Here is a 114262-nt window from a genome sequence, read left to right on the forward strand (position 1 = left end):
CTGTTGCGTAAGTCGCCAACCTGTTGCGTAACACGCACAAGCGCGTGGTGTTGCGCGCTGGTTCAACGATTGAGTGGGCAGGTGCCCGATGGCCGCCGCATCGCGATCCGCAGCAGGGCGCTTGGCGCATGCAAGACGCACGGGGCTGCCCGAGGCCCGGAGCCGCGCTGCATGCATGGACGGACCGACCGACCTGCGGCAGCGGCTGACAAAACATAGCGAGCCGTTGTCAGATGGTGCGGATGGCGCGGAGGAACCGACGTGATGCCGGTTCCGCGCACCGGCCGCGCCCGCCTGACGGCGGCACGGTAGTGCTGCAGCGCTCTTAGTCCGGCAGGGCGGGGTAGTCGATATAGCCCTTGGCACCGCCGCCGTACAGCGTGGCCTGGTCGACATCGGCCAGCGGGGCGTTCTCGCGCAGGCGACGCACCAGGTCCGGGTTGGCGATGAAGGGCCGGCCGAAGGCGATCGCATCGGCGTAGCCGCTGTCGAGGGCTTTCTCGGACAGTGCCTTGTCGTAGCTGTTGTTGGCGATCCAGGCGCCGTCGAACCTGGCGCGCAGCGCGGCGTAGTCGAAGGCGACGTTGTCGCGTGCACCGCCGGTTGCGCCTTCGATCACGTGCACGAAGGCCAGCCCGCCGATCAGGTTGAGACGCTCCACCGCACGTTCGAACAAGGGCTGCGGATCGGAGTCGTGCATGCCGTATACCGGCGTGACCGGCGACAGCCGCACGCCGGTGCGCTCGGCACCGATCTCGTCGGCAATGGCCTGCATCACTTCGGTCAGCAGGCGGGTCCGGTTTTCGATGTCGCCGCCGTACGCGTCGGTGCGCTGGTTGGAGCCGTCACGCAGGAACTGGTCGAGCAGGTAGCCGTTGGCCGCATGGACTTCCACGCCGTCGAAGCCGGCGTCGATGGCATTGCGCGCGGCGATGCGATAGTCCTCGATCAAGGCGGGGATTTCGTCCAGCGCCAGCGCGCGCGGCTCGGAGACATCCTGGAAGCCATCCTTGGTGTAGGTCTTGCCCTCGGCGCGGATGGCGCTGGGCGCCACCGGCGATTCGCCTGGCGGCAGCACGCTGGTATGCGAGACGCGGCCCACATGCCACAGCTGCAACACGATCTTGCCGCCACGACGATGCACTTCATCGGTGACCGCACGCCAGCCCTGGACCTGCGCGGCGGTGTGGATGCCGGGCGTATCCAGATAGCCCTGGCCCAGCGGGCTGATCTGCGTGCCTTCGGCCACGATCAATCCGGCACTGGCGCGTTGGCCGTAGTACTCGGCGGCGAGCGGCGAGGGCACCTGCCCGGCGACGGCGCGATTGCGCGTCAGCGGCGCCATGATCACGCGGTTGGCGAGATCCAGCGCGCCCAGGCGCACCGGTGAGAACAATGGGGATTCAGTGGATGTGGACATCAGCAACCAATTGGGTGTGGATCACGCGCCGTGCGCGACACCGCGCCGATCGCGAGTGCCCCCTAGCGATGGTGGCGGACCAAAGCGGATTCGAGCGATAGCGATAGGACACAGCGTCTTTTGTCGCGACGGGATCGGCCAAGCTGTGATGTGCTGGGGCCTGGCGCTGAATCGCAGCAGGCGCCGCGCTTTCGTCGATTGCTGCGTTGCACAATAATAAGCCGCCCCGTCATCCTGGAGTCGGGCATGTCCGATACCGATCTTTCAACGCCGCCTGTGTCCCGGCGCGATTACGTGCTGATCCTGTTTGCGTTGGCGATGGGTGGCTTTGCGATCGGCATCAGCGAATTTTCCACCATGGGGCTGATGACCCAGATCGCGCAGGGCCTGCAGATCAGCGAGCCGCAGGTCGGTCATGTGATCAGCGCCTATGCGCTGGGTGTGGTGGTCGGTGCGCCGTTGCTGGCGATTGTCGGCGCCCGCTGGCCGCGGCGCACCTTGTTGCTGCTGTTGATGGTGTTCTACGCGCTGGGCAATCTCGCCAGTGCGCTGGCGCCGAGCTACCACACGATGTTGCTGTGCCGGTTTATCGCCGGCTTGCCGCACGGCGCCTACTTCGGCGTTGCTTCATTGGTCGCCGCGTCGATCAGCCCGCCCAATCAGCGCGCCACTGCGGTGGGCCGGGTGTTGCTGGGCCTGAGCATCGCCTTGCTGGTGGGCAATCCGTTGGCGACCTGGCTGGGCCAGATCGTGAGCTGGCGTTGGGCCTACGCGGCGGTATCGGTGCTTGCGTTGTGCACGGTCGCCGCAGTGGCATCACGCTTGCCGCCCGCGCCGGACGAGCCGCGCCAACAGCCGCTGCGCGAGCTGCGGGCCTTCAACCAGCCGCAGGTGTGGCTGGCCCTGGCGATCGGCGCGGTGGGTTTTTCCGGCATGTTCTGCGTCTTCAGTTATCTGGCGCCCACCTTGACCGCAGTGACCGGCGTGGCGCCGGCGCGGATTCCGCTGGCAATGGTGGCGTTCGGTGTCGGCGGCGTGCTCGGCAGCATCCTGGGCGGCTGGCTGTTCGATCGCATGCAGTTCCGTGCGGTACCGGTGTTGCTGGTGTGGTCGGTGGTGGTGATGTTGACCTTCCCGTTGGCCGCGCAGTCGGGCCTGTGGGTATTCGTGTCGATCGTGGCGGTCGGCACCATGGGTGCGCTGGCACCTGCACTGCAGACGCGGCTGATGGATGTGGCCGCAGAGGCGCAGACCCTGGCGGCGGCGTCCAACCATGCCGCGTTCAATACCGCCAATGCGCTGGGCCCATGGTTGGGTGGCATGGCGATCACGGCCGGGTGGGGCTGGACCTCGACCGGCTACGTGGGCGCGGCCACTGCGCTGGGCGGCTTGCTGGTGTATGCCCTGGCGGTCTGGCAGGAACGCCGGCAGCGGACGGCGCTGGCGAGCTGCTGAAGCGCAGCGGCTTGGGCGCGGTGGCAGGCGGTTATCCGGCCTGCTCTGCCACATGCGGCCGTTGCCGTGATGAGTGGCAGCATGGATAGCGGTCGTACCCGTCGCGATGCAGTTGCACATCCAGGATGCAGGGCTCCATCCACGGCCGACTCACGGCCCGACATCGAGACTGCATGCTTCATCGCGAGCGGACCGTACAGCGCCATGACCGACTTCACCCCACCTCCATGGAAGCGCCCGAAACCCAAAGGTAGGTCGGCGTCCACGCCGCTGACCGCTGCCCAGAAAACCGCTGCCAGACAGCGTGCAGAGGAGGCTGGCCGGCCGTATCCCAATCTGGTCGACAACATGTGGGCGAGCCGGCAGCCGAAATAGCTTGACCCGGTCTTGGCATCGATGAATCGCCATTCATTGCCTGCATGATCGCGTGAGGACAATCGCCACCGCACTCACATCTCGATTATGGGTGGCCCGCCAAGCTAAGGCCGTACACAACGCAATGCATGCAATCAATCCATTGATTGCCTCATCCCCCGAAAGCCAGCGCAAGCGCCTTTTCGACTCGCGCAGCGCTGGCCCATCGTAACCAGGAGCGACACATGAGCATTCAGAGCAAGACCGAGCACAGCCTCAACGACCTCATCGCCATTTCCCGCGACGGCAAGGACTTCTACGAAGAAGCTGCTGCCAAGGTGGGCGATGCGGAACTTGCAACGCTGTTCCGCCGCATCGCCGGCGTCAAGTCCGACATCGTCAGCAACCTGAGCAGCGTCGTCGCCTCGGTCGGTGGCAAGCCGGAAACCAGCGGCACCATGGTCGGCAGCATGCAGCAGTTCTACGGCAAGGTGCGCGCAACCCTGGGCGACACCAAGTATGGCTATGTGGCCGAACTGGAAGAGTCCGAAGATCGTCTGCTGAAGGCATTCGATGAAACCATCGCCGATCAGGACACCCCGGCCGCCGCACGCGACGCCGCACTGCGTCTGCTGCCGGAAGTGCGCGCCTGTCATGACGTGATGCGTAACCGCAAGCATGCGATGAAGAGCGCCGCATAACCTGCGCGCGTGACCCAGGCGCATCCCTGTGATGCAGCTTGTGGAGTGAACCGATAAAGGCGGAAACGGGCAGCGCGAGCTGCCCGTTTCTTTTTGTGCCACGCGCAGCCAGTGACACGCAGTTCTTGTTCCACGCATTGCGCGCGTTCCACGTCGTGGCGTGGATGTTGAAGGCGTGTCACGCACGCAGTTGGTCTGCTAGTATCCGCCGCCCTTCTTCCGGCAGGTCCGCGTACGCGGTCGTGGAATCGCCCATGAAACAGCAGTTCCTGTACCTGTCCTCGGCCGAGGCGCAGCTGTCGCTTGGCCTTGGCGAGGAGAAGACCACCGAGCGCCTGTTCTTCGCGGTGATGGCCGATGCATCGACTGCCCAGCGCGCAGCGGCGATTGCCGATGGGCTGCTGCATGGTGGCCAGGTCGATGGCAGGCCGCTGGCGCGCGAACGCTTGCATGTGACCCTGCATCATCTGGGTGATTACGCGGGCGGCTTGCCGCCGTCGTTGGTGAGCCGTGCCAGTCAGGCGGCCGAGCGCGTGGCAATGGACGCGTTCGCGGTGGAGTTCGATCGGGTGGGCACCTTCGGGGGACGACGTTCGCAGTTGCCGTGCGTGCTGCGTGGCGAAGACAAGGTGCGCGGGCTGTACGAACTGCAGGGCGCGTTGGGCCGGCAACTGGCGCATGCGGGCATTGCCGGCGATGCGCAGTACACGCCGCATATGACGCTGCTGTATTGCAACCAGTCGTTGCCGCAACGGCGCTGCGAGGCGCTGGCGTGGACGGTGCGCGAGTTCGCGCTGGTGCGCAGCTTTCTGGGCCAGTCGCGTTACCAGCTCGAAGGGCAGTGGTCGCTGCGCTGATGCGCGGGCAGGTGCGTCCGCGGTAGCCTGCGTGCATGGACGCCACCACCACACCACTGCCATTGCAGCCGCAGCACCTGGCCGCGCTCGAACAGGCCTATGCCACGCCGCCGCGCGCCTATCACCACTTCGGTCATGTGCGCGCGCTGCTGCAGCATTACGCCGAGGTCGCCGCCGGGCCGGGCTGGCAGCAGCCGGTCGAAGTCTGGTTGGCGGTGCTGTTCCACGATGCGGTGTATCAACCCGGGCGCAGCGACAACGAGGCGGAGTCGGCCAGGTGGGCGGCGGACTGCATCCCGCGCTGGTGGCCGCAGGTGTCGGTGGATCTGCAGCGCGTGCAGCACCTGATCCTGCTGACCGCACGCCATGGGCAACTGCAGCCGTCGGATGTGGATGCCGAAGCGGCGTTGTTCATGGATTGCGACATGGCGATCCTGGCCGCACCGGCGGCGGTGTTCGATGCCTACGACCAGGCCATTGCCGTCGAATACCGCGGGCATGTGCCCGGCCTGTTGTTCCGACTCAACCGCAGGCGGTTCCTGGCCGGCCTGCTGGAGCGTCCGCGCATCTTTCTGAGCGACGACTTCCATGCGCGCTACGACGCTGCGGCACGGGCCAATCTGCGGCGGCGGCTGGGGCGCTGACCCGGCACACGGGGCCAGGCGGTTCATCCGGGCGCGCTGGTGGCGCACGCTACAATGCGCGCATGCACGACCGCGCCGCTCCCGATCATGATCCACGCCCGCAGCCGCCCGAGCCGCCTGCACCCAACGAGTGCTGCGAGAGCGGTTGCCCGTTGTGCGTGCACGATCTGTACGCGGAGGAACTGGCGCGCTACCGGCAGGCATTGGCCGCCTGGGAAGCGCGGCAGCAGGCACATGCGCGATAAGCGAAGCGCCGCGCTTCGCGTGGCCGCCCGGAGCGATTATCTTTGAACCACTCTTTCCGATGGTGCGACATGCGACGACTTGAGATGTGGAGCGCGCTCTGCGGCGCGGCGATGTTGACGCTATCGGGCATGGCGGCTGCGCAGACGACGCAGCCAGTGAGCCACGGCCGCTTCGAGCAGGTGCCGGTGCTGATGCCCAAGGGCGAGCCGCAGCGCGTGGTGATCTGGCTGACCGGCACCGGCAACAACGTCAAGCGGCAGACGCAGGCGGAAAGCCTGCGTGCCGATGGCGCGATGGTGGCGATGGTGGATACCGCGCATCTGTATGCGGTGCTGCGCAAGGCCGGCGGCACCTGCGCGTTCTCGGTCGGCGATGTGGAGAATTTCTCGCGCTACGTGCAGGCCTTCTACCACGTGCCCACCTACCGCCTGCCGCTGCTGGTCGGCGACGGCGAGGGGGCCGCGCTGGCCTATGCGATCGGGGCGCAAGCCAAGCCGCATGTGCTGGCCGGCGTGCTGACCGATGGGCTGTGCCCGGCCACGGTATCCGATCAGGCGATCTGCCAGCCGGGCGTGCGCCCGGGCAGCAACACGCTGCTGCCGGTGCCGCTGCAGATTCCCTGGGTGCTTGCCGGGAGCCAGGACAAGCGTTGCCCGGCCGCCGCCGAAGACAGCTTCCTCAAGCAGGTGCCGCAGGCACGCACTTTTACGCGTTCGGCGCGAGGCGACATCCTGCCGGGCCTGCGCGCTGCGGCACGCTCGCTGGGCGAGCAGAAGGGCGTGGCCTTGCCGCCACCGCCGGGCGGGCTGGAAGATCTGCCGGTGGTGGAAGTGCCGGCCAGGCCGGACGGCGACAGCGACGACGACACCTTCGTGATCTTCGTCTCCGGCGATGGCGGCTGGGCAGGCCTGGACGAAGAGGTGGCCGATGCACTGGCCGCGCAAGGCATCCCGGTGGTCGGCCTGGATTCGCTGCGTTACTTCTGGACCGAGCGTACACCGCAGGGCTTTGCGACCGACCTGGATCGCATCGCGCGTTTCTATGCGCAGCGCTGGCAACGCAAGCGGGTGGTGCTGATCGGCTTCTCGCAGGGCGCGGACGTATTGCCGGCCGCGATCAACACGCTGCCGGCGCAGACCAAGCAGAACCTGCGCATGACCGCGCTGTTGTCGGTAGGCAAGCTGGCCGATTACGAATTCCACGTCAGCAACTGGCTGGGTTCGGACGACGATGGCCTGCCGATTGCGCCGGAAGTGCAGCGACTGCCCGCCGGCACCACCGTCTGCATCTACGGCCAGGACGACCAGGATGCGCTCTGCCCGAGCCTGCCGCCACAGGCCGCCAAGCGGGTCGCGCTACCGGGCGATCACCACTTCAAGGGCGATTACGCGACCCTGGCCAAGGTGATCATGGAGCAGTTGCACGCTCTGTCGAAGCCATAAGCAAGCAGTGCATTTTTGCCCATGCGTCAGCCGACTTCCGGCAGACGCATGTCAACAACCTGGTCGTCGCCGTTCGGTTCGGCCGCCTGCAGCCCGGCGGGCGCTTGGCATTTTCTCCGCAACCGACAGCAACCGGTGGTGCTTGCGCGCGTGCCGGTGTGGGACCTTGAGCGGCATGGACGCCGCGCCAGCGCCTACAAGGACGTACTTGCGGCGGGTCCCACGCCGGTACGCGTGCAAGCGCCCGCAGCAAACCGAAGCATTCGCATGAAGCGGACGGATTTAGTGCGCAATTGATCGGTGTACGGAGTCGGCCGGTGGCGAGGCGCCGCATCCGGTGTCGGGACACGCCGCAAGTACGTCCCTGTAGGCTCGGTGGCGGCATCCATGCCGCCCCACGGTCCCGCCCCCGGACGCGACACCACGCTCCAAATATCGCTACCGCTGATTGGCAAGCAGTGCTTTCAAGCAAGCGTGATGCCTGTGATTCCTGAGCCGACGTAATCAGTAAGCCACCTATCTGCTGTCTCTTCGCCAGGAACGCGGGCTCCGAAGGACGTATAGCTCATCAAGCCGTTCGCATTTCGTTCCGCAACCGACAGCAACCGGAGGTGCTTGCGCGCGTGCCGGTGTGGGACCTTGAGCGGCATGGATGCCGCGCCAGAGCCTACACGGACGTACTTGCGGCGTGTCCCACGCCGGTACGCGTGCAAGCGCCCGCAGCAGACCGAAGCATTCGCATGGAAACAACAGATGCGGTGCGCACGATTGATCGGTGTGCGGAGTCGGTCGGCAACGCGGTGCCGCATCCGGTGTCGGGACACGCCGTAGATCCGTCCCTTGAGGCTCGGTGGCGGCATCCATGCCGCCACACGGTCCCGCCCCCGGACGCGACACCACGCTCCCAATCTCGCTACCGCTCACCAACAAGCAATGCCATCAGGCACACGTGCAGGCGCCCGCCATAGATCGACGCATTCGCATGAAAACCGCAGGCCCTGTGTGGTGTTACTCCTGGCGGCCGGGATCCACCGAGATCAATCGGGTGACATCCAGCAATGCGGCCGGCAGATGCATGCCGCCCGGCGCGACCAGGTAGCGCGGGCGCCAGGTCGGGGCGAACTTCGATTTGAAGCGACGCAAGCCGCTGAAGCCATAGAAGCGCTCGCCGTGACGCGCGACCAGGCTGGCGAAGCGATTCCAGCGGCCGGCCAGGCGATGCTCGGCCAGGCCCGACAGCGGCGCCATGCCCAACGAGAAGCGCGTATAGCCGTTGGCTTGCCCCCACAGGAACAGCTCGATGAACAGGAAATCCATCGTGCCCTTGGGCGCCTGCGCGCTGTGCCGCATCAGGTCCACCGACAGCTCGCCGCCGGCCGGCGCTTGCCACACGTTGGCGAAGGCCACGATCTGGCCTTCCGCCTCGGCCACCGCCACCGGGAAGCGGCGCAGATAGTCCGCATCGAAGCTGCCCAGCGAGAAGCCCTTCTCTTCGCCGGACTTTTCTTCCAGCCATTGTTCGGACACTTCGGACAGGCGCGGCAGTACCGCATCCACCTGTTCGGGCTGCAGCATGCGGAAGGTCAGGCCGCCGCGCTTGCCGCGGTTCCAGGCCTGGCGCAGATCGGCGCGGTCGCGGCCCTCGAGGGTGAAGCCTTCCAGCGGCACGATCGCCTCTTCGCCCAGCTTGACCAGGGTCAGGCCCATGTCCAGATAGGTCTGCCAGTATTTTTCGCCGACCTGGTAGAACACCGGGCGCAGGCCCATATGGTCGGCCTCTTCGCGGAAGCGCCAGATCAGTGCGCGTGCGACCTCGGGCGCGCCGACCGGGTCGCCCATCGAGATCAGCGAGCCACCGTAACGCTGCATCATCACAAACCCGCGGCCCTGCTCGTCGAGCAGGAAGGCCTTGTCGCCGGTCAGCGCCAGGCAGGCCTGGGTGTCGGTGCTGATGGCCAGGATCGGCGCCAGCGTCTGCAGGGTCTGCGCATCGGCGGACGGCATCGGGCGGCGGCCGCCACGCAGCAGGCGCGCCATGCCGAACACGATCACGCCCACGCACAGGATCAGCGCCGCGCGCAGCGCACGTGGCGCGTTGGCCGAGGTGGCGAATTCCCACCACAGGTCGTTGCTGTATTCGACGTGGCTGTAGACGAAGAACAGCAGCCAGAACGTGGCCACCAGCACCAGGCCGAGGTTGCTCAGCCAGCGCCACGACCAGGCTTCGTCCAGCAGCGCGCCCTGGCGGTAAAACTCGCGGCGTGCCGCCCACAGCGCCACTGCGGCCAGTGCCGCCGACAACGACACCGAGATATGGCTGCCGCGCAACAGCGACAGCGGCGGCAGCAGGACGCACACGCCCAGTGCCAGCACCCAGGCCGCATGGCTGCGCCGTTGCAGGCCCTGGCCGATCAGCAGCAGCACCATGCCGCCCAGGCTGACCAGCAGATGCGAGGTCTCGATCAGCGGCAGCGGCGCCACTTCCTGGCGCGCGCGCGGGGTGGGCAAGGTGCCGTCGATGACCAGCGCCGCACCCACCGCAAACACCGCCAACGCCAGGATCTGCGGCAACCACGGGCGCAAGGCCTTCCATACCGTGCGTGCGGTGCTGGCGCTGGCGCGCACCGGTGCGCCCAGGCCGGAGGCTGCCGCCATCGCCACCGAGATCAGCAGCGGCACGATGTAGTAGGTAACCCGGTAGGCCAGCGCGGCGGCCAGCACCGCGGCGGGGGTGACATGCGGCAGCAGCTTGAGCAGGCTCCACTCGAACACGCCCAGGCCGGCCGGCACCGTGGAGATCAGCCCGGCGACCACCGCCACCAGCCAGATGCCGATAAACCCGAAGTAGCCGGTGCCCGGGTCCGGCGGCAGCAGCACGTAGAACGCGGCGGCCGCCAGGCCCAGCTCGACCACGCTCAGCGCGGTGACGCCGAGCACCGTGGTGCGGTCGGGCAACCAGAAGCGATGACGGCCAATCCCGAATTCGCGGCCCTGCCTGCCAACCAGTCCCAGCATCGCAACGTAGCCCACCAGCAAGGCGATACCGGCGATGCGGATGCCTTCTGCGGTGATCGGCAGTGCACGCGCAGCCGCTTCCGGTTCCAGCATCAGCGCCAGGCCAAGCAACACCCAGGCGCCGAAGACGAAGCCCAGTGTGCTCATCAGCACCACCTGGCCGATCTCGGCCAGGGTCAGCCCGACGCTGCCATAGCCGCGCAGGCGGACCGCGCCGCCGGTGAGTGCGGCAAACCCCAGTGTCTGCCCCACCGCGTGCGCCATGAAGGCGGTGATGCCCACGCGCGCCGGGTGCAGCCGCTTGCCGGTGCGCTTGAGCCCGACCCAGTCAAAGCCCACCAGACAGGCGTAGCTGCTCAAGCCCAGCAGCAAGGTGAGCGCGATCTGGCCGGTACCCAAGGCACGGAACGCCTGGCGGATCTGCCGATAGCCGTGGTCGGTGAATTGTCCCGACAGCGCATGCAGCGCCATGGCCAGGATCGCCAGGCTGATGATCACCGGCAAGGCGCGGCGCCAGCCGCTGGCCGGCGCTTGGGAAGACACGGAGGTATCCGTCATGAGGGAAACGGGATCTGCTGGAGGGGAAGAAGGGCACATGCATGGTGCGTGCCGCGCGGGCGGTTGGTCTGCATGGGCCGGTCGGTGTCAAGGTACATGCAGGGTGATCGCGTGGATGCCCAATGAGGTGAACGCAGGCTTCGGTCGTGCGGACAGGTGTCGGCTCGGGACGGCCGCGCGCATCATAGGGCATCGCCGCGACCACGTGCCGCAGGCGACCCACCTGGACACGATGACCGTTGCACCACAGACAGGCAATTGATGGACGATCGACACCACACCGGCACCGCGATGCCGCCCGGGCCGTCGTGCCCGCCACGCTGGGCCGGGCAGGCCGGCGCAGTCGCCGCCTGCACGGGCATGGCCTTCATCGGATTGATTCTGCTGTTGCAATGGCTGCGTGGGGATCTGGACTGGATCGACGCACAGCTCAGCGCCTATCTGCACGGCGACCACGGCCTGCTGTTACGCACGGCCTATTGCGTGCTGGCTGCCACGATGGCGTGGATGGCGCCGGGCCTGCAGGCGGCACTTGCGCCGCCCGCGCGCAGCCGCACGGTGGTGGCGCTGTTCTGGAGCGCGGCGCTGGGCCTGAGCATGGTGTCGATCGGCGATAGCTGGATGCCGGAGCTGGCGCCCGACGCGGCCATGCTGGTGCATCTGCTCTCGGCCGACATGACGTTTCTGTGCGTGATCGCGGCGGTGTTGCTGCAATCGTGGTATTTCCGCCGCGACCGGGTGTGGCGGGGCCGCTTCACCACTGCGTTTGGCCTGGGGCTGAGCGCATTTGCGGTGTTGCTGGTCCACGTCACGGTCAGCAGCGTGCCGCTGGGCATCAGCCAGAAGAGCGCCATCGTGCTGATCGTGGCCTGGATGGTGCGGGTGGGGGCGTGGTTGGCGCAGCACCCGCGCGCCGGGGCTGCACGTTTGCCGCATTCGCGGGACAATGCCCGGGTCAATCAACCGTAGGAAGTCTGAAATGTTGCAGCGATTCGAAACGGGTCCGCGGATGTCGGAAATGACCGTCCATGGCGGCGTGTGCTATCTGGCCGGCCAGGTTGCCGAAGACACCAGCGAAGACATCACCGGGCAGACCCGCCAGGTGCTGGGCGAAATCGACAAGCTGCTCGCGCAGGCGGCCAGCGACAAGACCAAGATCCTGCGTGCGGAAATCTTCCTGGCCGACATCGCCGATTTCGACGGCATGAACGCGGCCTGGGACGAATGGGTGCCGCACGGCTTTACCCCCGCGCGCGCCACGGTCGAAGCCAAGTTGGCGCGGCCGGAATGGAAGGTGGAAATCGTGATCACCGCTGCGGCGAGCTGACCGCAGGGCGGCGCGCGGTCGCGGGGCGATCGCGCGCGCCGATGGCATCGTCTGCGCATGCGTTGCGCATCGCATCGCATCGCATCGCAGCGTTGTCAGCAGACAGTGCAAACCCCGGACGGCGCGCTGGCATGGCCATGGTGCCAACCCGCCTGCCGGTGCGCCGGCAAGAACGGAAAGCCGGGATATTCGCGTTCACCCATGCGGGCCGCGATGGCGTCCCGGGCCGCGCGCGGTGATCAGCGTTTGACGAAGCGATAGTGCGCCACACCCCACTCGCGACCCTGGTCGTAACCGAACAATTCGGCGCAGGCCAGCCAGAACATCCGCCAGCGCTGCCACCAGCGCTGCGCATCCTCGCCATAGGTCTGCTTCAGCAGCGGCATGATCTGCGCGCGGTGGCGGTCCTGGTTCTCCAGCCAGGCGTTGGCGGTTTTTTCGTAATGCTCGCCCGACAGCACCCAGCGCTGTTCGATCACCACGTCCTGCTGGAAATGCAGCAGGGTATCGGCCGCCGGCATCAGCCCGCCGGTGAAGAAATGCCGCCCCATCCAGTTGTCTTCGCCGGCCACCTCGAACGGGTAGGCCAGGTCGCGATGGCAGAAGATATGCACGAACAGCTTGCCGCCCGGCGCCAGCCAGCTGCCGACGCGCGCCAGCAGCTCGCGGTAATTGCGCATGTGCTCGAACATTTCCACCGACACCACGCGGTCGAAGTTGCCCGGCGGCAGCGCCAGCGCGTTGACGTCGGCGGTGATGACCTGCACGTTGCTCAATCCGCGCACCCGGCACTGCTCCAGAATGTGCGCGCGCTGCGGACGCGAGTTGGACACCGCGGTGATGGTGGCGCCGGGATAGCGCTCGGCCATCCACAAGGTCAGCGAGCCCCAGCCGCAGCCCAGCTCCAGGATGCGTTGGCCGTCGGCCAGTTCGGCGCGCTCACCGTACAGCGCCAGCATGCGTTCTTCGGCCGCATCCAGATCCGGCGTGGTGGCGTCCCAGTAGCAGCTGCTGTACTTGAGCCGGCGGCCCAGGCACAGGGTGAAGAACTGCGGCGGCAACTCGTAGTGCTGGCGATTGGCCGCATCGGTTTCGATGGCGATCGCGCTCGCGCGCAGGCTGTCGATGAAGGCGCGCTGGCGCTCGCCGCTGGCATCGGCACCGCCGGTGCGCTCATCGCGCAGGCGCTGCGCGCACAAGCGGCGGATGCCGTAACGCAATGCGGCGTCGGGGAGCACGCCGGATTCGGCCAGCCGGGTCGCGACGGATTCTTCGGGCAGCGAGGAGGGCGGAACGGTAATGGTGGACATACGACTCTCCAGGCGACTCAGGACGAAGGGGGAAGCGGGAAAAACGCGCTGGTGCTGCGCTGGTACTGCGCATAGTCCTCACCACGCGAGCGCAGCGCCTGCTGCTCGGTGTAGGGAATGCCGGTGAAGCGATACAGGAACACGAACATCACCACCGGCCCCAGCGCGGCCAGGGCAAGCGGCCATGGCCCGGCACCGACGGCCAGCGCCAGGTAAGCGAACCAGTGCACGAACTCGAAGAAGTAATTGGGATGCCGCGAATATCGCCACAAGCCGCTGCGGCAGGTGACGCCGCGATTGGCCGGGTTGGCCTTGTGCGCAGACAGTTGCCGGTCGGCCAGGGCTTCGCCACCGACCGCGATCAACCACACCGCGATCGCCAGGGTGCTCCACGCGCTCCAGGCCGGATTCGGATTGCTGGCAGCGGCCAGAAACGGCACACAAAACAGCACCACCACGACCGCCTGCGCCAGAAAAAAGCCCAGGAACTTGCGTTGGTCGCCGTTCCAGTGCTCGCGCAGGGCACGATAACGGCCATCTTCATGCGGGTCGCCGAACACACGCACGCCCAGATGCAGCGCCAGGCGCGCGCCCCAGACACCGCCGAGCACGGCGACCAGCACGCGCGGCAGCAGCGCGCCATCGGACATCCACGCGCAATACGGCGCAGCCAGGGCCAGGCACGCGGACCACAGCACATCGACCGGGCCGGCATTGCCGCTGCGGCGTTGCCACAGCCAGCCGATCACCATCACCACGCTCGCAAACACGCCCACATGCAGCAGCGGCCAGGCATTCATTGCAGTTCTCCCCTCGGATGGTCAGGCGATGGTCGCGCCAGGCGGCGTGCATACAGCGACAACACGCCGCAGGCCAGGCCCCAGCCGATGCCGACTGCGACCACCGCCTGCAGCTGTGGCGGCCGGAATTCCACCGCCTGCCAGCCGCGTTGTGCCAGCCAATACGAAAACGGACCGAAAATCGCGCCCAGCAGCACCGCCAGCCATGGCCGCTGCATCACCGATGCCAGCGAATGGTTGAGCGTGAGCGCAAAGCCCAGCCACAACGCCAGGATCCAGGCCGGCGCCAGCAGGGTGCCCGGCCACGGCGCGGCGTAGCGCACCCAGCCGCCCGCCGCCAGCGTGGTATCCAGCAGCAGGCCCAGCGACAGCGCGGCGACCAGCAGCTGCGGATCGCCCGGCGCACGCCGCGACGGCCACAGCTGATACAGCGCAAACAACGCCAGCGCCAGCAGGGTAGGCCAGATACGCGCCTGCGCGGCCGCGCTGACGGCCACCAGCCATAGCACCTGCAGGCCCAGATAGTTGCCGAGCTGCTTCATGCGTCAACGGGAAGGCCGGGCACGAACTGCGGCGGGCGCGCACCCGGCTTGCTCAGCCATAGATGCACATCGCCAATCGAGCGCTCCAGGAAACCAGCTTCGCAATAGGCCAGATAGAACTCCCACATGCGGATGAAGCGCTCGTCATAGCCGAGCGCGCGCACCTGCGGCAGCTGCGCCATGAAGCGCTGGCGCCAGGCGCGCAGCGTCAACGCATAGCTCGGCCCGATGTCTTCCAGGTTGAACAGGCGCAGGTCGCTGGCGCGCGCGATCGCGCCGGTCATCGCCGCCACCGATGGAATGAAGCTGCCGGGGAAGATGTGCCGCTTGATGAAGTCCACCGAGCGCAAGGCCTGCGCATAGCGATGGTCTTCGATGGTGATGGCCTGGATCAGCGCCTGGCCGTCGTCGGCCAGCAGGCTGCCGACCTTGGCGAAATAGGTGTCCAGATACTGATGGCCGATGGCCTCGATCATCTCGATCGACACCACCCGATCATAGCGGCCGTCCAGATCGCGATAGTCGCGCAACAACACCGTGACCCGGTCGCTCAGGCCGGCCGCGGCGATGCGCTGGGTGGCCAGTTCGAACTGCTCGCGCGAGATGGTGGTGGTGGTGACGCGGCAGCCGTGCGCGCGTGCGGCGTGCAGCGCGAAGCCGCCCCAGCCGGTGCCGATTTCCACCACGTGGTGCTGCGGGCCGAGCTGCAGTTTCTGGCAGATGCGTTCGAGCTTGCGCGTGGCTGCGCGCTCCAGGGCCGCCTCGCCCTGGGCTTCTTCGCCATCGACGAAGATCGCCGAGGAATACATCAGGTTCTCGTCGAGGAACAGGCGGAACAACGGGTTGCCCAGGTCGTAGTGCGCGGCGATGTTGCGCCGGCTGCCGCTGCGGGTATTGCGTGCGAACGCATGCAGGCTGCGCATCGCCCAGCCGCCCAGCCGCGCGGTGCCGGTTTCCATCGCATCCAGGCGGTCGCGATTGCGCAGCAGCAGGCGCATCAACGCGACCAGGTCGTCGCAGTGCCACTGCCCATCCATGTACGACTCGCCGGCACCGACGCTGCCGTTGAGCGCGGCCTGGCGATAGAAGCCGGGGTCGATGACACGCAACTGCACCTGCAGCGCATCGGCGCCACTGGCGTTGCCGAGGGTGGTGACGCCATCGGCTTCGTGCAGCTGCAATTGTCCATCGCGCAGCTCGCCGAGCGTGGCCAGCAGGCGCTTGCGCAACAGGCGGTCCGTCCAGGAAGCCGCGCGCGGCGCAGCGGTGTCGGGCAGGGACGTGGCGTTCATCGGGGTTCTCGCACAGGCGGATGAGGGTGATCGTGGACCGGGTTGCCGCGCAGCCACAGGCGCAGGGCCTGCCAGTGGATGGCCAGCACCACCTGCACGGTCATCAAGGGATAGGCCAGCAGCGTGCGCGCCAGGGTGCGCGCGTTGAGCGGCTGGCGCTGCAGGACCAGGGTGGCATCGAAGCGGCGTGCACCGCTGCCTGCGCCATCGGCCTCGGCCGCGGGGCTGCCGCCCGGCGCGTCGCCGCCAGGCGCATCCAGCACGTCCATATGCACGCGCAACTGCGCCTCGGGCACGCTGAAACGCCAGTCGTACTGGTGCTGCATGCCCATGAAGGGCGAGACGTGGAAGCGCTTGTCGAAGCGCCAGGCATGCACCTGGCGATGCGTGCGCGCCTGCGCGACCGGCAGCACGTAGGTGTGGCGCTGCTGCCACGGCGTATTGGTGATTTCCGCCACGACCCAGCGCAGGCCCCCGTGGCGATCGAAGCAGTAGTAGAAGCTGACCGGATTGAACACATGGCCGAAGTAGCGCAGATGCGTGAGCAGGCGGATCGCGCCGTCGGGGCGCTCGCCGGTCTGGGCCTGCACGCAGTCGCGCACTGCCTGGTCCAGCGGAATGTCCGGGTCACCGAGATAATCGCTGCGCCGGAACTGCGCCAGATTGGCGCGCCCCACCGACCATAGCCAGCGCCGCGCAAACACCACATCGAGCTCGGACAGATCCAGGTACATCAGGAACAGCCGGTAGCGAAACGCCAGCGGCCTGGGCGCAAACCGGCGGTGCCGCACCCAACCGGTATAGATCGCGCTGCGCATCGCGCCCAGCCCACTGACGGCACCGCTGTCCTCGCCCGGAGGCAGCGGTATCGCATCGGGGCTGGCGTCGCGCAGCAGCTGCATCACCAGTCCACTCCCAGGCCATGGGCCACATCGACGCCGCTGCGCAGGCCGTCTTCATGGAAGCCGAAGCCCCAGGCCGCGCCGGCAAACCAGGTGTGCTGCACGCCCTGGATCTCGGCCTTGCGCGTCTGCGCGGCGAGGGCGGCCGCGTTCTGCACCGGGTGGCGGTAGCGCATGCGCCGCAGCACCTTGTCCGGGGCGATGTCGTGGTTGCGATTGAGGCTGACGATGAACGGCTGTGGCGCGTTGAGCGACTGCAGGGCGTTCATCCAGTAACTCACCGTGCACGGCGCCTGCGGGTCGGCCGGCACATGCGCATTCCACGCCGCCCAGGCGCGGCGATCGCGTGGCAGCACGCTGGCGTCGGTGTGCAGGACGGTGTCGTTGTCCTGGTAGGTGATGCCGCCCAGGACCTGCCGCTCGGCTGCGGTGGCGTCGCTGAGCAAGGCCAGCGCGTCGTCGGCATGGCAGGCGAGCACCACGTTGTCGAAGTGCTCTTCGCCACGCAGGGAACTGAGCACCACACCGTTGGGCGCGCGGCGGATCGCATGCACCGGCGTGGACAGGCGCTCGAGCACCTGCCAGCGCCGGCGCAGCGCACGCACGTAGCTGCTGGATCCACCACGCACCACCTGCCACTGCGGACGCCCGCTGAGCTGCAGCATGTGGTGGTTGGCCATGAAGCCGATCAGCTGGCCCATCGGGAATTCGAGGATGCGCTGCGAGGGCGATGACCACAGTGCCGAGGCCATCGGCACCAGATGCTGGTCGCGAAACGCCGCCGAATACCCATGCCGCTGCAGATACGCGCCCAGCGTGCTGAAGCGCTCCTGGCTGTGCAGCACCGCCGGCGCCTGCCGATAGAAGCGACGCAGGTCGGCCAGCATGCCCCAGAAGCGCGGGCTGAGCAGATTGCTGCGCTGGCAGAACAGCCCGCCCAGGCTGCCGGCGTTGTATTCGAGCCCGCTGCGCGCGTCGTGCACCGAGAAGCTCATCGTGGTCGGCTGCGCGGCCACGTCCAGCTCGGCGAACATGCGCGTGAGCAGCGGATAGTGCTGCGGGTTGAACACGATGAAGCCGCTGTCCACCGCATAGCGTTGGCCGTCCAGCTGGATGTCGTGGGTGTGCGTATGTCCACCCAGATAATCGGCGGCCTCGAACAAGGTGACCTCGTAGCGGCGCGACAGCAGCCACGCCGCGCCGAGGCCGGCGATCCCGCTGCCGACCACGGCAATCCTGCCCTCGCTCATCGGCTCACCCGCTCGGCACGTTGCGTGAGCGATGTCGGCATCGGCTTGAGGTCCCAGACCAGGCCCACCCACGACATCGCGGTGAGCCCGTACCAGGTGAGGTCGTACTCCCACCAGCGCAGGCCCTGGCGTGCGGAGCCGGGAAAGAAGTGGTGATTGTTGTGCCAGCCTTCGCCAAAGGTGAGCAGCGCCAGCAGCCAGTTGTTGCGGCTGTCGTCGCGGGTGTCGAAACGCCGGCTGCCGAAGCGATGCGCCAGCGAATTGATGGTGAAGGTGGCATGGAACAAAGCCACGGTGGAGATCACAAAGCCCCACACCAGCAGTTGCGCGCCGTTGGTCTGCAACGCGGGCGCGGCAACCGCCAGCCAGTCGCCGAGCAGGTATAGCCCGGTTGCCAGCAACACCGGCATCACGATGTCGAAGCGGTCCAGAAAACGCAGCTCGGCAAAGCGGCGCAGGTCCGGGATGACCTCCCAGTCGGTGCGGAAGTTGCGCGGGGTCAGGAACCAGCCGGTATGGCTCCACCAGAAGCCGTGCTGCGCCGGCGAATGCGGATCGCGGCCGGTGTCGGTGTGGCGGTGATGATTGCGATGATGCGCGGCCCACCACAGCGGCCCGCGCTGCACGCAGGTGGCGCCGATGGCCGCGAACACGAACTGCAGCACGCGCGAGGTCTTGAACGCGCGGTGCGAGAAGTAGCGGTGGTAGAACCCGGTCAGCGCAAACATGCGCAGCGCGTACAACGCCACCGCCATGCCGACCGCGAACCAGGACGCACCGACCCACAGGACCGCCAGGCAGGCCAGGTGCAGCGCGATGAAGGGCAGGGCACGCAGCCAGTCGATACGGTCTGCGCGTGCTTCGTCCAGCGGTTCGTCGGTTTGCGAATCCACCCAACGACGCAGGCTGCCGGTACGCGCTGCGATCCACCCACGTCGGCGGGTGTCGGCAGGCTGCGGCGGCGCGGCATGTGGGTCAAAGCCAGTACTCGGCACGCGTGGTTCTCCGTGTGTAGTGGTGACCCTTTACGGACGCTGCCGGTAAACAGATGCACCAGCGCGTTCGATCGTCGCATGCGCGCGCGCGCTTGGCGTGCCGGTGCGAACGAATCGCGCAATTGCGCACACATTGAACCGCGCCAGCCAGGGGTGACGCAGATGAGGCTGTTGCGCGCCTGACGCCGCCTGCAACGTGGTCGCAGGCGGCGTCAGGCGCGCCGGATCAGGGCGCCATTGCCAGCGTGCTGATGCCGCCCTTGGCCACCACGGTACCGGTGGCGACGCCGCCCGGTGCACCGCCCGGCGGCTCCAGCGTCACTGCCAGGATGGCCTCGTTGCTGAGCATGGGCATCAACTGGTCGGGAATCTGCGCGCGGCGTGCACGCTGGTCGTCGAAGGTGCCCATCGAATGCGCCTTGCCGTCCGGCGTGATCAGCCACAGCTCGGGTACCTTGTCGGCGGTGGCGGTGCGATCCAGCGGCGTCACCGTGATGGTGTGCTTGTCGGCATCCATCAACGCGACATAGCCGGGGCGGCCGTCTTCGGTGGCCAGCGTGGAGGTCATCGCAATGCCGGTCGCCGGCGCGGTGGTGGCCGCCGGCGGCGTGACCGGTGTCTGTACCACCGGGCCGGTGCCCTGCGGCGGCGATACCGGTGCCGGTGGCGTGCGCAGGTTCAACAATGCCAGCAGGCACACGGCCGCGGTGGCCAGGCCGCCGGCGCTTGCCCAGCGCCAGAACCGCACACTGTTCCACACCGCTGTCGTTGGCGCGCCTGCCGGCGGCGCTGTCGACGGCGCGGGGGGCACTGCGTGCAGTGGCGTGTCGAAGCCGAGGGTGTGGCGGATGCGTGCCCAGACCTGGCCGGGCGGCGTTACGGCGGCGATCTCGTCCAGCAACGGCGCCAGATGTTCCTGCCACTGCGTCACTGCCTGCGCAAACTGGCCGTCGGTGGCGACGCGTTGTTCGGCAGCCAGGCGCTCGTCGGCGCTCAACAGGCCCAGCACGTATTCGCCGGCAAGCACCTCGCGCGGCGGTTCCTGGTCGATGGGAAAGGGCGTGCTCATCGTTCCAGACATGCCTTGAGTTTGGCCAGGCCGCGGCGGATCCAGCTCTTGACCGTGCCGATCGGGGTGTCGGTGCGTGCGGCGAGTTCTTCGTAGGTGATGCCGTCGAAGAACGCGGTGCGGATCAATTCGCTGCGCGGCGGTTCCAGCTCCGCCAGGCAGTGGTCGATGCGTCGGCGCGTGCTGGCGCGCTCGGTGCGCTCCAGCGGCGAGGCATCGCTGGCGCGCAATTCGCCGGCATCGTCCAGCGCCACGTTGCGGCGTTGCGGGGCATTGGCGCGCAGATGGTCGATGGCCTTGTTGCGCGCGATCATCGCCAGCCAGGTGAGCCCGCGTGCACGGGTGGGATCGAACTGCCCGGCCTTGTGCCAGATCAGCGTGAACACGTCCTGCAGCACCTCTTCGGCTTCGGCACGGTGCGGGATCATGCGCAGGCACACCCCGAAGAGTTTGGGCGAGGTCTGCCGGTACAGCGCTTCGAAGGCATGCCGGTCGCCACCCGCGGTCGCGGTCAGCAGTCGTCCGGTTTCATCGTCGTCGTGGCCAGGGATGGCACTCATGCGGTCGGGCGTTTTTTGAGGTGGGGGCGATGCTACCGGACTGGGCGGACGCTGTCCTTCACTTGCGCTGCTGAAACCACAGCAGGACGGCAGCGAGCAGCAACAGGATCTCGACGCCGGCCAATGCCACCGTGGGCGCGGAGACCGGCCACAGGCGCGCCAGGGAGACGCTGCGGAACAGCACGATCGGCACGTAGAACGCGAGTGCGACCAGCAGGCCGGTGCGCGGTTGATCGATCCACGCGAAGTAGCCGAACAGGAACGCCATGCCCAGCTGCAGGCCGCCATAGATGACCAGGTATTCCGATTGCCCGGCCGGCGAGAGCTGGGTGTAGCCCACGGCATTGGCGGTCTTGGCCGGCGAGAGCGTGCACCAGATCGCCAGCACGACGTAGAGCACTGCGTTGATCCAGAGGTAGGCCTTGGCCATGGCGATGGTCCTGTATGGGGAAGAGGTGACCGGGCCGTTGTACGCAACCGCGCGTGGTCGAACGTGAAGATGGCGCGGACCTGGGTCACGGGGCGCTGCAGCTGTTGACCAGCGGCTGCTCGCGCGCCTGGCGCAGCGCATCGGCGCTGACCGCACGCGCAGCGGTGTCCGGAAAAACGATGCGCACATGCGGATAGCGGCCGCGCTCGTCGCGCAGATTGCCCACGCCGCGGAATTGCAGCAGACGTTTGTCGGCGATCGAATAACGCACTTCGAGCGCGGGCACTGCCGCGCCGTACCACGCATCCAGGCTCAGGCGAAAACGGCGCTGGCCGCCGGTATCGTCGATGCGCTCGACACGGAATGCCAGCTGGCGTTGCAGGCTTGGCAGCACGAAGTCCACGCGCTGCGGCGTGCCGGCAAGCGCCTCCCAGTGGCTGCGCAGGTATGCATCGAAGCCGGCATCGATCACGCGCGGGCCGTCGTCGGCCGGCAGTGGCGTGCGTTGCTCGGCCTTGCCGGGTTCCTGCTGGAACATCTCGCGCACGCCGTCGCGCTGACGCACGCCCTGGCGATAGCCGTCGCGGCCGTCGATCAGGCTGAAGTCGGGCGAACTGCCGCCGCCATCGACCTGCTTGCGCGCAAACGGGCGTCCGTCCGCGCAGCGATACAGCACGACGCGCCCGCCATCGTCGAGCAACCAGTGCGACTCGCGATAGCGCAGCGCACCGCTGTCGCCATCGAAGGCATCGCCATCCACACGGGTGACCGCCGCCGCACTCAGCGGCAAGCCGCCCAGCACCAGCAGCAGCAACGGCGGAACCGGCCGGCATACGCTGGCGAGCGCGGCAAGGGCAGCGGCGAGTGGACGCATCGGCGGATTCCTCGATGGGAGTGCCTACCAATACGAGCGCATCCGCAGTGCGGATGCGCCGGATGCGTCAGGACGTTCCTGACGCGGTGTCGTACCTGGAGGCCAGTGCCACGTGTTTGGGGCGTTGGGCGCTGCCCGGAGCGCAGGTGCGTGCATGGGATTGCCGGTGCCGCGCCGGCCGCGAGCGAGCGGCCAGGGCGAGGGCGCAGCCGGGTGCGGAAGCCGGGGCGTGGACACAAGTCTGCCGGCTCAGGGGGCCGGCCGCGAGCATGCACGCGTCGTGCAGGCACGGATGGCGTGCAGACATCGCGGTGCAGGTGGCACCTCCCGTTCCGGGCGTGGCGCGCCTGGCACCTGCGCCACGCGTCCGGCCAGCGGTCTAGCCGCTTGCGCGCAGCACGATGCAATCCACCGGGCAGGCCGGCAGGCATAGCGCGCACCCGGTGCACAGCGGCGCGATCACCGTATGCATGTGCTTGGCGCCGCCGACGATCGCATCCACCGGGCAGGCCTGGATGCACTTGGTGCAGCCGATGCAGTCGGCTTCGACGATCCACGCCACCTGCGCCGGTGTCTGCAGGCCGCGCGTGCGGTCGTAAGGGCGCGCGGGCACCTGCAGGACATGCGCCAGCGCACGCGCACCCGCATCGCCGCCGGGCGGGCAATGATCGACATCCGCTTTGCCGTCTGCCATCGCTTGCGCATACGGGCGACAGCCGTCGTAACCGCACTGGCCGCACTGGGTCTGCGGCAGCAGGCGGTCGAGGCGGTCGACCAGGTCGGGCGATGCGGCGGGCGTTGCGGTGTGCATGTCAGTGCAGCAGCTTGCCGCGATACCAGCGCTGCTGTGCCAGCGCCAGCATCGGCTTGTTTTCACGGCTGTCGCCGTAGGCATGCACGCATTCGTATTGCGACAGGTCATAGCGCAGGCGGATCTGCGCGGCCTTGCGTGGGCCGCAATCGCCTTCCGCATAGCGCCCGCTCAGCACGCCGGCGTGGTGTTCCAGCTTGTTGCAGATCAACGACAGGTCATGCTGCGCGCACCACGGCTGCAGGTACAGGTCCAGCGAGGCCGACACCAGCACCACTTCATGCCCCTGTGCCTGATGCCAGTCGATGCGCTGAATCACCTCGGCGCGCAGCACGCCCGGCAATGCAGTGCGCGCGAAATCGGCGCCGTGCGCGGCCACCTCGTCCAGCCGGCGATCACTGAACACGATGCGGGTGACCCGCGCGCGCAGCGCCGCAGCCGACACCATGCCCAACCGGTACCCCAGCACCCATGGGCCGACCTGCCACTTCGCCGTCGCCAGCTGCGCGGGCGTGGCCACCTTGCGCAGGAAGCGCGCATAGCTGTCGCAGGTGGTGATGGTGTGGTCGAAGTCGAACAGGGCCAGGTGCATGAGGGGCGGGGATTGGGCAGTCGGGAGTGGGGATTGGTTAACGGCGCGGCGTCTGCTTTCCCTTCTCCCACAGGGAGAAGGTGCCCCGCAGGGGCGGATGAGGGGACGGGCCAGGCACTGGTGTGAGGTCTCCCTCAACAACCAGCTCTGGCTTCTACGATTCCCGACTCCCGATTCCCCAATCCCGCTTCACCGAACAGGCATGCCCGGCTGCGCACCAGCATCGGCGTCCAGCAGTGCCAGCGCGCCGCCGTCGAAGCCGGCCGACAGGATCATGCCTTCGCTGATGCCGAAGCGCATCTTGCGTGGAGCCAGGTTGGCGATGAACACCACGCTGCGGCCGACCAGCGTTTCCGGTTCGCCATAGCTGGCGCGGATGCCCGAGAAGATCTGGCGCTTGCCCAGCTCGCCGGCATCCAGCTCGAAGCGCAGCAGCTTGTCCGAGCCTTCCACAAATTCGCACACCAGCACCTTGCCGATGCGCAGGTCGAGCTTGGCGAAGTCGTCGATGCCGATGAGGCTGGGAGTGGCGGCTGGGGACTGGGGAGTCGCAACGGCCGCCGGCTTGGTCTCGGCCTTGGCCGGTGCGGGCTTGGTGGTCGCAGCGGGTGCCGCAGGTGCGGCCATGGTGTCTTTTGAAGCGTCGGTCATGGCGTCGATCAGTGTGGGGTCAATACGGGTGAACAGGGCGGTGTAGGGCTGGATCACGTGCGCGGTCAGCGGGCGCGCGACGTCGTCCCAGCTGGTCATCGGTGCCGACAGGAAGGCTTCGGCCTCGGCACAGGTGCGCGGCAGGATCGGCTTGAGTGCGGCCACCAGGATCCGGAACAGGTTCAGGCCCTGCGTGCACACCGATTGCAGTTGCGCATCGGCACCGTCCTGCTTGGCGATCACCCACGGCTTGGTGTCGTCGATGTACTTGTTGGCCTCGTCGGCCAGCGCCATGGTCTGGCGGATCGCGCTGGCCGCATCGTTGCGCTCGTAGGCCTCGCGGATCGGCGCCAGTGCGGCGACGAAGCGGTCGTACTGCGCCGGGTCGGGCAGGGCGTCGGCCAGCTTGCCGTCGAAGCGCTTGCCGATGAAGCCGGCGCAGCGGCTGGCCAGGTTGACGAACTTGCCGACCAGATCCGCATTCACCCGCGCGATGAAATCGCCCAGGTTCAGGTCCAGGTCGTCCACGCCGCCGGAGGACTTGGCCGCGAAGTAGTAGCGCAGCGCCTCCGGTTCCAGGCCCACGTCCAGGAAGGTCCGCGCCATCACGAAGGTGCCGCGCGACTTGGACATCTTGGCGCCGTCCACGGTGAGGTAGCCGTTGACGTGCAGCCGGGTCGGCGCGCGATGGCCGGTGCCGTGCAGCACCGCCGGCCAGAACAGGCCGTGGAAGTTGACGATGTCCTTGCCGATGAAGTGATGCAGCTCGGTCTGCGTGCCGGCGACCAGATGCGCCTGGAAATCCTCGCCCATCTGCGCGCACAGGGTCTTGAAGCTGCACAGGTAGCCGATCGGCGCGTCCAGCCACACGTAGAAATACTTGCCCGGCTGGCCGGGAATCTGGAAGCCGAAATACGGCGCATCGCGCGAGATGTCCCAGGCGCGCAGGCCGCCTTCGGTGTCCAGCCATTCCTTGAGCTTGGCCTTGACGCCGGGCAGTGCTACATCGCCGGCCAGCCACTCACGCAAGAAACCGTCGAAATGGCCCACTTCGAAGAAGAAATGCTCCGAGTCGCGCAACTCCGGTGTGGCACCGGAGATCACCGACCTGGGCTCCTTCAGCTCGGTCGGCGCGTAGGTGGCGCCGCAGACCTCGCAGTTGTCGCCGTATTGATCGGCGCTGCCGCAATTGGGGCAGATGCCCTTGATGTAGCGATCCGGCAGGAACATGCCCTTGGCCGGGTCGTAGAACTGCGCCACCGAGCGGCGGCTGATGTGACCGGCGGCCTCCAGCCTGGTGTAGAAGGCCTCGGTGAGTTCGCGATTGACCGGCGAATTGGTCGAATCGTAATGATCGAAGGTCACCCCGAACGCGGCAAAGTCGCGCTCATGGCTGGCCTGGATGCTGGCGATGAAGGCCTCCGGGGTGACCCCGGACTTTTCGGCGGCGAGCATGATCGGCGTGCCATGGGTGTCGTCGGCGCAGACGAACCAGGTCTTGTCGCCGCGCAGGCGGCGCGCGCGCACCCAGATGTCGGCCTGGATGTAGCCGACCAGATGGCCAAGATGCAGCGGGCCGTTGGCATAGGGCAGGGCGGTGGTGACGAGTGCGGTGCGGGTCATGGCAGGCGTAATGCGGGGGACAGCCGATTATCGCATTAGTCGGGAATGGTGGCGGGAATCGGGAATCGGGAATCGGTCAAAGCAGGACTAGGCGACCGTATTGTTGAGGCGCGCAGGCACTTGGCGGGCCCTGGAGCGCTATGGATCGACGATGGTCGCCTGCCAGGACTCGCTGCAAAGCTACGCGCAGATGGACACGCACAAAAAAGGCGCCCTCGCGGGCGCCTGCTTTTACGATTCCCGATTCCCGATTCCCGGCTCCCCAATCCCAGCTATTCACGAATCCAGGTCTGGGTGCGGCCCAATGCCTCAACGCCCACATAGCCGCGCATCTGCAGCTTCTTGCCGCCGTCGGTCAGGGTGACCTTGGCCTTGTAGGTCTTGCCCTTGGCCGGGTCGAGCACCGAGCCGCCGCTCCACACCGCGGTACCGTCGGGCTTGAGGCCCCACAGGATGGTCATGCCCTTGATCGGCTTGCCCTTCTGGTTGCCATCGCACTTGTCGCAGGTCGGGTTGGGCCCATGGTTGGACTGCAGGATGTCGACCACCTTGCCGCTCAGCGTACCGTTGCCGAGCTGCTCGATCTGCACCACCGACTTGGGCTTGCCGGTTTCGTCGTCGATGGTTTTCCAGCGGCCCACCGGCGAATCGGCGGCCTGGGCCAGCAGCGAGGCGGCGGCCAGCGGCAGGGCCAGCATCAGGGTCTTGAAGGTCTTGCGCATGTGTCCCCTCCCAGGGATTGCTGTGGCCGCCGTCGGCGGCCTGACCGGAATGTATACCGTGGAGTATGGTGGGGGAAAGGCGCGCTGCGGAATGCGTTCATGCCACGCGCGCCCGGTGCCGTTGCCGGTCCAGGTCCGCTGACGGGGCCGGGTATGTCTCATGTCAGCGGTCATGGCGCTGTTCGGCTCGCTTGCGCTGCCGGCTGTGTGTCCCGCATGCCCTCGCCGATCACCGATCAGCAGCCAGGGCAGCAACCACCCGCTATTGCAGTGTCACCTGCTTGCGGTTGTCCGCCGGCACGCGATCGATCAGCTTGTTGTCCGGATCGAAGCCGGCCTCCATCGGCAGGCGGTCGACGGTCATGCTGAAACTGGGCGCGGCGCTGGTGACATGCTGCCGTTGCAAGGCCAGTACCGGCGCCTGTGCGTTCTTGCCGGCCGGAGCGCCATAGATCGCCACCTCGATCCAGTCGTCCAGCGGCACCGCATGCTCCTTGCCCGTGCCGTCGGCCTGCAACTTGGCCGCCTGCGTTTGCACGGTCACCTCGAAACGGCCATCGGGGCGCTTGCGCGCCTGCGCGCTGACCACGCGGTTGTCGTAGAAGGTGATCTTCTCGAACAGGTCGGTGATCAGTTCTTGCTGGTCCGGGCGTGCCTGGGCCCGAATGGCCTGCAGCAACTCGGCCGAGGTGGTGTAGGGCGGCTGCTGGAATGCCTTGGCCGCCAGGAAGCGCTGCAATGCACGATTGAGCGCCTGCTCGCCGAGCTCCTCGCGCAGCCGGTAGAACGCCAGCGAGCCCTTGCGGTAGTGGATGTATTGCTGGTCTTCCACGCGATACAGCGGCAACTCCTCGATGGTTTCGCCACCACGGCCTTCCAGATAGCGATCCAGTTCGTAGCGGAGGAAGCGGCGCATATGGGCGCGTCCGTACTCGCGCTCCATCACCATCAACGCCGAATACTGCGCCAGCGATTCGGACAGCAAGGTGGCGCCCTGCACGTTCGCCCCGATCACCTGATGCGCCCACCATTGGTGCGCCACTTCGTGCGCGGTGACATAGAACACGTAGTCGATGTCGTCTTTGTCGCGCAGGTCGGCGATGAAGCCGATCGACTCGGAATAGGGGATGGTATTGGCGAATGACTGCGCAAAGCGCGCGTAGCCGGGGAACTCGATGATGCGCACCTGACGATGCTGATACGGGCTGAAGTTGGCTTCGTAATAGGTCAGCGACTTCTGCACGCTTTCGATCATGCGCTGCACGTTGTACGGGTGCTTGGGGTCGTAATAGACCTCGATCGGGATGTTCTTGTAACGCGCCTTGCGCACTTGCCAACGTGCCGACAGGTAGGCGTAGAAATTGAGCATCGGCCGGTCCATCACGTAGCGGAAGCAGCGCCTGCCATCGCGTTGGAATTCCTGTTGCAGATAGCCCGGTGCCAGGGCGATCTGATCCGGCGCGGTGCAGACGGTGCTGGCAAAGTCGAGCCAGTCGGCATCGTCGCTGACGTAGGTGTTGGCGCGCGCGGCCTGGTCCTCGAGCTTGGGCATACGCGTGGGTTCGCCCAGGCCGCGCTTGCGGCGGTCGTTGCGGTCGCTGATCTCGGTCCGGGTGTTGTAGCCGAACCAGGGCAGCAAGGTGTTGTTGAAAAAGCTGCCATTGGCGACCAGTTCGGTCTGTGCCTGCTCGGCGGTGAGGCCATGTGGATGCTGGTCCACGTGGAAACGGAATACGCGCTCTTCGCCGGGTTGCAGCGGCCGCTGTAGTCGATAGATGCGGTAGCCGGCCGGCACGTCGTGCAGGGTCAGCGTTTGCCCGCCCAGGTCCACCTTTACCAAGCTGCGGTCCCCCGTGCGGCCCTGCATGCCGATGTGCACCTCGCTGATCGGCGTGGGGTGGGTGTTGCGCACCGTCCAGGTGGCATCGATGACCACCGACTGGGTTTCCGGATGCAGGTCGACATGGTTGTCGACGGCGATGATGCGCGGCTGCGGCAGATCCTTGTACTTGCGGTAATCGCGCTCGTAGCGCGCCTGCAGGTCCAGCCGCTGTTCCGGCGACAGGAAGCTGTTGTAGACGTTGGTGTTCCAGTACAGCCAGCCGCCGACCGCCACGAAGCCGAGCAGGGTGACCGCCAGGGCCGCACCGGTCGGGCTGCGCAGGCGCTGCAGCGCTTGCCGCACACGCTGGCGCAGGCCATGGCCCACGCCACGTGGCCAGAACGCCGAAGACAGCAACAGCAGGGCCAGCAGGAACACGCCCCAATAGCCCTGGAACCACAACTGGCCGGGCAGGAAGTGCCCGTAGCCGTTCATGTCCGAATAGGGCGCATTGGGCCAGCCGCCGAAGGTGTAGAGGTTCTGGGTGTAGTCGAGCATCGACAGCGCCGATTGCCCGATCAGCACCAGCATCAGCAACGCATAGCCGACGAACTTGTTGTTGCTCAGCACCTGCAGCGCCAGCGCCATGCCGCCCATCAGCACATACAGTACCGAGCCCAGCGCCAGCGTCTTGAGATACAGCAGCGGCTCGATGCTGGTGTAGCCGTGGCCCAGCTGCAGCGCGATCGCGGTCGCCGCACCGGCGGCCTGGAAGCTGGCGATCACCGCCAGCAAGGCGACGAACTTGCCGAGCAGCGGCACCCAATCGGGGACCGGCATCGCGTCGGTGATGCCGTCGATGCGGTTGCTGCGCTCCTTCCACACCAGCTCGCCGGCATAGAACAGCACCACGATGATCAGCAGAAAGCTGTAGCTGTTCTGCAGCGCCTGCAGCATCAAGGAGGTGACCGGCAGCACGGCGGTACCGTAAAGGCGCGCAGTGAACAGTGCGGTCGGAATGAAATTGGCCAGGCCCAGCATCAGCAGCACCACGAACGGCGCACTGCGCAGCACGCCCAGCGTGTCGAAGCGGATCTGGCGCAGCAGTTGCCGCCATGCAGTGGCCGCGCCGAAGCGCGGGGTGACCGTCAGGCGTGTCGTGCTGACGCGCGCGCTGGCGGGAGGTGCATCAGCAGGCGCAACCGACGCCGCACCACGGCGCCGCCGCGTCCCGCTGCGCTCGGTACGGAACAGCGCGAACGTGGCGGCAAACAACACACCGCTCATGCCCAGCCACAGCGCCCGATTGGCGAGCAGGTAACCGGGCAACGGCGGCAGCTGGTGGTTGCGCTGCTCCACCGACCAGTAGCGCAATGTCTGCGACAGGGCGCGAATGCCGAGCGGGTCGGACAGCGTGGCGATCCATACATTTTCCAGGTCGGCCATCAGCGCGCGGCTCACGCCATACAGCACGAAGAACACGATCACGCCGATATAGACCCACAGGATGCTGCGCGTGGTCACCGCCAGCACCGACAGCAGCGCGGTGGTGAACAGCAGGTTGGGCAGCACCAGCACCAGCAGCGACCACAGATAGGGCAGTACGGCGACCGGCCCGAGCCGGGCCTGATCGATCCACGGCATGAACTGGGCGGCGAACATGCCCAGCGCGATCACCACATACATCAGCATGCCGGCAATCAGCGCCGCGCCGATGCGGCCGAGCAGATAGTCGCGTCGCCTTACCGGCGTGGAAAACACCAGCTCGGCGGTGCCCAGGTCGAAGTCGCGCAGCAAGGCATTGCTGACGAACAGGGTGGTCACCAGCAGGCCGAGCAGGCTGAAAAGCCCGAGCAGTGTGGCGATCACCGTAGGCGCATTGCGCAGCACGTTGCCGATGCCACCGCCGATCTGCACCGCATCGCTGGACAGCGCGGCAAACGCAAGCAGCGCGTACAGCGCGGCCAGCAGCCACAGCAGGGGCGAGCGCAGTTGTTCGCGCAGCTCGAAGCGCAGGAACGCCATGATCATCGCCGCGCTCCGTCAGGCGGCCAGCGCTTGCGTGCGCAGGCGTTGGAAATAGACGTCCTCCAGATCGGGAGCGACCTGTTCGAAACCCGGCTCCGGGCAATCGGTACTGAACACGTGAATCACCGGGTGGCCGGCAATCAGGCGCGTGGACAGCACGGTGAAGCGTGCCTCGTAATCGGGCAATGCCTGCTTGCTGACCTGTTTGCGCCAGACCTGCTGCTGCAACATGTCGATCGCATCGGCGGGCCGCCCGGTCAGCAGCACCTGGCCCTTGTTCATGATGGCCATCGTCGGGCACAGGTCGGTGACATCTTCGACGATGTGGGTGGACAGGATCACCACGACGTTTTCGCCGATTTCGGCCAGCAGATTGAGAAAGCGATTGCGCTCTTCCGGATCCAGCCCGGCGGTGGGCTCGTCGACGATGACCAGCTGCGGGTTGCCCAGCAGCGCCTGCGCGATGCCGAAGCGCTGGCGCATGCCGCCGGAATAGGTGCCGAGCTTGCGCTTGCGCGCATCCCACAGATTGACCTGCTGCAACAGCCGCTCGACCACCTCCTTGCGTTGGCCGCGATCGGTGAGCCCCTTGAGCACGGCGAAGTGATCGAGCATGTCCAGCGCGCTCACCTTCGGGTATACGCCGAAATCCTGTGGCAGGTAGCCCAGCCGGCGCCGCAACGCGTCCTTGTCGGTGAGCACGTCGATGCTGCTGCCATCGGCGCCGGTCAGGCTGACGCTGCCCGAATCGGGCTCCTGCAGCGTGGCCAGCGTGCGCATCAGCGACGACTTGCCGGCGCCGTTTGGCCCCAGCAGTCCGAACATGCCGCGAGGGATGTCGAGCGTGACGCCTTGCAGCGCATGCACGCCATTGGCGTAGGTCTTGGACAGCGCGCGGATCTGCAGCATGGACGGTTCCTGTGTCCTGGGGTGGTTGGATCTTCACGACGTTGCGGTATCGCCGCATCCGCCGGAAGTCACAGCGACGATCGACTACGCCTGTTCGACGTGCCCGTGCGGCGGATGTGACCGGACCCTGCTGTCCGCGGCGCTCAACCGACCTCGTACAGCTCCAGAGGCAAGTCATCCGGGTCGGCGAAGAAGGTGAAGCGGCGGCCGGTGTATTCGTCGATGCGGATGTCCTCGGTGCTGACCTCGTGCGCAGCGAGATGCGCCACGGCCGCGTCCAGATCCTCGACGCGGAAGGCGAGATGGCGCAGGCCGCGAGCTTCCGGGCGGCTGGGGCGCAGCGGTGCGTCGGGAAACGAAAACAGCTCGATCTGGCCGCCATCGGGCAGCGCCAGGTCCAGCTTCCAGGAATCGCGCGCCTGCCGGTAATGCTCATCGAGCACCCGCAGGCCCAGGATGTCGCAGTAGAACCGCTTGGAGACCGCGTAGTCGCCGGCGATGATCGCCACGTGGTGGATGCCGGAAAGCTTCATGCGGCGCCTCGCACGCGTTGCGGGCGCTGGCGCTGCTGCGGGGCCGGCACGGATGCGCGAGGCGCGGCGACAGCGCTCGGGGCTGCGAGACGTGCCGGCAGCCGGGATGCGCTCCAGCGCTGCGTCTGCGCCGCCGTGCGTGTGTGCAGATGGTATGGCATGGCAACAGTCCGGATGAGCAGTCGCGAGGATACCCCCGGTAGCGCCAGGGCGTGTCGTGCCGGCCGGGCCGAGCGCGAAGCGTACGTGGGCCGATCGTGGGCGCGACATGCCGCATGGCATCCCGCAATACCTGGTTGCGCGTCACGCCTGGCCACTGCATGGCTGTGCTCGCCTGCGCGCGCATGGCAGGATGCGCTGCCACCGATCAGACACGCCGATGCCCGAGCCGTCGTCCAATGCCGCACCGCAATTCCAGCGCAGCATGCAGGTGCGCCATCTGGTGATGCTCTCGCTGGGCGGGGTCATCGGCACCGGGTTGTTCTTCAATACCGGCTACATCATCGCCAGCACCGGCGCGTTGGGCACGGTGATCGCGTATCTGATCGGCGCGCTGGTGGTGTACCTGGTGATGCAATGCCTGGGCGAACTGGCGGTGGCGATGCCGCAGACCGGCGCCTTTCATGTGTATGCCGCGCGGTATCTCGGCCCGGCCACGGGGTACGTGGTGGCGTGGCTGTACTGGCTGACATGGACGGTGGCATTGGGCTCGAGCCTGACCGCGGCGGCGTTCTGCATGCAGTACTGGTTCCCGCACACACCGGCATGGCCGTGGTGCCTATTGTTCTGCGCGCTGATCTTCGCCCTGAACACGGTGTCGGCGCGCTGGTTTGCCGAAGGCGAATTCTGGTTCTCGCTGATCAAGGTGATCACGATCGTGCTGTTCATCGTGCTCGGTGGCGCGGCGGTGATCGGCGTGCTGCCGTTGGCCGATGGGTCGCCGGCGCCGGGATTGCGCCACCTGCGCGCCGACGGCTGGTTTGCGCAAGGCACGCTGCCGATCCTGATGACGATGGTGGCGGTGAACTTTGCCTTTTCCGGCACCGAGTTGATCGGCGTGGCTGCGGGCGAAACCGCGCAGCCGGCGCGCGCGATTCCGCTGGCGATCCGCACCACGCTGGTACGGCTGGTGGTGTTGTTCGTCGGCACCGTACTGGTGCTTGCCGCGTTGCTGCCGGCCGAGCAGGCGGCAGTGGACACCAGCCCGTTCGTGCGCGCGTTCGAGTTGCTGGGCATCCCGTATGCGGCCGATGTGTTGAATGCGGTGATCCTGACCGCGATCCTGTCGGCGGCCAATTCCGGCCTGTATGCGGCCGCGCGCATGCTGTGGTCGCTGGCCAACGAGGGCACGCTGCCGGCGCGGCTCGCAGGCCTGACCCGTCGCGGCATCCCGTTGCCGGCCTTGATACTGAGCATGTTGGGCGGCCTGTTGGCGCTGCTCACCGGCGTCTATGCGGCCGATACCGTGTTCGTGGCGATTTCGGCGGTGTCCGGTTTTGCGGTGGTGGTGGTGTGGCTGAGCATCTGCGCCTCGCATTACGTCTTTCGACGCCAGTTGCTGCGCGACGGCATCGCGCCGGAGAGCCTGGCCTACCGCGCGCCGTGGTATCCGTGGACGCCGCTGCTGGGGTTTGCGCTCTGCCTGCTGGCCTGCATCGGCCTGGCCTTCGATCCGCAGCAGCGCATTGCGCTGTGGTGCGGCATCCCGTTCGTGGCGCTGTGCTACGGCGCCCATGCACTCACCCAATGGCTTGCCAGCAGGAGGCCACACCCATGACGATTCTTCCCCGCCAGCCGCGCGCCGGGGCGCCTTTCAGCCAGGCGCTGCAGCACGACGGCTACGTGCTGCTCGACGGTGCACTTGCCACCGAACTGGAACAACGCGGCTGCGATCTCAACGATGCGCTGTGGTCGGCGCGCGTGCTGATGGAACAGCCGGAGCTGATCTACCAGGTGCATCGCGACTATTTCGCTGCCGGCGCGCAGTGCGCCATCACCGCCAGCTACCAGGCCACGCCGCTGGGCTTTGCCGCGCGCGGGCTGGACCTGGCGCAGTCGCAGGCGCTGATCGCACGCAGCGTGGCCCTGGCTGCACAGGCGCGCGCCGATCATCTGCAGGCGCAACCGCAGGATGCGCCGTTATGGGTGGCCGGGTCGGTCGGGCCGTATGGCGCGTACCTGGCCGATGGCTCGGAATACCGCGGCGATTACGCGCTGCCGCTGGCGCAACTGATGGACTTCCATCGCCCGCGCATTGCCGCGCTGGCCGCAGCTGGCGTGGATGTGCTGGCCTGCGAGACGCTGCCGTCGGCCAGCGAGATCGTCGCGCTGCGGCTGCTGCTGGAGGAATTCCCGCAGCTGCCTGCGTGGTTCTCGTTCACCTTGCGTGATGCGGCGCATTTGAGCGATGGCACGCCGCTGGCGCAGGTCGTGCCGGCGCTGGATGCCTGCGTGCAGGTGATCGCGGTGGGCATCAACTGCATTGCGCTGGAAGACGTCACCGCCGCGCTGCAAAGCCTGTCCGCGCTGACCACGCTGCCGCTGGTGGTGTATCCAAATTCAGGCGAACACTACGACGCCAGCGACAAGCGCTGGCACGCCGGCGCCGCGCAGGCGTGCACCCTGGCCGATCAGCATGCGCAGTGGCTGGCCGCAGGTGCGCGGTTGATCGGCGGCTGCTGCCGCACCACGCCGCGCGACATCGCCGCGCTGGCGGCCGCACGCGTGGCGGGTTGAAACGCAGCCGGTAGAGCAGCGGCGTTGATCGCAGGGCAGGGCCTCGGACGAGCCTGTCAGTCGCGTGTGTGCCACTGGCAGACGCGTCAGGTCGCCTGCGCTTCGGGCCACGCCCACAGGTGACGCGCCTGGTCCGGAGCGCGCTACCTGCGGTTGCTTGACGACCGTGATGCCACGCCAGCTCGCCTCATCCCTTCTGCGTGGCGATCCAGCGCTGGATCTTCTCCTGCAGGATATCCAGCGGCACCGAGCCGTCCTTGAGCACCTCGGTGTGGAAGGCGCGCACATCGAAGCGTGGGCCCAGTTCGCGTTGCGCCTGTTCGCGCAACTGCGCGATCTTCATCTCGCCGACCTTGTACGCCAGCGCCTGGCCGGGAATGGCCATGTAGCGGTCCACCTCGGCCTCGGCATCGGTGCGGGTCATGGCCGAGTTGTTGAGCATGTAGTCGATCGCCTGCGTGCGGGTCCAGCCCTTGCTGTGCAGGCCGGTGTCGGTGACCAGGCGGATCGAGCGCCACAGCGCGTTCTGCAGATAGCCGTAGTAGTTGTACGGGTCCTGATACAGGCCCAGTTCGCGGCCCAGCGATTCGGCGTACAGCCCCCAGCCCTCGATGTAGGCGGTCTCGCCACCCAGGCGGCGGAACTTGGGCAGGTCGGTCAGCTGCTGCTGCAGCCCGAGCTGGAAGTGGTGGCCGGGGATGGCCTCGTGCAGATACAGGCTTTCGGTTTCCCAGGTCCTGCGCGCGTCCAGGTCGGAGGTGTTGACGTAGAACACCCCCGGCGTGCTGCCGTCGCCGCTGGGGCGCATGTACGAGCCGCTGGCGGCCGACTGCGCACGCTGCGGTTCCACCACGCGCACTTCCAGCGCCGGCATGCCCTGGACATTGAACAGGCGCGGCACCGCCGCTTGCACGCGTCCCTGCAGGCCACGGTAATAGCCCAGCAATTCGGTCTCGTTGCGGAACGCGAAGCGCCTGTCGGTCTGCATGAACTTGTAGAACTTGGGCAGGTTGCCGCGGAACCGGACCTGCTTGGCCAGCGCGGCGATCTCGCCCTGCAGCCGCGCCACCTCGTCCAGCCCGGTCTGGTGGATTTGCTCCGGGGTCAGGTCGGAGGTGGTGCTCTGGCGCACGTCGTAGGCGTACCAGGCCGCGCCATTGGGCAGCGCGGTCAGGCCGTCGGTGTCACGGCAGGCGGGCAGGTACTCGGTGGCGATGAAGCCGCGTAGCGCCCGGTACGCCGGCATGATCCGCACTTCGATCAGGCGCTTGTATTCGGCGGTGATGCGCTGCTTGTCGGCCTCGGGCATGTCTGCCGGCAGGTTGCGCACCGGGCCCCAGAACAGGCTGTCTTCGGCATTGCGCGCGATGATCGCATCCAGCTGCGGCAGCACCTTCTGCATCAGGACCTTCGGCTGCACCACGCCGGCCTGCATGCCGGCCCGCATGTTGGTGATGGCCTGGTCGAACAGGTCCGGGATGCCCACCGCACGCCGCGACCAGTTGTCGTAGTCCTTGACGGTCTTGAACGGCTGCGCGCCGGTGCCCGAGCCCAGCACCACCGCGATGCTGGCGATGTTGTAGAACTGGTTGATCGGCAGCATCCAGCTGGGGAACTGCTCGGCCGCCAGTGCGCTGCGCGCATCGCGCACGAAGATCTGGTAGCTGAGCAGGTCCTGCCCGCTCAGGCCGTCCGGCCCCAGCGCCTCGGCCTTGCCCAGCCACAGCACGGTGAAGTCGTGCGACTGCTGCCGGAACGCCGGCGACAGGAAGTTGGGCAGCTGGTCGTTGTAGCGGGTCTCGCCCTGGAAGGTGGCCTGCAGCGGGTTGAGCTTGAGCGAGGCATCCCAGTACTGGTCGTAGAGCAGGTTGAGTTGCTGCGCCTTGGTCAGCACCACCGGGGCGGCCACCGCACGTGGCCTGGGCCTGGCGGCCTTGCCACCCTTGGCGGTCTTCGAGGCCTTGGCTGCCGGCTTGGTGGCCTTCTTGCCCTTGCTCGCCTTCGCGCGCGTTTGCGTGGTCTGTGCCTTGGCGGTCTTCTTCTTGGCCGCATCGGCGGGCGCTGCCACTGACAGGCTCAGTACGGCGGCCAGGGCCAGGGACAGCAGGCGGGAAAAGCTGAGGGGCATTACCGGCTCCGGGAACAAGCGAGCGGGGAGCTTGCCCGATCCGCACCGTTCCGGCCACCCATCGGGCGCACGGGGCGCGCCTGGAATTCATGAAGCCCGCTGCGCATGCCTGCGGCGCGCAGGCATGCTGCAGTGCGATAGGCTTGCGCTCATGCCAAGCGATGAATCGACATGCGGGACCCAGGTGCCCGTGCAGGGTGGGCAGGGTTTCTGGCGCGATCCGGCGTTGCCCTTTGTCGAACTGCGCCAGGTGATCAACAGCCGCAGCCTGTGTTATGCCGCGCATACGCACGAGCAATGGTCGGTGGGCGCGGTCGACCGCGGGCTTGCGCGCTATCGCAATGGACGCGTGAGGGCGCAGGTGTGCGCGCGGTCGCTGACCCTGATCAACCCGGGCGAGGTGCATGCCTGCAATCCGGATCAGCAGCAGGACTGGTCGTTCCGCATGCTGTATCTGGACGTGGCGTGGCTGCGCGAACAACAGCGCGCACTCGGCCTGGCCACCAATGCCGATGTGCACCTGCTGGCGGCGCCGCTGTGCCAGACCCCGGCAGCCTATGCCGCCTTCGACCGCATGCATGCCGTATTGACCGATGGCAATGCCGACGCGCTTGCACGCGAGAGTGCATTGATCGCGTTCGTGGCGCGGCTGCATCTGCATGTGGAGCCGATGAGTCGCGCGCTTGCGGTCGATACCGGGCCGATGCGACGGGTGGCCGAGTATCTGCAGACCCATCACGCGCGTGCGGTATCGCTGCGCGAACTGTGCACGCTGGCCGGGATGCCGGCGCCGCGGCTGATTCGCGGCTTTCGCCAGGCCCACGGGATGACCCCGCATGCGTATCTGCTGGACTGCCGTTTCCAGCGTGCACGCGAGGCCTTGCGGCGTGGCGGAGAGATCGCCGAAGTCGCCTATGCGCATGGCTACGCCGATCAGGCGCATCTGCAGCGCAGCTTCAAACGCGTCTGGGCGGTGACACCGGGGCGTTATCGCAATGCGGTCCCTAGTTCCATCAGCAGATAGACCGCGCTCAGTACAAGCAGTGCGGCCAACACCCGGTTCAAGCGCCGTAGCTGTTTGGGCACCTGCACATGCCGCCGCAGCGCTGCGCCGGCCAGCAACCAGCACGCCAGCGAGGGGTAGCAGACCAGTGCATACACCGCCGCAAAGCCCGCCAGCTGCGTGGTGCCTGCCGTTGCATACAGCGCAACGCCGGAGGTCGCCGCCAACCAGGCCTTGGGGTTGAGCCACTGCATCGCCGCACCGGTCCAGAACGAGGCGGCCGGGCGCGGCCTGGCCGTTTCGATGACGCCATCGTCGCGCAGCAGGCGCCAGGCCATGTAGAGCAGGAACCCCACCCCTGCCAGATGCAAGGCACGGCCGAGCAGCGGCCAGCGCAGCAACACCTGCTGCAGTCCCAGGCCCACCAACAGCAGCAGCGCGACGAAGCCGACGGTGGCGCCGATCACGTGGCCATGCCCGGCACGCGCGCCGGCACTGGCGCCGGTGCTCAGGGCGACCAGGTTGACCGGGCCGGGCGAAATCGAGCACACCAGCGCAAAGCTGGCCATTGCGACAAGATGGTCCATGGCGCGGAATCCGTAGCGGGGCGCACCAGCATGGCTGGCGACCGCAGCCGCGGATTGAACAAAATTTCGATGGGCGGTCGTTGCAGCCGTCGCATGATCGGCAAGCGCAGCGAACGGGCGGCAGGCGGGCTGCGCGCAAGACCGATGTGACGGTTCGATGCCGCCGCCCGGGCGCCGGTGGTTGCCCTGCAGCGATGCGGCCGGCAGGCTTCCGCGTTGTCAGCCGGAGGCGGCTTCTTCGCGTAGCTGCTCGGCGCGCTCGGCGCCCAGGTATGCGCCGATGGCGCGGCGCGCCAGATACAGCAGCGGGATCAGTGCGATCGCAAAGCCCATCTTGTACACGTAGTTGAGCGTGCTCACCGCCAGAAACTGGTCGATGGACCAGTGCTGCGGTCCGAGCACGAAGGCGATGTAGATCACCACGAAGCTGTCCACCAATTGCGACACCGCCGTGGAGCCGGTGGCACGCAGCCACACGTGCTTTTCGCCGGTGGCGCGGCGGATGCGATGGAATACCGACACGTCGATCAACTGGCCGAACAGGAACGCCACCAGCGAGCCGCCGATCGTCCACAGGCCCTGGCCGAACACCGCTGCAAAGGCCGCCTGGTAGTCGGGCACGCCCTGGCCCTGCGCCGCCGTGACCCACCAGGCTGCCGGCGCCAATGCGATCGCGGCAAACGCGAACACGAAGCCGTAGCCGATCAGCACCACCGCCACCCACGAGATGAAACGCACCCCGCGGCTGCCGAAGAACTCGTTGATGGTGTCGGTCATGATGAACACCACCGGCCACAACAAGGTGCCGGCGGTGAAGCTGAGCGAGCCGGTCTGGCCGAACAGGTTCCAGTTCAACGGCGCGATGCCGAGGGTGTCTTCCAGCGCGAAGATCTTGACGCCGATGAACTCGGCCAATGCCGCGTTGACGCAAAAGAACGCGGCCAGCGCAATGAACAGGCGGACCGCACGATCGTCGAGGGTACGCGGCCGTGTCATTGCGTCAGCGATCCGCCGTGCGGGTGAAGGGAACCGAGTCGGGCGCCACTGCGCCGCCGGAGATGATGAAGCTCATGGCCTGATCCACGCTCCAGTCGGTGGGCGTGAGCAGCTCCACCGGCACGATCTCCAGATAGCCGGAGGTCGGGTTGGGCGTGGTCGGCACATACACCGCCGCCAGCTCGCGGCCGGTGCCCTGTTCCTTGATCACCCGCGTGACCAGGCCGATCGACTTCATGTCGCGATGCGGGAAGTCGATCAGCACCACGCGTTGGGTGCTGCCGGGCTGGGTCTGCAGGATGTCGAGCAATTTGCGCGCGCTGTCGTAGACCACGCTGGCCAGCGGGATGCGCCGCATGATCGCCTCGAACCAGCGCAGCAGGCGCTGGCCGATCACGCGCCGGCTCAGGATGCCGACGAACAGGATCACGCCCACGGTGGCGATCAGCGCGATGGTGTTCTGCACCCACAGCGCCTTGATCCAGCCCAGATAATCGGGGAACGAGGCGGCGATGCGTTCGGACAGCGGCACCACCCACGGGCTGCTGATGCCCGACAACAGCGAGAAGACGAACTTCACCACCACCCAGGTCAACCAGACCGGCAGCAGGGTGAGCAAGCCGGTCAGGAAGACCCGTTGCAGGGAAGGGCGGGAATGCGGGGTGAGAGATTCGGACATGCGCGCATTGTAGGCATTCGGTCGTGCCCGGTGCAGGTGAGGCGGGGATTTGGGATTGGGCATTGGGGATTCGTAAAAGATGCACTGCTGCGTGCTGAAAGGTCGCCCTCAGGCAGTGACACTTCGCGTGCGCAAGGCGGTAGCAGGTCGCTTCCTCATCCCGCCGGAGAGAAGGGACTCACGGCACTGGAGGCGCGTATGACAGCCGCGACCGCCTGGGCGACTGGGCTGATGCTGCTGCGCTCAAGCCAAACATGGCTTTCGGTTGGGGGGCGGTGGTGTGGTGTCTCGGCAAGGCGGGGGCGCGGTTGTCCGTCGAACGCAATCGGTCGTACAAGTAGGCGAAGGCCTCGCTCGCCAGATGCCTGCAGCCTGCGAAAAACGCGTGGTCATCAGACAGGCCAAGGCTTAGAAACCAACATGCCGCGCCCTTGCGGGACGCGGCATGTGATCGAGTACGCGTTAAAACAGAACGCTCGCACATCGAGTCAGCAGATTGCAGTGCCGGCAAACGGCGTTCAGAACCGGAAGTTCAACCAGCCCATGACGAAGGTCGAATCGCCGTAGCCGGCTTTTTCGAGCGCGGGCCCTGCCATCAGGTGTTCGGCGCGGAAGGTCACCGACCAGTTCGGGTCGATGTTCCAGGTGGCGTTGATGCGCGGCATGGTGCCGATGCGGCGCTCGCCGGTGTTCTGCGTGCGTGCGTAGGCGCGTGCCTGGTTGTTGTAGATCGCATCGCTGGTGGTCTGGCGCCACAGGGTTTCCCATTCCAGGTTCACCGTGAGCTTGGATGTGGGCGAGAAGGTGAACGTGGGCGCGGCGGTGACCAGGTTGACCGGGCCGAAGAACGTCGCCCAGCTGAAGTAGATCGTATTGCCGTACAGGAAGTTGTTGTTGCGCAGCGTGCCGGTGCCGGAGGTGCCGCCGCCACCGGAGGCGATTTCGCTATGGAAGCCCAGGCGCGGCTTCCAGCCGTTGTCGCTCAGCGTCCACGCATTGGAGGTGCTGGCCATGTAGGCACGCAGGTCGCGCCCGCCGTAGCTGCCGCGCTGCACGGTCACGAACGAGTCGGTGCGCAGCTTGCCCACATTGCCCCACAGGCGCAGCCCGTAGTAGTTGCGGTTTTCTTCGGCGGTCTGCCGGCCCCAGACCTGGTTGTCGTTGCGGAACTGATAGAAGAACGGCTCCAGATACATCGGCTTGGCGGTCGGCATGCGCCAGCCGCCGACCACGCCGCGGAAGTGCCGCGAGCGGTCGATGCGATCATCGCCCAGTCCCTCGGTGCCATCCAGGTTGAAGTTGAAATCGAACAGGTCCACGCGGGTCTTTTCGCCGATCGCCCAGGCGCGCACACCGTTGAAGGTCACGAAGATGTCGGTGTTGTCGCGCAAGGCCATCAGCGTGGTGGGGCCATCGACAAACACCTGGCGGCCCACGCGCAGGCCGAGGTCGGCATCATTGACGCGTCCTTTCACATCGAAAAACACCTGCTGCAGGATCGCGTTGTTTTCCTGCGTACCGGTCTTGGCGCCCTCGTTGCGTCCATCCAGGCTGCCGTGCGCCAGTTCCGTGTACAGACGGAAGTGCTCGCCAATATGGAAGTCGGCACCGAAGAACGCGCGCAACAGGTACTGCTGCTGCGAGTGGCTGCCGGGAATCAGACCGGGATTGGTGATGGTATTGCTGCGCACGCGCAGTTCGTTGCTGAGCGAGACATACACATCGCCCGATTCATTGAACGGAATGTACTTGAGCGGATCGAACGGGCTCTTGCGCTTGGATGGATCCTTCAGATACGACCAGTCCTCGGCCCAACGCACCTGCCACATGTTGCCGCCCTGCTTGGCTCCCCAGCCCTGCGCTTCGAGCGGATACCCCTTGGCGGGCGCGGGCGCCGCAGGAGCGGCGGGCGCGGCGGGCGCGGCCTTCGCCGGTTCCGGCTGGGTCTGCTCGGCATTGACCGGCGCGGTCTGCGCCTGCGCAAACCCCAGTGCCGGCAGTGACAACCCGATCGCCAAGCACAGGCACCGGGTGGCGCCAAAGGAAGTTTCAGCCATGGCCGGCTGTGCCAAGCGTGCTAGTCGCATCGTGTCGCCCTATCGAAAAAGTGAGTCGTCTGAGCAAGTGGTATCGGCCCAGTGGGCAATGACTGTAGTGGAGCGCTGCCGCAAAGGGAGTAACCCAATGGTTCTAAGCACATGAGCGGGGATTGGGGAGTCGGGATTGGGGATTCGCAAAAGCGGGCCTGCAAATAACGCGCCAGGTCTTCTTCAGTTCGCTTGAGTCGGTTTAAGGAAATTCTCGGTTGCTTGCCTTTGCAAATCCCCAATCCCGATTTTCCTATCCCGGCCCGTGACTACCGACATATTCGCTATTCCTAACTCGCAATAGCATTGCCTTCGACCTGGTGGAGCTGGCCGATGAGCGAATCCGATGCCTGCCTGCGGACATTCCAGAAGGAGCTGAGTGCCGGCACGGTGTCGCTGGCCTTGCTGGCAGTGCTGGCGCAGGCCGATGCGCCGCTGTACGGCTATCTGATCGCCAAGCGGCTGGAGCGGCTGGGCGGCGTGCTCAGCGGCAAGCAGAGCGCGCTGTATCCGGTGCTGCGCAATCTGGACGGCGCAGGGCTGCCGCACAGCCATGTCGAGCCCTCCGCGTCCGGGCCGCCGCGGCGCTACTACCGCATCGCCCAAACCGGGCGTGATTGCCTGCGCGACTGGAGCGCCGCCTGGCGCGCCCCCCGCGATTCGGTTGACGCAGTGCTGGAGGGGACCCACTGATGACAGGCACGTCCGTTGCCGGCCACCATTCCCGGTGACCTTGTGCAAGTGCGCCAGCCCTGGCCTGCGCGGACCCGGCGACGCTCCAGGATGCGCTCCACGATGCCGAACCGGGAAGGGTTCATGGCACTCCTGCGGGCGGTGAGGGCGGTGAGGGCACCGCGCACGCGACCAGTCCTCTGGGTTGGCGCGAACCAGGCATCTGCGCATAAAAAAAACGCCCCTCGATCGGTCTCGATCGAGGGGCGTTTTTTGTTGCAGGTCAAGCGCGTTTGCCGCGCTTGCGGATCGGGGTGACGGTGGCCGGATCGCGGCTGCCCACCGGGTCGGCATCGTAGCGAGCGATGAATTCGCGCACCTGCGGGTACACCACTTCGCGCCAGCGGCGGCCGCTGAAGATACCGTAGTGGCCGGCACCTTCCACCACCAGATGGCGGCGATGCGCCGCGTCGATCCCGGTGCACAGATCGTGCACCGCTTCGGTCTGGCCGAGGCCGGCGATATCGTCCAGTTCGCCTTCGATGCTGAGCAGCGCGGTGTTGCGGATCGCCGAGGGCTTGACCAGCTGGCCATCCACTTTCCACTTGCCCTGCGGCAGCAGGAAGTCCTGGAACACCACGCGAATGGTGTCCAGGTAATACTCGGCCGGCATGTCGAGCACGGCGTTGTATTCGTCGTAGAACTGCCGGTGCGCCTGCGCGTCCTGCAGATCGCCCTTGACCAGGTCGGTGTAGAAATCCCAGTGCGACATCACGTGCCGATTGGGGTTCATCGACAGGAAGCCGGCGTGCTGCAGGAAGCCCGGATACACCTGCCGGCCATGGCCCGGATACGGGAACGGCACGGTGTGGATCAGGTTGTTCTGGAACCACTCGATGCCGTTCTCGGTAGCCAGGTTGTTGACCTGGGTCGGGCTGCGGCGCGCATCGATCGGCCCGCCCATCATCACCAGCGAGCGCGGCGTGGGCTCATCGTTGGTGGCCATCAGCGACACCGCCGCAAGCACCGGCACGGTGGGCTGGCACACGCTCACCACGTGCAGGCGCTCGGCGCCGATGTGACGGATGAACTCCTGGATGTAGTTGATGTAGTCCTCGAGCCGGAAGGCACCGGCTTCCAGCGGCACCATGCGCGCGTCCACCCAGTCGGTCACGTAGACCTTGTGGTTGCGCAGCAGCGTGCGCACGGTGTCGCGCAGCAGGGTGGCGTGGTGGCCGGACAACGGCGCCACCACCAGCACGGCCGGCTGTTGCTTCATCGTGCCGATCAACTCGACATGGTCGCTGAAACGCTTGAAGCGCAGCAGGCGGCAGAACGGCTTGCTCAGCACTTCACGTTCGATGATCGGCAGCGAGTGGCCGTCGACCTCGACATCGTCCAGCGCCCAGGCCGGCTTTTCGTACTCCTTGCCCAGTCGATGGAACAGCTCATTGCTGGCCGCCATGCGTTCGGCGCCCGGGAGCGAGGCCCACAGACTGTCGGGGTCGGAAAACATCTTGGCGTTCGCCTGGGCCTGGTGCACCCAAGGCGCTAGCAGATTGCGGGTCAGCTCGTGCAATTGATAAAGCATTCCACCCATCCGTGCGGCTCTTTGCTGCCGCGCAGCATACCCCCTTTGGCGCATTTGCACCTTAATGGGGCTGCGGACGGTAGAGGCTGTCATCCAAGCTGTGGCAGGCGCGAGCGCCCTGATTTGCCGCGATTTTACGTTGCCGCCATCGGAGATACGTCGGACGACGGCGCCGCGCTGGAAGTGCGCGTTCTCGCAGAGCCGTGCGGACTGCCTGGCAGGCTCCTCTGCCTGCGGGGAGGGGCGAGGGGGGAGGCCCACACGCACTCAACTTCCACCAGGCTTCGTGCGTACCCTCATCTGCCCCTGCGGGGCACCTTCTCCCGGCGGGAGAAGGAAGTAAGGCCGCTTTCTTGGTGGCGGGAGGGCGCGCGGCGAAGCCACTCGCCTCGCCATGTGTGCCTCAGCCGGCCAACGTCCTGCTCAGCCGCGCTCCAACGCAGACGCCTCATCGGCCAATTGCGGCGACAACCAGCAGTGCGAACCGAGTGCAGCAAACCCCACGCCGGCGAAGCGGCGCCGATACCAGCGCGCCGGCCGCGCCTGAAAACCCTCGTGGTCGCCCTCGAAGGCGTCTTCTTCGGCAAATGTCTCCAGAAACGCCACGCCCGCGCACATCTCGGCCAGCCCCGGCAGCCCCTGGTTGAACTCGCGGGTGGGCACGTAATGCAGCACGTCCGAGCAGATCAGCAGATCCACCGGCGCGCAGGGGCGCAGCCAGGCGAAATCGCCGAAGCGGGCAGGATGGATCTGCCGGCTGCGCCCGTAACGCTGTACCGCATAGGCGCTGCTGTCGAAGCCCAGATAGCTCAGCCTGGGGCGCAAGGCCAACAATGGCGCGCGCCAGGCCGCCTCGCCACAACCGATATCCAGCACGCTGCGGATCGGGCGCTCCAGGTAGTACTCGGCCTGGCTCACCGCCAGTGCGACCTTGCGTCGCAGGCGCGCAGGGTCGGCCAGCCCCGCATCCCTGTACCAGCGGCGGAAATAGTGGGCGTCGTACTGCTTGTCGTCGGGTTCGGACATGGACTTCAGGTGCTTTCGCATGAGCGGATGGGTGAAAATGCGGGCCATCCTACGCCAGCCAGCGAAGCCAGCACATGACCCTGTACCTGTGGATCAAGACCTTCCATCTGTTGTTCGTCACTGCGTGGATGGCGGCGGTGTTCTACCTACCACGCATCCTGGTCAATATCGCCGAAGCCGGTGCCGAGCCTGCGGTACGCACACGCCTGGTGCTGATGGGGCGCCGCCTCTACAGATTCGGCCACAGCATGCTGGGCCTGGCGCTGCTGCTGGGCGCGGTGCTGTGGCAGGGCTATCGGGTGATTCCGGATTTTCCGACGATGGTGGCCGGTGGCTGGCTGCACGCAAAACTGTTTGCGGTGGCCTTGATCCTGGCGCATTACATCGTGGCCGGGCGCTGGTTGAAGGGCGTGGATCAGGGCCGCAGCCTGCCCAGCGGTCGCGCGCTGCGGCTGTTCAATGAAGTGCCGGTGGTGTTGCTGGTCGCGGTCATCTGGCTGGTGCTGGCCAAGCCGTTCTGAGCGTTGTTGAAGTACAGGCAGCGCGTGCGTTTGCCTGACGCAGTCGATGCGCCGCCGACGATGGTGATGCGACCCCGCGGGGTGCAGGCCGGCACCGCGCGCCGATGGAGGACATCACCTGGGCGCGCAGTGGCCGACACGCATGGGAGACAAGCCGGGATCCGGCGACGTCTGCGGCCGCACACCTGGATCAACACCGCCAGGAACGCGAACGCGATCAGGATGAAGATCCAGTACAGCGCCCGCCTGCTGAGTACGACAAGCGCGCAGCAGGCGGCCTGCAACACCGGTGACAGGAGAGGCAGGGCTTATTGAGACCAGGTCCTTCCTCGATGACCAATCGTCTTGCTGGCTGGCGATGGTGCACGCAGCACCATCGCCTCGACGTATCGCCGATCAGTTGCCTTCGTAGGCACCGTAGCTGCGCAGGCGCTCGTAACGACGCTGCAGCAGGCCTTCGACCGGCAGCTTTTCCAGCGCTTCCAGCTCATTGAGCAACACGGCCTTGAGGCGCTTGCCCATCTGTTCGGGATTGCGATGCGCGCCGCCGGTGGGTTCGCGGATCACCTTGTCGACCAGGCCCAGGCCCTTCAGGCGCTTGGCGGTCAGGCCGAGCTGCTCGGCGGCGTCCTTGGCCTTGGCCGCGTCCTTCCACAGGATCGAAGCGCAGCCTTCGGGCGAGATCACCGAATAGGTGCCGTATTCCAGCATCAAGGTGCGGTCGCCCACGCCGATCGCCAGCGCGCCGCCGGAGCCGCCTTCGCCGATCACGGTGCAGATCACCGGCACTTTCAGTTCGGCCATCTCCAGCAGGTTGCGCGCGATCGCTTCGGACTGGCCGCGTTCCTCGGCACCGATACCGGGGTAGGCGCCCGGGGTGTCGATGAAGGTCAGCAGCGGCAGGCGGAAACGCTCGGCCAGCTTCATCAGGCGCAGCGCCTTGCGGTAGCCCTCCGGACGCGGCATGCCGAAGTTGCGGGCGACCTTGCTCTTGGTGTCGCGGCCCTTCTGGTGACCGATGATCACCACCGCGCGGCCATCGATGCGGCCCAGGCCCCCGACGATCGCCTTGTCGTCGGCATAGGCGCGGTCGCCGGCCAGTTCCTGGAATTCGTCGCAGATGGTGTTGATGTAGTCCAGCGTGTACGGGCGCTGCGGATGGCGCGCCAGCTGCGAGACCTGCCAGGCCGACAGGTCGCGGAAGATCTGTGCGGTACGCACGCGCAGCTTGTCGCGCAGCGCACGCACCTCGGTGTCCACGTTGACTGCAGGACCGGTACTGGCCTTGCGCAGTTCCTGGATCTTTGCTTCCAGATCGGCGATGGGTTGCTCGAAGTCGAGGTAGTTAGGATTCATGCAGTGGTGTCGTCGACGTAAGGCGGGGAGTGTAGCCGAATGCGTCCGATGAACCCGTACGGTGGGGTTAGGAGAATCGGGAATCGGGAATGGGGAATCAAAGCAGGGCGGATGGCGGCCTCGCTTTTGCGATTCCCCATTCCCGACTCCCCATCCTCAAGCCCACGGAGGGCTGTACTTGATCTTCAAGGTCCGCACTGCGGGGTCGGCACGCAGGTTGTCCATCAGCTGCTGGTCGATCCGCACCGAGTGGCTGCCGTTGAGGTCGAGCATGCCGGCCACGCCACCGGTCGGGGCGCGCAGCAGCAGGTCCAGGCGCAGGGGGGTCTTGCCGGGGCGGTGCTTGGCCAGCAGCGCGTCGATGCGCTTCCAGGCCTGTTTCTCGCGCAGGTCCAGGCGCAGCGACAGGCGTTGTGCGTGGTCGGCGCAGATCTGCTCGTAGTCCCAGCATTGGCGGATGCGCAGGCTGTAGCCGCCGTTGAATTCGTCCTCGCGCAGGCCGCCCTTGACGATCAGGATGCGGTCGCGGGTGAGCAGATGCCCGAACTCGGCCATCGCATCGGAGAACGCGCTGCATTCGACCCGGCCACGGCCGTCTTCGAGCTGCACGAACACCTGGCTGTCGCCCTTGCGCCGCACGCCGATCACCTGGCCGGCCAGGATCGCGCTGACTTCCGGGCGCCAGGCGCGTTTTTCGCCATCGCCACCGCCGCCACCGCCGCGTTGTTGCGAGGCGAGGATCTTCTCCAGCGCGCCCAGGTCGCAGCCGACCAGCTCGCGTACTTCGTCGCGGTGCGGGTCGAACGGGTGACCGCTGAGATAGAAGCCCAGCGTTTCGCGCTCGCCGGTGAGCAACTGGCCCAGCGGCCATTCCTTGCTTTCGGGCAGGTCCAGACGCAGCGCCGGTGCGCTCGGGTCCGGCCCGCCGAACAGCGAGTTCTGGCCCGAGGCGCGTTCGCGCGCCAACTGCTCGGTGGCCTTGACCACTTCCGGCAGCTGCAGCATCAGCGAGGCGCGGTTCTTGCCCAGCCCGTCCATCGCGCCGGCGTTGATCATCGCTTCCAGCGTGCGCCGGTTGAGCTTGGCGGTGCCCACGCGCGTGCAGAAATCCAGCAAGGTGGTGTAGGGGCCGCCGCGCTGGCGTTCTTCGACGATCGCCTCGCAGGCGCCCTGGCCGACACCCTTGATCGCGCCCAGGCCGTACTGGATGGTGTCCGGGCTGGCGGCCTCGAACATGTAGGCCGACTCGTTGACGCGCGGTGGCTTGACGGTCAGGCCAAGATTGCGCACCTCGTCGAGAAAGCCCACCACCTTGTCGGTGTTGTCCATGTCCGAGGACAGCGTCGCGGCCATGAATTCGGCCGGGTAATGCCGTTTCAGCCAGGCGGTCTGGTAGCTGACCAGCGCGTAGGCGGCGGCGTGCGACTTGTTGAAGCCGTAGCCGGCGAACTTCTCCATCAGGTCGAAGATTTCGTCGGCCTTGGCCGCGCTCACTCCGCCCTTGGCCGCGCCTTCGCGGAAGATCTCGCGGTGCTTGGCCATTTCGGCCGGCACCTTCTTGCCCATCGCGCGGCGCAGCAGGTCGGCGCCGCCCAGCGAATAATCGCCGACGATCTGCGCCATCTGCATCACCTGCTCCTGGTACACCATGATGCCGTAGGTGTCCTTGAGGATGACTTCGGTGCGCGGATCCGGGTAGACGATCTCCTGCTGGCCGTGCTTGCGCGCGTTGAAGTCCGGGATCAGGTCCATCGGGCCGGGGCGGTACAGCGACACCAGCGCGATCAGGTCTTCGAAACGGTCCGGGCGCGCGTCCTTGAGCAGGCGGCGCATGCCCGAGGATTCGAACTGGAACACCGCGCCGGTATTGCCCGAGGCGAATACGCCCTTGTAGGTGGGGGCATCGTCGAGCGGAATGGCGCTGATGTCGACCGGGTCGATGCCGGCGCGTGCGTGGCGCACGTTGATCGCCTTGACCGCCCAATCGATGATGGTCAGCGTGCGCAGGCCGAGGAAGTCGAACTTGACCAGGCCGACCGCTTCGACGTCGTCCTTGTCGAACTGGGTGACCTGGTTCTTGCCGCGTCCGTCTTGGTCGTGTTCGGCGAACAGCGGGCAGAACTCGGAGAGCGGCTCGGGCGCGATCACCACGCCGCCGGCGTGCTTGCCGGCGTTGCGGGTGAGGTCCTCGAGCTGACGGGCCAGATCCATCAGGTCGCGTACGTCGTCCTCGACCTGGTAGCGCTGGATCAGGTCCGGCGAGGCCATCTCCGAGTCCTTGCCTTCGCCCATCGCATCCTTGAGCGTGATGCCCAGGATGTTGGGGATCAGCTTGGCGACGCTGTCAACCAGACCGTAGCTGAAGCCGAGCACGCGCCCGGCGTCGCGCACCACCGCCTTGGCCGCCATGGTGCCGTAGGTGATGATCTGGCTGACCCGGTCGCGGCCGTACTTGCGCGCCACGTAGTCGATCACCTCGTCGCGGCGATCCATGCAGAAGTCGATGTCGAAGTCGGGCATCGACACGCGTTCCGGGTTGAGGAAGCGCTCGAACAGCAGGTTGTACGGCAGCGGATCCAGATCGGTGATCTGCAGCGCCCAGGCCACCAGCGAGCCGGCACCGGAACCGCGGCCCGGGCCGATCGGAATGCCCTGGTTCTTGCCCCACTGGATGAAGTCGGCCACGATCAGGAAGTAGCCGGGAAAGCCCATCTTGATGATGGTGTCCAGCTCGAATTCCAGCCGGTCGACATAGTCCTGGCGGGTCTTGCCGGGCGCGATCGGGTTCTTTTCCAGGCGTGCGGCCAGGCCCGCGCGCGACTGGCTGCGGATCCAGCTGTCCAGCGTCTCGTCTTCCGGCACCGGGTAGGCGGGCAGGAAGTAGGTACCCAGGCGCATCTCGATGTTGCAGCGCTGTGCCAGCGCCAGCGTGTTGTCGATCGCGTCGGGCACGTCGGCGAACAGCGCGGCCATTTCGTCGCCGGACTTCAGGTATTGCTGGTCGCTGTAGTCGCGCGGACGTTTGGGATCGTCGAGCACGCGGCCGGAGGAAATGCACACCCGCGCCTCGTGGGCATTGAAGTCGCTGGCGTACAGGAAGCGCACATCGTTGCTGGCCACCACCGGCAGGCCGCGCACACCGGCCGCATGCAGCGCGAACTGGTTGAAGCGTTCCTCGCCCTCGCGCCCGGTGCGGGTCAGTTCCAGGTGCAGGCCATCGCCGAACACGCGCTGCCAGTCGGCCAGTTGCTGCTCGGCCAGGTCGGCGCGGCCCTCGCCGAACAGGCGCCCGGCCAGGCTGTCACGCCCGGCCAGGGCGAACAGGTTGGCGTGGCCGCTCTGCAGCCACTCCGGGTGGATCGCCACGCCGCCTTCGGGGCGGTGGCCTTCCATCCAGGCGCGGGTCAGCAGGCGCGACAGGCTCAGGTAGCCTTCGCGGTCCCGGCACAGCAGGGTCATGCGCCAGGGCGTCATGTCCGGGGTGGCGATCATCACGTCGGCGCCGGCGATCGGCTTGATGCCCACGCCTTCGGCGGCCTTGTAGAACTTGACCAGCGCGAACAGGTTGTTGAGGTCGGTGACCGCCAGCGCGGGCATGTCGAGTTCGACCGCGCGGCTCAGCAGGTTGGCCTGCTTGGCCTTTTTCGGGTCAGCCTGATCCGGTTTCTCGGGCACACGGATGGTGGAATCCGCCAGCGAGAACTCGGTGTGGACGTGCAGATGGACGAAGCGGGAAGTGGACATGCGAGACCGGAATAATGCGTGGTCAGGGTAGCGAGCGTGGTCGGGTCGAACAAGGCTTGACAGCGCCGGCGCAGGGCCGCGGCCAGCTGCCACGGGGGCTGGGCGGTGCGGCCGATTCAGGCTTTGGCTAGCTGCGCGCAGCGCGACGGTGGCGATTGCGCGGATCGGCAGGCGTGCGGGGCTGCGTGTGCGGGACGCGACGCTCCAGACCATGGCCGCAGCGGCGGCATGCACGCCAAGCGAAGGAGGACGCCATTACCGTTTCAGGTTCGCCCGGAGGGCGGTCGATCAGTCGGCCAGCAGCAGGTCATCGGCCGGGGCCGCGCAGGGCACGTCCCACGGCGACTGCGTCGCCTCGATGCCCAACGCACGCCGCACCGGGGCGAAGCTGCGGCGGTGCTGCGGGCAGGGTCCGTGGCTGCGCAGCGCGGCCAGATGCACCGGCGTGGCGTAGCCCTTGTGCTGGTCGAAGCGGTATTCCGGATGCTGGGCGTGCAGGGCGTGCATCAGGCGGTCGCGGGTGACCTTGGCCACGATCGAGGCGGCCATGATGGCGCGATCGAGCGCATCGCCGCCGATCAAGGCCTCGGCCGGGCAGGGCAGGCCCTTGGGCACCCGGTTGCCGTCGATGCGCGCAAACCCGGCCACATGCGCCACGCCCTCCACCGCACGCCGCATGCCCAGCATGGTCGCCTGGTAGATGTTGATGCGGTCGATCTCCTCGCTGTCGATCAGCACCACCGACCACGCCAGCGCCCGCTCGACGATGCGCGCATACAACTGCTCGCGCCGCTGCGCGCTCAGCTGCTTGGAATCGTCCAGCCCGTTGATGCGCGGCTTGCTCGGGTCGAACACCACCGCCGCCACCGCCACCGGCCCGGCAAGCGGGCCGCGGCCCGCTTCGTCGACACCGGCAATCAAACGCGAATCGGGAATCGGGACTGGGGAATCGTGAAAAAGCGCGTCCTGCGCCGTCGGAACGAGAACGGCACCGTGGGAAGTTAAGCGCTTCACGACCCGGCTCCTGCCGATTCCCGGCTCCCGATTCCCGATTCCGGCTGCATCAGCAGCCCAGCCACCGCATCGGCCGCGCGTGCCGATGCGTCGCGGCGCAGTTCGGCGTGCAGGGCGAGGTAGCGCGGTTGCAGGGCGGCGACCTTTTCCGGGTGCTTGAACCAGTCCAGCAGGGCCACGCACAGCCGTTCCGGGGTGCAGTCGTCCTGCATCAGCTCGGGGGCGAGATCGTCGTTGGCCAGGATGTTGGGTAGCGCGTAGCGGTTGACCTTGAGCAGGCCCAGCGTCTTGACGATACGGTAGGTGAGCGGGGCGACCTTGTAGCCGACCACCATCGGGCGCTTGACCAGCATCGCCTCCAGCGTCGCGGTGCCCGACGCCAGCAGCACCACATCGGCGGCCAGCATCGCGGTGCGCGCCTGGCCATCGAGCAGGTGCGAACGCAGCACCGGGAGCGACGACCGCGATAATTGTTCGGCCAGCAGCTGCTTGCAGCCGGGGTTGGCCGCGGGCACCAGCACGTGCAGGTTGGGCAGGTGCTCGGACACCAGCCAGGCGGCCTGGAAGAAGGTATCGCCGAGCTTGCTGATTTCACCATGCCGGCTGCCGGGCAACACCGCCAGCACGGTGCTGGACGCGGACAGGCCCAGCTTGGCGCGTGCGGCTGCGCGATCGGCCTGGTAGGCGATGTCGTCGGCCATCGGGTGGCCGACAAAGCGCGCATCGATGCCGTGCCTGGCATAGATCGGCGGCTCCATCGGAAACAGGCACAGCACCAGGTCGGCGCTGGCGCCGATCTTTTCCGCACGCTTCTCGCGCCAGGCCCAGACCGACGGGCTGACGTAATGCACGGTGCGCACGCCGCGCTGCTTGAGCCAGCGCTCGACCGATAGATTGAAATCGGGTGCGTCGATGCCGATGAACACGTCCGGCTTCCACGCCAGCACCCGCTCGCGGAAGGCGCGGCGCAGCTTCAACAGCCGCGGCAGATGCTGCAGCACTTCGGTCAGCCCCATCACCGCCAGTTCGCTGGCATCGAACCAGGTCTGGCAGCCGGCACCACGCATTGCATCGCCACCGATGCCGACGAATTCAGCACCCGGATAGCGGCGCCGCAGCTGTTCGATCAGGCCCGCACCCAGGATGTCGCCGGAGGCTTCGCCGGCGATCAGCGCGATGCGCGGGGCGCGCGTTTGCGCGCTGGGAATCGGGAGTGGGGAATGGGGAATCGGAAGTGCTGACGATGGGCCGGCGGCAGGCGCGTCTGCATGCGCGCCTGCATCGATTCCCGATTCCCGATTCCCGATTCCCGTCATCGCAACAACGGCCTTTCCGCCGCCTCGATGAACTCGAGTAGCCCGCGCACGTCTTCGCTGCTCTTGGCCTGTTCGGCCAGTTGCAGCTTGGCTTCGGCCAGCGGCAGGCCGGCGACGTATAGCGTGCGGTAGGCGCGCTTGATCGCAGTGATGCGCTCGGCATCGAAGCCGCGCCGCTTGAGCCCTTCGCTGTTGATGCCGCGCGGGCGGCCCAGCGATTCGCTGCCGACCATGGTGAACGGCGGCACGTCGCCGTTGGTCAGCGCGCCCATGCCCAGGAAGGCGTGCGCGCCGATCCGGCAGAACTGATGCGCGCCGGCAAAGCCGCTGATGATCACGTAGTCGCCCACGGTGACATGGCCGGCCAGTGTGGTGTTGTTGGAGAACACGCAGTGGTTGCCGACATGGCAGTCGTGCGCCACGTGGGTGTAGGCCAGCATCCAGTTGTCGTCGCCGACCACGGTGATGCCGCCACCGCCGCCAGTGCCGCGATTGATGGTGACGAATTCGCGGATCACGTTGCCGTCGCCGATCACCAGCTCGGTGCGCTCGCCGGCGTACTTCTTGTCCTGCGGTTCGCCGCCGATCGCGGCGTGGCCGATGAAGCGGTTGTTGCGGCCGATCCGGGTCGGGCCGTGGATCGAGCAATGCGGCCCCACCTCGGTGCCCGCATCGATCTGCACATCGGCGCCGATCAGCGAAAACGCACCCACGCGCACATCGCTGGCCAGTTGCGCCGACGGATCGATGACGGCGGTGGGATGAATCAAGGGTGCTTGATCACGCATCGTGTCTCACCTCCAAAACGGTTATTCCTTGGCGCCGGCGCACATGACTTCGGCACTGGCCACGACTTCGCCGTTGACCTTGGCCTCGCCGTAATAGCATCCCATGTTGCGGATCAGGCGCTTCATCTGCACTTCCAGCATCAGCACGTCGCCCGGCACCACCTGCTTGTTGAAGCGGGCGTTGTCGACCTTGACCATGTAGAACAGCTTGGACAGCGCGTCGCGTCCCAGACCGAGCTGGGTCATCACGCCGCCGGCCTGCGCCAGTGCCTCGATGATCAGCACGCCGGGCATCACCGGGCGGGTGGGGAAATGGCCCTGAAAAAATGGCTCGTTGATGCTGACGTTCTTCTGCCCGACGATGCGCTTGGCATCCAGGTCGAGCTCGATGACCCGGTCGATCAGCAGGAACGGATAGCGGTGCGGGATCAGCGTCTGGATCTGGTTGACGTCGATCGGCAGCTCGTAAGTGGGGTGACTCATTCTTTCTCCTTGCCCACAGCCAGGATGCGCCTTGCCAGCACATCGAGTTGTTTGAAGCGCGCGGCATTCTTGCGCCACGTGCGATTGTCGGTGAGAGGGGTGCCGGACGAATACTCGCCCGGCTCATGGATGGAATTGCGCACTACCGACTTGCCGGTGATCACCACCTTGTCGCAGATCTCCAGATGCCCGACCACGCCGACATGCCCGCCGAGCAGGCAGTAACGACCGATCTTGGCGCTGCCGGCGATCCCGGTACAGCCGGCGATGGCGCTATGCGCGCCGATGTGGCAGTTGTGCGCGATCTGCACCAGGTTATCCACGCGCACGTCTTCTTCCAGCACGGTGTCTTCCAGTGCGCCGCGGTCGATGCAGGTGTTGGCGCCGATCTCGCAGTCGTCGCCGATCACCACGCCGCCCAGTTGCGGGACCTTGATCCAGTGCCCGGCATCCATCGCCAGGCCGAAGCCGTCGGCACCGATCACCGCACCTGGATGGATACGCACGCGCTTGCCCAGGCGCACCCGGGTGACAAGGGTGACGCGGGCGAGCAGCTCGCTGCCGTCCTCGACCACGCAGTCTTCGCCGATGATGCTGCCGGTGCCGATCACGCAGCCATCGCCCACGCGGCTGCGCGCACCGATGCTGACGAACGGGCCGACGTGGGCGTTCGGCGAAACCTGTGCGCTGGGATCGATCACCGCGGAAGGGTGGATCCCCGGTTCGCGCACCGGCGCCACATCGAACAAGGCCGCGATCTTGGCAAAGGCGGTATAGGGATCCTTGGCGACCAGCGCGGTGCCGCGTGCATCCGCCGCATCGTCGGCGCGCAGGACCACCACGGCCGCCTGGCTCTGGCCCAGTTGCGGCCGGTAGCGCGGATTGGACAAAAAGCTCAGTTGCCCGGCGCCGGCATGCGCCAGGGTGGCGACGCCACTGACTTCTACGGCGCCATCGCCAACGACGGTCAACCCAAATTGTTCGGCAATTGCACTGGCGGTCAAGCGCATCGGGGTGAACCTCTTGTAAATGTGGGAGCGCCGCTTTAACGGGGAAAAAACACCATTAAACAGTTCCCAACAAAGCCTGCGTATCTAGGGTCCTGTCGCAATCAAGCGGCGAATCCAGGAGCAAGCATATGAAAACCGTTCTTTCCATCCTTGGTGGTCTGGTCATGATGGGCGCGGTCGCGAGTGCATCGGCCCAATCCTTCGATATCGAGCAGGGCAAGGCGATCGGTGAGCAGCAGCTGCAGTGTCTCAGCCTGCCTGCCGGCGACATCGCCAGCTGCCTGTCCAACACCGTATCCACCTGGTTCGACAGCTGGTTCTGACCGGCCGACACTCCACCTGCGATACACGGGCGGCCCGCACGCGCGGGCCGCCTTTTTGTTGCCGTTGGCTGTTAGAACTGGCCGCCGAAGGTGAACTGCAGACGTTCGATCTCGTCGTTGTCTTCCTTCTTCAGCGGGAACGCGTAGCTGATCGAGATGGGGCCGACCGGTGCGCGCCACAACAGCGCCACGCCGGTGGACGCACGCAGCTCGTTGGCCTTGAAGTTGTCCACGCCGTCGTAGACGTTACCGAAGTCGAAGAACGCCGATACGCGTGCCGACGGGCTGTCGAACAGCTTCGGGAAATACATTTCCACCGAACCGACGGTCTTGAACGAACCACCCAGCGGCTGGCCGCGCGAATAGTTCACCGTCCGTTCCGAACGCGGACCCAGCGTGTTGTCCTCGAAGCCGCGTACCGAATTGGTACCGCCGGCGTAGAAGTTCTCGTAGAACGGCAGGCCGGTGGCGGTGATGGTGCGCGACACGCCATTGGCGTCGGTCACCACGCGCGTGCTGTCATTGCCGTAGCTGTCGCCATAGCCCAGCTCGAAGCGGGTGTTCAACACGATCGCCGGGATGATCGGCCAGTAATTGGAAATCTGATAGTTGAGCTTGTAGTACTCGACCGTGGAGCCGGGCAGGGTGGTCTCCAGGCCGACACGCTGGTACATGCCGCGGGTCGGCATGAAGAAGTCGTTGCGGGTGTCGCGCGCCCAACCCAGCTCGGTGCGCCAGGCATGGAAGGTGCGCGTGCCGACCGCATCGATGTAGTCGATGATCGCCTGCGGGGTCTGGCCCTGGAACGTGTTGATCTGGTTGCTGTCGATGCCGACCATCGCCGAGACGGTGTCGTTCTCGGTGATCGGCACGCCGAACACCACCTGCGCCGAGCCATTCTTGCTGTTGTACTGCGCGGTGTTGAAGTCCGAGTAGTCCAGCGAGCGCCACGACAGGTTGTAGCCCAGCGACACGCCGTCGTCGGTAAAGAACGGGTTGGTATAGGAAAACGCGTAGCGCTGCTGGTAGCTGCTGCGCGAGGCTTCCACCGCCACCCGGTTGCCGCCGCCCAGGAAGTTGTTCTGCGACAACTGCACCGAGGTGGTCACACCGAAGCTCTGCGAATAACCCAGGCCGAACACGAAGCTGCCGGAGGTGGTTTCCTTGACGTTGTAGACCACGTCGACCTGGTCGTTGCTGCCCGGCACCGCCGGCGTTTCCACGTCCACGCTCTCGAAGTAGCCCAGGCGCTGCAGACGGATCTTGGAACGGTCGATCGCCGCCTGCGAGTACCAGGTATTTTCGAACTGGCGCATTTCGCGGCGCAACACCTCATCGGAGGTGCGGCTATTGCCCTTGTACAGGATGCGGCGCACGGTCACGCGCGGGCCCGGCACCACCTGCAGGTTCACCGCAACGGTGCGGTCCTCGCGGTTGGGGGTCGGGATCGGGTTGACCTTGGCGAACGCGTAACCGACGTTGCTCAGCGTGTTGGTGATCGCATCGGAGGTGTACTCCAGCAGCGCACGCGAGAAGATGTCGCCGGCCTTGGGGATGACCAGACGCTCGATGTCGGCCTGCGGCAGCACGGTGTCGCCGGTGACCTTGATCTCGGAAATCTTGTACTGCTCGCCCTCGGTGACGCCGGCGCTGACGAACATGTCGCGCTTGTCGGGGCTGATCGACACCTGGGTGGAGTCGATGCTGAAGTCCACGTAGCCGCGGTCCAGGTACCAGGAGTTGAGCTTCTCCAGGTCGCCGGACATCTTTTCCTTGGAGTACTGGTCGTCGCGGCGGTACCACGAGGCCCAGTTGTGCTCCTTGGACTCCCAGTTCTCCAGGATGTCCTCGTTGGCAAACTTCTCGGTGCCGATCAGGTTGACGTGGCGGATCTTGGCCGCCTTGCCTTCCTTGATCGCGATCGCCACATCCACGCGGTTACGGTCCAGCGGGCTCACCGTCGGGGTGATCTCGACGTTGTACTTGCCGCGGTTGTTGTACTGGCGGGTCAGTTCCTGGGTCACGCGGTCCAGGCTCAGGCGATCGAAGGTGCCGCCTTCGGTCAGGCCGATGTCGCCCAGGCCCTTGAGCAGCTCCTCGGACTTGATGTCCTTGTTGCCGGTCACGGTGAGCTTGTTGATCGCCGGACGCTCCTTCACGGTGATCACCAGGATGTTGCCCTGGCGATCCAGCTGCACGTCCTCGAAGAAGCCGGTGCGGTACAGCGCACGGATCGAGTCGGCGACCTTGGCATCGTCCACGGTGTCACCGCGGTTCACCGGCAGATAGGTGAACACGGTGCCGGAGGCGATGCGCTGCAGGCCGTCGACGCGGATGTCGCTGGCAACGAACGGCTCTGCGGCCAGGGCAACGACTGGCAGGCTGAGGCCGGCGGCAAGAGCGAGGGCAAGCAGGCGGCGAGTGGGAAGACGCGTCATGTCACATCCGGTTGGAGTCGATTTCGGGTGTTGCTGGATGCCGACGTATGACGACGACAACAGGCGGAAAGAGTGGAGCAGCTTCATCGTGGAACCAGGCCGAGGATGTCGTTGTAGAACGCCAGTCCCATCAGCCCGGCCAGGACCGCCAGGCCGACATATTGCCCGGCAATCATGGCCCGTTCGCTGATCGGGCTGCCCTTGACCAACTCGATAAGGTAATACAGCAGATGCCCACCGTCCAAGATCGGGATCGGCATCAGGTTGATGATCGCCAGGCTGAGCGACAGCAATCCGAGGAAATACAGGAACCAGTCGAGCCCGCGTTCGGCCGAGGCGTTGGCCGCGCGCGCGATCGTGACCGGCCCGGAGATGTTCTTGACCGAGGCCTGGCCGGTCAGCATGCGCTTCATCATGCCCAGCGAATCGGCGGTCATCCGGCCGGTTTCACGGATCGCCGCCGGCACCGCGGCGAACACGCCGTACTGCTGGCGGCTGTCGTAGGCCGGCGCCTGCGCTGCCGCAAATCCCACGCCCAGCAGCCACTGGCCCTGCGGCGACCGGCGCGGGGCGATTTCCAGCGCCAGCCGGTCTTCGCCGCGCGCGACCTCGATCATGCCGGTACCGCCTTGCGCGCCCAGTGCCTGCAGCTGGGCAGGAATCTCGTCGGCTGAGCGAATCGGCTGGCCGTCGATGGCGACAATGCGGTCGCCCGGCTGCAGCAGCCCCTGCGCCGCGGAGCCGGCGACCACCTGGCCCACCACCGGCGGCTGCAGCATGAACTGCCAGCCGATGCCGGCCAGCGAGGCCACGCGGCGCTCGTCAAAGCCGGCCGGCAGCTGCGACAGCCGCAGCGTGTGCTCGCGGTTGCCGGCGCCGTCGGTGGCGGTCAGTACGTGGATATCGCGCTTGTCCATCGCCGCGGTGGTGAGCTGCATGCTGGCATCGCTCCAACTGCTGACATCGCGTCCATCGATGCGCACGATGCGCTCGCCCGGGGTCAGGCCGGCTTCGGCGGCCAGGCCATCGGCACGGCCGACGGTGGCCGAGTAATCCTGTTTGCCGACCACGAACATCGCCCACAGCATCGCCATGCACAGCAGCAGGTTGGCGATCGGGCCGGCGGCTACGATGGCGATGCGCTGCCACACGGTCTTGCGATTGAAGGCCTGGTCCTGCTCGGCCGGATGCACGTCGCCTTCGCGCTCGTCGAGCATCCTGACGTAGCCGCCCAGCGGGATGGCCGCCACCACGAACTCGGTGCCGTGACGGTCGCGCCGCATCCACAACGGTTTGCCGAAGCCCACCGAAAAGCGCAGCACCTTGACGCCGCAGCGGCGCGCGACCCAGAAGTGGCCGAATTCGTGGAAGGTCACCAACACGCCCAGGCTGACGATCATCCACCAGACCGAACCGATGAAATCACCCATGGATGCAACTCGTCTGCGTAAATCGATCAGGCATGAAGGCGGTGATGGGCGAGGGCGCGTTCGGTGATCTGCCGCGCTTGCGCATCGGCAGAAAGCAGGGTGTCGAGGGAGTCGGCATTGTGCCGTGGGAGCGTTGTCAGTGTGTGTTCGACCAACGCGGGAATCGCTAGGAAACCCACCTGGCCCTGAAGAAACGCTGAAACAGCCACTTCATTGGCCGCGTTCAGGACCGCAGGCGCGGTTCCACCGGCCTCCAGCGCCTCCCAGGCCAGGCGCAGGCATGGGAATGCGGCGGTGTCCGGCGCCTCGAAATCCAGCCGCCCCTGGGTCAGCAGGTCCAGCCCGGCAACCCCGGACTCGACCCGCTCCGGCCACGCCAGGCCGACCGCCAGCGTGGTGCGCATGTCCGGCAGGCCGAGCTGGGCCAGGGTGGAACCGTCGACGAATTCCACCAGCGAGTGCACCAGACTCTGCGGGTGCACCAGCACATCGATCTGCGCACCGGGCAGGCCGAACAGGTGATGCGCTTCGATCACTTCCAGGCCCTTGTTCATCAGCGTCGCCGAATCCACCGAGATCTTCGGCCCCATCGACCATTTGGGATGGGCGACCGCCTGCGCGGGGGTGACAGCGCTCAGCGCGGCGCGGTCCCAGCCGCGGAACGGCCCGCCGGACGCGGTCAGGATCACCCGGCGCACGCCGCGACTGGCGTCGCAGGAGCGCAGGCACTGGAAGATCGCGCTGTGTTCGCTGTCGATCGGGATGATCTCGGCGCCGGCCGCCGCCGCGGTGCGGGTCAGCAGCTCGCCGGCCAGTACCAGCGATTCCTTGTTGGCCAGCAGCAGGCGCTTGCCGGCGCGGGCTGCGGCAAGCGTGGAGGGCAGGCCGGCCGCTCCCACGATCGCCGCGACGACGGTGTCGCAGGCATCGCTGGCAGCCAGCGCGTCCAGGGCGTCGGAGCCGGCGTGCGCCTGGGTGGCCAATTCGGCCGCGCGCAGACCGTCGCGCAGTGCCGGATACAGGGATGGGTCGGCGATCACCGCATGCGCAGGGCGATGGGTGACGCAGAGCGCCAGCAGCTCGTCGACCTTGCTGCCGGCCGACAGCACGCTGGCGCGCAGCCGCTGCGGATGACGGGCGATCACATCCAGTGCCGACGCACCGATCGAGCCGGTAGCGCCGAACACGGCGACCTGACGGAGAGGGGAGCCAGCCATGCCTAGAATCCGAGAATTTCCTTGCCGAGTGCGAACACCGGCAGGGCGGCGAGCACGCCGTCGATACGATCCAGCACGCCGCCATGGCCCGGAATCACCGCACCCGAGTCCTTGGCGCCGGCGTGGCGCTTGAGCAGGCTCTCGAACAGATCGCCCAGCACCGAGGCCAGCACCGCCACCGCCGAGACCAGCACCAGCTGCGGCACATGCGCCAGGGTCAGCCCGGCCAGCCAGCCGAATGCGCAGGCGACCACGATGCCGGCGACCATGCCGCCGAGCAGGCCTTCGATGGTCTTGTTGGGGCTGACCCGCGGCGCCAGCTTGTGCTTGCCGAACGCGCGGCCGGCGAAATAGGCGCCCGAATCGGCCGCCCACACCATGGTCAGCGCGGTCAGCAGCCACAGGTTGCCCTTGTCCGGGTTGGCGTGCAGCAGCACCAGCGCAGCCCAGGCCGGCAGGACCGCCAGGGTGCCGGCGGCGAGCTTGAGCGCGCGCGCCTGGCCGTTGCCGTGATCGGCACCGAAGGTGAAAAAGCGCAGCCATAGCAGCGCCAGCAGCCACCAGACCACCCCCACCAGGGCGGCGATCTGGAACAGCACCATGGAGCCGGCCGAGGCCCACACCATCAGCACCATCAGCAGCAGATTGAGCATCAGCAGCACGGTGCGCGGCAGGCTGTCGTCGATGCCGGAGAGCTTGAGCCACTCCCACAGACCGGTCAGGAACAGGATCGCCGCCAGCGCCGCCAGCCATTGCGTGGGCAGCAGCACGATCGCGCAGATGGCGAGCGGCGCCATGATCAGCGCGGCAATCACGCGGGTCTTGGTCATGCGGAGGAGCTCTCCGTCGCCTTGTCGGCGATCTGGGCGCTGGTCAGGCCGAAGCGACGTTCGCGCCCGGCATAGTCATCCAGTGCCTGCTGCAGTACGCCGGCATCGAACTCCGGCCACAGGGTTTCGGTGAACCACAGTTCGGTATAAGCCAGCTGCCACAGCAGGAAATTGCTGATGCGGGTGTCGCCGCCGGTGCGGATGAACAGGTCCGGCGCCGGCAGGTCGGCCAGCGCGACGCGGCTGGCCAGCAGCGCTTCGTCGATCTGCTGCGGTTGCAGGCGACCGGCCGCCACTTCTTCGGCCAGGGCCCGCGCGGCCAGCGCAATGTCCTGGCGGCCGCCATAGCTGGCGGCAATGCTCAGCACCAGGCGCGAATTGGCCGCGGTGATGCGTTCGGCACCGGCCATGCGCTCGCGCAGCGGCGCCGCGAAGCGGCCGCGATCGCCGATGAAGCGCACTTGCACGCCGCGGCGCTGCAGCTCGTCGACCTCGCGGTCGAGTGCATGCAGGAACAGTTTCATCAGCGCATCGACTTCCTCCTGCGGGCGCCCCCAGTTTTCACTGGAAAACGCGAACAGGGTGAGCGCCGAGACGCCTTTTTCCAGGCAGAAGTCGATGGTGCGGTTGACCGCGCGCGCGCCGGCGCGATGACCGATCATGCGCGGACGCCGCCGACGCTGCGCCCAACGCCCATTGCCATCCATGATGATGGCAATGTGGCGCGGCACGGCGGCAGCGGAAGGTGCTGGATGCATGGCAGGCGATGCCACGATCAGACCGTCATCAGTTCCTGTTCCTTGGCCTTGACGACCTCATCCACATCCTTGATGGCCTTGTCGGTCAGCTTCTGGATGTCGTCCTCGGCGCTGCGCGCCTCGTCTTCGGTGACCGCCTTGTCCTTGAGCAGATCCTTGACCTGCTGGTTGGCATCGCGACGGATGTTGCGGATGGCCACCTTGCTGTCCTCGCCCTCGCCATGCACGGACTTGCTGAGCTCCTTGCGGCGCTCCTCGGTCAGCGGCGGCAGGTTCAGACGGATCACGGTGCCGACCACGGTCGGGGTCAGGCCCAGATCCGAGGCATAGATCGCCTTCTCGACGTCCTTGATCATGCCCTTGTCGAACAGGCTGATGACCAGCGAGCGGCCTTCGGAGACGCTGATGCTGGCAACCTGGTTGAGGGGGGTGTCGGTGCCGTAGGCCTTGACCTTGATGCCGTCCAGCAGCGCCGGAGAGGCGCGGCCGGTGCGCACCGTGGTCAGGGAATGGCGCAGAGCATCGATGCTCTTGGTCATGCGCGTCTGCGCGTCTTGTTTGATCTGGTTGAGCATCGCCGGAATCCGTGTGGAGCTGAATCCGGAGATTATAGCCGGGACTGAGGTTTCACGACTCGCGGGTCGTCAGGACCCGCGCAGCCGGTTCACTTGCCGGCACTTCACGCCCGGCGCCGCCATCGTGAGCTATCAGCGCAGCCCGGGCGCCGCGCCTTTGCGATTCCCCAATCCCGACTCCCGATTCCCAGCCTCAGCTGCGGCCCTGCACCAGCGTGCCGATCTGCTCGCCGTGCAGGATGCGCAGCAGCACGCCGGGCTCGCTCATGCCGAAGATGCGCAGCGGCAGGTCGCTGTCGCGCGCCAGTGCGAAGGCGGCGGTGTCCATCACTTCCAGGCCCTGCAGGATGACCTGGTCGTAGGTCAGGCTGTCGTAACGCACCGCATCGGTGTGCTTCTTCGGGTCCTTGTCGTAGACGCCGTCGACCTTGGTTGCCTTGAGTAGCAGGTCGGCACCGATCTCGATCGCGCGCAGCGCCGCGCCCGAGTCGGTGGTGAAGAACGGATTGCCGGTGCCGGCGGCGAAGATCGCGATGCGGCCCTTTTCCAGGTGGCGGATCGCGCGACGGCGGATGAAGTCCTCGCAGACATCGTTGATCTTGATCGCGCTCATCACGCGCACCTTGGCGCCGAGCTTCTCCAGCGCATCCTGCATCGCCAGCGCGTTGATCACGGTGGCCAGCATGCCCATGTGGTCGCCGGTGACGCGGTCCATGCCGCTGGCGGCCAGGCCGGCGCCGCGGAAGATGTTGCCGCCGCCGATCACAAGGGCGACCTGCGCGCCGGCCTGCTGGGCTTCGATCACTTCATGGGCGAGGCGGTTGATGACCTTGGGATCGATGCCGTAATCCCCGTCTCCCATCAGCGCCTCCCCGGAAAGTTTGAGAAGAATGCGGCGATAGGCAAGTTCGGACATGGGGGAAACCTCGGTGTGGGGGATCGGCAAACGCCGGCAAGTCTAGCGGAAGCCTGTCACCGGGCGTGGTAAAAATTCGGTAGTTGGCGATGACGTGACACGTTGCTCAGTGCGCGCGCGGCGGCTGCGGTGTCGGCACGTCGGTCGCATCGTAGGCGGTGACGCGGTTGCGGCCGCGATGTTTGGAGCGGTACAGCGTGCTGTCGGCGGCCTGCAGCAGATGCTCGATGCTCTCGAACTGGCGGTCGTCGCCGCCGTGGGTGGCCAGCCCCGCCGAGAAGGTGATGTGCAGCGGGCCGCCCTGCAGTTGCGCCATCGGCGTGCGTGCGGTTTCGGCCAGGATGCGCTCGACCACCATCAATGCCGCTTCGGCCGCGGTGTTGGGCAGGATCACCAGGAATTCCTCGCCGCCATAGCGGGCGACCAGGTCGCTGGTGCGCACCATGCGCTGCAGCGTCTGCGCGAAGTTGCGCAGTACCTCGTCGCCAACCAGGTGACCATGCGCATCGTTGACGCGCTTGAAGTCGTCCAGGTCGATGAAGGCGATCGACAGCGGCCAGTTCTGGCGCGATGCCAGCTCGAACTCGTGCGCGAGCGCAGTGCCGAGCTGATGGCGATTGAACACGCCGGTCAACGCATCGCGGCTGGCCTGTTCGGCCAGATGGCGCATGCGGTTTTCCGATTCGTCGGCATGCCGGCGCGCTTCGGCCACGTCCTGCAATTCGCGCAGGCTGCGCAGCATCGCCAGTTCGCGCGCCTGCTCGAAGATCATCTGGATGTGCTCGGGCTGCGGCACGCGAATGTCGAACAGGGCTTCCAGTTCGGGCAGCGATTCGGCGATGCGTTCGATCACCTTCTCGAAGCGTTCGGCGTCCAGGTCCAGCACCTCCTGCGCCTGTTGTTGCGCGCGTTCGGTGGCCGCCACGGCACTGGCCGACAGCCAGATGTCGGCCAGTCGCCCGGACAGCGCGACACAGGCCATGAACGGCTCCAGGCCGGCGGGCTCTTGCTCGCTTTGCGCGATGGCGTTCTGCAGGTACGGCGGCAACTGCCATTGATGCGCGAGCCAGGCGCCGACTTCGGCATGGGTGGCGCCCAGCTGCTCGCGTTCGGCCTCGAGCAGCGTGGCGTTGTCGGGCGCCTGCTCCAGCAGCGGCGCATACAGCTCGGGCGCGCCCTGCAGCAGGGCCAGCTTGCCGATGTCCTGCAGCAGGCCGGCCAGCATGAGTTCTTCGGGTTTGCGGATGCCGTAGGCCTGCCCGAGGATGCGGCTGGCCAGCGCGCACAGCCCGGCACGGCGCCAGATGCGCTCATGCAGCGGATGCGCGGCGAAGGTGCTGCGCACGCCGTGCACCATCGAAAACCCCAGTGCCAGGCTCAGGGTCGCGTTGAGGCCGAGCATGGTCAGCGCCTGGCCGAGGTTGTCGATACGGCGGCGGCTGGCGTACAGCGGCGAATTGGCAACCCGCAGCATGCGCGCGCTCAATGCCATGTCCATGCCGATGACGTTGGCCGTGGTGGTCATGTCCACGTCGGGGTCCTGCGCCAGCTCGATGACGCGCAGCGCCACACCCGGAGGCGACGGCAGGTTGCGGCAATAGTGCAGGGCGGCCTGTAGATCTGGTTGCATGGGTCATCGCCGACGGTGAACGCAAGCATACCGCTGCGTTCGTTAATGGGGCACGCCATGCTTGGCCGCCGCCGCGCCGCAGCGCGTGCGTGATGGACGCGGAAAGCCTGGTCGGCATCCAGCTGTAGCGGCCACCGCCACGACATCTGTAGATGTTGAGGCCGGTTGCGGGCCTGGCGGATGCGTTCGCTTCAGTTTCGCGCGTTGCTGGCGCGCGCGCCAGCGCCGGGCAAAAAAAAAGCCGCGGCAAGCCGCGGCTTTTTCTACGGTGCGGCGAGGATCAGGCCAGTCCGGCCTGCTTCATCACTTCGGCGGCGTAGTCTTCCACCACCTTCTCGATGCCTTCGCCAACGGCCAGGCGCTGGAAGCCGACCACGTCGGCACCGGCGGCCTTGACCGCCTGCTCGACGGTCTGGTCGGTGTTCAGCACGTACGGCTGGCCGTACAGCGTCACTTCGTTGACGATCTTGCTGATCTTGCCGCTGATGATCTTTTCCAGGATCTCGGCCGGCTTGGCCTTGTCCTTCTCGGACATCTTGGCCAGTTCGATTTCCTTTTCCTTGGCGATGAACTCGGCCGGGACGTCGGAGGCCTTGACGTGCGGCGGGTTCATTGCGGCGATGTGCATGGCGATGCCACGAGCCAGCTCGATGTCGCCACCCTTCAGCTCGACCAGCACGCCGATGCGTCCGCCGTGCACGTAGGCTGCGACGTTGTTGGCGCTGTCGATACGCACCAGGCGACGCACTTGCAGGTTCTCGCCGACCTTGGCGATGACCGCGGCGCGACGCTCTTCGATGGTCTCGCCGCTGTCGAGCTTGACGCTCTTGAGCGCTTCAGCATCGGCTGCGTCTGCGTTCAGCGCGGCGGTGGCCACGGTCTCGGTGAAGGCCAGGAAGTTCTCGTCCTTGGCGACGAAGTCGGTCTCGGAGTTGACTTCGACCAGCACGGCCTTGCCGCCGGCCTGTGCGGTGGCGATGCGGCCTTCGGCGGCAACGCGGTCAGCCTTCTTGTCGGCCTTGGCCAGGCCGGACTTGCGCAGCCATTCGGCAGCGGCGTCGATGTCGCCTGCGTTTTCGACGAGTGCCTTCTTGCACTCCATCATGCCGGCGCCGGTGCGCTCGCGCAGTTCCTTGACCAGGGAAGCAGTGATTTCCATGGAATTACCTCATATGGACGAATGCGTGCGGCGGAATGTTCCGCCAGTAGGAGACGACGCAGCCATGCCGGCCGCCCCCGTAGAGATGTTCAGTGGCCTCGGCGACGGGCCGCGGTGGACCCGTCGGGGCTGCGGCCGCACAGCATGGTGCGGCCGCATTGCAGGCCGATTACTCGGCAGCCGGAGCGGCCGCGTCGGCCGGCGCGTCAGCCTTCTTGTCGCCCTTCTTGGCCGGAGCGCGACGGCCCTTGCCTTCGTCGGCGGACTCGGCGGAGAACTCTTCCTCGCGCACCGACGCGGAATTCGGCGCAGCGGCCTTGCCTTCCAGCACGGCGTCGGCAGCGGCGCGTGCATACAGCTGCACGGCACGGATGGCGTCGTCGTTACCCGGGATGGCGTAGTCGACCAGGGCCGGATCGTAGTTGGTATCGACCACCGCGATCACCGGAATGCCGAGCTTCTTGGCTTCCTTGATGGCGATGTCTTCATGGCCGATGTCGATCACGAAGATCGCGTCGGGCAGGCGGTTCATTTCCTTGATGCCGCCCAGCGAGGCGTCCAGCTTCTCGCGCTCGCGACGCAGGCCCAGCACTTCGTGCTTGACCAGCTTGTCGAAGGTGCCGTCGGTCTCGGCCGACTCCAGTTCCTTCAGGCGGGCAACCGACTGCTTGACGGTACGGAAGTTGGTCAGGGTGCCGCCCAGCCAGCGCTGGGTCATGAACGGCATGCCGCAACGCTCGGCTTCTTCCTTGATGGACTCGCGCGCGCTGCGCTTGGTGCCCAGGAACAGCACGGTGCCGCGCTTCTGCGCGATCGAGGAGAGGAAGTTCATCGCGTCATTGAAGAGCGGAACGGTCTTCTCGAGGTTGATGATGTGGATCTTGCCGCGCGCGCCGAAGATGTACGGCGCCATCTTGGGGTTCCAGTAGCGGGTCTGGTGACCGAAATGAACGCCGGCTTCCAGCATCTGACGCATGGTGACTTGGGGCATTGAAGTAACTCCTGATAGCGGAATCACCGTGCGCGGCCTTGACTTTGAGGAGTCCGCACATGGATGTGCGGGCTGTTGCGAGGGACTCGCATCAAAACGCACATGATTCCGGGGTTGGGCTTCCCTGTCGCCTCCGTGTCGAACCCCCTGGTGGGGGCACCCCGGCACGGATGGCGGCGGCAGGTGTGAATTCGTCGGTGACGTCCGACGTGAACGACGCACTGCGTGCAATACGCAAAACAGCCGGCGGAGTATAGCCGGCGGGGCGGGGTGGTGCAATCGACGGGAATCGGGAATCGGGAATCGGGAATCGGGAATCGGGAATCGGGAATCGGGAATCGGGAATCGGGAATCGGGAATCGGGAATCGGGAATCGGGAATCGGGAGCCTAGCTGCTTGAGCATCCGCACGCGAAACGATCAGCTATGGCGATGCGCCGTACCGATTCCCCATTCCCGACTCACGATTCACGGCTCCAGTGCCAGCGTAGTCTCGGTATCGCTGTTGATGCGAGCCACGAAGCGGCCGTTGCCTGCGGGCAGGTTGGTCGGTAGCGGCCATTGGCGGGTCTGGCCGGGCAGCACGTAACCGGCCAGGTCGTCGCGGATGCTGCGGCGGGTACCGCCGGCATCGATGTAGGCCAGGTCGGCCAGCCGGGCATGGCTCGGCCCGGCATTGTGGACCTGCAGGGCGCGGCCGCTGCCGTGGCCGGACACGCTGGCCTGCAGCACCGGGTGCTGTTCGCCGGGCTGGCTGGGCAGGGCGAATACCGGCGTGGAATACCGCAGCAGCTCGGTATCGCTGCCGGCGGCATGCTGGGTCACCACCAACCGGTAGCTGTCCTCGGCCTGTGCCGGGCTGGGGCCCAGCCGGATCACCCGCAGCAGCTGCCGGCCTTGCGACGGAATTTCGAACTGCGCCGGGCTGACGGTGGCCGCGGTGGCCGGTTCGAGCAGCTCGCGGTCGCCGTCCTGGCGCCAGCGGTAGAGTTTGGCTTCGGCGCGCCATGGCAGCGCGGCCTGGTTGTAAAGCCAGACGGCCGCCTGGTCGCTGTCGGCGGGAATGCGTGCAGTGGTCGGGGCGATGGCGATCTCGGCGCCAGCGGCGGTGCCGACGATGGCCAGGCCGGCCAGTGCAAGCGCCAGCAGGCAGCAGCGGGAGCGAGGCGTGGCCATGCTCAGAACGCGATCGTGGTCATGCGCGCACTGCCGGCAGGCGCAGGCCCGGCGAGTGCACTGGCATCCTGCCCGGTGCTGGTGACGGCGGGATCCTCGGCGGTGCTGGCTGGCGGGGCGATCGCCATCGGCGTGCCTCTGGAACAACTGGCGCGCGGGGGCGCAGTACGCAGCTCGCAGCCGCTGAGCAGGCGCAATCCGATGTGCAGGGTGAAGTTTTCCGGGCCGCGCGCAGCGGCCGCGTTGGCCGCGGTCGAGGTCGCGGTGCAGACGAGGGCGACCAGCGTCAGGCGCTTCAGGAGAGTGACCAGCGTCATGAAGGCAATCGTTTGCATTGGAGACGTAACAGATAGCGACGCCCCCGATGCGAACTTTATTAACTGTCAGTAAGTGATGGAGACTGTCACCGTGTCGTTGTAGGCCCCTGCAATGGGCTGCTGCGGTGCCGGCGCACGCCCATAGACGGTCACCGTCTGCGCGACGCCGTTGCCGGTGCCGCTGAGCGTATCGACGCCGATGCTGGTGCCCCAGCGGTTGCCGCGGCCGGCGTCCCGATACAGCTCGTAGGCGATGTAGTTGGCACTGCTGGCATGGCGCATGCGCCGGACGCTGCCGGTGGCATTGATGCCATCGCCCAGCCCGATATTCCAGGCGGTGCGGTTGGTGCACGACAGGCTGATCGTGGAAGTGCGATCGATGGCGGTATCGATGGTGCCGGCGATGCTGCCGAAATCCAGGTCGGTGGTGACGTAGGTATTGCAGCGTGCCGGCACGTTGGCCGAGGCAGTGAAGGGGAACGCATTGCTGGCGGTCTTGGCGCCGCTGCCGCCGGCCGTGCAACTGCTCGGCGCCGCCGGGACGCCGATGATGCTCTCGTTGTAGGAGTAGCGCAGCACGGTGTCGGCGCCGCCGAAACTGCTGGTGTGGTTGCCGACCGACAGGGTCTGGCTGGCCGGAATCCGCCCGTACAGGGTGAGGGTGGTCGTCTGCGAGCCGCCGGTGATCACCGGAACGCCGTAGGACAGCGTCAGCAGGCGCGGCGAAGGCGTCGTCGATCCGGTGGAGCCCCAGACCTGGGTGCGCGTGGCCTCGCTGTAGATCTGGAAGTCCAGGCTGTCGCCGGTGGGGTTGAGCATGCGGCGCGGCGCATACAGGCCGTTGCTGGCGCTGCCCGGCCCAAGGTCCAGGCAAAGACTCACCTGGGCATAGCCCAGCACGCTGAGCGCGGCGGTCGCGCAGGTGACATTGAGCGTCGCCACCGCATCGGTGGTGCCGTTGGCCGCCACATTGCCGAATGCCAGCGGGGTGCCGAGGGTGACGCTGCAGGTGGTGTCCGCGCGCGCGTCCTGGCCGGGGGCAAGCCACAACACGGCGATCGCCAGCGCGAGCAGCAGGCGCCAGGGTGCGGGCAGGCTCATGGGGTCTCCTGCTCGAGCACGCAGGGCAGCGGGCCGACCCGCGGAATGCCGCCGGGGTTGGCCGGGTAGGTGAACCGAGCGCTGCAGCGGCCAGCGGGCAGCTCGACCAGGATGCGGTTGTCGATTTGCAGGTTGTCCAGATAGGTTTCGCCGTCGTAGCCGACCACCACGCGTTCGGCATTGCCTTCGCGCTGCACCACGCTGCCGACCGGCAACGGCACACCCTGGGCGTCGTGCAGCACGATCATGGCCGCGCGTACCCGGGTGATGCCGAAGCGCACCGCCACCCCGGACTGCTGGCGCGGTGTCACTGCGGTATCGACGCGGTCCACGCGCAGGTCCGCCGGCAGGTTCAGGGTGTCGATGGACAACTGGTTGCGCTGCCACGACTGCAGCGGGGTGACCAGCAGCATCCCGCGGGCGTCGGTGACGCCGATCAGGCGATTCTCCAGCCGCACCGGAATGCCGGGCTGGCCGTCGGTGGACACCACCGCGAAGGCATCCTGGATGTCGCGCGCGGCAAAGCCGCGGCCGTTCATCCACACCAGGCTGCCGCTGGCACTGGCATAGCCGAAGTTGTTGCCATCCTGGTTGGCGACGCCCAGGTTGTAGCGGCCGATGCGGTTCAACCACCCCAGTTCGGCCAGGCCGCCGCTGGCATCGTCGCCGGCCCGCCCCTGCAGGCGCCAGCCGATCCCGCCCAGGTCGCCGTCGCCGGGCAGCGGCTGGCTGAGGTCGGCCACAAAGCCGGTGCGGTTGCCGTTGCGCTGCATTGATGCGCTGGCCTGGCGCAACTCGCCGAACGTGGTCGACAGCGACAGGTACAGGCTGCGGTCGCTGCGCACATCCAGGTTCTGGTTGCCGGACAGGTTGGCCGCCCAGTTGCGCCCGAAGTTGCGCGACCAGAACAGGCTCGCGTAACGCGAGGTGTCGCCTTGCGGGTAGCTCAGGCGCACATAGCTGGTGCCCAGCGAGCCGATCGGATTGACGTTGATGCCGAATGCCACGCGGTCGCTGATGCGCGCCGGCAACGCGCCCTGCAGCGCGCCCAGGTCGCGATAGTCGCCGTGGGTGCGCTGGGTACCGGCGGTGACGTTGAAGCGACGGTTGTTCCAGGCATAGCCCAGCACGTACTGGCCACCGCGCAGCGCATCCATCCGGCTGTGCGCATAGGCGGCGTTGGCCACGCCGCCGACGCCGAGCAGCCACACACCGCCCGCACCGGCATTGACCACGCCGCCGCCGGCCTCGGCGTGCGCCTCGATGGTGAAGTCTTCGCGCAGGCCTTTGCGCAGCGTGGCGCTGGCAACCGTACGCGAGGCGTAGGAAAACGAGCGCACGCCGTAGTCCTGGCGCAGATGGCCGATGCCGGCCGACCACTCGGAAATGCCGCGGGCCAGCAGCTGCGGCGTGCCATAGAACGCGAAGTCCAGCCGGCGCACCTGGCCGAACGCATCGGTCACCACGATCTGCGCCTGCCCGGTCCCGCTGATGCCTGGTTGCGCGGCCAGCTGGAACGGGCCGGCCGGCACCTGGCCGCTGTACTGGCGCAGGCCATCGACGTAGAGCTCCACGGTCGAGGGCACCACCGCCTCGCCCAGGAAGCTTGGCGTGGGGGTCAGCACGCGGTACGGCTGCAAGGCGTAATTGCGCCCGATCTGCACCCCGCCCAGGCGGATCGAGCGGCTCCAGTCGACAAAGCCGCTGTAGAAATCGCCGACCGTCAGGCTGGTGGCGCTGTCGGGGAAGTCCATCTGCCAGGCGCTGTCCAGGCGCACCGCTTCGCTGCGCCAGCGCTGGTCCTGCGGGCGGTCGTAGGCCAGGAACACCGCGGTGGTATCGACCATGCCGCGGCCGATGCCGAAGCCGCGCACTTCGGTCGCCAGCGACACGCTGCTGGCCCCGGCATTGCGCGTGGCATAGAAGTCGTAGTTGAGCAGCATGCCCGGCGAGGCGGTGGCGCTGGGCGGTGCGACCTGTTCGGCCTTCAGCACCGTGGTGGAGAGCGCCAGCTGCGCCAGCGGTACCTGCAGCGCCAGCCGTTGCAGCGCGGCGTCGTAGCGCACTTCCACGTCGGGCAGGCGATCCAGGTCGACCAGTTCGTTGGCGGCGCGGTCGGCCAGGATGAAGCCCAGCTTGCGCAGCGTGTCGACCGAGCCGCGCAGGTGACCGTCCACCAGTTCGAACGGTGCCAGGCCGCGGTCGGCCTGATTGAGGGTGACATCCAGGTACAGCGTCTGCGGCAGGGCCGCCACGCTCTGCGGGGCCTGATCGGGCAGTGGCGCCATGTCGGCCAGGTCGCCGGAGCCGGCATGCGCCAGGCAGGTGGCGGTCGCAAGCAGCGTCATCGCCAGCCGGCCCGCATCACGGCGCTGTCGGCGCTGCCAACAAGGTGCGTTCGTCCGCCTCACCATTGATCCTTGCGATGATGGTGCCGCGGCCGAACTGGGCCAGCGGTGCACCCAGTGACCAGCGCATGGTCTGGCCGGGCAGGACATAGCCCACCAGCCCGTTCAATGCGGTCTTGGTCGTGCCGTCGACTCGATGCTGCAGGTCGGCGACCTGGGCGTGCCCATTGCCGGTGTTGCTGATCTGGATCTGCGCAGTGCCGTCGCTGCCGGCGATCACCTGCGTGTTCAAGGTCGGCGCGGATTCGGTCTTGCCCGGCGGCAGCAGGAAGATCGGCACCGAGTAGCGCAGCACGAACTGCATGCCCTTGCGATCGGCATCGGCATTGGGCAATTCGTCGACGATGATGCGGTAGCAGGCTTCCTCGCTGGTGGGCGCGGGCCCGGCGCGAATGACCCGGATCAGCTGGCGCTCGCCGGCGGCCAGCGTGCGCATCGGCGGGCTGATCAGCAGTTCCTGGGTCGGGTCCAGCTGATCCTTGCCGTCGCGCTGGGTCCAGCGATAGGCCCGGGTCTGTACCTGCACCGGCGCGCTGCCGCTGTTGCTCAGCCACAGCCCGTCGGCGGACTGCTGCGCGTTCAGCGTCAGCGAGGTCGGTGCCAGCTGCAGGCTGGCCGCATGGGCCGGTTGCAGCGGCCAGCCGCTGCCAAGCGCCAGCATCAGTGCCAGCCCGGCCGTGACCAGCCGGCCCGGCATCCGGTAGGACAGGGGGTGGTGCAATGGCATGCGCGCGCTCAATAGACGATCGTGGCGGTGATGGTGTCTTGGTAGGTACCGGTGGCGGGATTGTTGGCCGACGGGTTGGTCACGCGGCCGTAGACCGGATAGACCTGGTTGATGCCGGTGGCGGTGCGGCTCAGCGTATTGGTGCCGGTGGTGCTGCCCCAGACCGTGCTGCGGCCCAGATCCTGGTACAGCTGGTAGGCGATGAAGTTGTTGGTGGTGACCAGCGCATCGGTGTTCTTCATGCGGCGGGTGGTGACGTCGTTGGCGGTGCCGGCATTGCTGCCCGCGCTCAACGCAATGTTGTAGGGGGTCAGCGCGGTGCACTGTGCGGTCACGCTGCCGTTGGCGTCGGCATTGGCGGTGGAGGTGGACAACACCGAGCCGAAGTCGACGTCCGTCGCGGACGCGGCGGTGATGGTGCAGGCCTTGGTGACGGCGATCTTGACGTTGAATGTGGTGGTATCTGCTGCAGTGGCAGCGCCAATGGTCGAGAGCAGGCCAAGGGACAGCAGGACAGGGCGGACAGTACGCATGGACATTTCCTTGACCGGTCTGGTCATTGGTGACGCGACGACTCGTCGCCCCTGACCAAATGCATCAGCCATGCCAAAGATTACCCTGAATGATTTGGCTATCTCACTGTTTAACCTCAGGGTTTTTCCCGAAAGTGCGATGTCTTTCGGATGACTCCGCTGACAGGCTTTTTGACGCGCGCGGTAGTGCGTCACACATGAATACGTGGCGCCGCCAGTTTCCTGCTGCCCCGTCCGTTTCTGCGGTTCTGCCTCCGCAACGCAAAAACGCGCGCGCAGGCCGTTCAGATTCAGCCCGAATCGGCGATAATCGTGGCCATGAGCGTCAATCTGAAAACCAAAGAAGAAATCGAACTGATGCGCGTCGCCGGCCGTCTGGCCGCCGAGGTGCTCGATGTCGTGGCTCCGTACGTGCAGGCGGGCGTGACCACGGCCGAGCTGGACCGCATCTGCCATGACCACATCGTCAACGTGCAGGGCACCATTCCTGCCAATGTCGGCTATCGCGGCTTTCCCAAGAGCGTGTGCACCTCGGTCAACAACGTGATCTGTCACGGCATCCCGAGCGCGGCCAAGGTCCTGAAGGACGGCGACATCGTCAATATCGATGTCACCGTCATCAAGGATGGCTGGCACGGCGACACCAGCCGCATGTACTACGTCGGCACGCCATCGGTGATGGCCAAGCGGCTGGTGGAAACCACCTACGAAGCGATGTGGCGCGGCATCCGCGCGGTCAAGCCGGGCGCGACGCTGGGCGATGTCGGTCACGCGATCCAGAAGTTTGCCGAGGCCGAGCGCTTCAGCGTGGTGCGCGACTACTGCGGCCACGGCATCGGCAAGGTCTACCACGACGAGCCGCAGGTGATGCATTACGGCCGCCCCGGCGAAGGTCTGGTGCTCAAGCCCGGCATGACCTTCACCATCGAACCGATGATCAACGAAGGCACCTACCACCATAAGACCCTGCCGGACGGCTGGACCGTGGTGACCAAGGACCGCAAGTTGTCCGCCCAGTGGGAACACATGGTCGCGGTGACCGAAGACGGCGTGGATGTGCTGACGCTGTCGCCGAACGCTCCCGCGCCGGTATGACGGCCACGCCGGCGGACCGACCCGACCCGGGTGCCGCCGGCGATGCCGAGTGGGCCGCGCAGGCGCGCCCGCTGCTGGTGCACGCCGACATGCGGCTGTGCAAGCGCTTCGACCAGGGCGAGCCGATCGAGCGCCTGGTGGCCTTGCGCGCACGCGCGGTCGATCAATTGATGCGCAATGCGTGGACGCGCTGCATCCCGGCCGATGCCGAACTGTCGTTGCATGCGGTCGGTGGCTACGGGCGCGGCGAACTGTTCCCGCGGTCGGACGTGGATGTGCTGGTGCTGGGCGAGACCGGCGTGCAGCAACAGCACGAGCAGGCCCTGGCGCGGTTGTTTGCCTTGCTGTGGGATGTGGGCCTGCCGATCAGCCACGCGGTGCGCTCGCCGGCGCAATGCACCGCCGCGGCCGCCGACCAGACAGTGCTGACCGCCTTGATCGAGTCGCGCCCGCTGGTGGCCGGCAGCCAGGCGCGTGCGGCCCTGGCGGCCGCGATTTCGCCGCAACAGGTCTGGCCGGCGCGCGAATTCTTCCAGGCCAAGCGCGAAGAGCTGCTGGCGCGGCACCAGCGCTTCGGCGATACCGCCGACAATCTCGAACCGGATATCAAGGACGGCCCCGGTGGTCTGCGCGACCTGCAGACACTGGGCTGGATGGCGCTGCGCGCGTTCGGGGTCAAGGATCTGGAAGCGCTGGTCGGGCTCGGCCATGTCGGCTTCGACGAAGCCGCAGCGCTGCGGCGCGAACGCGAGGAGCTGGCGCGCTTGCGCTTCGGCCTGCATCTGGTCGCCAAACGGCCGGAAGAGCGGCTGGGGTTCGATTACCAGAAGACGCTTGCCCAGCGGCTGGGCTTTGCCGACGACCCGGAGAGCCTGGGCGTGGAAAAGATGATGCAGCGCTTCTACCGCAGCGCTGCGTTGATCCGCCGCATCAGTGACCGCTTGCTGCAGCGCTTCGAAGAACAATTCGATGGCGAAGCGGTGCCGGAGCCGCTCGGCGAGGGCTTCAGTCTGCGTCGCGGCTATCTGGCCGCGGATGCGGTGGACTGGCCGGCCGGCGATGTGCTGCAGGTCTTTGCGCTGTTTGCGCAGTGGGCGGCGCACCGCGAGGTGCGTGGGCTGCATTCGCTGACGGCGCGCGCGCTGGCCGAGGTGCTGCGCGAGTTGCCGGCCTACGACGTGGCCGGTGCGACTGCGCGCGACCGCTTCATGGCGTTGCTGCGCGGCCCGCGGGCGGTGGAGTCGCTCAACCGCATGGCGCGCCTGGGCGTGCTGGGCCAGTGGATCCCGGCATTCGCCAGCGTGTCCGGGCGCATGCAGTTCGACCTGTTCCATGTCTACACGGTGGACCAGCACACCTTGATGGTGCTGCGGAACATCGCGTTATTCGCCGCCGGTCGCGCCGACGAGCGTTTTTCGATCACCCACGAAGTCTGGCCGCGCCTGCGCAAGCCGGAATTGCTGCTGCTGGCCGGGCTGTTCCACGATATCGCCAAGGGCCGTGGCGGCGACCATTCCGAGCTGGGCGCGGTGGATGCGCGCGCGTTCTGCCAGGCGCACCGGCTCAGCGACGGCGATACCGCGCTGGTGGCCTGGCTGGTGGAGCAGCACCTGCGCATGTCGGTGACCGCGCAGAAGCAGGACATCTCCGACCCGGAGGTGATCCACCGTTTCGCCACCCTGGTCGGCACGCGCGAGCGCCTGGACTACCTGTACCTGCTGACCTGCGCCGACATCGCCGGCACCAGCCCCAAGCTGTGGAACGCGTGGAAGGACCGCCTGCTGGCCGACCTGTACTTCGCCGCGCGGCGCGCGCTGCGCGAGGGCCTGGAACATCCGCCGCCGCGCGAAGAGCGCCTGCGCGAAGCGCGCGAGTCCGCACGCGCGTTGATGCAGGCGCAAGGCCACGACGATGCCACCATCGACCGCCAGTTTGCCGGCATGCCGGATGAAAACTTCCTGCGCTTCCGTCCCGAGCAACTGGCCTGGCAGGCGGTCTCGCTGATCGAAGTGCAGATCGGGCAGACCCTGGTCAAGGCGCGTCGCGCGGTGCCGGACAACGACGCGCTGGAAGTGTTCGTGTATTCGCCCGATCGCGATGGCCTGTTCTCGGCGATCGTCGCCACGCTGGATCGCAAGGGCTATGGCATCCATCGCGCCCGCGTGCTGGATGCGCCGCACGATGCGATCCTCGACGTGTTCGAGGTGCTGCCGCAGGACAGCTCCGCCGATGGCGACCCGCAGCGTCTGGCTGCGGCCTTGCGCCAGGTGCTGGCCGGCGACCTGCACAAGGTGCGGCCCTCGCGGCGGGCGGTGCCGCGCCAGCTGCGCCACTTCCGCTTTGCGCCGCGCGTGGAATTCAGCGAAAGCGCCGGTGGCCGCCGTACCCGCATCAGCCTGGTGGCGCCTGATCGCCCCGGCTTGCTGGCCGATGTGGCCAATGTGCTGCGCCTGCAACACCTGCGTGTGCACGATGCGCGCATCGCCACCTTCGGCGAGCGTGCCGAAGACCAGTTCCAGATCACCGACGAGCACGACCGCCCGTTGCCCGAATCCGCACGGCAGGCGCTGCGCGATGCGCTGTGCGCCTGCCTCGATCCCACCTAAGTAGTCCGTCAGTCCGTTCGGAGACCCCCATGGCCACCAGCAAGAAGACCGCGCGCAAGCAGGGCGCGACCACCACCAGCGCAGCGCCCAAGCGCGCCACGCGCGACAGCGGCAAGGCGCGTCAGGCACCGGCTGTCGACAAGACCAAGGTCACCGCGGCGGCCGGCAAGGCCGTTGGCGCCGGCAAACGTGTCGTCAAGAAAAGCGTTGCCAAGAAAAGCGCGGCCAAGCCGGCCGCCAGTGCGGCCCCGCGCGTGGCCAAGCAGCCGACCAGCGTGGTGTCGGCACCAGCTGCCAAGAAGGCTGCCGCTGCAAAGAAACTGCCGATCGCCGAAAAGGCGGTGCAGGGTGCTGCAACGCAGGTGGGCAATGACGAACTCAGGTTCGGCATCGAGAATGCGTTCGAGCGCCGCGCCAGCCTGACCGTCGATGAGATCGACGGCTCCACCCGCGCCATCGTCACCCGCGTCATCGACGGCCTGGAGCGCGGCGAGTTCCGCGTTGCCGAGCCGGACGGGAAGGGCGGCTGGACCGTCAACGAATGGTTGAAGAAAGCCGTGCTGCTGTATTTCCGCGTCAACGAGATGGCGGTGATCGACGCGCAGCCGGCGCCGTTCTGGGACAAGGTGGAGTCGCGTTTTGCCGGCTTCGGCGAGGCCGAGTTCCGCAAGGCCGGCGTGCGCGTGGTGCCGGGCGCGGTGGCGCGGCGCGGCAGCTACTTCGGCAAGGACGTGGTGCTGATGCCGAGCTTCACCAACATCGGCGCCTATGTGGGCGAAGGCACCATGGTCGATACCTGGGCCACGGTGGGGTCGTGCGCGCAGATCGGCGCGCATTGCCACCTGTCCGGTGGCGCCGGCATCGGCGGCGTGCTCGAACCGCTGCAGGCCAGCCCGACCATCATCGAAGATCATTGCTTCATCGGTGCGCGTTCGGAAGTGGTCGAAGGCGTGGTGATCGGTCACCACAGCGTGATCGGCATGGGCGTGTTCATTGGCCAGAGCACGCGCATCTACAACCGCGCCACCGGCGAGATTTCCTACGGTTACGTGCCGCCTTACAGCGTGGTGGTGTCCGGCCAGCTGCCGTCGAAGGACGGCTCGCACTCGCTGTATTGCGCGGTGATCGTCAAGCAGGTGGATGCCAAGACGCGCAGCAAGACCAGCGTCAACGAGCTGCTGCGCGGTCTGGCCGATTGAGTAGCGCGCAGCCGGTGCTCGGCGCCACGGTGTCGCGTCCGGCCAGTGGCTGGATCCGTTGGGGCATCCCGGCCATGTGGTTGGGATGGGTAGCGCTCTACGTGGCCGGCGCGCTGGTGCGCGATGGCGTGCCGCAGCAGCTGGAGGTCCTGCGTTGGCTGGCGCCTGCACTGGTGGTGCTGATGACGCTGCGTCTGGCATGGGTATCCACCCGCTGGGCGCAGGTCCGCGATGCGGGCGATGCACTGGTGATCGTCCAGCATGGACGATCGCAGCGCGTGGATCTTGCCGAGTTGCGCTCGGTCGATGCCGCATGGCTGATTCCGCCACGGCGGATGGCGCTGAGATTCCACGGTACACGCGCCGATGTGGTGTTCCTGCCCGCACACGGGCAGGAACACGATCAACTGGTAACCACCCTGTTGGCGCGTGCAAACGCGCGCCGCGGGGTCGAGAAGGAGACGAGATGACCACGCTCTACGGATTGAAGAACTGCGACACCTGCAAGAAGGCGACCAAGTGGCTGGACCGCTTCGGCGTGGCCTACACCTTCGTCGACTACCGCGAGCACCTACCCGCGCCGGAGACGCTGCTGGATTGGGCCGGCAAGGCCGGCGGATTCGAGGCGATGATCAACAAGTCCTCGACCACCTGGCGGCAGCTGCCCGACAACAAGAAGACGCCGGGTTCGGACGCCGAATGGAAGCTGCTGCTGCGCGAATACCCGCAATTGATCCGCCGCCCGGTGGTGGTGAGCGACGATGGTGCGTTCAGTCAGGGCTTCTCCGACAACGGCTTCAAGGCCAGGTTCAACATCGCCTGATGGCGCCATCGCGTCATCGGCTCGCGCATATGTGTGCGTGGCGGGCGCGTGGAAGGCCAGCTGCCTGCTGCTGCGGCGGCCCGGGTGCATCTTTTTATCGGAAGGACGAGCATGACCAGTGACGTACTGCAACTGACCTGTGAGCTGATCGCACGCGCCTCGGTGACACCGGACGATGCCGGCTGCCAGGCGCTGATTGCGCAACGCCTGGAGGCCGCCGGATTCACCTGCGAGCACCTGCGCCTGGGCGAGGTCGACAATCTGTGGGCCACGCATGGCAGCGGTGCGCCGGTGCTGGTGCTGCTCGGGCACACCGATGTGGTGCCGCCGGGACCGCGCGAGGCGTGGACCAGCGATCCGTTCGATCCGCAGATCCGCGATGGTGTGCTGTACGGGCGCGGCACGGCCGACATGAAGGGCAGCGTGGCCGCCTTCGCGATCGCTGCCGAACAGGTCGCCGCCGCCCATCCGCAGCATGCCGGCACGCTGGCGGTGTTGCTGACTTCCGATGAGGAAGGCGATGCCATCGATGGCGTGCGGCGCGTGGCCGAGCTGTTGCGCACGCGCGGGCAGGCGATCGACTGGTGCATCACCGGCGAGCCCTCGTCCACCGAGCGGCTGGGCGACCTGCTGCGCGTGGGCCGTCGCGGCAGTCTGTCCGGCACGCTGACGGTGAAAGGCGTGCAGGGGCATGTGGCGTATCCGCACAAGGCGCGCAATCCGATCCATCTGGCCGCGCCGGCATTGGCCGAGCTGGTGGCACGGCAGTGGGACGAGGGTTTCGAGAGTTTTCCGCCGACCAGTCTGCAAATTTCCAACATCCATGCCGGCACCGGCGCCAATAACGTGATTCCGGGCGAGCTGCAGGTGGCCTTCAATCTGCGCTACACCCCGCTGTGGGATGCGCCGCGGCTGGAAGCGGAGATCGTCGCATTGCTGGATCGCCACGGGCTGGACTATGCGCTGCGCTGGCATCGCAGCGGCGAGCCGTTCTATACCCCGGAAGGGCGCCTGCGCAGCGTCGCACGCGAGGTGCTGGGCCAGTTTGCCGGCGCGCCCCCGGAAGAAAGCACCGGCGGCGGCACCTCCGATGCACGCTTCATCGCACCGTTGGGCGCGCAGTGCATCGAAGTCGGCCCGGTCAACGCCAGCATCCATCAGGTCGACGAGCATGTACGCGTGGCCGATCTGCAGGCCTTGCCGGCGCTGTACCGCAGCCTGATCGAGCGGCTGCTGGTCGACTGAACTGCCTGGCTGCCGCCCTTGTTGCCGCTGAAACAGTTGCGCCCGCGAAAACGAACGGTTAGCGTCGGCCACATGGTCTTCCAGCGCGCCAACCTCAATAACGCCAACCGCAACAATCTGCGCGCGAACAATCGTGCGCGGCCGATGCGGGTCTGCGACTAGGCGACGTCCACCAAACGCCCAGGAATCAGAGAACCCGCATCGGCCGATGCGGGTTTTTTTATGGGTGTCATTCTCGTGCAGCACGCTTTCCACCGGCCGCCAACCCCCGCAGTTTCATCCAGGAGTGTTTCCATGTGTTCCATCTTCGGTATTTTCGGCCTGCAACCCGGTGACGATCTGCAGGCCTTGCGCCGGCAGGCACTGGAATGTTCGCAGCGGCAGCGCCATCGCGGACCCGACTGGAGCGGGGTGTATGTCGACACCGGCGCGATCCTGGTGCACGAGCGCCTGGCCATCGTCGACCCGGCCGGCGGCTCGCAGCCCTTGTTGTCCGACGATGGCGCGCTTGCGCTGGCGGTGAATGGCGAGATCTACAACCATCGCGAGCTCAGGCAGGAACTGGTGCAGCCGTACGCCTTCCAGACCGGCTCCGATTGCGAGGTGATCAACGCGCTGTACCGCGAGGATGCGCCGGCGTCCTACCTCAACCGCCTCAACGGCATCTTCGCGTTCGCGCTATGGGACAAGGCCGCCGGGCGGGTGATCATCGCGCGCGATCCGATCGGCGTGGTGCCGCTGTACTGGGGCCACGATCGCGAGGGCCGGCTGCGGGTGGCCTCGGAGCTGAAGTCGCTGGTGGACGATTGCGCCGATGCGGCGCAGTTCCCGCCGGGTCACTGGTACGACAGCGCCACCGGCGCATTGAGTCGCTATTACGAGCGTGCCTGGCGTGAATACGCCGAGGTGGAAGGCGTGCAGGTGCAGTTGCAGGAATTGCGCGAGGCCTTCGAGCGCGCGGTGCATCGTCAGTTGATGACCGATGTGCCGTATGGCGTGCTGCTGTCCGGTGGGCTGGATTCGTCGTTGGTCGCCGCGGTTGCCGCACGCTACGCGCGCCATCGCATCGAAGAGAACGACACCACCGAAGCCTGGTGGCCGCGCCTGCATTCGTTCGCGATCGGCTTGAAAGGCTCGCCGGACCTGGCCGCTGCAAAAGTCGCCGCCGCCGCACTGGGCACCGTGCATCACGGCTTCGAGTACAGCTTCGAAGAAGGCCTGGATGCGCTGCCCGAGGTGATCCGCCATATCGAGACCTACGACGTCACCACCATTCGCGCCTCCACGCCGATGTTCCTGCTGGCGCGCCGCATCAAGGCGATGGGCGTGAAGATGGTGCTGTCGGGCGAAGGCAGCGACGAGATCTTCGGTGGCTATCTGTATTTCCACAAGGCACCGAACGCGCGCGAATTCCACGAGGAACTGGTACGCAAGCTGGATGCGCTCAACAACTACGATTGCCTGCGCGCCAACAAGTCGATGATGGCCTGGGGCGTGGAGCCGCGCGTGCCGTTCCTGGATCGCGAGTTCCTGGACGTGGCCATGCGCATGGACGCCAGCTTCAAGATGATCGACAAGACCAGCAGCGGCGCCACGCGGATGGAAAAAGGCGTGTTGCGCGAGGCGTTTGCCGGGTATCTGCCCGAATCCATCCTGTGGCGGCAGAAGGAGCAGTTCAGCGATGGCGTGGGCTATGGCTGGATCGATGGACTCAAGGCACATGCCGCCGCGCAGGTGAGCGACCGCGAGCTGGCTGCCGCTTCCAGGCGTTTTCCGGTCAATCCGCCGCAGACCAAGGAAGCGTATTTCTATCGCACGCTGTTCGAACAGTTCTTCCCCAGCCAGGCGGCCGCGGAGACGGTGCCGGGCGGCAAGTCGATCGCGTGTTCGTCGCCGACCGCGATCGCCTGGGATGCCAGCTTCGCCGCGATGGCCGATCCCTCCGGCCGTGCGATTGCCGGCGTGCACGAACAGGCGTTGGCGTCGTAACGCTGCTGCATCCCAAGTTGCAACTGCAGCGGCCGGCATGCGCGCACGCGCTGCCGGCCGCTGCTGCGCTCACTCGTGGCGCACGCAGTAGCCGTAGCGCTGCGGCTCGATATCCACACCGGCCACATCGGCCTGGTTGTTGCGCCACAGGTTCGGCTTGAAGTCGGCCGCAGTGCAGTTGGCGGCGCGGTCCACGCCGATGGTGTAGGTGAACGGCGTGTTGGAGAAGCGGTTGTTCTCGAACACGTTGTCCTGGCTCATGCTGTTGTCCCAGCACAGGATTTCCGGCGTGCGATAGCGGATGGCGCAGGCCAGGAAGACGCCGGCGACCTTGTTGCCGTCGAACTGATTGTTGCTGAAGCGGTTGCGGCGCGCGTCGGACAGATAGATGCCCTGGCTGCCGTTGCGCTCGAAGCGGTTGTTGCGGATCTCGCTGTCTTCCAGATGTTCGGTGGTCAGGCCTGCGGCCACGTTGTCGTGGATGTAGTTGTTGACCATCGTGACCTTGGCGGTGCGGTTGAACGACACCCCGTCCCAGATCGCGCCGGAGACATCATTGTTTTCGATGGTGATCTCGCGCGTGTCGTACTCGCTCAGCAGGCAGGCGCTGCGGCACTTGTTGACCTGCAGGCCGGCCAGGCGAATCCCCTGGCCGGAACGCACGACCACCGCGCTATTGCTCAGGTACGGGCGCTCGGGCATGAATTCCTTGTCGCCGGTGCTGGCGACGATCTGCATGTCCTCGATGCTGACATTGCGGATCACGCCGGTAGGCTGCTGGTTTTCGTAGTCGCCGACCACCAGCGCCGGTTGCTGCACGCCATCGGCCATGCGCAGCACCGTGGTCGGACCCGTGCCACGCAAGGTGAGATTGCCGCGGTGGATCGAGACCAGGCCATTGAGCGGAAATTCGCCTTTTTCCAGGCACAACACCGCACGCGTATCGCTTTGCGGAAGCTTGTCGATGGCTTTTTGCAGATCCTGCCCGGGGCGCAGCTTGGCGGTGCAGGCCGCGACCGGCGCGTCCGGTGGGCCGGACTTGGCGGGCGGCGCTGCCGAGCAGGCAGTGGCAACGAGCAGGGGCAACAGGGCGGAAACGGAGCGGGCAAGCTGAGGCATGCGGATTCCGGTCAGTGGGGGGAAGAGGGCGATCGTGTGGAAACACTTCCAGATCGCGACGGCCTCTAGTGTGTCCCACCGGACGTTAAAGTCTGGCTGATTCCGGCCGGCCTGATTCGGCGCAGGTTCATTGCACTGTCGTGGTCGAGGCCGCAATCGTGCATGCGGTGGCCGACGAACGTCACACTTGAGCAACGTTCGAGACCTGCACAGACGCGTGCTCGCCCTGCTCAGAAATCGTAAGCCAGCTGCGCGTAAATGCGGCGCGGTTCGCCAGGAAAGTGGCCGGTGCGCTCAGTGAACCCGCTGACGGCGTACACCTTGTCGAACAGGTTCTTGACGTTGACCTGCAGCTTCCAGGCATCCCATTGCGTCTGCCAGCTGATGTCGAAGATGGCATACGGCTTGACGCGCTGGCCTTCCAGGCTGACCCGCTCGCCCACATAGTCGGCACCGAAGGCAATTGCCGAGTTCCAGGCCGGCAGGTCGTAGCGCGTCCACAGGCCGAAGGTGTTGCGCGGTGCATTGGCGAAGCGGTCGCCGGACGCGTTGGTGATGCCGTTGGTGCCCGCATCCAGCACGCGCGCATCGTTGTAGGCATAGGTCAGGTTGAGCACCCAACGCTCGGTGAGGTCGGCCAGCAGATCCACTTCCAGGCCTTCGCTGCGCACCAGGCCGAGCGCGGCGAGTTGATTGACCCCAGCGACGATGCTGCCGTCGGCCTGCACGATGTTGCTGCGTTCGATGCGATACAGCGCGGTGTTGAGCGTCAGCCCGCCGTCGTTGAGCGCGGTCTTCAGGCCTACTTCCCACTGCGTGCTGCGCTCGGGATCGAACGGGCCACCGACGCTGCTGTCCTGATTGGCCGCATCCTGCGGCAGGAAGCCGCTGGCATAACTGGCGTACGCGTTGACGCCATCGCGCAGCACGAAGGTGCTGCCCACACGCCAGCTGAGATCGTTGCCGGTGACGCGCGAGCCGTCCAGCCGGTTGTCGTCCTTGAAGCCGTCCCAACGCAGTCCGGCCATCGCAAACCAGCGCGGCGTCAGCGTGAGTTCGTCCTGCAGATACGCGCCGTAGCGCTGGCTGCGCGTGCTGGTGGCGCGCCAGGGCAGGCTGTCCAGACCGTAGTCGTAAAAGCCGCTGCGCCCGTACACCGGGTTGAACAGATCGATACCCGGCACCGGCCCGCGCACGCGGCCGGTGTCGGCGGTGTTGGCGGTCTGCGCGCGGAAATCCGCATCCAGCCGATAGTAGTCCGCGCCCATCAGCAGCTTGTGCTCGATCGCGCCGATGCGGGTGCGGAACACGGCGTTGACGTTGCTGGAGATCGCATCGTTGTCGCGGAACTGGTTGCGCAACTGCCGCGTCATCCATTCGGCGGTGCCGTCGCCATCGCGGTCGATCAGGCCCATCGGCTCGTGATAGATCTGATGCTCGTCGTTCTTGAACCAGCGCAGCGCCATGTCCACGTCCCACGCATCCGACGGCGCAAAGCGGTACTGCGCGAATGCGACCTTGGCGCGCATGTCGAGGAAATCGGTGGGTTCGTTGTGGTTCCAGCGCCGGTCGGTGAGGAAGTTGCCGTCGTCATCCACCGGCACGCCACGCAGGCGATTGCCGCCCAGGTTCTGGGTGATGTCGGTGTACTGCAAGGTGAGCTCGCCGGTCTGGCCGATATCGAACGCCACCGACGCATCGCCGATCTGGCTCTGGCTATCGGTGTTGCGGCGAAAACCGTCCTCGCCATCGGCATAGGCGCCGACGCGGTAGCGAATGCGTCCGTCGTCGCGTGCCGGCCCGGTGGCCTCGAACGAGGCGGCTCCGAAGGATTGATTGCCCGCCTGCAGCTCCACCCGACGCGCGGCCTGATGGCCGGGCTTGCGGGTGACGTAATTGATGACGCCGCCGGGTTCGCCGCCGCCGTACAGCGCACCGGCCGGACCCTTGAGCACTTCCACGCGTTCGATATTGAACAACTGCGGCACCGAGAAGCCGGCATACGGATCGCCGCGCAATCCGTCGTACAGCACGTTTTCCTGGCGGAATCCGCGCAGGGTGACGCCGGCATAGCTGAAGAAGCTGATGCCGCTGATGCTGCGATACAGGTCGGTGATCTGGCGTGCGGCCTGGTCGTCGATCAGTTCGCGCGGCAGTACCTGGACCGACTGCGGAACCAGCGCCAACGGCGTGTCGGTGCGTGTGGCCACTGCGGCGTCGTCGGATTTGTACAGCGTCTGCGCACGGCCCACGACCTGGACGCCATCCAGGTCGGTGACGGTTGCCGAGGTGCTGCCGTGTTGTTGAGCGAAGGCGCGGGGCGAAGGCAGAGCGAAGGCGGCGGCGAGCGCGGTGACAAGGAGCGTGGGGCGCATTGGTCACTAATGGGAATGGTTATCAAATGCATCTTAGCATGTTGTGCTCGCTTGATTGCGCAGGTCGGCGGGTGGGCGTTGCGGCACAGACTGCCGCGTGCGCGTGCGCATGCGAGGTGCGAGGTGCGAGGTGCGAGGTGCGAGGTGCGAGGGTGCGAGGTGCGAGGGTGCGAGACGCCGCATGCGGCATGCGAGGCGCGAGCTGCGGTCTGAGATCTGCAAGTACCGGGACGCGCAATGCCCCCGGTCGCACGGTGTGTGCCCGTACCCTCACGCCAATCCCTTTCCCGACGAGAGAGGGTTCGCGGCTGTCCTACTCCCTCCCGGAGAGGTGCTCGCGGCTGACCTTCTCCCCCCCGGAGAGGTGCTCGTGGCCGTCCTTCTCCCTTCCCTGAGAGGCGCTCGCGGCTGTCCTTCTCCCCCTCCAGGTGCTCGCGGTCGTCCTTCTCCCCTCCCGGAGAGGTGCTCGTGGCCGTCCTTCTCCCCTCCCGGAGAGGTGCTCGTCGCTGTCCTTCTCCCTCTGGGAGAAGGTGCCCGAAGGGCGGATGAGGGCCCGCGCGAAGCCTCGTGCCTACTTCGGCTGCAGTCGCAGCGTGTAGCGGGTAGCGGTCGGCAGGAAGGGGGTCGGCCGGCCGTGCACCCAATCCTCGTGCCCCGCGCCCCAGAACGGCGACAACGGATGTCCGCTCTGGCCGCCCGGCATGTGCACGATGCCGTCCTGCTCGTGGCCGGGCGACACCACCATGCGTTCGGAGGCGCCGAAGGCCGGGCCTTGCACGCGCGGCATGTCGCGATCGCCGGGCAGCTGGTCGGGCGGCATGCACAGCCAGCGCTTGGCGAGCGCTGGCAATGCCCGCGCGATCGGGTGACAGATGGCAGCGGTGTTGCGTTCGCCCCAGCTGCGTTCACTCACGGGGCTATCCGGCGAGGCGCCGTCCTGCGTAGCGAGCTCCGCCTGCGCGTTGCGTGCCGCTTCGGCAAGCAACTGGTCCCAGTTCGCATAGGTCGGCGGCAGCAGATGCGCCGGGCGTTGCTGCAGCAATGGCCAGACGATGCCTTCCAGTTGCGCGCGACGCGGCGGTAAAAAGTCCTTGCCAAGCGCGGCTTTTGCCGGGGCCAGCAGGCCGGCTTCCACTGCGTCGATGGTCATGCCGCGAAAGCCGCGCACGATGCGATAGCTGGCAGAGCGGGTGGAGGCGTGCCCGTCCCACTGCCGCGTGGCGGCTTCGATCTGCTGCAAGGCCGGGTCCTGGCTGTGTTCGACCACGCTGCGCAACAACTGCCACCAGCGCGTGAGCAGCACGGCGCGATCGTCGAGCTGGATGGCGAGCAGATCCAGTTCGTTGAAACGCTGCCTGGCGAACAAGTCGTCGCGGATCTGCTGCGCTCGCGCGCCCAGGTCGTAGCCGGCATTGCCGAGCGTGGCCAATTGCTGCACATCGACGACGCGGCTGTTGGCGGTCCAGAGCCGGTGCGAGGGGGGATCGATCAGCGCAGGGGCGGCGTCGCTGCGCACCGGCCAGGGCAGGCAGCCGGTCGGCGCGGGTGCCGAGGCTGTGGTGACCGCAGCCGACGGCAATGCCGCGTCCGCGTGCTGCGCCGAACCCGCCAGTTCGGCGATGCCGCTCGGGCCACACCCGGCATTGCGCACCGGGCGCGCACCGATCAACCGCCAGGCGATGCGCCCGCTGCGATCGGCCAGCAACAGATTCTGTGCCGGAATGCCCGAACGATCCGCCACGGCAAAGGCGGCCTGCAGATCGGCCGCGGTGCTCATCTGCGCAAAGTCCAGGCGGATCGCGCCGGGCAGCTGCGCGGCCCAGCGAAGCGCCAGCACGCTGCCATCGGGGTTGTCGTGCAGGATCGGTCCCCACGCACTCTCGCGGACCGCAAAACGCACCGGTGCGGCGCCGGCCACGCGAATCGTTTCGACATGGGTGGTGAGCGCCTGCGGATGGCCCGGCGTGGCCGGCGCAATCCGCGCAAAGTCGGCGGTGTCGATATAGCTGTTGGTGAAGGCCCAGGCCACATGCCCATTGCTGCCGACGACCACCGCCGGCAAACCGGGCAGGGTGAAGCCGGTGACATCCACCTTGCCGTTGGGCGCGCCGGTGTCCGGGTAACGCAGGCGTGCACGGAACCAGATGTTGGGCGCGCGCAGGCCCAGGTGCATGTCATCGGCGACGATGGCGCGGCCGTCGCTGGTGAGGCTGCCGTCCACGGCGAAGTTGTTGCTGCCCGGCGTCGGCGGCTCGGCGCCGGGCGCGGCGGCCGGATGCGGCAGGCGGCGCAGGTCCAGTGCGGCGGCGTCGGGCAGCACGGCATCGCCTTGCGCGGCGCCGAGCAGCGGGGCATCCCAGCTGGAACCTTGATGATCGAGCAAGGCCGCCAGCGCCGCCGGCACCACCGCCCGGATGCGTGCGGCTGCCAGTTCGGTCTGGTTGTCGTTGTCCTGCAGGTCGGCATACATCGCCATGCCGGTGAGGATGGAGTCGTCCAGCGTCCACGGCCGCGGCGTCTGCCGCAGCAACAGGTACGGCCACGGGCGCACGCGCAGGGCGGCCAGCCCGGCATTGACGCCCTCGGTATAGGCCTGCAGCGCCGCGCGCTGGCTACCGGCGGCGACATCCAGGCTGGCCTGCACGCGGGCGCGCAGCCGGTGCACGCGATTGCGCTTGTCCAGGTCCAGCGCCGCGGCGCCGAACAGCTCGGACAACTCGCCGGCCGGTGCGCGGCGCATCAGGTCCATCTCGAAGTAGCGCTCCTGCGCATGCACATAGCCGAGTGCGCGCATGGCATCGACCTGGCTGGCCGCATCGATGGTGACCACGCCGCGCCGGTCGCGTTGCACGCTGACCGGTGCCGCCAGGCCCGTCAGTGCGCTGTTGCCGTCCAGCTGCGGCAGGCTGCCACGCATCAGCAGGTACACGGCCAACAGGGCCGCCACGGCCAATACCACGATTGCCAGCAGCAGCCGGCCCAGCCATTTGCGCATTGTTGTCGGGTCCTTGAGTTCGGTCACAGTGTGGCCGCCGGTCATGACCGTGGCGGGTCTGGCCGCAAGCGCAACTGAAAGTGATTCCGATTAGATCATTGCCCGGCGGGTTAGGGCACCATGCGCGCATTGCGTCGCTGGAGCACATCATGAAAGGCCATCCCGAAGTCGTCGACTACCTCAAACAGCTGCTGCGCGGCGAACTGGCGGCACGCGACCAGTATTTCCTGCACTCGCGCCGTTACGAGGACCAGGGCCTGATGGCGCTGTACGAGCGCATCAACCACGAAATGGAAGAGGAGACCGAGCACGCCGACGCGTTGCTGCGGCGCATCCTGTTCCTGGAAGGCGACCCGGACATGCGGCCGGCCGAGTTTGCGCCCGGCAAGACCGTGGTGGAAATGCTCGAGCGCGATCTGGTCGTGGAATACGAAGTGCGCGCCAATCTCGCCGCCGGCATGAAGCTGTGCGAAGAGCACGGCGATTACGTCAGCCGCGACATCCTGCTCAAGCAGCTGCAGGACACCGAGGAAGACCACGCCTGGTGGCTGGAGCAGCAGCTCGGCCTGATCAAGCGCATCGGTCTGGAGCTGTATCAGACCTCGAAAATCGACAAGGGGCATGTCGCCGGCTGAGCCCGGTGACCTGCGCTGCGCAGCCGCCGAGCGGGCGCAGCGCAGGTTTGCAGCCGCGGGTGCCGGGTTGTGCTGTGCATTGCCATCGCCGCGTGGTCTGGGCCGGCTGCCGGCTGTCTACTGCAGCATGCCGCCTGGCGCGTCACACCGTTCGGCAACACCGCTGCGTGGCGCAATGCCGCGCGGTTGGTGATCGGCTCGCAAGGCGCCGATCGTGCGGCGCATGCGGCGGCCGACTGCCGTGACGGCATGGTCCGGCTACGACGGAGCGTTTGCCAGGGACAATCAGTTGCGCTGCAGGCGATACACGCCGGTCGACAGGGCAGTGACGCCATCGGCACGGAAGCGCGGCTCCTGGTCGAGGATGTCGCGGTGTTCCAGTTGCTGCACCTGCCATTGCGTGCCGAACAGGGTGTGCACCTCGGCAGCGTCCACCGAAAACGGCGGGCCGGCCTTTTCGGCCTGCGGATAGTCCAGGGTGATCAACAGGCCGCGGCATCCCGCAGGCAGCTGCGCGTACACGCTGTGCAGATAGCGTTGGCGCAGGCCGGCAGGCAGGGCGATCAATGCGGCGCGGTCGTAGACGGCGCTGCAACCGGCCAGCATGCCTGGCTCCAGTGCAAATGCGTCGCCGCAGATGATTTCGATCGGGCCGGCGATGAAGTGCTCGCCCGCGCGGCTGGTGTGTCGCTGCGGTTGCAGGCCGGCGTCATCGAAGAAGTGCGTCACCGCCAGCGGCGACAGCTCCACACCAAGCACACGATGCCCCTGGGCGGCCAACCAGTGCAGGTCCAGCGTCTTGCCGCACAACGGCACCAGCACGCGGGCAGCCGTCGGCAATTGCAAGGCCGGCCAATGTTTTTGCAGCAGCGGCATCACCTCGTCCTGATGGAAGCCGGTCTGACCGTTCTGCCAGCGTTGCAACCAGAATGCTGTGTCCATGATGGTGTCTTGCCGGTTTGCGTTGACGAGTGACGTGTTGTCGGAATGACAGTGGCAGTGCAGATCGAAATGAGCCGCTCAGACCATACCGCACCGCCGCGCGACATTTACTGCGCTTACCATGCACACCGACCCTCTCGACTGGTCCTTGCCCGCCCAGCGTCGCGGGACCTTACGCGACATGGATGCCACGTAAGAGCTTACAAGGACGTACTCGCAGCGTGTCCCGCGATGGTGGGCGGACAAGGGCACTGCAGCCAAGCCGCAGATCAGCCGCTCCACAACCGACGCATCTGCATCGTTCGGTTACCTCTCAAGGCGATGCAGAGCCTGAGCCTCAGCGTAGCCTCGCCGTTGCAAACCAACCCGGCCGAGGTCGCGATGCCCTAAAGCCGGCAGCGTCCAGCTGGCGGTAGTTTTGTGGGTCGCCCAAGACCGCACGGCCAACGCGCCATCGCGCGGCGCGTCAGCGCATCACCGTTGCACTCCAACCCGTCGACCTTCTGCCGCGCCTCAGTAAATCGAGGCAGCGGCAGCGTCGAACGCGCGCGTCGGTGAACAGCCGTTACTGCACTTCCAACCCGTCCACCTTTTGCCAGCCACGCGGCAACAACGCCCCGCGACTCGCGCGCGCGCCCACATACACATCCAGATCCTTGAACGACAGGCTCATGGTGCGTGCGCCGCTGCGCACCAGCAGCGTGTTGCCCGGTGCCACCGCCACCACCGCGACCACGCGCTCGGTGCCAAGCTTGGCCTTGGGGATGTCGATGATCTTGTTGCCTTTGCCCTTGTCCAGTTCGGGCACATCGCTGGCCGTCACCGCCAGCAGATTGCCGGCGCTGGTGACGGCCACGATGCGGTCGCTCTGCGGGTTGGTCACCTGCGCAGGCGTCAGCACATGCGCGCCGGTGGTCAGGTTGAGCATCGCCTTGCCGGCCTTGTTGCGACCGGTGAGGTTTTCGAAGCGGGTGACGAAGCCGTAGCCATGCGAGGACGCCAGCACGAAGCGGGTGGCGTTGTCGGCACTGGCCATGACCTGGAATGCCGCGCCCGAGGCCGGCGAGAAACGGCCGGTCAACGGTTCGCCGTTGCCGCGTGCCGAGGGCAGGGTGTGCACCGCAGTCGAATAGGCGCGGCCTTCCGAATCCAGGAAGGCCACCTGATGCGTGCTGCGGCTGCGCACCGCCGCCAGCAGGCTGTCGCCTTCGCGATACGACATGCCGGCCGGATCGACCTCGTGGCCCTTGGCCGCGCGTACCCAGCCCTTTTCCGACAGCACCACGGTCATCGGTTCGCTGGCGACCATCTCGGTTTCATCGATCGCCTGGGCGGCGCCACGCTGCACCAGCGGCGAGCGACGCGCGTCGCCGAACTTCTTGGCGTCGGCGGTCAGTTCGTCCTTGATCAGCTTCTTCAGCTTGGTCTTGCTTTCCAGGATGGCCAGGATCTGTGCGCGTTCCTTGGCCAGTGCTTCCTGCTCGCCGCGGATCTTCATTTCTTCCAGGCGCGCCAGCTGGCGCAGCTTGGTTTCCAGGATGTATTCGGCCTGCTCTTCGCTGAGCGCGAAGCGCGCGATCAGGACCGGCTTGGGCTCGTCCTCGCTGCGGACGATACGGATCACTTCATCCAGGTTGAGGAAGGCGGTCAACAAGCCTTCCAACAGGTGCAGGCGGCGCTCGACCTTCTGCAGGCGATGGTTGAGGCGGCGGGTGACGGTGTCGCTGCGGAAGGTCAGCCACTCGCTCAGCAACTGGCGCAGGTTCTTTACCTGCGGGCGGCCGTCCAGGCCGATCACATTGAGGTTGACGCGGTAACTGCGCTCAAGATCGGTGGTGACGAACAGGTGGCCCATCAACTGTTCGGCGTCGACACGGTTGGAGCGCGGCACCAGCACCACCCGCACCGGGCTGGTGTGGTCGGACTCGTCGCGGATGTCTTCCAGCCACGGCAGTTTCTTGGCGCGCATCTGCTGGGCGATCTGCTCGATCACCTTGGACGGCGAGACCTGGTACGGCAGCGCGTCGATGACGATGTTGGCGTGTTCTTTCTTGTAGGTGGCACGTGCGCGCACGCTGCCGTGGCCGGTCTCGTAGATTGCGCGCAGGTCGGCCACCGGGGTGATGATTTCGGCGGTGGTCGGGTAGTCCGGGCCGAGCACGTGTTCGCACAGTTCGGCAACCGTGGCATCGGGATTGTCGAGCAGGCGCAGCAGCGCGCTGACGATCTCGTTGAGGTTGTGCGGCGGCACATCGGTGGCCATGCCGACGGCAATGCCGGTGGTGCCGTTGAGCAACAGGTGCGGCAGGCGCGCCGGCAGCCAGGTCGGCTCCTCCAGCGTGCCGTCGAAGTTGGGCGCCCAATCGGTGGTGCCCTGGCTGATCTCGCCCAGCAGCACCTCGGCGATCGGGGTCAGCTTGGATTCGGTGTAACGCATCGCCGCGAACGACTTGGGGTCGTCGGTGGAGCCGAAGTTGCCCTGGCCCTCGATCAGCGGGTAACGGTAGGAGAACGGCTGCGCCATCAGCACCAGCGCTTCGTAGCAGGCGCTGTCGCCGTGCGGATGGTACTTACCGATCACATCGCCCACGGTGCGCGCGGATTTCTTCGGCTTGGCCGCGGCATTCAGGCCCAGCTCGCTCATCGCGAAGATGATGCGCCGCTGCACCGGCTTCAGGCCGTCACCCAGGAACGGCAGGGCGCGGTCGAGCACCACGTACATCGAATAGTCGAGATAGGCGCGTTCGGCGTACTCGCGCAGCGGCAGCTGCTCGAAGCCGTGGAAGGTGGGGCGGGTCAGATCGGTCATGTAAAGCCAGGTCCTACGAAAGAGGAGCCCGCGCCGTGGCGCGCGCTCGAAGAGCGCCGATTATCCGGATGCGGCGGGGGATGCCAAGCCGCGCGCATGCGTGCCGGCCAGATAACGCGTGGGTGGGGCGCCGAAATGGCGGTGAAACACACTGACGAAGGCGCTGGGGCTGCTGTATCCGAGCTGGTCGGCGACCTGGGCGACCGGGCTGCCCTGGCCGAGCCGCCGCAGTGCTTCCGCCAGCCGGGCCTGCTGCCGCCATTGCGCGAAACTCAACCCGGTCTCGCTGCGGAAATGCCGGCTCAGGCTGCGCGCCGACAGCCCGCCCCAGTCGGCCCAGGCATCCAGCGGGCGCGGGTCGGCCGGCGTCTCCAGCAACTGCCGGGCGATGCGCAGCAGCCGGCGGTCGGCCGGCATCGGCAGGTGCAGGTGGTCGATCTGCACCTGCCGCAGCTCGTCCAGCAGCACCGCGGCCAGGCGTTGCCGCGCGGGGTCCAATGGCTGACCCAGGGGCCAGTCGGCTGCGCGCATGATCACCTCGCGGGCGAGTGCAGTCAGGCGGATCACCCCGCCTTGCGCGGGCAGCGCAGCGCAGGCATCCGGCCGGACCACCACGCCCCAGCCGCGCAGCGGCCCGGCCAGCTCCACGGTGTGCTGCTGCCCGGGCGGCATCCAGCCGGCGCAGCCCGGCGGCAGCGACAGGGTCCCCTGCTCGGTATGCACCGTCAGCACGCCGTGCTCCACGTACATCAATTGCCCGCGGACATGGGCGTGCCGGACCGCCTCCGGCGCCCATACCGCGCGCAGATTGGCCAGGAACGCGATCACCTCCGGTCCGTCGGCCCACTCGAAGCTGTCCCGCACACCGGGCGGCAGCGCATCGACCGTGGTTGGCGGGTTTTCGACAGTCATTGGCGCAATTGTATTACCAGGCCAGGCGTTCAGCCGCGTAAGGTGGCGATCCTTGCTGGCGGTTTAATCCCTTCCGGGATATTTGCGTTGACAAATATATTTTTCGGAAGAAAATAGCCCGCCATGAATGACCTCACCACCACCTCGCCGTCGTTCGGGCTGCTGTTGCGCCAGGTGCGTGACGCGCTGATGCGCCAGCTCGATGCCGAAATGAAGGGCGAGCTGCCGGACTTCGGCTTCAGCCACTACGTCGGCCTGAAGATCCTGGCGGTGCGCTCGCCCTGCACGGCCAACGAGCTGGCGCTGGCGCTGGACCAGACCCCGAGCGCGGTCACCCGCCTGCTCGACAAGCTCGAAGCGCTCGGTGCGGTGCGACGCGAGCCGCATGCGCAGGACCGGCGTGCGCTGCAGATCGTCATGACCGAACAGGGCGTGGCGCTGTGGGAGCGCCTGAAGCTGCGCGGCGAACGCGCCATCGAGCATGGCCTGCGCGATCTGGCCCCGCCCGAGCGCGAGCAACTCACCTCTCTCCTCATCCGTGTCCGCGATGCACTCAACTCATGAACGCTGCTAGTTCCCCGATTCAGATGCTGCGCCTGCGGTCCACGCAGCTTGCGCGGCCGCTCGTCCTCACTGCGCTGACGCTGGCGCTGGCCGCCTGCGCCAGCAGCCGCGGGCTTGCCCCGCAGGGCACCGTGCTGGAGCCGGGCGCGCTGCATGCCGAGCGCACCCTCGCCCAGGCCAACCTGAGCCCGGCCGCCTGGCCGACCAGCGACTGGTGGCGCGCCTTGGGCGATGCGCAATTGAATGCGCTGATTGCCGAAGGCCTGCAGCACAGCCCCAGCCTGGCCGCGGCCGACGCACGCCTGCGCCAGGCGCAGGCACGCATCGGTACCGCCCAGGCCGATCGCGGCCCCAGCCTGTCGGTCTCCGGCGGCTACACCGGCCTGCAGTTGCCCGAATCGATGGTGGGCGAGGAGCGCGGCGGCAGCTATGCCGGCAGCGCGCAGGTGGTGCTGGACTTCCGCTACGGCGTGGACCTGTGGGGCGGCAAGCGCGCCACCTGGGAAGCGGCGGTTGACCAGGCGCATGCGGCCGACGTGGATGCACAGGCGGCACGCCTGAACCTGTCGGCGGCGATTGCCGAGGCCTATGCGCAGCTCGACTATGCATGGCGCCTGCACGACGTGGCCAACGATGAATTGACCCGCGCGCAGAAGACCCTGGACCTCACCCGGCAACGCCGCAGCGCCGGCATCGACAGCGATCTGCAGGTGCGCCAGGCGCAGGCCCGCGTGCCGTCGGCGCAGCAGCAGCTGCAGTCGGCGCAGCAGCAGATCGACCAGGCGCGCAACGCGCTGGCCGCCCTGGTCGGGCAGGGCCCGGATCGCGGGCTGGAGATCGCTCGCCCGACGCTGGGCGCGGCCATCGCCGCGCAGCTGCCCAGCAACCTGCCGGCCGACCTGCTGGGCCGCCGTCCCGATGTGGTCGCCGCGCGCTGGCGCGTGGAGGCGGCCAATCAGGACATCGCCGCGGCCAAGACCCGCTTCTACCCCAGCTTCAACATCACTGCACTGGGCGGGGTGGTGAATCGCGACGTCGGCCAGTTGCTGGAAAGCGCCTCGGTACTTGGCGTGGTTGCGCCGGCGCTGAGCCTGCCGATCTTCGATGGCGGCAAGCTGCGCGCCAATCTGGCCGGCAGCGATGCGCAGTACGACCTGGCGGTGGCCGATTACAACCAGAAGGTGATCGACGCCCTGCGCGAGGTGGCCGACCAGGTCAACGCGGTGCGTTCGCTGGAGCAGCGCACACGCGCGCAGGACGACGCCGTGCAGACCGTGTTGGCCGCCTTCGCGCTTGCCCAACAGCGCTACCACGCCGGCATCGGCAGCTATCTGGAAGTGCTCAGCGTGCAGGAGCAATTGCTCACCGCGCGCGAGCGCATGGCCAGCCTGCAATCGCAACAACTGTTGGCCTCGGTGAGGTTGCAGCGTGCCCTGGGCGGCGGATTCACGCCGGAACCTTCGCGCGATACCGCACACGCCGAGACCACTTCCGCACAACCGAATTCCTGAGACAGCGACGATGAGCCAGACGACTCCAACTTCTTCCCAACCTGCGCCGGCCGCGCCCAGCAAGCGCCGCGCGGCGCTGCGCATCGTGGCCATTGTGGTGATCCTGGCGATCATCGGTCTTGTGGTGTGGTACCTGCTGGTCGGCCGCTGGCACGAAGACACCGACGACGCCTACGTGCAGGGCAACCAGGTGCAGATCACCCCGATGGTCGGCGGCACCGTGGTCAGCATCGGCGCCGAAGACGGCATGCGCGTGGAGCGCGGCCAGTTGCTGGTGCAGCTGGACCCGGCCGACACCGCGGTCGCGTTGCAGCAGGCCGAGGCCAACCTGGCCAAGACCGTGCGCCAGGTGCGTGGTCTGTACCGCAGCGTGGAAGGCGCGCAGGCCGACCTGTCTTCGCGCGAGGTGAGCCTGCGCAGCGCGCGTGCCGACTTCGCGCGCCGCAAGGATCTGGCCGCCAGCGGCGCGATCTCCAGCGAAGAACTGGCGCATGCCCGCGAAGAGCTGGCCGCTGCCGAAGCGGCAGTGAGCGGTTCGCGCGAGAGCTTCGAACGCAACCGCGCGCTGGTGGACGATAGCGCGGTGGCCAACCAGCCCGACGTGCAGACCGCCGCCGCACAGCTGCGCCAGGCCTATCTCAACCATGCCCGCACCGGGGTGATTGCGCCGGTGTCCGGCTACGTGGCGCGCCGTTCGGCGCAGCTGGGCCAGCGCGTGCAGCCCGGCAGCGTGCTGATGGCGGTGGTGCCGCTGGAACAGGTGTGGGTGGAAGCCAACTTCAAGGAAACCCAGCTCAAGCACATGCGCCTGGGCCAGGAAGTGGAACTGCATTCGGATCTGTACGGCGGCGGCGTGAACTACACCGGCCGCATCGAGAGCCTGGGCCTGGGCACCGGCAGCGCGTTCTCGTTGTTGCCGGCGCAAAACGCCAGCGGCAACTGGATCAAGATCGTGCAGCGCGTGCCGGTGCGCATCGCGGTGGATGCCAAGCAACTGGCCGGCAATCCGCTGCGCATCGGCTTGTCGATGAAGGTCGACGTCAACCTGCACGACCAGCAGGGCAGCGTGCTGCCGACCAAGTTCGCCAATGGCGCGGTGTTCTCCACCGACGTGTATGCGCAGCAGTTGCAGGCCGCCGACGCGGACATCCAACGCATCATCCAGGACAACCTGCCTGCGCAGGCTGCGTCCAAGGCGGGCTGAGCCAGCATGTCTTCGCAAGCTCCCACCGCGCCAGGCGGTCCCTCGGCACCCGCGCCCGCCGCCGGCTTTCGCCCGGCGAGCGTGGCGCTGTGCACCGTGGGCCTGGCGATGGCCTCGTTCATGCAGGTGCTGGACACCACCATCGCCAACGTCTCGTTGCCGACCATCGCCGGCAATCTCGGCGCCAGCTCGCAGCAGGCGACCTGGGTCATCACCTCGTTCGCGGTCAGCACCGCGATCGCCCTGCCGCTGACCGGCTGGCTGAGCCGCCGCTTCGGTGAGACCAAGCTGTTCGTGTGGTCGACGCTGGCCTTCACCATTGCCTCGTTGCTGTGCGGCCTGGCCCAGAGCATGGGCATGCTGGTGGTGTCGCGTGCGCTGCAGGGGTTTGTTGCCGGACCGATGTACCCGATCACCCAGAGCCTGCTGGTGTCGATCTACCCGCGCGAAAAACGCGGGCAGGCGCTCGCCCTGCTGGCAATGATCACCGTGGTGGCACCGATTGCCGGGCCGATCCTGGGCGGCTGGATCACCGACAACTACAGCTGGGAATGGATCTTCCTGATCAACGTGCCGCTGGGCATCATCGCCAGCAGCATCGTCGGCTCGCAGCTGCGGCATCGTCCCGAGCAGCTGGAAAAACCGCGCATGGACTACATCGGCCTGATCCTGCTGGTGGTCGGCGTCGGTGCGCTGCAGCTGGTGCTGGACCTGGGCAACGACGAGGACTGGTTCTCCTCCGACAAGATCGTGGTGCTGGCCTGCGTTGCCGCGGTAGCGCTGGTGGTGTTCGTGATCTGGGAGCTCACCGACAAGGACCCCATCGTCGATCTCAAGCTGTTCCGGCACCGCAACTTCCGCGCCGGCACCCTGGCGATGGTGGTGGCGTATGCGGCGTTCTTCAGCGTGAGCCTGCTGATCCCGCAATGGCTGCAACGCGACATGGGCTACACCGCGATCTGGGCCGGCCTTGCCACTGCGCCGATCGGCATCCTGCCGGTGTTGATGACGCCGTTCGTGGGCAAGTACGCGCTGCGGTTCGACCTGCGCATGCTCGCCACCGTTGCCTTCATCTTCCTGTCGTTCACCAGCTTCCTGCGCTCCAACTTCAACCTGCAGGTGGACTTCGGCCATGTGGCCACGGTCCAGTTGGTGATGGGCGTGGGCGTGGCCCTGTTCTTCATGCCGGTGCTGCAGATTCTGCTCTCGGACCTGGACGGTCGCGAGATCGCGGCAGGGTCAGGCCTGGCCACCTTCCTGCGCACCCTGGGCGGCAGTTTTGCCGCATCGTTGACCACCTATCTATGGGCACGTCGCACCCAGGTGCACCACGCGCACATCACCGAACACATCTCGGTGTATACGCCGGGGATGCAGGAGCAGGTCACCGCGATGGGGCAGGGCGACCTGCAACGCGGCGCAGCATCGCTGAACAACATGATCAATCACCAGGCCTCGCAGATGGGCTTCAACGACATCTTCTACCTGCTCGGCTGGACGTTCCTGGCGATCATCTTCTTCCTGTGGCTGGCCAAGCCGCCGTTCGGTGCAGGTGCGGGCGGCGCAGCGGCGGCCGGGGGGCATTAGGCGCCGGCTGACAAGGCGCTTGGCCGTTCTGACATCGGCTAAGACAACGACCTCACGTCGGTCCAGTGCAGAGCGAATGATCTGCGACTTGGCTGCGGGGCCCTTGCCCGCCCACCATCGCGGGACACGCCGCAAGTACGTCCGTGTAGGCGCTTACGCGGCATCCATGCCGCGTAAGGTCCCGCGACGGTGGGCGGGCAAGAGCCAGTCGGGATGGTCGGTTGCGTAGCGCTTCGCAAAGCAACCAACGAACCGTTTGGGGCGGTGAGGGCCCTGCAGCCTTGACCGACGCAGTATTTGACGTGGGATTCTGACTGCATCCAAAAAAGGCAGCTGACAAAACCCCTGCGCTCACCCCCACCAGTCGGGTGCTCGCTACGGTTTGTGAGCCGCTCTAACAATCGTGCTGTGCTTGTCAACAGGCTCTAGACTGACGCTCTCCAAGTGGGAGCAGTTCAATGGCAGTGACGCCTTCAGCGACCGGTTTACCGCAGTCTTTCTGCCTCATGCATACGATGCAGCGCCAAGGCCGGCTCACGCTGAATCAAGAGGCCCAGCGTCATCGTGAGTTACCGCATGTAGCGCCGGCAATTGGGCGTCTGCTGCAGACTGTGCTTCTTCTGTCGCTGTGGTTGCCGTTGATCGCCTTGGCCGATGAATCGAGCGACAAGGTGACACAGCAGATGCAGCTTAATCGGCAGCGCTACGGCATCGTAGGGCAGGCTGCGTACGTCTCCCACAATGGCAAGGTGCTGTTTCGCGGTGGCGATGGACTTGCCGACCTCGACAGTCAGCAGCCGGTGATGCCTGAGCAGATATTTCCTGTGTTTTCGGTGAGCAAGCTGCTGGTGAGCACCTTGATCATGCAGTTGGTCGAGGCCAGGCAAATCGATCTGGACCGACCCGCCCGGGTCTACCTGCCAGATCTGCCCCAGCGCTGGCACAAGGTCACGGTGCGTCAGCTGCTCAACCACACCTCCGGGTTGCCAGAATATTTCACCGAGGCGCAGATGAGCGGCGCGCCTGGGACAAACGCATCGTTTCCTGCCACTGCGCAGGCCGTCTTTGCTGTGCTTGGCAACCAACCTCTGCTGTTTTCGCCGGGTAGCAGCACCCGCTACATCAACACCAACTATCTGGTGCTGTCGCAACTGCTCCAGGCGCATTACCGCAAGCCGTATTCGCAGATCGTCTCCGAGCGGATCCTCGAGCCGTTAAAGCTGGCGCATACCTTTCTCGGACGCTCCCGATTGCCGGCTGATGCGGTCGTCAGTGCCTACATTGGCAAGGACGAAAAACTGCAGAAAGAGCCGGAGATCGCCTGGCCCGATTACGCCCTCGGGCATGCCGAGCTGTACGCCAGCATCGACGATCTGGCGACGTTCATCGAAGCGATGCGAGATGGAAAGTTGGTCGGCAAGCCAGCCCTGCGGCAGCTCTGGCAACCGCAGCTGCTGACCAATGGGCAGCGCGGCTGGTTTGCCGGCGGCTGGGAGGTTGGCGCAAGTGGTGCCTATCGGCACGTCGGTCATGATGGCGGCGCGCGGGTGAGGGTGCGCCTGCTGTTCGCCGATGCCCTGGATGGCGATAGCTACACCATCGTTTACCTGACCAATGGCAGCACGCGCGGGGTGTGGTCCCGGGTGCTGGTCGACAGCATCATGGCCGCCATCGCGCCACAGACGTTTCCCGCCGAAGCCGTGTCGGAGACACTCATCGCCTTCGCGCTGCAGTCGCCTGTCGATCACGACACGCAGCTGTTGGCCGATGCACTGCGTGCCGACAGGAGCATCCCCCTCGATCAACTCGAGGCTGTGGTCAACACGACGGGCTACACCGCTGTGTCCAATCTCGGCGCAGATGCGGCGATTCGTGTGTTCGCGCTCAACGTGTTGCTATTTCCGGCGTCCAGTAATGCGCTGGACAGCCTTGCCGAGGCGTATGAGGCAAGCGGAGATCTCGCCCGTTCGAGCGCCATCCGGCAGCGCATCAAGGACATGCCCGCGCCACCTGGGAAACAGTGATCTGGCATGAAGTTGTGAGACCTCATCTGTTTGTTTCTGGTGCTTCCACCTGGCTGTAACGCAGATTGGCATTGGCCTTGATCGTGGACGTTTGGCGTCAAGCCTTGCATCCAGCGGGCCTTCCATCGGCATCTGTCGTGCAGGCGTCGAACATGGTCGCCACAGCCGCAACACGTGGTCGCGTGTCGAAAGTCACGCGCGGCGCACGCTTGCAGCGCAGCCGATCGGCATGCGCGCCACCACCGACAGTCCTTCGTCCCATCGCATGGCCCAGACGCAAAAAACCCCGCCTGAGCGGGGTTTTTTACGATCTACCGTGAGTCGTGGTGCCCAGGAGAGGACTCGAACCTCCACGAAGTTGCCCCCGCTAGCACCTGAAGCTAGTGCGTCTACCAATTCCGCCACCTGGGCGACTCAGGAGGCGAATTGTGCAAGTTACGCGCGGCGCTGTCAACGCATCTGGCACAAATTCTTCGTGGTGGCGGGTGCATGCCGTCCACGGGAGAAGACGGCGCGACGGACACGCGCACTGCATGCCCGCCGCGGCACGCAATTACGGCAGCTGCGCCGCCTGCAAGGTGACCTCCGCACTCTGCACTGGTTCGCCTGCCGAACGCGCCAGCTGCACGCGATAGGTGCCGGCGGCAATCGTCCAGTGGCGTGCCTTGGCATCGAAGTCGGCCAGCGTCTTGGGTTCGGCGATCACCTGCACGTTGCGCTTTTCGCCCGGCTTGAGCGTGAGTTTCTGCCAGCCGATCAGGCGCAGCGGGGTGGCGTGGCCGTCGGGCAGGGTGACGTAGAGCTGCGGCACGGCGGCGCCTTCGCGCGGGCCGATGTTTTCCACCTCGAAGTTCGCCGTGAGCTGGTTGCCGTCGGCGTCCACGCGCAGCCCGCCCATGCGGAACTGGGTGTACGACAGGCCATGGCCAAACGGGTAGCGCGGGGTCAGCTTGCGCGCGGCGAACCATTTGTAGCCGACGTTGGCGCCTTCGATGGCGTAGTCGATCGTGTCTTCGCCCGGCTTGGCCGGCTTGAAGCCCAGGCCCGGAATCGACGGGCGCGGCAGCTGCGACTCGTCCACCGGCCAGGTCACCGGCAGATGGCCGGAGGGATTGACCTTGCCGGTCAGCAGGTTGGCGATGGCTTCGCCGCCGCCGATGCCCGGATACCACGCCTGCAGCACCGCCGGCACGCGCTCGGCCCAGGGCATGCGCACCGGGCCGTTGGTTTCCAGCACCACGGTGGTCCTGGGGTTGGCCTTGGCCACCGCCTCGATCAGGGCGTCCTGGTTGTCGGGCAATTGCATGTCCGGCAGGTCCACCGATTCGGCCGACCATTGGGTGGCGAACACGATCGCCACATCGGCGGCCTTGGCCGCGCGTGCCGCGGCAGCGCGGTCCTTGCCGTCGACATAATCGATCTGCACGTTCGGCAACGCGGCGCGCAGTGCCTGCAGCGGCGAGGACGGATGGATGATCACCGGGCCCGGCCAGGTGGTCGGGGTGATGCCGGGCACGGCGTTGCCGCCGTTGATGGTGTAGTCCACCCGCGAGGAACCGCCGCCGGACATCACGCCCTTGTCGGCGTAGCCACCGATCACCGCGATGCGGCGCACGTCCGTGGACAGTGGCAAGGTGGCCTGCTCGTTACGCAGCAGCACGCTGCCTTCTTCGGCGACATGCTGCGCCGACAGCAGCCCGGCCTTGCCATCGATCGGCTGGCGCTGGGTCGGATGATCGAACGCGCCATGCGCGAACAGGCTGCGCAGCACGCGCTTGACCATGTCGTCGAAACGCGCGCGCGGCACCACGCCGGCCGACACCGCCATGCGCAACGGCGCGTCGAAGAACACCGCCGCATCGAACACTTCGCCTGCCGATTGCTGATCCAGTCCGGCCAAGGCCGCCTTGGAGCCGCTGTGCACGCCACCCCAGTCGGACATCACATAGCCGGGGTATTTCCATTCCTGCTTGAGCACCTGGTTGAGCAGGTAATCGTGCTCGCAGCCGTAGATGCCGTTGATCTTGTTGTAGGAGCACATCACCGAGGCGGGGTCGCCGATCTTCAGCGCAATCTCGAACGCCAGCAGATCCGATTCGTACATCGCCTGCTCGCCGATCTCCGCGCTATGGAAATTGCGGCGCGTCTCCATGTCGTTGAGCGCGTAGTGCTTCATCGTCGACAGCACGTGCTCGCTCTGCACGCCGCGGATCGACTCGCCCACCATGGTGCCGGCCAGCAGCGGGTCTTCGCCGGCATATTCGAAATTGCGCCCGTTGCGCGGGTCGCGCTGCAGGTTGACGCTGCCGGCCAGCAGCACATTGAAGCCCTGTTGCCAGGATTCGCGGCCCATGGTCTTGCCGCCGGCATACGCCAGCTGCGGATTCCAGCTCGATGCCGTGGACGGGCCGGACGGCATGGCGGTGGCGAAGTCGCCCTTGCGGATGCCGCCGGGATTGGTCACGCCCACGCCGGCATCAGCCAGTTGCTGCGCCGGGACGCCCAGGCGCGGGATGCCGGGGACATAGCCGGCCGAGCCCAGCGCGCCTTCGGGCTTGGGAATCTTGTCGGTGCCCAGGCCGAAGTAGCTGCGCAGCATCTGGAATTTTTCGTCTTCGCTCATCTGCGCGAGCAGGCGGTCGGCACGCTGGTCCGCGGTCAGGGCGGTGTCCATCCACGGCTGCGCTGCAGCGGCGGTCTGTGCGCCGAGCGGGGCGGCAAACGCGACGCTGGCGCCAACGGCGATGGCGAGCGCGAGACGGCGTGGCCGGGAATTTGTAAACGGTTTCATATCGGGATGTGGCACGAGTGGTCCTTGTGGTGCGGTTGCAATCAGGGGAGGGCAGCGCACTGCCCGTGTTCGAAGGGCGCGCGTGCGCGCCGAGGTGTTGGCCGGAATCGGTGCCGCGTCAGAACTGCGTCTGCGCGGTGCGTAACACCGGATACAGGCGGTAGCGCTCGTCCCAGGAGGCATGCAGGCGAGCGAAGAATTCCAGGCGTGCCTTCGGGTCGGCCGCGAAGGCCGCGTCGCTGGCCAGGCGCTGTTCGAATTGCGCCTTCACTGCCGGGTCGCGTTCGAGCATGTCGCGCGCGACCTCTTCAGCTACGTAATCCTCCATGTATTCCTTGCGCTCGAACGCGGTGTTGAACTGGCCCCATTGCAGCAGCGAATCCGGCGCCTGCGGTTCCAGCATTGCCATCACCAGGCGCGACCTGGGCTGGGCGATCGGCACGAACAAGGAGCCGGCCGGCACGGTGCGGGTGTCATCGCGCCACTGCCCGGTGATTGCCAGGTTCTGGTGGCCTTCGTTGGAGCGCGCGGCAAACGTGGCGGTGTCGGCACGGAAGCTCTGTACCGGATGGGTGCCGGCGGTGGCGATGGTGTCGAAGGCGATGCCGTGCAGGCGCAGTTTCTCCGCCACCAGGGCCGCTTGCGCGGCAGGCACCAGGTAGCCGCCGCGTGGCGCGTCGACCACCACGTCGGGTTTGATCTGGTCGCGTAACGGCACCTTCCAGAGCTGTGGCCTGGTCTCGTCGTAGCGCGTCATCAACGCGCCGGAAATCGGCGAGGGCGTGCGCGTGTAGGCGTAGCCACGGAAGGCCACGGTGCGTGCGGCGGGGCCGGCAGCGAAGCTCAACGGCTCCATCTCGCCAGCCAATTTGGTTGCACGCTGATCGGCCGCCAGTGCATCGGCGCGCCATCTGGCACCGTTGCGCGCGGCCTGCTGCAGCACCGACACGATCGCGTTGCGGGTGACGCGCACACGTACCGGGTAGGTCTTCCACGAATGCGTTTCCACCAGCATGCCGAAGCGGTTGCGCAGCAGGAAATAGCCATGCGAAAAACGCGGCGGCGACACGTCGTCGGCAAAGCCTGAGGTCGGGTCGTCCTCGTGCACGAACGAGGGGTAATACGGCAGCGGCAGCGAGCCCTGCTTGGCCAGGTCGGCAATCACCGCATCGCGCCAGCGCGTGCCGTCGCGTTGCAGCGTGGCATCGCCGGCGTGCACGGGCTCCACCTGCACAGACACGTCGTGTTCGAACTTGGCGCCATCGGTGACGTGCAGGTCCACATACATCAGCGGATCCCATTGCTGCACCAGCCGCAGCATCGCCTGCATTTCCGGTGCGTCGGCCTTGAGGTAGTCGCGATTGAGGTTGAGGTTCTGCGCGGTGGTGCGCCAGCCCATCTGTGCGGGGCCGCGCTGATTGGGCCGGTTCCAGGCGCCGAAGCGCTCGTGGCCGTCGACGTTGAACACCGGCACGAACACCCAGACCAGTTTGTCGAGCACGCCTTTGCCGATCTTGCCGTCCAGCAATTCGCGCAGGGCCAGAAACCCCGCGTCCTTGCCGTCGATCTCGCCGGCATGGATGCCGCCTTGCACCAGCACCACCGGCAACGTGCGTTGCGCAGCGCTGCCTGCATCCAGTGCCCCGCTGGTGGAGACGACCAGCGCCTTCATCGGCCGGCCTTCCGGGGTGGTGCCGAATTCGATGCAGCGCACCGCCTGCGGGTAGCGCTGTGCAAAGGCATCGCAGAGCGCGATGACTTCGTCGTAGCGTCCGGTTTGTGCGAACCCGCTACGCTCGGCCTGGGTGGTCAACGGTTCGGCGGCCAGTGCGGCGGGGCAGGTGGTCAGCAGCAGGCTCAGGGCCAGGCGGGTGAAGCGGGGCATCCAGCGGTCCAGTGTTCCAGGAAAACGTTTGCAATGTAGCCGAGCCGGCGCAGCAGGCCAATCTGCACTGCGTCATGACTTGCGTGTGATCGGCGTGGTTGCGGTGCATCGACGGCGGGACGGCACGCCTGGGCCGAGTCACTGGCCAGGTGTGCCGCAACGGCAGCAACCCGCCCGCCGGGTCCGCACTCAACGCCTGCCAGGCGCGGTGCTCGACGCATGCGGCGGCGCGCCCGTGGCCTTATCCCATGGTCGCGATGGCGGCCAACCGGCAGCCGCCGGTACGATAGCGCGTGTTTTTTTCGCTCGACCGGACTGCCCTTGACCACTTCCACCTTGCCGGGCCCCACTGCCGGTGCGCGGCTGCCGCGCCAGATTCCCTTCATCATCGGCAACGAAGCCTGCGAGCGTTTCAGCTTCTACGGGATGCGCAACATCCTGGTGCAGTTCCTGATCACCTCGCTGCTGTTGCAGGAAGTCAGCGGGCCCGGCCGTGAGGCCGAGGCCAAGCACATCCTGCACAGTTTCATGATCGGGGTGTTTTTCTTCCCGCTACTCGGCGGTTGGCTGGCCGATCGCTTCTTCGGCAAATACAACACCATCCTGTGGTTCAGCCTGGTGTATTGCGCCGGCCATGCCTGCCTGGCGCTGTTCGAAGGCAGCCGCAGCGGATTCTTCCTCGGGCTGGGCTTGATTGCGCTGGGTGCGGGCGGCATCAAGCCGCTGGTGGCCTCGTTCATGGGCGACCAGTTCGACCAATCCAACAAGCACCTGGCCAAGGTGGTGTTCGACGGCTTCTACTGGATCATCAACTTCGGCTCGTTGTTTGCCTCCTTGTTGATCCCGCTGGCGCTGAAGCATCTCGGCCCGGCGTGGGCGTTCGGCATTCCCGGCATCCTGATGTTCGTGGCCACGCTGGTGTTCTGGCTGGGCCGCAGGCGCTATGTGCGGGTGCCGTTGCCGCCGAAGGATCCGCACGGCTTCGGTACGGTGGTGCGCACTGCATTGCTGGCCCAGGCGCCGGGGCAGGGCCGTCCGGGCCTGATGCTGGCAATCGTCTCGGTGCTGCTGGCGCTGGCCTGCGTCGCGCTGGTCGACCAGCTCGGCATCGTCATCTGCCTGTGCATGGCGCTGGTGCTGTTGCTGGCCGGCATCGGTGGCGGCACCTGGTGGCAGCTGGAGCGTGCGCGTGGCGTCCATCCCGATACCGCGGTCGAAGGCGTGCGCGCGCTGCTGCGGGTGCTGGTGATCTTCGCGCTGGTGACGCCGTTCTTCTCGCTGTTCGACCAGAAGGCCTCCACCTGGGTGCTGCAGGGGCGCGAGATGACGATGCCGGCCTGGTTCACCGCCTCGCAGATGCAGGCGCTCAATCCGCTGCTGGTGATGCTGCTGATCCCGTTCAACAATCTGGTGCTGTATCCGCTGCTGCGGCGTGGCGGCTGGGAGCCGACCGCGCTGCGTCGCATGACTTGCGGCATCGCCTTCGGCGGCCTGGCCTGGATCACGGTCGGTGCCATCCAGATCAGCATGGACGGCGGCGAGCCGATGCATATCGCCTGGCAGATCCTGCCCTATGCGCTGCTGACCTTCGGCGAGGTGCTGGTGTCGGCCACCGGGATCGAGTTCGCCTACAGCCAGGCACCGCCGTCGATGAAGGGCGTGGTGATGAGCTTCTGGTACCTGACCACCACGGTGGGCAATCTATGGGTGCTGCTGTCGAACGTGGCGGTACGCAATGCGACGGTGACCTCCCACATCGCCGATACTGGACTCAGTGAGGCGGCATTTCTGATGTTCTTCTTCGCGGCCTTCGCGTTTCTGGCGGCACTGGCCTTCGGCCTGTACGCGCGCCGGTATCGCATGGTCGACAATTACCGTTCTGCCTGAGGTCCGCATGATTACCCTGATCCTGATCGCCGTCACCGGCATCGTCTCGTGGATGGCGTTCAACAACCGCAAGTTGGCCGACCGGCTGGTGCTGTGGCCGCCGGCGCTGGACAAGCACAAGCAGTACGACCGCCTGGTCACCTACGGCTTCATCCATGCCGACCTGGGCCACCTGGTCTTCAACATGATCACGCTGTTCTTCTTCGGCCGGGTGATCGAAAACGTGATGACCCAGCTGACCGGCAGCGTGCTGACCTATCCGCTGTTCTATCTGGCGGCGCTGGTGGTCTCGATCCTGCCCAGCTATCTGAAGAACCAGAACAACCCGAACTATCTCAGCCTGGGCGCCTCCGGCGCGGTGTCGGCGGTGTTGTTCGCCTTCATCCTGCTGCAGCCGTGGACCATCATCCTGGTGCTGTTCATTCCGGCGCCGGCGATCATCTACGCGGTGTTCTACGTCGGCTACAGCCTGTGGATGGACCGCCGCGGCGGCGACCGCATCAACCACAGCGCGCACCTGGCCGGTGCCGCGTTCGGCGTGATGTTCATGCTGATCATGGAGCCGCGCGTGCTGCAGGTATTCCTGGAGCAGCTGTCCAACCCGCGTTTCGGCTGATAGCGGCGGGCACGCGCGCCGCTGGCCGCAGGCGGGCATGCGCGGTAGGTCGAAGTGGTGGCAATAGCGGGTCGCCTTGGGCGACCGGGCCAGGACCAGCGCCAACGCGCGATGGGTCCTGGCGAGTGATGCGATGCCGGCTCAGGCCGCGTCGCGCTTCTGCCCGTTACCGACGCTGCTGGTGGGCACCGCGCCGTAGGCCTGCTGCAGGCGCTGGTACACCGTGTCGTTGAGCTGCGCGAAGTCGGGGTTGTGGGTGTCGCCCTTGATGGCGAACTGGAACAAGCCTTCCAGCAGCGAGCTATCGCTGTCTGCGCTGTGTCCTGCCGAATCGTTGTGCATGCGGTGACTCCTCGTAGGTAAGGCGAAGGCCTTGGCAGGTCGTACCGCCCCCAGTGGCAACGGGCGCCTTCGGCTGAGCTATCGGCGCGGCGCGAGCGAACTTAAGTGCCTGCTCGGCAGGCTGCGCGGGCAGTCACGGCATCGATTCATTTTCACGCAGGCGCGGCGCCGCGCTGGTCACACTGATCGTCATCGTCACTGCCTCGTGCAGACCACCATGGAGGCAGCGAAAGTGCAGGCAGATCACGATTCCGCGCAGCAGCTTTTCAGCGTAGACACCGATGGACAACATGCCGAGCTGGCCTACCGCCTTGAAGGCGAGCGCATGACCATCACCCACACGCAGGTGCCGGACGCGATCGCCGGGCGCGGCATTGCCGCAGCGCTGGTCGAGGCGGCCCTGGCCCATGCACGCCAGCAGGGCTACAAGGTCGTGCCTGCCTGCAGTTACGCGCAGGCGTATATCCGGCGGCACCAACAGTTTCAGGATCTGCTGGCCTGAGCGGCGGCAGCGTGTCTTTGCAGATGATGTATCGAAGGGAGCAGGCGGGAATGGGGCGGTTGTCAGGAGTGAACGCAGTCCGGGGCTTGCTGATGCTGGCGGTGCTGGCAGGCTGTAGCCAGCGCGCGCCGACGACGGCCGAATCGGCAGAGCCGGCCGCCGAGGCGAGCGTTGCGACGGCACCGCCGGCAGAGCCTGTGCTTGTGCAAAGCGGCCCGCTGGAAGACGTGATCGAGCACGCGCCCGCCTATATGGTAGGTATCAGTTATCCGCGCGGGCTGGACGCATTTCCCGAACTGAGCGCGCTGATCCGCAGCTATGCGCAGGCAGCGCGTGCCGAACTCATGCAGGCGGTGTCCGGGCTCGGCAACGACAAGCCGGCTGCGCCCTACGAATTGTCGCTGGCGTTCGAGACCGTGTTGCAGACCCCGGACCTGATCGTCGTGTCCGCCGACGGCAGCCGCTACACCGGTGGTGCGCATGGCGAACCGTTGGTGGCGCGCTTCGTTTGGCTGGCCAAAGAGCGCAGGCAATTGACCGCGCAGGCCCTGATTCCGGACCCGGCAGGCTGGGAAGCGATCGGGCGCGAGGTCGCAGTGCAATTGCACAACGCCGCCGCCCAACGCGTGGAAGCCGAGCGTGTGCCGGTCGAAGAGCAGGCCGCGCAGGTGGCCTCGGCCGATCGCATGATTGCCGAAGGCACTGCGGCGCAGGTCGACAACTTTGCCCAGTTCGTGCCGGTGCTCAATGCTGCCGGGCAGATCACCGCGCTTCGGTTCGTGTTTCCGCCGTACCAGGTGGGGCCGTACTCGGATGGCACGCAGACGGCCGAGGTCGCTGCCTCGACGTTGTTGGCGTGGGTCGCGCCGGAATATGTACATCTCTTCGCACGCTGAGGTGTCACCCGGCAGACGATGTGATTGAATGGCTTGGCCATTCAGTAATGTAATCAAACGGGTGATATGAGTAGTTTCGATCCAACCGCACGTCGCGTGGACCACACCTGTGTGCGCTATCCGGCGTTTCCGCGGGAACCGGCCGTCCTGGTGAGGCTGATCAAGCATCTCTACAAGCGGCTGCACACGCAAGGGTGTGTGCGGTTGAAGCCCTACGGCATCAGCCCGCCGGAGTACGAGATTCTGATGATGCTCTACGGCACCCCGGAGCAGGCGATCACGCCCACCGAGGTGGCCGAGGCTGCCAGCGAGAAGCCGGCCAACATCACCCGCCTCACCGATCAGTTGTGCGAGAAGGGATTGATCGCGCGGGGCAGCAGTCCGGACGATCGACGCAAGATCATGCTGACCTTGCAGCCTGCGGGGTTGGCGTTGATCAACAGTCTGCTGCCCGATGCCTGCACGCTGCTCAATGCAGAGACGTCCGGCATCAGCGATGCCGAGCAGGTGCGGCTGGAAAAGCTGTTGAGGAAACTGCTCGACGGCGTGGATTCGGTCGAGCTCTGAGCGCGGCGTTTGCGCCGACTGCAGCAGGTCTTCTGATGGCGACCAACAAAAACGCCGCCCGGATCGCTCCGGGCGGCGTCTTCATTTCACTGTATTGCGATTACGGCTTGGACTGCGGCGCTTCCGGTGTGGCGCCATCGCCGCCTTGCGCGCTCAGGCCGCGCTTCTCGAGCAGCGGCTCGATCTGCGGCGCATGGCCGGCAAAGTTCTGGAACAGCTGCATCGCATCGACGCTGCCGCCGCGCGAGAGCAGGGTCTGACGGAACCGGTCGCCGTTGGCGCGGCTCAACCCGCCGTGCTGCTTGAACCACTGCTGGGTGTTGGCGTCGAGCACTTCCGACCAGATGTAGGCGTAGTAGCCGGCCGCGTAACCGCCCATGATGTGGCTGAAATACGGGGTCTTGTAGCGTGGCGGCACCGGCGCGTAGGCGATGCCGTCCTGCTGCAGGGCCTTGGCCTCGAAGGCCATCACGCCGGCGGCGTCGGGCACCTGGCTGGCGCTGATCTGGTGCCAGTTCTGATCGAGCATGGCCGCACCCAGGTACTCGGTGGTGGCAAAGCCCTGGTTGAACTTGGACGCGGCAATCACCTTGTCCAGCAGGGCCTGCGGCATCGGCGTGCCGTTCTGGTAATGCTTGGCGTAGTTCTTCAGGATCGACGGCTCGTCGGCCCACATCTCGTTGACCTGCGAGGGGAACTCGACGAAGTCGCGCGGCACGCTGGTGCCGGAGAAATACGGGTATTTGACGTCCGAGAACATGCCGTGCAGCGCATGGCCGAACTCATGGAACATGGTGGTCACTTCATCCCAGGTCAGCAGCGTCGGCTGGCCGGCCGGCGGCTTGGGGATGTTGAGGTGGTTGGCGACCACCGGCTTGAAACCGGTCAGCGCCGACTGCGACACGTAGGAGTTCATCCAGGCGCCGCCGCGCTTGGATTCGCGTGCGTACATGTCGGCGATGAAGATCGCCAGCTGCTTGCCGTCGGCGTCGAACACGTCATAGACGGTGATGTCGTCGCGGTAGGTCGGCAGGTCGGTGCGCTGCTTGAAGGTCAGGCCATATTCCTGGTTGGCCGCGTAGAACACGCCGTTTTCCAGCACGTTCTTCAGCTCGAAGTACGGCTTGAGCTGGGATTCGTCGAAGTTGTACTTGGCCTGGCGCACCTTCTCGCTGTAGTAGGCCCAGTCCCAGGCCTCGAGCTTGAAGCTCGGCTTGCCTGCGGCCTTCTGTTCCTTGTCGATCATCGCCTGCAGGTCGGCCGCCTCGCGCTTGGCGTTGGCCACCGCCGCCGGTGCCAGCTTGCCCAGCATCGCGTTGACCGCTTCGGGCGTCTTGGCGGTCTGGTTTTCCAGCGAATAGGCCGCGTAGGTCGGGAAGCCGAGCAGCTTGGCCTTGTCGGCGCGCAGCTTCATGATGCGCGACACCAGCGCGGTGTTGTCGTACTGGCCACCGTGGCTGCCACGCGAAACCGAGGCGTCGTAGATCTTCTTGCGCAGTTCGCGATTCTTCAACTGTGTCAGCGGCGGCTGGCCGGTGGTGTTGAGCAGCGCGATCACGTACTTGCCGTCGAGCTTGCGCGCCTTGGCGGCTTCGGCGGCGGCGGCGATCTGCTCCTCGGACAGGCCATCGAGCTGCTTGACGTCATCGACGACGACGGCAGCGGCATTGACTTCGGCCAGCACGTTCTGGCTGAAGGTGGTGCCCAGGTTGGCCAGCTCGGCATTCATCGCCTTGAGCGTGGTCTTGTCGGCATCGGAGAGCTTGGCGCCGTCGCGGACGAAATCGCTGTAGTACTTCTCGACCAGGCGCACGCCTTGCGCGTCCAGGCCCAGCTGGTTGCGTTGGTCGTACAGCGTCTGGATGCGCGCGAACAGCTTGCCGTTGAGCGAGATCGCGTCACGGTGCGCGGCGAACTTCGCCGAGTAGTCGGCCTGCAGTTTCTTGCGCGCGTCGTTGGTGTCGGCACCGACCAGGTTGAAGAACACCGTGGTGGCGCGATCGAGCGTGGCGCCGCTTTTTTCCAGCGCGATGAGGGTGTTGTCGAAGCTCGGCTTGGCTTTCTGGTTGGCGATCTTGTCCACTTCCTTCAACTGCTCGGCCATGCCGGCGTCGAAGGCGGGTGCGAAGTCGCTGTCGGTGATCTTGTCGAACTGCGGGTAGTGCAGCGGCAGCGTGCTGTCTGCGAAGAACGGATTGGCGTGGGTGGCGGCCTGCGTGGTGGCAGGTGCGGCGATGCTGTAGGACGGCATGGCAAGTCCCAGGGAAGCGGCCAGGGCAAAGGCGAGACGGGTGGTCAAGAGGGTTGCTCCAAAGTGCGAACCGCCGAGGCTACCCCAGCCGGGCCGGACAGGCGTGTGACAAAAGGCATGGCTGCAAGGTCCTCGCCTTGCCATCAGGCGGACGCGAGCGGTGCGCGCCTTGCGGGCCCAGGACTGCTGACGCCGTGCGTGCGCCGCCGCCGGACGGGCGCTGCCGATACGCGCTGCGGCACGTTTTCCATTTGGCTGCATGCCGGCTGCCCGGCGAGCTGCCGATCTGCCTGCCTGGCCGATGCTGGCCGCTAGCGCGCAGTGCCAGCGGCCGGCCACGGTCGGGATCATCGGGTAGGGCCAGGTGGCTGCGGCAACGGGTCCGTCGAAAACCGCCTTTTCCCCGGCTGACACGCTTGCGATCGCGATGCCGCGCTGCGGGCCGTTGCGTTACGCTGCCCTGCTTGCACACAGCGGGGCGGCCATGAGCGACATCTCAACGTTTGAATTCACCGACCTGGACGGTCGTACACAGTCGATGCGCGATTACGCCGGCAAGGTGGTGCTGGTGGTCAATGTCGCCTCGAAATGCGGCTTTACCCCGCAATACGCAGGCCTGCAGGCGCTGTGGCAGCGCTATCGCGAGCGTGGTCTGGTGGTGATCGGGTTTCCCTGCGACCAGTTCGGTCACCAGGAGCCGGGCGATGCCGCGCAGATCCGCCAGTTCTGCTCGCTCGATTATGCCGTGGATTTTCCGCTGGCCGAGAAGGTCGAGGTCAACGGCAGCGGCGCGCATCCGCTGTGGCGGTGGCTCAAGCACGAACAGCGTGGCGTGCTGGGATCGGAAGCGATCAAGTGGAACTTCACCAAGTTCCTGATCGGCCGCGATGGC

At 66.6% G+C, this 114262-nt stretch carries 93 protein-coding genes, 1 tRNA gene and 1 other RNA gene (1 of these 95 cut by a window edge); 33 read left to right on the top strand and 62 right to left on the bottom strand.

Going from position 1 to position 114262, the window contains the following annotated elements:
* Positions 1 to 203 precede the first annotated feature (203 nt).
* Positions 204 to 266: non-coding RNA, sX9 sRNA (locus CPBF1521_RS07080), on the bottom strand.
* A gap of 59 nt (positions 267 to 325) precedes the next feature.
* The gene (locus CPBF1521_RS07085; RefSeq protein WP_104583441.1) at positions 326 to 1420 is read right to left on the bottom strand and encodes an alkene reductase; all 1095 of its coding nucleotides are present in this window, start codon (positions 1418 to 1420) and stop codon (positions 326 to 328) included.
* A gap of 246 nt (positions 1421 to 1666) precedes the next feature.
* Here CPBF1521_RS07085 and CPBF1521_RS07090 point away from each other — a divergent pair, with 246 nt between their 5' ends.
* From CPBF1521_RS07090 to CPBF1521_RS07120, 6 genes are all read left to right on the top strand, one after another.
* Positions 1667 to 2875: an MFS transporter gene (locus tag CPBF1521_RS07090; RefSeq protein WP_181901143.1), complete on the top strand. Its 1209-nt coding sequence runs from the start codon at positions 1667 to 1669 to the stop codon at positions 2873 to 2875.
* 599 nt (positions 2876 to 3474) lie between these two features.
* Positions 3475 to 3930: a PA2169 family four-helix-bundle protein gene (locus CPBF1521_RS07100; protein WP_016903501.1), complete on the top strand. Its 456-nt coding sequence runs from the start codon at positions 3475 to 3477 to the stop codon at positions 3928 to 3930.
* A gap of 254 nt (positions 3931 to 4184) precedes the next feature.
* Positions 4185 to 4787 (top strand): RNA 2',3'-cyclic phosphodiesterase, encoded by a 603-nt coding sequence (thpR, locus tag CPBF1521_RS07105; RefSeq protein WP_104648307.1) that lies wholly within the window; start codon positions 4185 to 4187, stop codon positions 4785 to 4787.
* Between the two features lie 35 nt (positions 4788 to 4822).
* The gene (locus CPBF1521_RS07110; protein ID WP_115676567.1) at positions 4823 to 5431 is read left to right on the top strand and encodes an HD domain-containing protein; all 609 of its coding nucleotides are present in this window, start codon (positions 4823 to 4825) and stop codon (positions 5429 to 5431) included.
* 62 nt (positions 5432 to 5493) lie between these two features.
* A complete protein-coding gene (locus CPBF1521_RS07115; RefSeq protein WP_115676568.1) occupies positions 5494 to 5676 on the top strand; it encodes an oxidoreductase-like domain-containing protein in 183 nt (60 codons plus the stop codon).
* Positions 5677 to 5745: 69 nt separating this feature from the next.
* On the top strand, positions 5746 to 7119 hold the full coding sequence (locus tag CPBF1521_RS07120) for a virulence factor (RefSeq protein ID WP_115676569.1): 1374 nt from the start codon (positions 5746 to 5748) through the stop codon (positions 7117 to 7119).
* Positions 7120 to 8127: 1008 nt separating this feature from the next.
* Here the strand turns inward: CPBF1521_RS07120 and mprF are convergent.
* The gene (mprF, locus tag CPBF1521_RS07135) at positions 8128 to 10692 is read right to left on the bottom strand and encodes a bifunctional lysylphosphatidylglycerol flippase/synthetase MprF (RefSeq protein ID WP_115676572.1); all 2565 of its coding nucleotides are present in this window, start codon (positions 10690 to 10692) and stop codon (positions 8128 to 8130) included.
* A gap of 261 nt (positions 10693 to 10953) precedes the next feature.
* Between mprF and CPBF1521_RS07140 the strand changes: the two genes are divergently transcribed.
* The gene (locus CPBF1521_RS07140) at positions 10954 to 11661 is read left to right on the top strand and encodes a DUF998 domain-containing protein (RefSeq protein ID WP_115676573.1); all 708 of its coding nucleotides are present in this window, start codon (positions 10954 to 10956) and stop codon (positions 11659 to 11661) included.
* 10 nt (positions 11662 to 11671) lie between these two features.
* The gene (locus CPBF1521_RS07145) at positions 11672 to 12019 is read left to right on the top strand and encodes a RidA family protein (RefSeq protein ID WP_104583431.1); all 348 of its coding nucleotides are present in this window, start codon (positions 11672 to 11674) and stop codon (positions 12017 to 12019) included.
* A gap of 239 nt (positions 12020 to 12258) precedes the next feature.
* On the opposite strand, the gene CPBF1521_RS07150 is transcribed toward CPBF1521_RS07145, so the two are convergent.
* The 18 genes from CPBF1521_RS07150 to gloA2 form a co-directional block, all read right to left on the bottom strand.
* Positions 12259 to 13329, bottom strand: a complete 1071-nt coding sequence (locus tag CPBF1521_RS07150) for an SAM-dependent methyltransferase (RefSeq protein WP_104583429.1) — start codon at positions 13327 to 13329, stop codon at positions 12259 to 12261.
* A 17-nt stretch (positions 13330 to 13346) separates the two neighbouring features.
* A complete protein-coding gene (locus CPBF1521_RS07155) occupies positions 13347 to 14129 on the bottom strand; it encodes a DUF1295 domain-containing protein (RefSeq protein ID WP_115676574.1) in 783 nt (260 codons plus the stop codon).
* On the bottom strand, positions 14126 to 14671 hold the full coding sequence (locus tag CPBF1521_RS07160; RefSeq protein WP_115676575.1) for a DUF2878 domain-containing protein: 546 nt from the start codon (positions 14669 to 14671) through the stop codon (positions 14126 to 14128). Before CPBF1521_RS07160 ends, CPBF1521_RS07155 begins: the two co-directional genes overlap by 4 nt.
* Complete coding sequence (locus CPBF1521_RS07165; RefSeq protein ID WP_115676576.1) at positions 14668 to 15963, bottom strand: SAM-dependent methyltransferase; 1296 nt, start codon at positions 15961 to 15963, stop codon at positions 14668 to 14670. The genes CPBF1521_RS07160 and CPBF1521_RS07165 overlap by 4 nt, the downstream gene beginning before the upstream one ends.
* Complete coding sequence (locus CPBF1521_RS07170; RefSeq protein ID WP_115676577.1) at positions 15960 to 16865, bottom strand: DUF1365 domain-containing protein; 906 nt, start codon at positions 16863 to 16865, stop codon at positions 15960 to 15962. Before CPBF1521_RS07170 ends, CPBF1521_RS07165 begins: the two co-directional genes overlap by 4 nt.
* The gene (locus CPBF1521_RS07175) at positions 16865 to 18115 is read right to left on the bottom strand and encodes an NAD(P)/FAD-dependent oxidoreductase (protein WP_104583424.1); all 1251 of its coding nucleotides are present in this window, start codon (positions 18113 to 18115) and stop codon (positions 16865 to 16867) included. Before CPBF1521_RS07175 ends, CPBF1521_RS07170 begins: the two co-directional genes overlap by 1 nt.
* Positions 18112 to 19110, bottom strand: a complete 999-nt coding sequence (locus CPBF1521_RS07180) for an acyl-CoA desaturase (protein ID WP_115676578.1) — start codon at positions 19108 to 19110, stop codon at positions 18112 to 18114. Before CPBF1521_RS07180 ends, CPBF1521_RS07175 begins: the two co-directional genes overlap by 4 nt.
* 226 nt (positions 19111 to 19336) lie before the next feature.
* Entirely contained in the window at positions 19337 to 20179 is an 843-nt protein-coding gene (locus CPBF1521_RS07185; protein WP_181901144.1) for an anti-sigma factor, read from the bottom strand.
* Positions 20176 to 20739 (bottom strand): sigma-70 family RNA polymerase sigma factor, encoded by a 564-nt coding sequence (locus CPBF1521_RS07190; RefSeq protein ID WP_104583421.1) that lies wholly within the window; start codon positions 20737 to 20739, stop codon positions 20176 to 20178. The genes CPBF1521_RS07185 and CPBF1521_RS07190 overlap by 4 nt, the downstream gene beginning before the upstream one ends.
* 58 nt (positions 20740 to 20797) lie before the next feature.
* Positions 20798 to 21169 carry a DUF4345 family protein gene (locus CPBF1521_RS07195; protein WP_104648322.1) on the bottom strand — a complete coding sequence of 124 codons (372 nt, stop codon included), beginning with the start codon at positions 21167 to 21169 and terminating at the stop codon, positions 20798 to 20800.
* Positions 21170 to 21254: 85 nt separating this feature from the next.
* The gene (locus tag CPBF1521_RS07200; RefSeq protein WP_115676580.1) at positions 21255 to 22043 is read right to left on the bottom strand and encodes a hypothetical protein; all 789 of its coding nucleotides are present in this window, start codon (positions 22041 to 22043) and stop codon (positions 21255 to 21257) included.
* Positions 22044 to 22422: 379 nt separating this feature from the next.
* Positions 22423 to 22854, bottom strand: coding sequence for an Rnf electron transport complex subunit RnfB (rnfB, locus tag CPBF1521_RS07205; protein WP_115676581.1), 432 nt, complete (start codon positions 22852 to 22854; stop codon positions 22423 to 22425).
* Between the two features lies 1 nt (position 22855).
* Positions 22856 to 23446 (bottom strand): HAD family hydrolase, encoded by a 591-nt coding sequence (locus tag CPBF1521_RS07210; RefSeq protein ID WP_115676582.1) that lies wholly within the window; start codon positions 23444 to 23446, stop codon positions 22856 to 22858.
* A gap of 189 nt (positions 23447 to 23635) precedes the next feature.
* Positions 23636 to 25720 (bottom strand): methionine--tRNA ligase, encoded by a 2085-nt coding sequence (metG, locus tag CPBF1521_RS07215; protein WP_115676583.1) that lies wholly within the window; start codon positions 25718 to 25720, stop codon positions 23636 to 23638.
* 272 nt (positions 25721 to 25992) lie between these two features.
* Positions 25993 to 26442, bottom strand: a complete 450-nt coding sequence (locus tag CPBF1521_RS07220; RefSeq protein ID WP_104583415.1) for a DUF2147 domain-containing protein — start codon at positions 26440 to 26442, stop codon at positions 25993 to 25995.
* A gap of 262 nt (positions 26443 to 26704) precedes the next feature.
* A complete protein-coding gene (locus CPBF1521_RS07225; protein ID WP_115676584.1) occupies positions 26705 to 30295 on the bottom strand; it encodes an ABC transporter permease/M1 family aminopeptidase in 3591 nt (1196 codons plus the stop codon).
* Between the two features lie 12 nt (positions 30296 to 30307).
* Positions 30308 to 31201, bottom strand: coding sequence for an ABC transporter ATP-binding protein (locus CPBF1521_RS07230; RefSeq protein ID WP_115676585.1), 894 nt, complete (start codon positions 31199 to 31201; stop codon positions 30308 to 30310).
* A 143-nt stretch (positions 31202 to 31344) separates the two neighbouring features.
* The gene (gene gloA2 / locus CPBF1521_RS07235; RefSeq protein WP_104648328.1) at positions 31345 to 31734 is read right to left on the bottom strand and encodes an SMU1112c/YaeR family gloxylase I-like metalloprotein; all 390 of its coding nucleotides are present in this window, start codon (positions 31732 to 31734) and stop codon (positions 31345 to 31347) included.
* A gap of 379 nt (positions 31735 to 32113) precedes the next feature.
* Between gloA2 and mmuP the strand changes: the two genes are divergently transcribed.
* Both mmuP and mmuM read left to right on the top strand, forming a co-directional pair.
* A complete protein-coding gene (gene mmuP, locus CPBF1521_RS07240; protein ID WP_104648329.1) occupies positions 32114 to 33511 on the top strand; it encodes an S-methylmethionine permease in 1398 nt (465 codons plus the stop codon).
* A complete protein-coding gene (gene mmuM, locus CPBF1521_RS07245) occupies positions 33508 to 34470 on the top strand; it encodes a homocysteine S-methyltransferase (RefSeq protein ID WP_115676586.1) in 963 nt (320 codons plus the stop codon). The genes mmuP and mmuM overlap by 4 nt, the downstream gene beginning before the upstream one ends.
* Positions 34471 to 34657: 187 nt before the next feature.
* Here mmuM and CPBF1521_RS07250 read toward each other — a convergent pair whose 3' ends face one another.
* Positions 34658 to 36598: a DUF885 domain-containing protein gene (locus CPBF1521_RS07250; protein WP_115676587.1), complete on the bottom strand. Its 1941-nt coding sequence runs from the start codon at positions 36596 to 36598 to the stop codon at positions 34658 to 34660.
* A 151-nt stretch (positions 36599 to 36749) separates the two neighbouring features.
* Between CPBF1521_RS07250 and CPBF1521_RS07255 the strand changes: the two genes are divergently transcribed.
* Complete coding sequence (locus CPBF1521_RS07255; RefSeq protein ID WP_181901145.1) at positions 36750 to 37622, top strand: AraC family transcriptional regulator; 873 nt, start codon at positions 36750 to 36752, stop codon at positions 37620 to 37622.
* Here the strand turns inward: CPBF1521_RS07255 and CPBF1521_RS07260 are convergent.
* From CPBF1521_RS07260 to CPBF1521_RS07275, 4 genes are all read right to left on the bottom strand, one after another.
* Entirely contained in the window at positions 37586 to 38188 is a 603-nt protein-coding gene (locus tag CPBF1521_RS07260) for a LysE family translocator (protein ID WP_166761703.1), read from the bottom strand. The two genes, CPBF1521_RS07255 and CPBF1521_RS07260, sit on opposite strands and share 37 nt — an antisense overlap.
* A gap of 219 nt (positions 38189 to 38407) precedes the next feature.
* Entirely contained in the window at positions 38408 to 39184 is a 777-nt protein-coding gene (locus tag CPBF1521_RS07265) for a queuosine precursor transporter (RefSeq protein ID WP_104583407.1), read from the bottom strand.
* Between the two features lie 4 nt (positions 39185 to 39188).
* Positions 39189 to 39863 (bottom strand): DUF502 domain-containing protein, encoded by a 675-nt coding sequence (locus CPBF1521_RS07270; protein WP_115676590.1) that lies wholly within the window; start codon positions 39861 to 39863, stop codon positions 39189 to 39191.
* A 518-nt stretch (positions 39864 to 40381) separates the two neighbouring features.
* Positions 40382 to 41950, bottom strand: a complete 1569-nt coding sequence (locus CPBF1521_RS07275) for an alginate export family protein (protein WP_181901146.1) — start codon at positions 41948 to 41950, stop codon at positions 40382 to 40384.
* A gap of 333 nt (positions 41951 to 42283) precedes the next feature.
* Between CPBF1521_RS07275 and CPBF1521_RS07280 the strand changes: the two genes are divergently transcribed.
* Positions 42284 to 42643, top strand: coding sequence for a PadR family transcriptional regulator (locus tag CPBF1521_RS07280; RefSeq protein WP_115676592.1), 360 nt, complete (start codon positions 42284 to 42286; stop codon positions 42641 to 42643).
* Between the two features lie 262 nt (positions 42644 to 42905).
* Here CPBF1521_RS07280 and CPBF1521_RS07285 read toward each other — a convergent pair whose 3' ends face one another.
* Together CPBF1521_RS07285 and CPBF1521_RS07290 are read right to left on the bottom strand one after the other, a co-directional pair.
* The gene (locus tag CPBF1521_RS07285; RefSeq protein ID WP_181901147.1) at positions 42906 to 44213 is read right to left on the bottom strand and encodes a polyhydroxyalkanoate depolymerase; all 1308 of its coding nucleotides are present in this window, start codon (positions 44211 to 44213) and stop codon (positions 42906 to 42908) included.
* A gap of 423 nt (positions 44214 to 44636) precedes the next feature.
* Complete coding sequence (locus CPBF1521_RS07290) at positions 44637 to 45239, bottom strand: methyltransferase (protein WP_162490522.1); 603 nt, start codon at positions 45237 to 45239, stop codon at positions 44637 to 44639.
* Between the two features lie 74 nt (positions 45240 to 45313).
* On the opposite strand from CPBF1521_RS07290, the gene CPBF1521_RS07295 reads away from it, so the two are divergent.
* Entirely contained in the window at positions 45314 to 45760 is a 447-nt protein-coding gene (locus CPBF1521_RS07295; protein ID WP_104583405.1) for a CopD family protein, read from the top strand.
* Positions 45761 to 46156: 396 nt separating this feature from the next.
* Here CPBF1521_RS07295 and CPBF1521_RS07300 read toward each other — a convergent pair whose 3' ends face one another.
* The 7 genes from CPBF1521_RS07300 to lpxD all read right to left on the bottom strand — a co-directional run bounded on the left by CPBF1521_RS07300 (position 46157) and on the right by lpxD (position 55471).
* Positions 46157 to 47116 (bottom strand): acetyl-CoA carboxylase carboxyltransferase subunit alpha, encoded by a 960-nt coding sequence (locus tag CPBF1521_RS07300; protein WP_053045248.1) that lies wholly within the window; start codon positions 47114 to 47116, stop codon positions 46157 to 46159.
* Positions 47117 to 47272: 156 nt separating this feature from the next.
* Positions 47273 to 50860 (bottom strand): DNA polymerase III subunit alpha, encoded by a 3588-nt coding sequence (gene dnaE / locus CPBF1521_RS07305; RefSeq protein WP_115676596.1) that lies wholly within the window; start codon positions 50858 to 50860, stop codon positions 47273 to 47275.
* Between the two features lie 288 nt (positions 50861 to 51148).
* Positions 51149 to 51874: a ribonuclease HII gene (locus CPBF1521_RS07310; protein WP_115676597.1), complete on the bottom strand. Its 726-nt coding sequence runs from the start codon at positions 51872 to 51874 to the stop codon at positions 51149 to 51151.
* Positions 51871 to 53190, bottom strand: coding sequence for a lipid-A-disaccharide synthase (gene lpxB / locus CPBF1521_RS07315; RefSeq protein WP_235858412.1), 1320 nt, complete (start codon positions 53188 to 53190; stop codon positions 51871 to 51873). The genes CPBF1521_RS07310 and lpxB overlap by 4 nt, the downstream gene beginning before the upstream one ends.
* A complete protein-coding gene (gene lpxA, locus CPBF1521_RS07320; RefSeq protein WP_024940381.1) occupies positions 53187 to 53978 on the bottom strand; it encodes an acyl-ACP--UDP-N-acetylglucosamine O-acyltransferase in 792 nt (263 codons plus the stop codon). Before lpxA ends, lpxB begins: the two co-directional genes overlap by 4 nt.
* 21 nt (positions 53979 to 53999) lie before the next feature.
* Positions 54000 to 54461 carry a 3-hydroxyacyl-ACP dehydratase FabZ gene (gene fabZ / locus CPBF1521_RS07325; protein WP_016902400.1) on the bottom strand — a complete coding sequence of 154 codons (462 nt, stop codon included), beginning with the start codon at positions 54459 to 54461 and terminating at the stop codon, positions 54000 to 54002.
* A complete protein-coding gene (lpxD, locus tag CPBF1521_RS07330; protein WP_046342162.1) occupies positions 54458 to 55471 on the bottom strand; it encodes a UDP-3-O-(3-hydroxymyristoyl)glucosamine N-acyltransferase in 1014 nt (337 codons plus the stop codon). Before lpxD ends, fabZ begins: the two co-directional genes overlap by 4 nt.
* A 128-nt stretch (positions 55472 to 55599) precedes the next feature.
* Here lpxD and CPBF1521_RS07335 point away from each other — a divergent pair, with 128 nt between their 5' ends.
* Entirely contained in the window at positions 55600 to 55794 is a 195-nt protein-coding gene (locus tag CPBF1521_RS07335; protein WP_046342163.1) for a hypothetical protein, read from the top strand.
* 71 nt (positions 55795 to 55865) lie between these two features.
* Here the strand turns inward: CPBF1521_RS07335 and bamA are convergent, their stop codons facing one another.
* The 16 genes from bamA to CPBF1521_RS07415 all read right to left on the bottom strand — a co-directional run bounded on the left by bamA (position 55866) and on the right by CPBF1521_RS07415 (position 73999).
* On the bottom strand, positions 55866 to 58232 hold the full coding sequence (gene bamA, locus CPBF1521_RS07340; protein ID WP_024940379.1) for an outer membrane protein assembly factor BamA: 2367 nt from the start codon (positions 58230 to 58232) through the stop codon (positions 55866 to 55868).
* Between the two features lie 83 nt (positions 58233 to 58315).
* Positions 58316 to 59662, bottom strand: coding sequence for an RIP metalloprotease RseP (gene rseP / locus CPBF1521_RS07345; RefSeq protein ID WP_102252330.1), 1347 nt, complete (start codon positions 59660 to 59662; stop codon positions 58316 to 58318).
* Between the two features lie 26 nt (positions 59663 to 59688).
* Positions 59689 to 60879, bottom strand: coding sequence for a 1-deoxy-D-xylulose-5-phosphate reductoisomerase (locus CPBF1521_RS07350; protein WP_115676598.1), 1191 nt, complete (start codon positions 60877 to 60879; stop codon positions 59689 to 59691).
* 2 nt (positions 60880 to 60881) lie between these two features.
* On the bottom strand, positions 60882 to 61709 hold the full coding sequence (locus CPBF1521_RS07355; RefSeq protein WP_016902394.1) for a phosphatidate cytidylyltransferase: 828 nt from the start codon (positions 61707 to 61709) through the stop codon (positions 60882 to 60884).
* Complete coding sequence (gene uppS / locus CPBF1521_RS07360) at positions 61706 to 62467, bottom strand: polyprenyl diphosphate synthase (RefSeq protein ID WP_181901148.1); 762 nt, start codon at positions 62465 to 62467, stop codon at positions 61706 to 61708. The genes CPBF1521_RS07355 and uppS overlap by 4 nt, the downstream gene beginning before the upstream one ends.
* A 17-nt stretch (positions 62468 to 62484) precedes the next feature.
* Positions 62485 to 63042 carry a ribosome recycling factor gene (gene frr / locus CPBF1521_RS07365; protein ID WP_104532588.1) on the bottom strand — a complete coding sequence of 186 codons (558 nt, stop codon included), beginning with the start codon at positions 63040 to 63042 and terminating at the stop codon, positions 62485 to 62487.
* Between the two features lie 193 nt (positions 63043 to 63235).
* Positions 63236 to 63958, bottom strand: coding sequence for a UMP kinase (pyrH, locus tag CPBF1521_RS07370; RefSeq protein WP_104648342.1), 723 nt, complete (start codon positions 63956 to 63958; stop codon positions 63236 to 63238).
* Positions 63959 to 64064: 106 nt separating this feature from the next.
* Complete coding sequence (locus CPBF1521_RS07375; RefSeq protein ID WP_115676600.1) at positions 64065 to 65588, bottom strand: sensor domain-containing diguanylate cyclase; 1524 nt, start codon at positions 65586 to 65588, stop codon at positions 64065 to 64067.
* A 280-nt stretch (positions 65589 to 65868) separates the two neighbouring features.
* On the bottom strand, positions 65869 to 66747 hold the full coding sequence (tsf, locus tag CPBF1521_RS07380; RefSeq protein WP_104583393.1) for a translation elongation factor Ts: 879 nt from the start codon (positions 66745 to 66747) through the stop codon (positions 65869 to 65871).
* A gap of 169 nt (positions 66748 to 66916) precedes the next feature.
* Positions 66917 to 67738, bottom strand: coding sequence for a 30S ribosomal protein S2 (rpsB, locus tag CPBF1521_RS07385; RefSeq protein ID WP_026064294.1), 822 nt, complete (start codon positions 67736 to 67738; stop codon positions 66917 to 66919).
* A 467-nt stretch (positions 67739 to 68205) separates the two neighbouring features.
* A complete protein-coding gene (locus CPBF1521_RS07390) occupies positions 68206 to 68913 on the bottom strand; it encodes a fimbrial biogenesis chaperone (protein ID WP_104648343.1) in 708 nt (235 codons plus the stop codon).
* Positions 68914 to 68915: 2 nt separating this feature from the next.
* Positions 68916 to 69248, bottom strand: coding sequence for a hypothetical protein (locus tag CPBF1521_RS07395; protein ID WP_104583391.1), 333 nt, complete (start codon positions 69246 to 69248; stop codon positions 68916 to 68918).
* A gap of 48 nt (positions 69249 to 69296) precedes the next feature.
* The gene (locus tag CPBF1521_RS07400; RefSeq protein WP_180496926.1) at positions 69297 to 70331 is read right to left on the bottom strand and encodes a Csu type fimbrial protein; all 1035 of its coding nucleotides are present in this window, start codon (positions 70329 to 70331) and stop codon (positions 69297 to 69299) included.
* On the bottom strand, positions 70328 to 72679 hold the full coding sequence (locus CPBF1521_RS07405) for a fimbria/pilus outer membrane usher protein (RefSeq protein WP_115676601.1): 2352 nt from the start codon (positions 72677 to 72679) through the stop codon (positions 70328 to 70330). Before CPBF1521_RS07405 ends, CPBF1521_RS07400 begins: the two co-directional genes overlap by 4 nt.
* Before the next feature lie 16 nt (positions 72680 to 72695).
* Positions 72696 to 73466 carry a fimbrial biogenesis chaperone gene (locus CPBF1521_RS07410; RefSeq protein ID WP_115676602.1) on the bottom strand — a complete coding sequence of 257 codons (771 nt, stop codon included), beginning with the start codon at positions 73464 to 73466 and terminating at the stop codon, positions 72696 to 72698.
* An 8-nt stretch (positions 73467 to 73474) separates the two neighbouring features.
* A complete protein-coding gene (locus CPBF1521_RS07415) occupies positions 73475 to 73999 on the bottom strand; it encodes a Csu type fimbrial protein (protein ID WP_164739076.1) in 525 nt (174 codons plus the stop codon).
* Positions 74000 to 74317: 318 nt separating this feature from the next.
* Between CPBF1521_RS07415 and map the strand changes: the two genes are divergently transcribed.
* The 7 genes from map to asnB all read left to right on the top strand — a co-directional run bounded on the left by map (position 74318) and on the right by asnB (position 82956).
* Entirely contained in the window at positions 74318 to 75094 is a 777-nt protein-coding gene (gene map, locus CPBF1521_RS07420) for a type I methionyl aminopeptidase (protein ID WP_039520326.1), read from the top strand.
* Positions 75091 to 77700, top strand: coding sequence for a [protein-PII] uridylyltransferase (locus CPBF1521_RS07425; RefSeq protein ID WP_115676603.1), 2610 nt, complete (start codon positions 75091 to 75093; stop codon positions 77698 to 77700). Before map ends, CPBF1521_RS07425 begins: the two co-directional genes overlap by 4 nt.
* Positions 77701 to 77729: 29 nt before the next feature.
* A complete protein-coding gene (dapD, locus tag CPBF1521_RS07430) occupies positions 77730 to 78899 on the top strand; it encodes a 2,3,4,5-tetrahydropyridine-2,6-dicarboxylate N-succinyltransferase (protein WP_181901149.1) in 1170 nt (389 codons plus the stop codon).
* The gene (locus tag CPBF1521_RS07435; RefSeq protein WP_115676604.1) at positions 78896 to 79369 is read left to right on the top strand and encodes a hypothetical protein; all 474 of its coding nucleotides are present in this window, start codon (positions 78896 to 78898) and stop codon (positions 79367 to 79369) included. Before dapD ends, CPBF1521_RS07435 begins: the two co-directional genes overlap by 4 nt.
* Positions 79366 to 79722 carry an arsenate reductase gene (locus tag CPBF1521_RS07440; RefSeq protein ID WP_115676605.1) on the top strand — a complete coding sequence of 119 codons (357 nt, stop codon included), beginning with the start codon at positions 79366 to 79368 and terminating at the stop codon, positions 79720 to 79722. The genes CPBF1521_RS07435 and CPBF1521_RS07440 overlap by 4 nt, the downstream gene beginning before the upstream one ends.
* Before the next feature lie 111 nt (positions 79723 to 79833).
* Entirely contained in the window at positions 79834 to 80967 is a 1134-nt protein-coding gene (gene dapE / locus CPBF1521_RS07445) for a succinyl-diaminopimelate desuccinylase (RefSeq protein WP_115676606.1), read from the top strand.
* 294 nt (positions 80968 to 81261) lie between these two features.
* A complete protein-coding gene (asnB, locus tag CPBF1521_RS07450; protein WP_115676607.1) occupies positions 81262 to 82956 on the top strand; it encodes an asparagine synthase B in 1695 nt (564 codons plus the stop codon).
* A 69-nt stretch (positions 82957 to 83025) separates the two neighbouring features.
* On the opposite strand, the gene hpaM is transcribed toward asnB, so the two are convergent.
* From hpaM to CPBF1521_RS07465, 3 genes are all read right to left on the bottom strand, one after another.
* On the bottom strand, positions 83026 to 84075 hold the full coding sequence (gene hpaM, locus CPBF1521_RS07455) for a type III secretion-associated outer membrane-bound protein HpaM (protein ID WP_104583382.1): 1050 nt from the start codon (positions 84073 to 84075) through the stop codon (positions 83026 to 83028).
* A gap of 230 nt (positions 84076 to 84305) precedes the next feature.
* Complete coding sequence (locus CPBF1521_RS07460; protein ID WP_115676608.1) at positions 84306 to 86450, bottom strand: TonB-dependent siderophore receptor; 2145 nt, start codon at positions 86448 to 86450, stop codon at positions 84306 to 84308.
* A 571-nt stretch (positions 86451 to 87021) separates the two neighbouring features.
* Positions 87022 to 89445 (bottom strand): penicillin acylase family protein, encoded by a 2424-nt coding sequence (locus CPBF1521_RS07465; RefSeq protein WP_181901150.1) that lies wholly within the window; start codon positions 89443 to 89445, stop codon positions 87022 to 87024.
* Positions 89446 to 89594: 149 nt separating this feature from the next.
* On the opposite strand from CPBF1521_RS07465, the gene bfr reads away from it, so the two are divergent.
* Positions 89595 to 90080, top strand: coding sequence for a bacterioferritin (bfr, locus tag CPBF1521_RS07470; protein ID WP_039511630.1), 486 nt, complete (start codon positions 89595 to 89597; stop codon positions 90078 to 90080).
* A 285-nt stretch (positions 90081 to 90365) separates the two neighbouring features.
* On the opposite strand, the gene CPBF1521_RS07475 is transcribed toward bfr, so the two are convergent.
* The 3 genes from CPBF1521_RS07475 to CPBF1521_RS07490 all read right to left on the bottom strand — a co-directional run bounded on the left by CPBF1521_RS07475 (position 90366) and on the right by CPBF1521_RS07490 (position 94743).
* A complete protein-coding gene (locus CPBF1521_RS07475; protein WP_115676610.1) occupies positions 90366 to 91022 on the bottom strand; it encodes a thiopurine S-methyltransferase in 657 nt (218 codons plus the stop codon).
* A 565-nt stretch (positions 91023 to 91587) separates the two neighbouring features.
* The gene (parC, locus tag CPBF1521_RS07485) at positions 91588 to 93831 is read right to left on the bottom strand and encodes a DNA topoisomerase IV subunit A (RefSeq protein WP_115676611.1); all 2244 of its coding nucleotides are present in this window, start codon (positions 93829 to 93831) and stop codon (positions 91588 to 91590) included.
* A gap of 60 nt (positions 93832 to 93891) precedes the next feature.
* A complete protein-coding gene (locus CPBF1521_RS07490) occupies positions 93892 to 94743 on the bottom strand; it encodes an AraC family transcriptional regulator (RefSeq protein ID WP_104648357.1) in 852 nt (283 codons plus the stop codon).
* A gap of 123 nt (positions 94744 to 94866) precedes the next feature.
* On the opposite strand from CPBF1521_RS07490, the gene CPBF1521_RS07495 reads away from it, so the two are divergent.
* The 5 genes from CPBF1521_RS07495 (at position 94867) to CPBF1521_RS07515 (ending at position 101633) form a co-directional block, all read left to right on the top strand.
* Positions 94867 to 95307 (top strand): MarR family winged helix-turn-helix transcriptional regulator, encoded by a 441-nt coding sequence (locus CPBF1521_RS07495; RefSeq protein WP_115676612.1) that lies wholly within the window; start codon positions 94867 to 94869, stop codon positions 95305 to 95307.
* 23 nt (positions 95308 to 95330) lie between these two features.
* Positions 95331 to 96818 (top strand): AdeC/AdeK/OprM family multidrug efflux complex outer membrane factor, encoded by a 1488-nt coding sequence (locus CPBF1521_RS07500; RefSeq protein WP_181901203.1) that lies wholly within the window; start codon positions 95331 to 95333, stop codon positions 96816 to 96818.
* 10 nt (positions 96819 to 96828) lie between these two features.
* Positions 96829 to 98022, top strand: a complete 1194-nt coding sequence (locus CPBF1521_RS07505) for an HlyD/EmrA/EmrK family protein (RefSeq protein ID WP_104648359.1) — start codon at positions 96829 to 96831, stop codon at positions 98020 to 98022.
* Between the two features lie 6 nt (positions 98023 to 98028).
* Positions 98029 to 99609, top strand: coding sequence for a DHA2 family efflux MFS transporter permease subunit (locus tag CPBF1521_RS07510; protein WP_104583372.1), 1581 nt, complete (start codon positions 98029 to 98031; stop codon positions 99607 to 99609).
* 458 nt (positions 99610 to 100067) lie between these two features.
* Positions 100068 to 101633 (top strand): serine hydrolase domain-containing protein, encoded by a 1566-nt coding sequence (locus CPBF1521_RS07515; protein ID WP_235858413.1) that lies wholly within the window; start codon positions 100068 to 100070, stop codon positions 101631 to 101633.
* A 324-nt stretch (positions 101634 to 101957) separates the two neighbouring features.
* Here the strand turns inward: CPBF1521_RS07515 and CPBF1521_RS07520 are convergent.
* The 3 genes from CPBF1521_RS07520 to CPBF1521_RS07530 form a co-directional block, all read right to left on the bottom strand.
* A tRNA-Leu gene (locus CPBF1521_RS07520) sits at positions 101958 to 102044 on the bottom strand.
* Positions 102045 to 102186: 142 nt separating this feature from the next.
* Positions 102187 to 104424, bottom strand: coding sequence for a beta-glucosidase family protein (locus tag CPBF1521_RS07525; protein WP_115676615.1), 2238 nt, complete (start codon positions 104422 to 104424; stop codon positions 102187 to 102189).
* Between the two features lie 118 nt (positions 104425 to 104542).
* Entirely contained in the window at positions 104543 to 106309 is a 1767-nt protein-coding gene (locus CPBF1521_RS07530; protein WP_115676616.1) for a M14 family metallopeptidase, read from the bottom strand.
* A gap of 321 nt (positions 106310 to 106630) precedes the next feature.
* On the opposite strand from CPBF1521_RS07530, the gene CPBF1521_RS07535 reads away from it, so the two are divergent.
* Together CPBF1521_RS07535 and CPBF1521_RS07540 are read left to right on the top strand one after the other, a co-directional pair.
* Positions 106631 to 108196 carry a POT-type proton-dependent oligopeptide transporter gene (locus tag CPBF1521_RS07535; protein ID WP_115676617.1) on the top strand — a complete coding sequence of 522 codons (1566 nt, stop codon included), beginning with the start codon at positions 106631 to 106633 and terminating at the stop codon, positions 108194 to 108196.
* Positions 108197 to 108203: 7 nt separating this feature from the next.
* Positions 108204 to 108812 carry a rhomboid family intramembrane serine protease gene (locus tag CPBF1521_RS07540; RefSeq protein WP_115676618.1) on the top strand — a complete coding sequence of 203 codons (609 nt, stop codon included), beginning with the start codon at positions 108204 to 108206 and terminating at the stop codon, positions 108810 to 108812.
* Between the two features lie 141 nt (positions 108813 to 108953).
* Here CPBF1521_RS07540 and CPBF1521_RS07545 read toward each other — a convergent pair whose 3' ends face one another.
* Positions 108954 to 109154: a hypothetical protein gene (locus CPBF1521_RS07545; RefSeq protein WP_104583368.1), complete on the bottom strand. Its 201-nt coding sequence runs from the start codon at positions 109152 to 109154 to the stop codon at positions 108954 to 108956.
* A 217-nt stretch (positions 109155 to 109371) separates the two neighbouring features.
* Between CPBF1521_RS07545 and CPBF1521_RS07550 the strand changes: the two genes are divergently transcribed.
* From CPBF1521_RS07550 to CPBF1521_RS07560, 3 genes are all read left to right on the top strand, one after another.
* Complete coding sequence (locus CPBF1521_RS07550) at positions 109372 to 109656, top strand: GNAT family N-acetyltransferase (RefSeq protein WP_115676619.1); 285 nt, start codon at positions 109372 to 109374, stop codon at positions 109654 to 109656.
* A gap of 50 nt (positions 109657 to 109706) precedes the next feature.
* Positions 109707 to 110552, top strand: coding sequence for a DUF3298 and DUF4163 domain-containing protein (locus tag CPBF1521_RS07555; protein ID WP_115676620.1), 846 nt, complete (start codon positions 109707 to 109709; stop codon positions 110550 to 110552).
* A 66-nt stretch (positions 110553 to 110618) separates the two neighbouring features.
* Positions 110619 to 111119: a MarR family winged helix-turn-helix transcriptional regulator gene (locus CPBF1521_RS07560; protein ID WP_104583365.1), complete on the top strand. Its 501-nt coding sequence runs from the start codon at positions 110619 to 110621 to the stop codon at positions 111117 to 111119.
* A gap of 100 nt (positions 111120 to 111219) precedes the next feature.
* On the opposite strand, the gene CPBF1521_RS07565 is transcribed toward CPBF1521_RS07560, so the two are convergent.
* Positions 111220 to 113418: a M3 family metallopeptidase gene (locus CPBF1521_RS07565; protein WP_181901151.1), complete on the bottom strand. Its 2199-nt coding sequence runs from the start codon at positions 113416 to 113418 to the stop codon at positions 111220 to 111222.
* A gap of 436 nt (positions 113419 to 113854) precedes the next feature.
* Between CPBF1521_RS07565 and CPBF1521_RS07570 the strand changes: the two genes are divergently transcribed.
* A protein-coding gene (locus CPBF1521_RS07570) for a glutathione peroxidase (protein WP_115676622.1) crosses the window boundary here: on the top strand, positions 113855 to 114262 show its 5' portion. 81 nt of this gene lie beyond the right edge of the window; only the first 408 of its 489 coding nucleotides appear in the window; it begins with the start codon at positions 113855 to 113857; its stop codon lies off the right edge, out of view.

The sequence above is a fragment of the Xanthomonas euroxanthea genome, from assembly GCF_900476395.1.
Taxonomy (GTDB): domain Bacteria; phylum Pseudomonadota; class Gammaproteobacteria; order Xanthomonadales; family Xanthomonadaceae; genus Xanthomonas; species Xanthomonas euroxanthea.

Bases quoted from the DNA above. Each gene is read 5' to 3' on its own strand.
- CPBF1521_RS07290 (WP_162490522.1), bottom strand. From the start codon at position 45,239: ATGTCCGAACCCGACGACAAGCAGTACGACGCCCACTATTTCCGCCGC.
- map (WP_039520326.1), top strand. From the start codon at position 74,318: ATGAGCGTCAATCTGAAAACCAAAGAAGAAATCGAACTGATGCGCGTC.
- CPBF1521_RS07395 (WP_104583391.1), bottom strand. From the start codon at position 69,248: ATGCAAACGATTGCCTTCATGACGCTGGTCACTCTCCTGAAGCGCCTG.
- CPBF1521_RS07220 (WP_104583415.1), bottom strand. From the start codon at position 26,442: ATGCGCAAGACCTTCAAGACCCTGATGCTGGCCCTGCCGCTGGCCGCC.
- CPBF1521_RS07555 (WP_115676620.1), top strand. From the start codon at position 109,707: ATGGGGCGGTTGTCAGGAGTGAACGCAGTCCGGGGCTTGCTGATGCTG.
- lpxB (WP_235858412.1), bottom strand. From the start codon at position 53,190: ATGACGGGAATCGGGAATCGGGAATCGGGAATCGATGCAGGCGCGCAT.
- CPBF1521_RS07530 (WP_115676616.1), bottom strand. From the start codon at position 106,309: ATGCCCCGCTTCACCCGCCTGGCCCTGAGCCTGCTGCTGACCACCTGC.
- CPBF1521_RS07280 (WP_115676592.1), top strand. From the start codon at position 42,284: ATGAGCGAATCCGATGCCTGCCTGCGGACATTCCAGAAGGAGCTGAGT.
- CPBF1521_RS07350 (WP_115676598.1), bottom strand. From the start codon at position 60,879: ATGGCTGGCTCCCCTCTCCGTCAGGTCGCCGTGTTCGGCGCTACCGGC.
- CPBF1521_RS07400 (WP_180496926.1), bottom strand. From the start codon at position 70,331: ATGAGCCTGCCCGCACCCTGGCGCCTGCTGCTCGCGCTGGCGATCGCC.
- lpxA (WP_024940381.1), bottom strand. From the start codon at position 53,978: ATGCGTGATCAAGCACCCTTGATTCATCCCACCGCCGTCATCGATCCG.
- CPBF1521_RS07300 (WP_053045248.1), bottom strand. From the start codon at position 47,116: ATGAATCCTAACTACCTCGACTTCGAGCAACCCATCGCCGATCTGGAA.
- CPBF1521_RS07475 (WP_115676610.1), bottom strand. From the start codon at position 91,022: ATGGACACAGCATTCTGGTTGCAACGCTGGCAGAACGGTCAGACCGGC.
- CPBF1521_RS07150 (WP_104583429.1), bottom strand. From the start codon at position 13,329: ATGTCCACCATTACCGTTCCGCCCTCCTCGCTGCCCGAAGAATCCGTC.
- CPBF1521_RS07155 (WP_115676574.1), bottom strand. From the start codon at position 14,129: ATGAATGCCTGGCCGCTGCTGCATGTGGGCGTGTTTGCGAGCGTGGTG.
- CPBF1521_RS07545 (WP_104583368.1), bottom strand. From the start codon at position 109,154: ATGCACAACGATTCGGCAGGACACAGCGCAGACAGCGATAGCTCGCTG.
- CPBF1521_RS07090 (WP_181901143.1), top strand. From the start codon at position 1,667: ATGTCCGATACCGATCTTTCAACGCCGCCTGTGTCCCGGCGCGATTAC.
- metG (WP_115676583.1), bottom strand. From the start codon at position 25,720: ATGACCCGCACCGCACTCGTCACCACCGCCCTGCCCTATGCCAACGGC.
- thpR (WP_104648307.1), top strand. From the start codon at position 4,185: ATGAAACAGCAGTTCCTGTACCTGTCCTCGGCCGAGGCGCAGCTGTCG.
- CPBF1521_RS07460 (WP_115676608.1), bottom strand. From the start codon at position 86,450: ATGCGCCCCACGCTCCTTGTCACCGCGCTCGCCGCCGCCTTCGCTCTG.
- CPBF1521_RS07270 (WP_115676590.1), bottom strand. From the start codon at position 39,863: ATGTCCGAATCTCTCACCCCGCATTCCCGCCCTTCCCTGCAACGGGTC.
- CPBF1521_RS07410 (WP_115676602.1), bottom strand. From the start codon at position 73,466: ATGCCATTGCACCACCCCCTGTCCTACCGGATGCCGGGCCGGCTGGTC.
- CPBF1521_RS07160 (WP_115676575.1), bottom strand. From the start codon at position 14,671: ATGAAGCAGCTCGGCAACTATCTGGGCCTGCAGGTGCTATGGCTGGTG.
- CPBF1521_RS07465 (WP_181901150.1), bottom strand. From the start codon at position 89,445: ATGCGCAAATGGCTGGGCCGGCTGCTGCTGGCAATCGTGGTATTGGCC.
- CPBF1521_RS07550 (WP_115676619.1), top strand. From the start codon at position 109,372: ATGGAGGCAGCGAAAGTGCAGGCAGATCACGATTCCGCGCAGCAGCTT.
- CPBF1521_RS07415 (WP_164739076.1), bottom strand. From the start codon at position 73,999: ATGCGTACTGTCCGCCCTGTCCTGCTGTCCCTTGGCCTGCTCTCGACC.
- CPBF1521_RS07295 (WP_104583405.1), top strand. From the start codon at position 45,314: ATGACCCTGTACCTGTGGATCAAGACCTTCCATCTGTTGTTCGTCACT.
- CPBF1521_RS07230 (WP_115676585.1), bottom strand. From the start codon at position 31,201: ATGCTGCAGATCCGCGCGCTGTCCAAGACCTACGCCAATGGCGTGCAT.
- CPBF1521_RS07115 (WP_115676568.1), top strand. From the start codon at position 5,494: ATGCACGACCGCGCCGCTCCCGATCATGATCCACGCCCGCAGCCGCCC.
- CPBF1521_RS07120 (WP_115676569.1), top strand. From the start codon at position 5,746: ATGCGACGACTTGAGATGTGGAGCGCGCTCTGCGGCGCGGCGATGTTG.
- uppS (WP_181901148.1), bottom strand. From the start codon at position 62,467: ATGCATCCAGCACCTTCCGCTGCCGCCGTGCCGCGCCACATTGCCATC.
- lpxD (WP_046342162.1), bottom strand. From the start codon at position 55,471: ATGCGCTTGACCGCCAGTGCAATTGCCGAACAATTTGGGTTGACCGTC.
- mmuM (WP_115676586.1), top strand. From the start codon at position 33,508: ATGACGATTCTTCCCCGCCAGCCGCGCGCCGGGGCGCCTTTCAGCCAG.
- CPBF1521_RS07515 (WP_235858413.1), top strand. From the start codon at position 100,068: ATGGCAGTGACGCCTTCAGCGACCGGTTTACCGCAGTCTTTCTGCCTC.
- bamA (WP_024940379.1), bottom strand. From the start codon at position 58,232: ATGACGCGTCTTCCCACTCGCCGCCTGCTTGCCCTCGCTCTTGCCGCC.
- CPBF1521_RS07190 (WP_104583421.1), bottom strand. From the start codon at position 20,739: ATGAGTGCCATCCCTGGCCACGACGACGATGAAACCGGACGACTGCTG.
- tsf (WP_104583393.1), bottom strand. From the start codon at position 66,747: ATGGAAATCACTGCTTCCCTGGTCAAGGAACTGCGCGAGCGCACCGGC.
- CPBF1521_RS07375 (WP_115676600.1), bottom strand. From the start codon at position 65,588: ATGCAACCAGATCTACAGGCCGCCCTGCACTATTGCCGCAACCTGCCG.
- CPBF1521_RS07525 (WP_115676615.1), bottom strand. From the start codon at position 104,424: ATGAAACCGTTTACAAATTCCCGGCCACGCCGTCTCGCGCTCGCCATC.
- CPBF1521_RS07200 (WP_115676580.1), bottom strand. From the start codon at position 22,043: ATGCGTCCACTCGCCGCTGCCCTTGCCGCGCTCGCCAGCGTATGCCGG.
- rseP (WP_102252330.1), bottom strand. From the start codon at position 59,662: ATGGGTGATTTCATCGGTTCGGTCTGGTGGATGATCGTCAGCCTGGGC.
- CPBF1521_RS07495 (WP_115676612.1), top strand. From the start codon at position 94,867: ATGAATGACCTCACCACCACCTCGCCGTCGTTCGGGCTGCTGTTGCGC.
- asnB (WP_115676607.1), top strand. From the start codon at position 81,262: ATGTGTTCCATCTTCGGTATTTTCGGCCTGCAACCCGGTGACGATCTG.
- CPBF1521_RS07285 (WP_181901147.1), bottom strand. From the start codon at position 44,213: ATGCTTTATCAATTGCACGAGCTGACCCGCAATCTGCTAGCGCCTTGG.
- CPBF1521_RS07255 (WP_181901145.1), top strand. From the start codon at position 36,750: ATGCCAAGCGATGAATCGACATGCGGGACCCAGGTGCCCGTGCAGGGT.
- CPBF1521_RS07540 (WP_115676618.1), top strand. From the start codon at position 108,204: ATGATTACCCTGATCCTGATCGCCGTCACCGGCATCGTCTCGTGGATG.
- mmuP (WP_104648329.1), top strand. From the start codon at position 32,114: ATGCCCGAGCCGTCGTCCAATGCCGCACCGCAATTCCAGCGCAGCATG.
- CPBF1521_RS07405 (WP_115676601.1), bottom strand. From the start codon at position 72,679: ATGACGCTGCTTGCGACCGCCACCTGCCTGGCGCATGCCGGCTCCGGC.
- dapD (WP_181901149.1), top strand. From the start codon at position 77,730: ATGGCCACCAGCAAGAAGACCGCGCGCAAGCAGGGCGCGACCACCACC.
- dapE (WP_115676606.1), top strand. From the start codon at position 79,834: ATGACCAGTGACGTACTGCAACTGACCTGTGAGCTGATCGCACGCGCC.
- CPBF1521_RS07110 (WP_115676567.1), top strand. From the start codon at position 4,823: ATGGACGCCACCACCACACCACTGCCATTGCAGCCGCAGCACCTGGCC.
- CPBF1521_RS07425 (WP_115676603.1), top strand. From the start codon at position 75,091: ATGACGGCCACGCCGGCGGACCGACCCGACCCGGGTGCCGCCGGCGAT.
- CPBF1521_RS07225 (WP_115676584.1), bottom strand. From the start codon at position 30,295: ATGATCATGGCGTTCCTGCGCTTCGAGCTGCGCGAACAACTGCGCTCG.
- gloA2 (WP_104648328.1), bottom strand. From the start codon at position 31,734: ATGAAGCTTTCCGGCATCCACCACGTGGCGATCATCGCCGGCGACTAC.
- dnaE (WP_115676596.1), bottom strand. From the start codon at position 50,860: ATGTCCACTTCCCGCTTCGTCCATCTGCACGTCCACACCGAGTTCTCG.
- pyrH (WP_104648342.1), bottom strand. From the start codon at position 63,958: ATGTCCGAACTTGCCTATCGCCGCATTCTTCTCAAACTTTCCGGGGAG.
- CPBF1521_RS07505 (WP_104648359.1), top strand. From the start codon at position 96,829: ATGAGCCAGACGACTCCAACTTCTTCCCAACCTGCGCCGGCCGCGCCC.
- CPBF1521_RS07185 (WP_181901144.1), bottom strand. From the start codon at position 20,179: ATGAGCACGCCCTTTCCCATCGACCAGGAACCGCCGCGCGAGGTGCTT.
- CPBF1521_RS07175 (WP_104583424.1), bottom strand. From the start codon at position 18,115: ATGAGCGAGGGCAGGATTGCCGTGGTCGGCAGCGGGATCGCCGGCCTC.
- CPBF1521_RS07170 (WP_115676577.1), bottom strand. From the start codon at position 16,865: ATGCAGCTGCTGCGCGACGCCAGCCCCGATGCGATACCGCTGCCTCCG.
- rnfB (WP_115676581.1), bottom strand. From the start codon at position 22,854: ATGCACACCGCAACGCCCGCCGCATCGCCCGACCTGGTCGACCGCCTC.
- bfr (WP_039511630.1), top strand. From the start codon at position 89,595: ATGAAAGGCCATCCCGAAGTCGTCGACTACCTCAAACAGCTGCTGCGC.
- CPBF1521_RS07145 (WP_104583431.1), top strand. From the start codon at position 11,672: ATGTTGCAGCGATTCGAAACGGGTCCGCGGATGTCGGAAATGACCGTC.
- CPBF1521_RS07210 (WP_115676582.1), bottom strand. From the start codon at position 23,446: ATGCACCTGGCCCTGTTCGACTTCGACCACACCATCACCACCTGCGAC.
- CPBF1521_RS07100 (WP_016903501.1), top strand. From the start codon at position 3,475: ATGAGCATTCAGAGCAAGACCGAGCACAGCCTCAACGACCTCATCGCC.
- CPBF1521_RS07490 (WP_104648357.1), bottom strand. From the start codon at position 94,743: ATGACTGTCGAAAACCCGCCAACCACGGTCGATGCGCTGCCGCCCGGT.
- CPBF1521_RS07085 (WP_104583441.1), bottom strand. From the start codon at position 1,420: ATGTCCACATCCACTGAATCCCCATTGTTCTCACCGGTGCGCCTGGGC.
- CPBF1521_RS07355 (WP_016902394.1), bottom strand. From the start codon at position 61,709: ATGACCAAGACCCGCGTGATTGCCGCGCTGATCATGGCGCCGCTCGCC.
- CPBF1521_RS07265 (WP_104583407.1), bottom strand. From the start codon at position 39,184: ATGACACGGCCGCGTACCCTCGACGATCGTGCGGTCCGCCTGTTCATT.
- CPBF1521_RS07390 (WP_104648343.1), bottom strand. From the start codon at position 68,913: ATGGCCACGCCTCGCTCCCGCTGCTGCCTGCTGGCGCTTGCACTGGCC.
- CPBF1521_RS07500 (WP_181901203.1), top strand. From the start codon at position 95,331: ATGCTGCGCCTGCGGTCCACGCAGCTTGCGCGGCCGCTCGTCCTCACT.
- CPBF1521_RS07510 (WP_104583372.1), top strand. From the start codon at position 98,029: ATGTCTTCGCAAGCTCCCACCGCGCCAGGCGGTCCCTCGGCACCCGCG.
- CPBF1521_RS07560 (WP_104583365.1), top strand. From the start codon at position 110,619: ATGAGTAGTTTCGATCCAACCGCACGTCGCGTGGACCACACCTGTGTG.
- fabZ (WP_016902400.1), bottom strand. From the start codon at position 54,461: ATGAGTCACCCCACTTACGAGCTGCCGATCGACGTCAACCAGATCCAG.
- parC (WP_115676611.1), bottom strand. From the start codon at position 93,831: ATGACCGATCTGACCCGCCCCACCTTCCACGGCTTCGAGCAGCTGCCG.
- CPBF1521_RS07440 (WP_115676605.1), top strand. From the start codon at position 79,366: ATGACCACGCTCTACGGATTGAAGAACTGCGACACCTGCAAGAAGGCG.
- CPBF1521_RS07335 (WP_046342163.1), top strand. From the start codon at position 55,600: ATGAAAACCGTTCTTTCCATCCTTGGTGGTCTGGTCATGATGGGCGCG.
- CPBF1521_RS07275 (WP_181901146.1), bottom strand. From the start codon at position 41,950: ATGCGACTAGCACGCTTGGCACAGCCGGCCATGGCTGAAACTTCCTTT.
- CPBF1521_RS07195 (WP_104648322.1), bottom strand. From the start codon at position 21,169: ATGGCCAAGGCCTACCTCTGGATCAACGCAGTGCTCTACGTCGTGCTG.
- mprF (WP_115676572.1), bottom strand. From the start codon at position 10,692: ATGACGGATACCTCCGTGTCTTCCCAAGCGCCGGCCAGCGGCTGGCGC.
- CPBF1521_RS07140 (WP_115676573.1), top strand. From the start codon at position 10,954: ATGGACGATCGACACCACACCGGCACCGCGATGCCGCCCGGGCCGTCG.
- rpsB (WP_026064294.1), bottom strand. From the start codon at position 67,738: ATGCCCCAAGTCACCATGCGTCAGATGCTGGAAGCCGGCGTTCATTTC.
- CPBF1521_RS07165 (WP_115676576.1), bottom strand. From the start codon at position 15,963: ATGAACGCCACGTCCCTGCCCGACACCGCTGCGCCGCGCGCGGCTTCC.
- CPBF1521_RS07250 (WP_115676587.1), bottom strand. From the start codon at position 36,598: ATGCCCCTCAGCTTTTCCCGCCTGCTGTCCCTGGCCCTGGCCGCCGTA.
- frr (WP_104532588.1), bottom strand. From the start codon at position 63,042: ATGCTCAACCAGATCAAACAAGACGCGCAGACGCGCATGACCAAGAGC.
- CPBF1521_RS07260 (WP_166761703.1), bottom strand. From the start codon at position 38,188: ATGGACCATCTTGTCGCAATGGCCAGCTTTGCGCTGGTGTGCTCGATT.
- hpaM (WP_104583382.1), bottom strand. From the start codon at position 84,075: ATGCCTCAGCTTGCCCGCTCCGTTTCCGCCCTGTTGCCCCTGCTCGTT.